At 38.0% G+C, this 99,485-nt stretch carries 105 protein-coding genes and 1 pseudogene; 101 read left to right on the top strand and 5 right to left on the bottom strand.

The genetic code is table 11. The features are described from left to right. The 37 genes and pseudogenes from Q326_RS18750 to Q326_RS0104730 all read left to right on the top strand — a co-directional run. A pseudogene (locus tag Q326_RS18750) lies at positions 1-249 on the top strand (RNA-guided endonuclease TnpB family protein); the annotation flags it as partial. Beyond that, a complete protein-coding gene (locus Q326_RS16730; RefSeq protein ID WP_084489538.1) occupies positions 213-1,358 on the top strand; it encodes an alanine dehydrogenase in 1,146 nt (381 codons plus the stop codon). The pseudogene Q326_RS18750 and the gene Q326_RS16730, both read left to right, overlap by 37 nt. 294 nt (positions 1,359-1,652) lie before the next feature. Beyond that, positions 1,653-2,957, top strand: coding sequence for a GumC family protein (locus tag Q326_RS0104905; RefSeq protein ID WP_026894352.1), 1,305 nt, complete (start codon positions 1,653-1,655; stop codon positions 2,955-2,957). A 210-nt stretch (positions 2,958-3,167) separates the two neighbouring features. Further along, entirely contained in the window at positions 3,168-3,518 is a 351-nt protein-coding gene (locus tag Q326_RS0104900; RefSeq protein ID WP_026894351.1) for a four helix bundle protein, read from the top strand. 137 nt (positions 3,519-3,655) lie between these two features. Further along, positions 3,656-6,547, top strand: a complete 2,892-nt coding sequence (locus Q326_RS0104895) for an O-antigen ligase family protein (RefSeq protein WP_084489536.1) — start codon at positions 3,656-3,658, stop codon at positions 6,545-6,547. A 90-nt stretch (positions 6,548-6,637) separates the two neighbouring features. Then, complete coding sequence (loaP, locus tag Q326_RS0104890) at positions 6,638-7,159, top strand: antiterminator LoaP (RefSeq protein WP_026894349.1); 522 nt, start codon at positions 6,638-6,640, stop codon at positions 7,157-7,159. Positions 7,160-7,422: 263 nt separating this feature from the next. Continuing rightward, entirely contained in the window at positions 7,423-7,824 is a 402-nt protein-coding gene (locus Q326_RS0104885) for a nucleotidyltransferase substrate binding protein (RefSeq protein WP_026894348.1), read from the top strand. Positions 7,825-7,826: 2 nt separating this feature from the next. Then, entirely contained in the window at positions 7,827-8,135 is a 309-nt protein-coding gene (locus Q326_RS0104880; RefSeq protein WP_026894347.1) for a nucleotidyltransferase domain-containing protein, read from the top strand. A 98-nt stretch (positions 8,136-8,233) separates the two neighbouring features. After that, positions 8,234-8,443, top strand: coding sequence for a hypothetical protein (locus Q326_RS19180; RefSeq protein WP_250160308.1), 210 nt, complete (start codon positions 8,234-8,236; stop codon positions 8,441-8,443). A gap of 22 nt (positions 8,444-8,465) precedes the next feature. Further along, positions 8,466-8,825, top strand: a complete 360-nt coding sequence (locus tag Q326_RS19045; protein WP_051531158.1) for a type II secretion system protein — start codon at positions 8,466-8,468, stop codon at positions 8,823-8,825. A 345-nt stretch (positions 8,826-9,170) separates the two neighbouring features. Continuing rightward, positions 9,171-9,794, top strand: coding sequence for a sugar transferase (locus Q326_RS0104865; protein WP_026894346.1), 624 nt, complete (start codon positions 9,171-9,173; stop codon positions 9,792-9,794). A gap of 10 nt (positions 9,795-9,804) precedes the next feature. Then, entirely contained in the window at positions 9,805-10,707 is a 903-nt protein-coding gene (locus Q326_RS18165; RefSeq protein ID WP_084489535.1) for an SDR family oxidoreductase, read from the top strand. Beyond that, positions 10,704-11,813, top strand: a complete 1,110-nt coding sequence (locus tag Q326_RS0104855) for a glycosyltransferase family 4 protein (protein WP_026894344.1) — start codon at positions 10,704-10,706, stop codon at positions 11,811-11,813. The genes Q326_RS18165 and Q326_RS0104855 overlap by 4 nt, the downstream gene beginning before the upstream one ends. A gap of 5 nt (positions 11,814-11,818) precedes the next feature. Then, positions 11,819-13,138 carry a nucleotide sugar dehydrogenase gene (locus Q326_RS0104850; RefSeq protein ID WP_026894343.1) on the top strand — a complete coding sequence of 440 codons (1,320 nt, stop codon included), beginning with the start codon at positions 11,819-11,821 and terminating at the stop codon, positions 13,136-13,138. Positions 13,139-13,161: 23 nt separating this feature from the next. Beyond that, positions 13,162-14,274, top strand: a complete 1,113-nt coding sequence (locus Q326_RS0104845; protein WP_026894342.1) for a glycosyltransferase family 4 protein — start codon at positions 13,162-13,164, stop codon at positions 14,272-14,274. 16 nt (positions 14,275-14,290) lie between these two features. Continuing rightward, entirely contained in the window at positions 14,291-15,535 is a 1,245-nt protein-coding gene (locus Q326_RS0104840; RefSeq protein WP_026894341.1) for a hypothetical protein, read from the top strand. Next, entirely contained in the window at positions 15,532-16,992 is a 1,461-nt protein-coding gene (locus tag Q326_RS0104835) for a glycosyltransferase family protein (RefSeq protein WP_026894340.1), read from the top strand. Before Q326_RS0104840 ends, Q326_RS0104835 begins: the two co-directional genes overlap by 4 nt. Then, a complete protein-coding gene (locus tag Q326_RS0104830) occupies positions 16,989-18,284 on the top strand; it encodes a flippase (protein WP_026894339.1) in 1,296 nt (431 codons plus the stop codon). Before Q326_RS0104835 ends, Q326_RS0104830 begins: the two co-directional genes overlap by 4 nt. Positions 18,285-18,323: 39 nt before the next feature. Continuing rightward, positions 18,324-19,304 carry an NAD-dependent 4,6-dehydratase LegB gene (locus Q326_RS0104825; RefSeq protein WP_026894338.1) on the top strand — a complete coding sequence of 327 codons (981 nt, stop codon included), beginning with the start codon at positions 18,324-18,326 and terminating at the stop codon, positions 19,302-19,304. 15 nt (positions 19,305-19,319) lie between these two features. Then, a complete protein-coding gene (locus Q326_RS0104820; RefSeq protein ID WP_026894337.1) occupies positions 19,320-20,492 on the top strand; it encodes a LegC family aminotransferase in 1,173 nt (390 codons plus the stop codon). Positions 20,493-20,517: 25 nt separating this feature from the next. Further along, the gene (locus Q326_RS0104815) at positions 20,518-21,564 is read left to right on the top strand and encodes a sugar phosphate nucleotidyltransferase (protein WP_026894336.1); all 1,047 of its coding nucleotides are present in this window, start codon (positions 20,518-20,520) and stop codon (positions 21,562-21,564) included. After that, complete coding sequence (locus tag Q326_RS0104810; RefSeq protein WP_026894335.1) at positions 21,557-22,201, top strand: acetyltransferase; 645 nt, start codon at positions 21,557-21,559, stop codon at positions 22,199-22,201. The genes Q326_RS0104815 and Q326_RS0104810 overlap by 8 nt, the downstream gene beginning before the upstream one ends. Beyond that, complete coding sequence (gene neuB / locus Q326_RS0104805) at positions 22,198-23,193, top strand: N-acetylneuraminate synthase (protein ID WP_026894334.1); 996 nt, start codon at positions 22,198-22,200, stop codon at positions 23,191-23,193. Before Q326_RS0104810 ends, neuB begins: the two co-directional genes overlap by 4 nt. Next, complete coding sequence (neuC, locus tag Q326_RS0104800) at positions 23,190-24,359, top strand: UDP-N-acetylglucosamine 2-epimerase (RefSeq protein WP_026894333.1); 1,170 nt, start codon at positions 23,190-23,192, stop codon at positions 24,357-24,359. The genes neuB and neuC overlap by 4 nt, the downstream gene beginning before the upstream one ends. Further along, complete coding sequence (locus Q326_RS0104795) at positions 24,359-25,054, top strand: acylneuraminate cytidylyltransferase family protein (RefSeq protein ID WP_026894332.1); 696 nt, start codon at positions 24,359-24,361, stop codon at positions 25,052-25,054. Before neuC ends, Q326_RS0104795 begins: the two co-directional genes overlap by 1 nt. A 368-nt stretch (positions 25,055-25,422) precedes the next feature. Continuing rightward, positions 25,423-26,544, top strand: a complete 1,122-nt coding sequence (locus Q326_RS0104790) for a DUF3800 domain-containing protein (protein WP_026894331.1) — start codon at positions 25,423-25,425, stop codon at positions 26,542-26,544. A 37-nt stretch (positions 26,545-26,581) separates the two neighbouring features. Continuing rightward, on the top strand, positions 26,582-28,417 hold the full coding sequence (locus tag Q326_RS0104785) for a hypothetical protein (RefSeq protein WP_026894330.1): 1,836 nt from the start codon (positions 26,582-26,584) through the stop codon (positions 28,415-28,417). Between the two features lie 20 nt (positions 28,418-28,437). After that, positions 28,438-29,064: a hypothetical protein gene (locus Q326_RS0104780; protein WP_034601144.1), complete on the top strand. Its 627-nt coding sequence runs from the start codon at positions 28,438-28,440 to the stop codon at positions 29,062-29,064. A gap of 25 nt (positions 29,065-29,089) precedes the next feature. Next, positions 29,090-30,091: a hypothetical protein gene (locus Q326_RS0104775; protein ID WP_026894328.1), complete on the top strand. Its 1,002-nt coding sequence runs from the start codon at positions 29,090-29,092 to the stop codon at positions 30,089-30,091. A gap of 302 nt (positions 30,092-30,393) precedes the next feature. Continuing rightward, the gene (locus tag Q326_RS0104770; RefSeq protein WP_026894327.1) at positions 30,394-31,272 is read left to right on the top strand and encodes a GIN domain-containing protein; all 879 of its coding nucleotides are present in this window, start codon (positions 30,394-30,396) and stop codon (positions 31,270-31,272) included. A 342-nt stretch (positions 31,273-31,614) separates the two neighbouring features. Beyond that, positions 31,615-32,493: a hypothetical protein gene (locus Q326_RS16715; protein ID WP_051531154.1), complete on the top strand. Its 879-nt coding sequence runs from the start codon at positions 31,615-31,617 to the stop codon at positions 32,491-32,493. 39 nt (positions 32,494-32,532) lie between these two features. Further along, positions 32,533-33,162: a PDZ domain-containing protein gene (locus Q326_RS16710; RefSeq protein ID WP_034601142.1), complete on the top strand. Its 630-nt coding sequence runs from the start codon at positions 32,533-32,535 to the stop codon at positions 33,160-33,162. Positions 33,163-33,197: 35 nt separating this feature from the next. Next, positions 33,198-34,049 carry a hypothetical protein gene (locus Q326_RS0104750; RefSeq protein WP_026894326.1) on the top strand — a complete coding sequence of 284 codons (852 nt, stop codon included), beginning with the start codon at positions 33,198-33,200 and terminating at the stop codon, positions 34,047-34,049. Continuing rightward, positions 34,049-35,014 (top strand): hypothetical protein, encoded by a 966-nt coding sequence (locus Q326_RS0104745; protein WP_026894325.1) that lies wholly within the window; start codon positions 34,049-34,051, stop codon positions 35,012-35,014. Before Q326_RS0104750 ends, Q326_RS0104745 begins: the two co-directional genes overlap by 1 nt. 53 nt (positions 35,015-35,067) lie before the next feature. After that, positions 35,068-35,706, top strand: coding sequence for a hypothetical protein (locus Q326_RS0104740; RefSeq protein WP_026894324.1), 639 nt, complete (start codon positions 35,068-35,070; stop codon positions 35,704-35,706). Next, positions 35,703-36,461, top strand: a complete 759-nt coding sequence (locus tag Q326_RS0104735) for a DUF6933 domain-containing protein (RefSeq protein WP_026894323.1) — start codon at positions 35,703-35,705, stop codon at positions 36,459-36,461. The genes Q326_RS0104740 and Q326_RS0104735 overlap by 4 nt, the downstream gene beginning before the upstream one ends. Before the next feature lie 60 nt (positions 36,462-36,521). Further along, positions 36,522-36,821 carry a hypothetical protein gene (locus tag Q326_RS0104730; protein ID WP_034601139.1) on the top strand — a complete coding sequence of 100 codons (300 nt, stop codon included), beginning with the start codon at positions 36,522-36,524 and terminating at the stop codon, positions 36,819-36,821. Positions 36,822-36,859: 38 nt separating this feature from the next. Here Q326_RS0104730 and Q326_RS17865 read toward each other — a convergent pair whose 3' ends face one another. After that, complete coding sequence (locus Q326_RS17865; protein WP_051531152.1) at positions 36,860-37,549, bottom strand: helix-turn-helix domain-containing protein; 690 nt, start codon at positions 37,547-37,549, stop codon at positions 36,860-36,862. Positions 37,550-37,929: 380 nt separating this feature from the next. Here Q326_RS17865 and Q326_RS16700 point away from each other — a divergent pair, with 380 nt between their 5' ends. From Q326_RS16700 to Q326_RS0104615, 22 genes are all read left to right on the top strand, one after another. Continuing rightward, complete coding sequence (locus tag Q326_RS16700) at positions 37,930-38,496, top strand: DUF1492 domain-containing protein (RefSeq protein WP_051531150.1); 567 nt, start codon at positions 37,930-37,932, stop codon at positions 38,494-38,496. A gap of 381 nt (positions 38,497-38,877) precedes the next feature. After that, positions 38,878-39,423: a sigma-70 family RNA polymerase sigma factor gene (locus tag Q326_RS0104715; protein ID WP_026894321.1), complete on the top strand. Its 546-nt coding sequence runs from the start codon at positions 38,878-38,880 to the stop codon at positions 39,421-39,423. A 93-nt stretch (positions 39,424-39,516) separates the two neighbouring features. Next, complete coding sequence (locus tag Q326_RS0104710; protein ID WP_034601137.1) at positions 39,517-39,756, top strand: hypothetical protein; 240 nt, start codon at positions 39,517-39,519, stop codon at positions 39,754-39,756. 23 nt (positions 39,757-39,779) lie between these two features. Continuing rightward, positions 39,780-41,000 (top strand): methionine adenosyltransferase, encoded by a 1,221-nt coding sequence (gene metK, locus Q326_RS0104705; RefSeq protein WP_026894319.1) that lies wholly within the window; start codon positions 39,780-39,782, stop codon positions 40,998-41,000. After that, complete coding sequence (locus Q326_RS0104700) at positions 40,993-41,382, top strand: hypothetical protein (RefSeq protein ID WP_026894318.1); 390 nt, start codon at positions 40,993-40,995, stop codon at positions 41,380-41,382. The genes metK and Q326_RS0104700 overlap by 8 nt, the downstream gene beginning before the upstream one ends. Further along, complete coding sequence (locus Q326_RS0104695) at positions 41,379-42,515, top strand: DUF2800 domain-containing protein (protein ID WP_026894317.1); 1,137 nt, start codon at positions 41,379-41,381, stop codon at positions 42,513-42,515. Before Q326_RS0104700 ends, Q326_RS0104695 begins: the two co-directional genes overlap by 4 nt. A 109-nt stretch (positions 42,516-42,624) precedes the next feature. Then, positions 42,625-43,158, top strand: a complete 534-nt coding sequence (locus tag Q326_RS0104690) for a DUF2815 family protein (protein WP_023383349.1) — start codon at positions 42,625-42,627, stop codon at positions 43,156-43,158. 33 nt (positions 43,159-43,191) lie between these two features. Further along, the gene (locus Q326_RS0104685) at positions 43,192-45,147 is read left to right on the top strand and encodes a DNA polymerase (protein WP_026894316.1); all 1,956 of its coding nucleotides are present in this window, start codon (positions 43,192-43,194) and stop codon (positions 45,145-45,147) included. Next, positions 45,104-45,556: a hypothetical protein gene (locus Q326_RS0104680; protein ID WP_156936246.1), complete on the top strand. Its 453-nt coding sequence runs from the start codon at positions 45,104-45,106 to the stop codon at positions 45,554-45,556. The genes Q326_RS0104685 and Q326_RS0104680 overlap by 44 nt, the downstream gene beginning before the upstream one ends. Continuing rightward, positions 45,557-45,730, top strand: coding sequence for a hypothetical protein (locus tag Q326_RS18455; protein ID WP_156936245.1), 174 nt, complete (start codon positions 45,557-45,559; stop codon positions 45,728-45,730). 47 nt (positions 45,731-45,777) lie between these two features. Beyond that, on the top strand, positions 45,778-48,219 hold the full coding sequence (locus Q326_RS0104670) for a virulence-associated E family protein (protein WP_026894314.1): 2,442 nt from the start codon (positions 45,778-45,780) through the stop codon (positions 48,217-48,219). Positions 48,220-48,540: 321 nt separating this feature from the next. Further along, positions 48,541-48,924, top strand: a complete 384-nt coding sequence (locus tag Q326_RS0104665) for a VRR-NUC domain-containing protein (protein ID WP_250160307.1) — start codon at positions 48,541-48,543, stop codon at positions 48,922-48,924. After that, positions 48,896-50,296 (top strand): DEAD/DEAH box helicase, encoded by a 1,401-nt coding sequence (locus tag Q326_RS0104660; RefSeq protein ID WP_051531147.1) that lies wholly within the window; start codon positions 48,896-48,898, stop codon positions 50,294-50,296. Before Q326_RS0104665 ends, Q326_RS0104660 begins: the two co-directional genes overlap by 29 nt. Positions 50,297-50,300: 4 nt before the next feature. Continuing rightward, positions 50,301-50,732 (top strand): DUF7768 domain-containing protein, encoded by a 432-nt coding sequence (locus tag Q326_RS0104655; RefSeq protein WP_026894311.1) that lies wholly within the window; start codon positions 50,301-50,303, stop codon positions 50,730-50,732. Next, complete coding sequence (locus tag Q326_RS0104650) at positions 50,729-50,959, top strand: hypothetical protein (RefSeq protein WP_051531146.1); 231 nt, start codon at positions 50,729-50,731, stop codon at positions 50,957-50,959. The genes Q326_RS0104655 and Q326_RS0104650 overlap by 4 nt, the downstream gene beginning before the upstream one ends. Continuing rightward, positions 50,959-51,378, top strand: a complete 420-nt coding sequence (locus Q326_RS0104645; RefSeq protein ID WP_026894309.1) for a DUF722 domain-containing protein — start codon at positions 50,959-50,961, stop codon at positions 51,376-51,378. Before Q326_RS0104650 ends, Q326_RS0104645 begins: the two co-directional genes overlap by 1 nt. A 207-nt stretch (positions 51,379-51,585) precedes the next feature. Next, entirely contained in the window at positions 51,586-51,954 is a 369-nt protein-coding gene (locus tag Q326_RS0104640) for an HNH endonuclease (RefSeq protein WP_026894308.1), read from the top strand. A 298-nt stretch (positions 51,955-52,252) separates the two neighbouring features. After that, positions 52,253-53,515, top strand: a complete 1,263-nt coding sequence (locus Q326_RS0104635) for a site-specific DNA-methyltransferase (protein ID WP_250160306.1) — start codon at positions 52,253-52,255, stop codon at positions 53,513-53,515. 105 nt (positions 53,516-53,620) lie between these two features. Continuing rightward, a complete protein-coding gene (locus Q326_RS0104630; RefSeq protein WP_026894306.1) occupies positions 53,621-54,544 on the top strand; it encodes an amidoligase family protein in 924 nt (307 codons plus the stop codon). Between the two features lie 136 nt (positions 54,545-54,680). Next, positions 54,681-55,172, top strand: coding sequence for a gamma-glutamylcyclotransferase family protein (locus Q326_RS0104625; protein WP_245592060.1), 492 nt, complete (start codon positions 54,681-54,683; stop codon positions 55,170-55,172). A gap of 105 nt (positions 55,173-55,277) precedes the next feature. Further along, positions 55,278-55,469 carry a hypothetical protein gene (locus Q326_RS0104620; protein WP_026894304.1) on the top strand — a complete coding sequence of 64 codons (192 nt, stop codon included), beginning with the start codon at positions 55,278-55,280 and terminating at the stop codon, positions 55,467-55,469. Next, positions 55,469-55,780, top strand: coding sequence for a hypothetical protein (locus Q326_RS0104615; RefSeq protein WP_026894303.1), 312 nt, complete (start codon positions 55,469-55,471; stop codon positions 55,778-55,780). The genes Q326_RS0104620 and Q326_RS0104615 overlap by 1 nt, the downstream gene beginning before the upstream one ends. Before the next feature lie 24 nt (positions 55,781-55,804). Here the strand turns inward: Q326_RS0104615 and Q326_RS19040 are convergent, their stop codons facing one another. Then, complete coding sequence (locus tag Q326_RS19040) at positions 55,805-56,053, bottom strand: AbrB/MazE/SpoVT family DNA-binding domain-containing protein (RefSeq protein WP_026894302.1); 249 nt, start codon at positions 56,051-56,053, stop codon at positions 55,805-55,807. Positions 56,054-56,204: 151 nt separating this feature from the next. Here Q326_RS19040 and Q326_RS16695 point away from each other — a divergent pair, with 151 nt between their 5' ends. The 30 genes from Q326_RS16695 (at position 56,205) to Q326_RS16665 (ending at position 85,343) form a co-directional block, all read left to right on the top strand. Continuing rightward, positions 56,205-57,026, top strand: coding sequence for a hypothetical protein (locus Q326_RS16695; protein ID WP_051531140.1), 822 nt, complete (start codon positions 56,205-56,207; stop codon positions 57,024-57,026). Beyond that, positions 57,013-57,204, top strand: a complete 192-nt coding sequence (locus tag Q326_RS0104600; RefSeq protein ID WP_026894301.1) for a hypothetical protein — start codon at positions 57,013-57,015, stop codon at positions 57,202-57,204. Before Q326_RS16695 ends, Q326_RS0104600 begins: the two co-directional genes overlap by 14 nt. Positions 57,205-57,217: 13 nt before the next feature. Then, positions 57,218-57,427, top strand: coding sequence for a hypothetical protein (locus Q326_RS0104595; RefSeq protein ID WP_026894300.1), 210 nt, complete (start codon positions 57,218-57,220; stop codon positions 57,425-57,427). Positions 57,428-57,490: 63 nt separating this feature from the next. Beyond that, positions 57,491-57,706: a hypothetical protein gene (locus Q326_RS0104590; RefSeq protein ID WP_026894299.1), complete on the top strand. Its 216-nt coding sequence runs from the start codon at positions 57,491-57,493 to the stop codon at positions 57,704-57,706. Positions 57,707-57,766: 60 nt separating this feature from the next. Next, a complete protein-coding gene (locus Q326_RS0104585; protein ID WP_026894298.1) occupies positions 57,767-58,279 on the top strand; it encodes a phage terminase small subunit P27 family in 513 nt (170 codons plus the stop codon). 20 nt (positions 58,280-58,299) lie between these two features. After that, the gene (locus tag Q326_RS0104580; RefSeq protein WP_026894297.1) at positions 58,300-59,856 is read left to right on the top strand and encodes a terminase large subunit; all 1,557 of its coding nucleotides are present in this window, start codon (positions 58,300-58,302) and stop codon (positions 59,854-59,856) included. A 19-nt stretch (positions 59,857-59,875) separates the two neighbouring features. Then, the gene (locus tag Q326_RS16690) at positions 59,876-61,111 is read left to right on the top strand and encodes a phage portal protein (RefSeq protein WP_034601129.1); all 1,236 of its coding nucleotides are present in this window, start codon (positions 59,876-59,878) and stop codon (positions 61,109-61,111) included. A gap of 117 nt (positions 61,112-61,228) precedes the next feature. Continuing rightward, entirely contained in the window at positions 61,229-62,050 is an 822-nt protein-coding gene (locus Q326_RS16685) for a head maturation protease, ClpP-related (protein WP_026894296.1), read from the top strand. Positions 62,051-62,055: 5 nt separating this feature from the next. Beyond that, on the top strand, positions 62,056-63,249 hold the full coding sequence (locus Q326_RS0104565) for a phage major capsid protein (RefSeq protein ID WP_026894295.1): 1,194 nt from the start codon (positions 62,056-62,058) through the stop codon (positions 63,247-63,249). A gap of 64 nt (positions 63,250-63,313) precedes the next feature. After that, positions 63,314-63,538, top strand: coding sequence for a head fiber protein (locus Q326_RS0104560; protein WP_026894294.1), 225 nt, complete (start codon positions 63,314-63,316; stop codon positions 63,536-63,538). Between the two features lie 6 nt (positions 63,539-63,544). After that, on the top strand, positions 63,545-63,853 hold the full coding sequence (locus tag Q326_RS0104555) for a head-tail connector protein (RefSeq protein WP_026894293.1): 309 nt from the start codon (positions 63,545-63,547) through the stop codon (positions 63,851-63,853). Continuing rightward, positions 63,853-64,035 (top strand): hypothetical protein, encoded by a 183-nt coding sequence (locus Q326_RS18655; protein WP_169733574.1) that lies wholly within the window; start codon positions 63,853-63,855, stop codon positions 64,033-64,035. The genes Q326_RS0104555 and Q326_RS18655 overlap by 1 nt, the downstream gene beginning before the upstream one ends. Further along, positions 64,022-64,300 (top strand): head-tail adaptor protein, encoded by a 279-nt coding sequence (locus Q326_RS0104550; RefSeq protein WP_250160305.1) that lies wholly within the window; start codon positions 64,022-64,024, stop codon positions 64,298-64,300. The genes Q326_RS18655 and Q326_RS0104550 overlap by 14 nt, the downstream gene beginning before the upstream one ends. 11 nt (positions 64,301-64,311) lie before the next feature. Continuing rightward, a complete protein-coding gene (locus Q326_RS0104545) occupies positions 64,312-64,743 on the top strand; it encodes an HK97-gp10 family putative phage morphogenesis protein (RefSeq protein ID WP_026894291.1) in 432 nt (143 codons plus the stop codon). 20 nt (positions 64,744-64,763) lie between these two features. Then, entirely contained in the window at positions 64,764-65,111 is a 348-nt protein-coding gene (locus Q326_RS0104540; RefSeq protein ID WP_034601127.1) for a hypothetical protein, read from the top strand. A gap of 37 nt (positions 65,112-65,148) precedes the next feature. Beyond that, positions 65,149-66,030: a major tail protein gene (locus Q326_RS16680; RefSeq protein WP_084489533.1), complete on the top strand. Its 882-nt coding sequence runs from the start codon at positions 65,149-65,151 to the stop codon at positions 66,028-66,030. A 16-nt stretch (positions 66,031-66,046) separates the two neighbouring features. Then, positions 66,047-66,457 carry a hypothetical protein gene (locus Q326_RS0104530; RefSeq protein WP_051531138.1) on the top strand — a complete coding sequence of 137 codons (411 nt, stop codon included), beginning with the start codon at positions 66,047-66,049 and terminating at the stop codon, positions 66,455-66,457. Between the two features lie 502 nt (positions 66,458-66,959). Next, the gene (locus Q326_RS0104525; protein ID WP_026894288.1) at positions 66,960-67,325 is read left to right on the top strand and encodes a type II toxin-antitoxin system RelE/ParE family toxin; all 366 of its coding nucleotides are present in this window, start codon (positions 66,960-66,962) and stop codon (positions 67,323-67,325) included. Then, a complete protein-coding gene (locus Q326_RS0104520) occupies positions 67,318-67,623 on the top strand; it encodes a helix-turn-helix transcriptional regulator (RefSeq protein WP_034601125.1) in 306 nt (101 codons plus the stop codon). Before Q326_RS0104525 ends, Q326_RS0104520 begins: the two co-directional genes overlap by 8 nt. A 113-nt stretch (positions 67,624-67,736) precedes the next feature. Beyond that, on the top strand, positions 67,737-70,337 hold the full coding sequence (locus Q326_RS0104515; RefSeq protein ID WP_026894286.1) for a phage tail tape measure protein: 2,601 nt from the start codon (positions 67,737-67,739) through the stop codon (positions 70,335-70,337). A gap of 21 nt (positions 70,338-70,358) precedes the next feature. Then, the gene (locus tag Q326_RS0104510) at positions 70,359-71,486 is read left to right on the top strand and encodes a phage tail protein (protein WP_026894285.1); all 1,128 of its coding nucleotides are present in this window, start codon (positions 70,359-70,361) and stop codon (positions 71,484-71,486) included. Between the two features lie 15 nt (positions 71,487-71,501). Then, the gene (locus tag Q326_RS0104505; RefSeq protein ID WP_026894284.1) at positions 71,502-72,575 is read left to right on the top strand and encodes a hypothetical protein; all 1,074 of its coding nucleotides are present in this window, start codon (positions 71,502-71,504) and stop codon (positions 72,573-72,575) included. Between the two features lie 69 nt (positions 72,576-72,644). Then, positions 72,645-73,061 carry a phage holin family protein gene (locus Q326_RS0104500; RefSeq protein ID WP_026894283.1) on the top strand — a complete coding sequence of 139 codons (417 nt, stop codon included), beginning with the start codon at positions 72,645-72,647 and terminating at the stop codon, positions 73,059-73,061. Further along, positions 73,048-74,028 (top strand): N-acetylmuramoyl-L-alanine amidase, encoded by a 981-nt coding sequence (locus Q326_RS0104495; protein ID WP_026894282.1) that lies wholly within the window; start codon positions 73,048-73,050, stop codon positions 74,026-74,028. The genes Q326_RS0104500 and Q326_RS0104495 overlap by 14 nt, the downstream gene beginning before the upstream one ends. Positions 74,029-74,266: 238 nt before the next feature. Beyond that, positions 74,267-75,886: a recombinase family protein gene (locus tag Q326_RS16675; RefSeq protein ID WP_051531137.1), complete on the top strand. Its 1,620-nt coding sequence runs from the start codon at positions 74,267-74,269 to the stop codon at positions 75,884-75,886. Then, positions 75,873-77,570: a recombinase family protein gene (locus tag Q326_RS16670; protein ID WP_051531132.1), complete on the top strand. Its 1,698-nt coding sequence runs from the start codon at positions 75,873-75,875 to the stop codon at positions 77,568-77,570. The genes Q326_RS16675 and Q326_RS16670 overlap by 14 nt, the downstream gene beginning before the upstream one ends. A gap of 148 nt (positions 77,571-77,718) precedes the next feature. Beyond that, positions 77,719-80,484, top strand: coding sequence for a recombinase family protein (locus Q326_RS0104480; RefSeq protein WP_026894281.1), 2,766 nt, complete (start codon positions 77,719-77,721; stop codon positions 80,482-80,484). A gap of 90 nt (positions 80,485-80,574) precedes the next feature. Further along, positions 80,575-81,567 (top strand): hypothetical protein, encoded by a 993-nt coding sequence (locus Q326_RS0104475; protein ID WP_026894280.1) that lies wholly within the window; start codon positions 80,575-80,577, stop codon positions 81,565-81,567. Positions 81,568-81,835: 268 nt separating this feature from the next. After that, entirely contained in the window at positions 81,836-82,798 is a 963-nt protein-coding gene (locus tag Q326_RS0104470; RefSeq protein ID WP_026894279.1) for an AAA family ATPase, read from the top strand. 7 nt (positions 82,799-82,805) lie between these two features. Then, positions 82,806-85,343, top strand: coding sequence for a S8 family peptidase (locus Q326_RS16665; RefSeq protein ID WP_051531130.1), 2,538 nt, complete (start codon positions 82,806-82,808; stop codon positions 85,341-85,343). Positions 85,344-85,493: 150 nt separating this feature from the next. On the opposite strand, the gene Q326_RS0104460 is transcribed toward Q326_RS16665, so the two are convergent. From Q326_RS0104460 to Q326_RS0104450, 3 genes are read right to left on the bottom strand one after another with little or no spacing between them, the layout of a single operon-like run. Then, positions 85,494-86,195 (bottom strand): hypothetical protein, encoded by a 702-nt coding sequence (locus Q326_RS0104460; protein WP_026894278.1) that lies wholly within the window; start codon positions 86,193-86,195, stop codon positions 85,494-85,496. Beyond that, positions 86,185-87,066: an ImmA/IrrE family metallo-endopeptidase gene (locus tag Q326_RS0104455; RefSeq protein ID WP_026894277.1), complete on the bottom strand. Its 882-nt coding sequence runs from the start codon at positions 87,064-87,066 to the stop codon at positions 86,185-86,187. Before Q326_RS0104455 ends, Q326_RS0104460 begins: the two co-directional genes overlap by 11 nt. After that, complete coding sequence (locus tag Q326_RS0104450; RefSeq protein ID WP_026894276.1) at positions 87,047-87,409, bottom strand: helix-turn-helix transcriptional regulator; 363 nt, start codon at positions 87,407-87,409, stop codon at positions 87,047-87,049. Before Q326_RS0104450 ends, Q326_RS0104455 begins: the two co-directional genes overlap by 20 nt. Positions 87,410-88,704: 1,295 nt before the next feature. On the opposite strand from Q326_RS0104450, the gene Q326_RS17860 reads away from it, so the two are divergent. The 12 genes from Q326_RS17860 to Q326_RS0104390 form a co-directional block, all read left to right on the top strand. Next, positions 88,705-89,154: a DUF4231 domain-containing protein gene (locus Q326_RS17860; RefSeq protein ID WP_051531128.1), complete on the top strand. Its 450-nt coding sequence runs from the start codon at positions 88,705-88,707 to the stop codon at positions 89,152-89,154. Beyond that, positions 89,155-89,748 (top strand): TIR domain-containing protein, encoded by a 594-nt coding sequence (locus tag Q326_RS0104440; RefSeq protein ID WP_026894275.1) that lies wholly within the window; start codon positions 89,155-89,157, stop codon positions 89,746-89,748. 26 nt (positions 89,749-89,774) lie between these two features. Continuing rightward, on the top strand, positions 89,775-90,890 hold the full coding sequence (locus tag Q326_RS0104435) for a DegT/DnrJ/EryC1/StrS family aminotransferase (protein ID WP_026894274.1): 1,116 nt from the start codon (positions 89,775-89,777) through the stop codon (positions 90,888-90,890). 17 nt (positions 90,891-90,907) lie between these two features. Beyond that, entirely contained in the window at positions 90,908-91,564 is a 657-nt protein-coding gene (locus tag Q326_RS0104430; protein WP_026894273.1) for a sugar transferase, read from the top strand. Between the two features lie 65 nt (positions 91,565-91,629). Next, positions 91,630-92,250 (top strand): acetyltransferase, encoded by a 621-nt coding sequence (locus tag Q326_RS0104425; RefSeq protein WP_026894272.1) that lies wholly within the window; start codon positions 91,630-91,632, stop codon positions 92,248-92,250. A 43-nt stretch (positions 92,251-92,293) separates the two neighbouring features. Beyond that, positions 92,294-93,343, top strand: a complete 1,050-nt coding sequence (locus Q326_RS0104420; protein ID WP_026894271.1) for a hypothetical protein — start codon at positions 92,294-92,296, stop codon at positions 93,341-93,343. After that, complete coding sequence (locus Q326_RS0104415; RefSeq protein ID WP_026894270.1) at positions 93,340-94,488, top strand: glycosyltransferase family 4 protein; 1,149 nt, start codon at positions 93,340-93,342, stop codon at positions 94,486-94,488. Before Q326_RS0104420 ends, Q326_RS0104415 begins: the two co-directional genes overlap by 4 nt. Then, on the top strand, positions 94,485-95,666 hold the full coding sequence (locus Q326_RS0104410) for a glycosyltransferase family 4 protein (protein ID WP_026894269.1): 1,182 nt from the start codon (positions 94,485-94,487) through the stop codon (positions 95,664-95,666). The genes Q326_RS0104415 and Q326_RS0104410 overlap by 4 nt, the downstream gene beginning before the upstream one ends. Continuing rightward, positions 95,666-96,748: a glycosyltransferase gene (locus Q326_RS0104405; protein WP_026894268.1), complete on the top strand. Its 1,083-nt coding sequence runs from the start codon at positions 95,666-95,668 to the stop codon at positions 96,746-96,748. Before Q326_RS0104410 ends, Q326_RS0104405 begins: the two co-directional genes overlap by 1 nt. Before the next feature lie 33 nt (positions 96,749-96,781). After that, complete coding sequence (locus Q326_RS0104400; protein ID WP_026894267.1) at positions 96,782-98,029, top strand: O-antigen ligase family protein; 1,248 nt, start codon at positions 96,782-96,784, stop codon at positions 98,027-98,029. A gap of 6 nt (positions 98,030-98,035) precedes the next feature. Continuing rightward, positions 98,036-99,199 carry a lipopolysaccharide biosynthesis protein gene (locus Q326_RS16655; protein WP_034601151.1) on the top strand — a complete coding sequence of 388 codons (1,164 nt, stop codon included), beginning with the start codon at positions 98,036-98,038 and terminating at the stop codon, positions 99,197-99,199. A 52-nt stretch (positions 99,200-99,251) separates the two neighbouring features. Further along, positions 99,252-99,485: transposase (locus Q326_RS0104390; RefSeq protein WP_026894266.1), on the top strand; the 234-nt coding region annotated here is incomplete at its 3' end.

Here is a 99,485-nt window from a genome sequence, read left to right as displayed (position 1 = left end):
TTCAAGGAAGAAAGCTATACAAGTGGTTGCAGTGCCTTTGACTTAGAGCCGATAACTAAAAAGACATATGATAAATCTCGTAGAGTAGTAAGAGGACTATTTAAGTCAAGTTTTGGATTGGTAAATTCGGACGTGAATGGTAGTCTAAACATATTAAGAAAAGAAGAAAAATGTATTCCCAAGTTAGTTGAAACTATGAGGGATAAGGGCAAGTGTTCTCGCCCGTTAAGAATAAGGGTTGCCTGCTAAGGTCGAAAGTTAAATACCAAACTTCTTACAAAGAAGCCACCGTTGCTTGTCTCGGTGGTAAGTTCACAAAGAAGGGGCATACTGTCCTAGTTGAGAAAAGTGCAGGTATGGGCAGTGGATTTTCAGATGAAGAGTATAAATCCCAAGGAGCCAAAATAGTAGATACAGCAGAAGAAATATACAATAATGCAGAGATGATATATAAGGTAAAAGAGATATTACCACAAGAATATAAATATTTAAGAGAAGGACTGATAATATTTACTTACATACATTCAAATGCCCATAGAGAGCAGACCGATGTATTACTAGAGAGTAAATCAGTAGGTATAGCATATGAAGATGTCTATGATAAAGAGGGAGGATTTCCACTGCTGAAACCTATGAGTGAAATTGCAGGAAAAGGAGGATTTATAGCAGCCCTTCATTTCTGTCAGAGTATAAACAAAGGAAATGGATTGATGTTGTCTAGGGTTCATGGTGTAAAAACACCAGAGATTACAATAATAGGGGCAGGAAATGCAGGACTTGGAGCTGCAGAACTTGCAGTGGCCTTTGGGAATAAGGTTACTATTTTAGACTTAAATGTGGATAGCTTAGAACATGCAAAACATATATTGCCTCCAAATGTAGAGTTATTGTATTCTGATGAACAAAACTTGATGGAATGTCTCAAAAGAACAGATGTATTGATTAATTGTATATTATGGCCCAAATGGAGAACAGATCATCTAGTAACGAGGGAAATGTTGAAATTAATGAAACCCAAATCATTGATAGTAGATGTGTCCTGTGATGACAATGGGGCCATAGAGACATCAAGATCAACAAGCCACGATAATCCAGTATATGAAGAAGAAGGTATAACCCACTATGTAGTAGACAATATTCCAGCAGCATTCCCTAAGACATCAACCTATTCCTTGTGCAATATCACATTACCCTTTGCATTAGAGATAGCAGATAAAGGCGTAAAAAAAGCATTAATAGAAAACAAATACCTAAGAAGGGGACTAACCTCATGGTATGGAGAATTAACCCTAGAAGAAACAGGCAAAAAACAAACCCGACCATATACAACACCAGAAAAGGTTTTAGGAATTAATTAGTAGGTAAAAGCTAGTAGTTAGTAGTTGATGGTGGAAATCCTATAGATTTCATCATTGAACTACTAACTTTTTTATATCCTAAGAGCTAAGAACCAAGAACTAAGAACCAAGACAAATCCAATCGTAACAATTTTGTAACCACAAATTCCTTGTCCCGTAGTATATTTTAAGATAAAATATAGTTTGGACAACATAGAAAATTCCAATAATATATAATTTAATAAAAGCAATATATATGATAATATATAGTAAAACATATTATGAAAGTGAGGACTATAAATGGAGCAACAACAAATGAATTATCAGCCCGATTACGAAGAAATATCCCTTAGGGAAATAATAGAGGCATTATTGAATGGTTGGAAGATTATAGCCATAATAACAGCCATATGTGTAGCATTAGCTGGGGTGGTGAGTTTCTATATATTGGAGCCAACGTATGAAGCGAAGGCTACATTGATGGCATCCATGGCAACCGATAGATTGACTAATGCTCAAAATGATAGCGAAGATGTAGAGGGTATATTGGACTCTATATCCACATATCCAGTCATGACTATACAGACATATAAAGAACAGATAAAAAATGCCAAGATACTTCAAAAGACCATAGACCAATTGGGACTAGATAAAGAAGTATTTACCATAAGAAGTTTGAGAAATAGCATAGAACTAGAAAATATAAAGGATACAAATCTAATTGCAGTAAAGGTGACTAATAATAATCCTAAATTGGCAGCAGATATAGCTAATACAGTAGCAAAGAACTTTACAATATTCATATCAGATATGGCAAAGGATAAGGCATCTAAATCTTCCCGATTTATAGAGAACCAGTTGGAAGTAGAAAAACAAAAACTAGATGATGCACTATTGGAATTAAAACAGTTCCTAGCCCAACCTAGAGGAGTGGACGAGCTTGAAGCAGAAACTACGTCTAAGCTAGAGATGCTTACAAAATACAAGACACAGTTGGTAGAAAAGCAAATAGAGTTAAACAAGCAAAAATCTGCATTGGCAACGGCTACAGAGGAATTACAGGAGACACCAGAAAAATTGGTAACCAATAAGTCCTTGGCATCAGATCCATTACTTAGCCAATCGGCATCCCAAAGTGGATTAAAATTAGAAGAGACATCCAATATATTGATGGAAGAAGAGGAAATAAATCCATTATATCTTAAATTAAAAAATGATATAGCAGAGACTAAGGTTATCATATCAGGGTTGACCAATGAAATAAATAATATAAAAGATAGTATAAATAAGGCACAAAAAGAAATGGAGACATTACAGGTAGAATTAGCAGAAAAAACACATCAAGATAAATTGGTTCAAAGAAAGGTAAGTTTAGCCCAGGGCACATACGAGGCATTTCTAAATAAATATGAAGAAACTAGAATAGCAGAATCCTCAGAAATAGGAGAATCAAGCATACTAATAGTAGGAGGAGCCGTAGCACCACAATACCCAACAGGTCCCAAAAAAATGCTAAACCTAGCAATAGCAACAGTCCTAGGCCTAATGCTAGGAACCTTCATAGCCTTCTTCAAAGAATACTGGGAAAGAACAGGAGAGTCCGTAGCTGGTAGTAAGTAGTTCGTAGCTAGTAGTTAGTAGTAAGTAGCTGTTAGCTCTTAGTTCGTAGCTAGTAGTTAGTAGTTCGTAGCTAGTAGTTAGTAGTAAGTAGCTGTTAGCTCTTAGTTCGTAGCTAGTAGTTAGTAGTTCGTAGCATATAGTAGAAATCTTTTGGATTTCTACTATGGATTACGATTTAAAGCATAGGTTATAATGGGAAAGGTTGATTTTGTGAAAAATGGATTTGAAGATCTTAAAGTATGGCAAAAGGCCCATGAATTGACTTTAAAGATATATAAAATCACAAAAGTATTTCCAGAAGAAGAAAAATTTAGATTAACTAATCAGATATGTAGATCAGCAAGCTCTGTTCCTACTAATATTGTAGAAGGTAGAGGAAGATATCATAATAAAGAGTTCAAACATTTTTTATATATTGCTCGTGGATCATTAGAAGAAACAAAATATCATTTGATATTATCTAAAGACTTAAATTACATAAGTAAACAAAATTATGAAGAATTAATGGACTTATCTATAGAAATAGGCAAAATGTTAAGTGGATTAATAAAAAGTCTGTAGTAAAATAAGAAATCCTAAGGATTTCAACAATGGACTACGAACTACGGACTATCAACCAAGACCTAAGAACCAAGACCTAAGAGCTAAGACCTAAGAACCAAGAACCAAGAACTACGACGATTGGAGTGATAAACTAAATGCAAAGAAATGATTCATTACTCAAAAAAACAACATACATCATTTTACTAACAATCCTATCAATCGCCCCATTTTTTCGTGGACTTTTTTTTCAGGAGGAATTATTTCCTACTCATATAATATCCTTTGTATTGGCACTTATATGGGTGGGTTCACGATTTAATGATAGAGAATATAAACTTATCAAAACACCTACAGATATATTTGCAATAGGTGTTGTTGTGATTTATGCACTCTCTATACTTTATGGGGTAAATACAGGATTAGCCATAGAAGAGGCGCTAAAATACTTAAATTATTTCGTGATATTTATATTGGCTAGAGATTTGGCAGATACCGATAATAAACGAAAATGGCTTATAAATATCATATTATTAAGTGGCATAGGGGTATCCATAGTAGGCATAGGGGCAGCCATAGGTAGCATAAGCTATAATGGAGCCTATGTAGGGAACAGGATAAATTCTACATTTCAATACCCAAACACATTGGCATCATACTTAGCAGCACTATTTATATTGGCCATGGGATACCTATTGGCAGAAAAGGATAAGAGAATAAAGCCATTATACGCAATAGCAGCCAATATATATCTATTTACATTTATACTTACATACTCTAGAGGTATGTGGCTATTATTTCCCATAATAGTTGTACTATTTATAGCTATAGTACCCAATAACAGAAAACTGGAGACATTCATATATATGCTTATAAACACAGCATTGGCAGTACCATTATCCTTCATATTTGCTCAAAAATTAGAAGGTAGTGCATCTACCACATGGATGATATTTATAGCATCATTCATACTAGCAGGTATAATAACATATGGATTAGCACATATAGAAGATAAATTTAGAGACATATCCATAAAGAATATAATAACAGTATTAGTAGCTATATTAGTAGTATCTACTGGTATATTAGTATATGCCATAAAGGCAGTAGAACCACTGCATATGGCAAACAATACAGGAGAAGACAAATGGACATCGTTGTCTAGAAATATAGGAAAAGTAGAACAAAATCAAGAATATATCCTAAAAGTAAATTACAATGCAGATGCAGAAGAAGAGAAACCCTATGCAGGTAGAGTGAGGATATATAGCGTAGATGAACAAGGAGATATAGAAAGACTTCAATCTACAAATATAACAGAGTTTGACAATACAAATATAGATATACCCTTTGCAACCAATGATAGTACCGAAGGGGTGAGAGTATATTTTGATAACTACTATACAGGTACATCCATAACATATAATAGTGCCAATATATTTGACAAAGAAGATAAATTAATAGCAAATATACCACTTAGTTATAAATATATACCAGAAAGCATAGTATCTAGAATAGATAGCATAACTTTAAAAGAGAACAGTGCCCAAGGAAGGTTGGCATTCTATGATGATGCATTTAAGATAATAAAGGACAATTTCATATTTGGCACTGGTGGAGGAGGCTGGCATACACTGTATCAGATATATCAATCCTATGGATACTATACTAGCCAAGCCCATAACTATTATCTACAGATGTGGATAGAGGTGGGTATAATAGGACTAATCCTATTTGTAGCATTTATACTCACCATAGCATATTTTACATTGAAGAAATATAGAGATAATGATACAGATAGTGATAAAATAGTTCAAGGCAGTATATTGATAGCGATAGTATCTATACTAATCCATGCATTCATGGACTTTGACCTATCCCTATCTGCCCTTACATTTATATTATGGGCATTGATGGGAATATTGGCACAAAATAGTGTTCAGATTAACTTCAAAAGAACAAAGATACCTAGAGTATTCTTTGCAAAATTATTGGTATTAGGTATATTTGGAACCACATTATTTACAATAGGAAATAACTATGGAAACAAGGCAGTATTGGCCAGTGGACAAAACAATATAGATGCTGCCATAGCCAATTTTGAAAAGGCATCTAAATTCCATCCATTCAAACCAGAGTTCAAGATAGACTTGGCAAACCATTATATGGTCAAATACAAAAATGAAAAGGATAACCAATATTTAGATAAGTCAAAAGAAATGATGAAAAAAGGATTGGAATTAGGCAAATACAATCCCCAATACCATGCAATGGCAGCATCTTATAGTCTAGGTACAGGGGATATAGAAGAGGGGCTAAGACTAATAGATGAATCGATAAGACTACAACCTATGGAAATAAGGAATTATGTACAGAAATCTGATGCGTATTTGGCAGTATTTAATTACTATATAAATAAAGACGTAGAAAAGGCAAAAGAGATAATATCCAAGGCATATGAAGTAAAGGAACAGATAAACAAGGCAAATAAAACAGCTATGAGACCATTGGATTACAATGAGGATCTATTATACAAGATAGGATATATACAGTTTAATTATGAAAACTTAACAGATCAAGAATATAAACTACCAGAGGGATATAGTTTAGACTTTGCATATTACTTTGATATAGATATGAACGATGATGGTAGGATAGATATGTTAAGAAATTGGAGTCCTAAAGGTGGAAATGCACAGTATGAAGTAAAAGCTGGGTATATTAGAATAACAAATGATGGTGAAAAATATGGCAGAGTCTATCCTTATGGACTAAAATTAGAACCCAATACAGAGTATAAATTAATATTTAAGGCTAGAGGAAATACAAAGAAAAACACATTTAATTTCTATGTATACGACAACGAAGCAGAAAATAAAGCTCAAGCAGCACTAAAAAATATAGATTTAACAGATGAATGGCAACAGTACGAAGTAGATTTCCAAACAGACCCAGACATAACCCCAGGCACCCAATACCTAAGATTCCAGCACAATGGCGATGATGATGGATATATAGACTTAGAAGAGGTAGTTGTGTTTAGGAAGTAAATAAATGTCAGCGTGGCATATTGAAAAAAAGGGAGATTTTTTATATAATAATAGCCGTAATTACTGATATGCAAAGGGTGGGTTTAACATATGTGGGTTACTGAAAATTGTTGGCATGCCATATTTGTATTTACTGGTCAAGAAGAGAAAGTAAAAAAAGCTCTTGAAAACACCTTTGGAAATCAGATTAAGTGTATAGTTCCAAAAAGAGAGCTTAGAGAAAGAAAATCAGGAAAATGGCACAAAGTTAAGAGAAAGCTATTCCCTGGATATGTATTGATAAAAGGGGATATTGATGTAGAAAAATATTATAAAATAAAAGAGATTCCCATACTAACAAAACTTTTAAAAGATAGAGATGGACCATTAAGAATAGAAGAAAAAGAACTAAAAGTTTTGAATATCCTTATAACCAATGATGATGGAAATATAGGCATATCTAAATTATATAAAGAAAATGAAGAAGTTAGAGTTATTAATGGACCATTAGTTGGGCTAGAAGGTTATATACAAAGTATAGATGCTAGAAAAGGACGAGCTAAGGTTAAAATAGATTTTTTAGGTGATTCAAGAATTGTACAACTAGGAATTGATTTTGTAGACAAAATCTGATGTGTATATTGGGTGTTTCGGCCCCAATAAAAGCAGGAGAGGTCATAGCAAAAGCTTTGTAGCATGATGAAGGTTATGTGAATGGGCGAAGCTATACCTCAAGTGGTGAAGATGAGTTAAAATATGTAGCATATAGAGTTGTCAATAATTTAGTTTGTTATGCAAGATGTTGATTTGGTTCTTAGTTCATGTTAATTGCAAAGATGGTACGAGAGGATAAATAAAAGTGATAACAAATCATACAGATTGAAAGGAGTCTTTAAATGGATCGGTTGAAGGATATCAGATGGAAACAAAGGTTTATCAATTTTGAAAAATCTTATAAGCTATTGAATCAATATATTAACCAACCTATTGAAACAGAACTCGAGAGAGCAGGTATTATTCAGTTCTTTGAAATTTCTTTTGAACTTTCTTGGAAGTTGATGAAGGATTATCTTGAAGCTCAAGAGATTAGTGTGAAGAGTCCAAGAGAAACAATCAAACAGGCATATCAAATTGATTTAATTGACGATGGGCACATTTGGATTGACGCTCTTTCAGATAGAAACTTAACAGTTCATACCTATGATGAAGATATGGCGAAGAAAATGGTAAATGATATTATAAAAGTGTATTTTCCAGAGCTTAAAAAACTGTATGATAAGTTAGTTAAGGAGATATAGGAATGTATGGATTGCTTGATAGAGATTTAAAGTTTATTTTAGAAGCTATTGATAAGTATTCAGAGATTGAAGAAGTCGTTCTATTTGGTAGTAGAGCCATGGGAAATTATAAAAAAGGCTCTGATGTTGATCTAGCCATAGTAGGAGAAAATATAGATAGAAAGATACTAAGAAGAATAAGTGACGACTTAAATGAAGAATATCCATTGCCATATTTTTTTGATGTAGTAGTTTATAAAGATATTTCAAATGAAGAGTTAAAAAAACACATTGACAGTGTAGGGAAGTCGATTTATAAAAGAAATTGGTAGAAACGTTTAACCAATTTTTGTTAAAAATTTTCATGATATATGTCCGAATAGTGGTGCAATCACATATGAAGATGGGAAAGTAAAGTGTAGTGTGTATCGTGCATCGTGGTGGGAGTGAAGAAGAGGAAACAACTATTAGGAAATTCCAAATAGTTCAAACTGAATGTCCACGTCAGGTAAACAGAGAAGTTACCGCTGAAATTACTAAAGCACATGCAGAAAGTGAATTCGAGAAATATCGAATTGTTCAAGATCGATTATTGAAAAGTGATTTTGATAAGCTTGTGGAAATTACAGAAAAAGATTAATTCAATTGTCTAGGTGAAAACAATGGATAAAAAATCTGAAGGTTTTACTTTAGTAGAACTGGTTGTTGTGATTGCAATTATGGGAATTCTTGCTGTAGTAGCTATTCCTAGATTAGCGGGATTCAGAAACAAGGCTGAAGAAAGTGTATGTGCTGCTAATCGGAAAACTGTAGAAAGAATGTACTCTGCATATCTAATTGAGAATGATATGGATCATTCGGATAGTATCTTTAATCAATTTCTTATAGATAATTTTGATGAGATATGCCCGTCTGGTGGTGTTATTACCTATAAAGATGGGAAAGTCAAATGCAATGTCCATGTAGATGAAGAAGAGTCACCTGAAGAAGGTTCTCCTAAGGAGGAAGTTCCTTGGATTTGAGAACAATATGCTGTAAGGATGACTTTAAAAGAAAAAGTGCATATATTGCGGAGAATGAGTGTTCGAATACAATATACTGCATCTATTTACCTTTTAGCATAAGCATGTGCGACGTGAGTATGCTGAAAGGATAAATAGGCTGTAAGGCAGTAATATCAAGGGTTTTAGCATAACTGGGAAATGTACTAATATTACAGAAGCATTACACGTCTAGGCATCCAATCAAAGCACAGAATTATGCAAGATATAGTGCTGAATCAAGCACCACATACAATATATAGATTGAAAAAATCAGGTGTTCTACACACCACTAATATACATTTACATAGAGCAGGAGGAACTAACATGGTTTACTTAAAAATCAAGAGATTAATAGATATCATACTTTCTGGCATAGGACTTATCATATTATCTCCTGTTTTTTTATTACTCATTATAGCAATCAAGCTTGACTCCCCTGGACCTGTTCTCTTTAAACAGAAGAGAGTTGGGATCCATAAGAGTCATTTTCATATACTGAAGTTTAGAACAATGAGGATTGATACGCCGAAGGACATGCCAACACATTTGTTGGAGAATCCAGATCAGTGGATTACAAAGGTAGGAAAGTTTCTACGTAAGACTTCTCTAGACGAGTTGCCACAAATCATCAATATCTTTAAGGGTGAGATGAGCATTATCGGTCCTAGACCAGCTCTTTGGAATCAGTATGATTTGATTAAGGAAAGAGATAAGTACGGTGCAAATGACGTGCCTGTTGGGCTTACAGGGTGGGCGCAGATAAATGGTAGGGATGAACTTGAAATTGATGTGAAGGCTAGACTTGATGGAGAGTATGTAGAGAAAATTGGCCTTCTGATGGATGTCAGGTGCTTCTTTGGGACGATATTTAGTGTTCTTAGAAGTGATGGGGTTGTTGAAGGTGGGACTGGTACGAAAAAAGCTGATAAAGAGTCAGCGAAACATTAGGGGTGAGCAGATGTTATTAGTGACAGGGATTACAGGACATACAGGAAGATATTTCTTACAGGAACTTATTGACCATAAATATGAAGGACCAATCCGCTGCATCGTTAGGGAAACATCTGACACTTCAATGTTAGATAACAGCGGATTAAATATTGAGAAGGTTTATGGAGATCTCAATGATAAACAGTTCATAAGAAAAGTTATGAAGGGTGTGGATAATATCATGCACATCTATAACATACATCATTCTCCGATGATTGTAGAAGCAGCGATCGAGAACAATGTGAAGAGAGCAATCTTAGTACATACAACAGGAATATATTCTAATTTCAAATATGCTTCTCAAGGATATAAGAATGTGGAGAAGAAAGTCACAGAAATGACTGCAGATCCAAACTGTCCTACAAAAGTCACGATTCTTAGACCAACGATGATTTATGGCGATCTTTGTGACAGCAATATGAGTAAGTTCATTAAGATGATAGATAAATTTAGAGTCATGCCGGTTATTAACGGTGGGAGAAGTTTAATACAGCCAGTAAATGCAAGGGATTTAGGAAAGGCATTCTACACTGTGTTGACATCTCCTGAAAAGACAGCTGGAAAAGCATATGACTTATCAGGTGAAAAGCCTCTACAGATGATAGAAGTTTTTAAGATGATAAGCGATAACCTCAATAAGAAAACAACCTTTGTTAATGTTCCTTTAGGATTTGGAGTGTTTTTAGCAAGAGTAGCTAAGATTTTTTCTTTAGGAAAAGTTAATTATGTAGAGAAAGTTCAAAGAATGGCTGAGGACAGAAGTTATCCTCATGAAGAAGCAAAGAATGATTTTGATTATAAGCCGATGAGCTTTAAGAAAGGTATCCAGTTAGAGTCAGAACAGTATTTGGAGAAGAGTGGGAGAAAATGAAGAAAGTACTTATATTAGCAAATCATTTTATAACAATATACGCATTTAGGCGTGAACTTGTAAAAAGACTGTTAGAGTTGGGTTATCATGTTACCCTAGCGTTGCCTTATAGCAGTGAAGTTGATTATTTTTCTAATATGGGCTGTGAGATTATTGACACTCCTTTGGAGAGAAGAAAAACTAACCCATTAAATGATTTTAAACTGTTATTTCAATATTATAAAATTATAAAGGCAGTTAAGCCTGACGTTGTACTAACTTATACTATTAAACCAAATACGTATGGAGGGCTGGCAGCAAGGTTATCAAAAACAAAGGCTATTCATACTGTAACGGGGTTAGGTTCCGTCTATATCCAAGATATGTGGCAAAAAAGAATAGCTGTACGGTTGAACAAAATTGCTTTTAAGAATGCAAAGGTGGTTTTCTTTTTAAATAATGACAATAAGACATTCTATGAAGATATGAACATAATCAATTCAGAACAAAACACGAAAATCGTTCCAGGCTCTGGCGTAAATTTGGAAAAGTTCAAGTATCATCAACTTGATATCAAAGACAATATTACGTTTACTTTTGTTGGGCGAATTTTAAGAGATAAAGGAATCGAAGAATATTTGACTGCTGCAAAACAAATAAAGAATAAATATAAAAATGTAAAGTTTGAAGTCGTAGGATTTGTAGATGAAGAAAAGTATGTTGAGTTGTTAGAACAATATGAAAAGGACGACATAATTCATTATTTAGGAAAGAGAGATGATGTTCCAGAGATAATGTCAAACTCAACATGTATAGTACTGCCTTCATATGGTGAGGGAAGAGGTACTGTATTGCAAGAAGGTGCAGCTATTGGCAGGCCTCTTATTACTTGTAATACATACGGATGTAAAGAAAATGTTGAGGACGGTAAAAATGGATATTTGTGTAAGGTTGCAGATAGCATATCTTTAGAAAAGAGCCTTGATAAGTTTATTAATCTTTCTAATGAGGAAAAGTTGCGTATGGGTAAATACAGTAGAGAAAAAGCAGAAAATGAGTTCGATAGAAATATTGTCATAAATTCTTATATAAATGAAATCAATAATATTATAGAGATGAAGGAGTAATCAAAATGAACTTATATGAAAAGATTGTGAAAAAGGAAGAAAAAATTGCAGTTGTGGGTCTTGGTTATGTAGGGATGCCTATAGCTGTTGCTTTTGCTAAAAAAGTTGATGTTATAGGTTTTGATCTTAACAAACAGAAAATAGAACTATATAAATCAGGAATTGATCCTACCAACGAAGTTGGAGATGCTGATATCAAAAAAACTACTGTAGACTTCACATATGATGAAACTAAATTGAGAGAAGCTAAGTTTCATATTGTTGCGGTTCCAACACCAATAAATTCAGATAAGACTCCAGATCTTTCACCAGTGGAAGGCGCAAGTAGAATTGTCGGTCGTAATTTGACTAGGGACTCTATTGTTGTTTATGAATCAACAGTATACCCAGGAGTAACTGAAGACATTTGCATTCCGATATTAGAGAAAGAATCAGGTTTAAAATGCGGAGTAGATTTTAAAATAGGCTATTCACCGGAGCGTATTAACCCAGGGGATAAAGTACATAGACTCGAGAATATTATAAAGATAGTCTCTGGAATGGATGAAGAAAGTTTAGATGAAATTGCTAAAGTTTATGAGTTGGTTATTGAAGTTGGTGTTCATAGAGCAGGATCTATTAAAGTAGCTGAGGCAGCCAAAGTGGTTGAAAATAGTCAACGTGACATAAATATTGCGTTTATGAATGAACTCGCCATGGTATTTGATCGTATGGGTATTGACACAAAGGAAGTCGTAGAAGCTATGAACACAAAATGGAATGCTCTTGGATTTACTCCTGGACTTGTTGGAGGTCATTGTATCGGGGTAGACCCTTACTACTTTGTTTATGAAGCAGAGAAGTTGGGATACCACAGCCAAATTATTTTATCAGGTAGAAAAATCAATGATGGTATGGGGAAATTTGTTGCAGATGCGATAATTAAGAAGCTCATATTGGCAAATAAAGTTGTAAGGCAAGCCAAAGTTGTGATTCTAGGAGTAACATTTAAAGAAAACACTCCAGATACTAGAAACTCAAAAGTAGTAGATATCATTGATAGTCTTAGAGATTATGGTATTGAGCCGATTGTTGTGGATCCAGAGGCTGATGCTGCTGAAGCTAAACATGAATATGGCATTGAATTAGTAAATATTAATGAGGTGAAAGATGCCGATTGTCTTGTGTTAGCAGTGGCACACGATACTTTTAAACAGATTAGTTGGAATGATATAGATAGTTTATATGGAAAATTTGATAATAATGAAAAAATTCTAATCGATGTAAAGAGCATTTTAGATAAGACTGAAATTGTAAAAAGGGGCTATAGTTATTGGAGACTGTAGATGTCCTAAACGGGAGTGTTAGTATGAAAATTTTGCATATTGCATGCGGATTTAGCTATAGTAAAGTTTATGATAAGCTCTTTAAAGCACTTTATGAAAAGGGATCGGATTTTGAAGTATACGCTCCCCAACATACTTATACAGATGCTTTTGAGATAAACTCAGAGAAATATGTCTATGATGTTATTTCGGAGAAAGTGATTAATAAAATTGATAAAATACTTTATTTCACTAAAATTAGAAAAATGACTAAAAGTGTCATTTCAAAATTTGATTTGAGTGGCTTTTCTTTATTACATGCTCACAGTTTGTTTAGTGATGGCGCTATCGCTTATGAGATATTTAAGAGGTTTAACATTCCGTATATCGTTGCTGTTAGGAATACAGATATAAATCAATACTATAAGAAGGGAATTCACCTAAGGCCGTACGCTTATAATATACTATTAAATGCATATAGGGTGGTTTTTATTTCTGAATCCTATCGTGAAAAAGTTCTTACAAATACATTGCCGAAAAAAATAGCGCAGCTAATACAAAAAAAGTCGCTAGTAATACCAAATGGTATTGATGAGTTTTGGTTTAATCAAAAATCTAGGTCAAAGGAAATAAATGACAATGTCATTAAGTTGCTTTTTGTAGGAAGAATTGATGTAAATAAAAATTTGGAAAATACTGTTAAAACTTCAAAATTACTCAATGCCAAAGGAGTGAAGTGTAATCTAATTATTGTTGGGGACGGGCCACTAAAAGAAAAATTAGAAAGCAAGTATGATTTTGAATTTGTTCACTTCAAAGGAAGTGTTAATAATAAAGAAATACTGAAAAATATATATCTTGAAAATGATATTTTAGTTGTTCCCTCATATAATGAAACATTTGGATTGGTTTATATTGAGGCGATGAGTTGTGGAACGCCTGTAGTTTTTTCAAAGGGGCAGGCTATTGAGGGCTTGTTTCCGATAGATAATATAGGCAAAAGTGTAAATCCAAATGATCCTAAAAGTATTGCAACGGCAATCATAGATATTATTAACAATTATAATAAGATGTCAATCAATTGTATTAACTCAATTGATCAGTTCAACTGGGATAAAATTGCTACGAAATATATGACTATTTATAAGGAATATTGAGAAAGGAGGGGGTAAATTGAATATCAAAGATAGAATTCTCAAGTTGAACTTAATTGAAATAAAGTTTATTGAGATTACATTGATCTTGTATGTAGCCATAAGTATATTAAGAGAATATTTATTGATTGAACCATTAGGTACTTTTGGAAGGCTTTCAAGATACTTTCTTCTTGCTATTTTTATGTATGTTTTCTTATTTGTTTTTATAAAAAACTCAAAAGTGATTATTCGGTTTTTTAGTAAATATCGGATTTTGCTTACTCATATTACTTTTTTAGTTATTTCAACAATTATTAATCTTAATTATATTAAAGAATATATTTCATATATTTTACTGATTTTATTCGTGGTAGTAGCTGTTCTATCATTAAGAGAGAGATTCCAAAAGATTGTATTTATTCTTTATGTTTGTGCTGGAATATATACATTTTATTCGGTATTTATAACTAAAAATATTTATGTAGCTCCTGGAACAAGAGATTTTTTATTTTTGGAACTTAATAGAATAAGACTAAATACTGAAGGTATTCAGTTTTCTATAATTGCTTCTTATATGGGTGTATTGAGTATCATGTGGTTATCAATCATCCAGAATAAAATATTGAAATATTTAGGGTTTTTGCTCCTAGGCTACTTAAGCTTAACTATTGGTAAAGTAACAATAATTATAACAATGTTCTTGGTGGTAAGTATCTATCTGATATTACGAGTACTAAAGTCAAAAGGAAAGAATGTCGTTTATATATCGCTTTTTTTAACTGCATTTTCATCAGTATTAGTTTCCAAAATAGCTATAAAATTATTTAATATTCCTATGTATAAAGCTGATATTTTATTTAACAATAGAGTATCGATCTGGGATAATTATTTGTCTAACATTTTTAGCGGTGGAATTATTGACTTTTTCTTTGGATATGGCTTCTTCGATGCTTCATTAAGTACAAATTTCTTGTTATTTCATCCACATAATCAGTTTCTTGGTGCTATGTACATTACTGGAATTTTTGGGTTTGTTAGTTATTTACTTTTGTGGTTTGATGCGCTTAAAGTAACTTACAAAAAAAATGTTGCTAAGAAAAATTATTTTGAAACTATATTATTGTTGTTTATTTTATTCATTCAAATCGGTGATGATTATATCTTTTTTACTGTTGAACCTCTGTATTTAATGTTATTTATGTATATTTACATAAAAAACTCAATAAATGACAGATTCAATTTAAGTGAGATGAAAAAAGGTAATGTTGAGGGATCAAAATGAAATTATTAGAAGAATTCCTAGAGTTTGAAAATGACTATAAAATGCATGAAAGTGAAATATCGGGTTTTAAATATTGGCAGTTTATAAGATTCGCAGTTTATAATGAAGTACTTAATAAGCGCGAAGATACTGGAACCAGCCAAGTTGATACTGATAAGATTAAGATTCAACATAGATTATTAAAAAGAATTAAAAATATAAAGTTTATGATTAAAAACAATCCTTTATATGGTATTAGAAAAAAAGATATAATTGTATTAAATCACCAGAGACGTGTAAAAAGTGGGGATTACTTCGAATGTATCTATACTGATAACCTACTTAAAACATTAGACTACTCCTATTATGTCTATGAGCAGCCTTATATTGATGAACACTTTAATCCAATTTATACAAAGGATGTTAGATATTTTGATTATGTAAATTTTATAAGCGGAATAAAAACAACATTGTGGAACTTATTAATAAGCAAGAGTATGTTTAACTTTTTTTCGCTTCAGGACCATGAACTTATAAATTGCCTGAATGAAAAGTTTAATGCGGTGTTTAATACGAGCATTGATCTTAGAAAGCATATAATTAGTGCGTATACAAGGTATAAAGTTTATTCTAAATATTATCGTAAAATACTAAAAAAGGTCAGTCCTAAAATTGTTTTAGAGGTCGTTCATTATAGTCCGTCTAATTTGATATTTAATAATGTTGCAAGGGAAATGAAAATTCCTATTGTTGAATTACAACACGGAACGATGGGGAAGCACCATGTAGCATATAATTACTTGCAAAAAATTAAGATGTCTGGTTTTCCTGATTACATATTTACTTATGGTCAGTTTTGGAGCCAAACTACAAGACTACCAATTGATTCAGAAAAGGTTAAAGTTGTTGGATGGCCGTATTTTGAGAAAAAAGTAAATGACAATAAACAAAAAAAAGACATTAAAGACAATCTTAAAACAGTAATTTTGTTTATATCTCAAGGTACAATTGGCAAGGAGTTGAGTAAGATAGCCGTAGACATTTCTGATAAGTTGGATAAAAACAAATATGAAATTATTTATAAACTTCACCCTGGAGAATATGCAAGGTGGAAAAGAGAATACCCATGGCTTGTAAATAATAATATAGAAGTTGTTAGTCATAACAATAAAGACATGCACTACTATTTTTCCAAATCAGATATTCAAATAGGTGTATACTCGACGGCTTTATTTGAGGGACTGGGTTATGGATTAGAAACTATAATTATGAAATTATATGGTTATGAGATAATGGAAGACCTATGTGATAAAGGATTAGTTTATCTTGCTCAAAACTCTGATGAAATTGTCAATTACTTTAAAGATAATAACTTTAAAGAGCGTAATTATAATTTGTCATATTTTTGGCAGCAGAACAGTATGAATAATATGCTCAGTGAGATCAATAAAATTATGAAAATGAGAGATGACAAATGAATTTTAGAAAACTTAAAGTAGTATTAGAGTCTACATTATTTAAATCAGCTGGAATTTATACAATGACAAGCGTACTAAATAGTGCTATTCCGTTTTTTCTTTTGCCTATTTTAACTCGATATCTCTCTCCTGCAGATTACGGAATCGTTTCGATGTTTGGAGTTTTAGTAAGTTTCGTGGCACCATTTACAGGTTTGAGCGTTCATGGAGCTATAGCAAGGATGTACTATGAGAAAGATAAGGTTGATATAAAAGAATATATAACTAATTCTATATTAATCTTAGTTATTAGCACATTACTCGTTTCAACTTTATTTTATTTCTTTTCAAGTGTAATTTCAGACATTTCATCAGTACCTTCTCAAATACTTTGGGTGGTAGTAGTAATTTCATTTTCTCAATTTATCACCAGAATAGTTTTGACATTATGGCAAGTACAAGTTAAGCCTTTGCAGTATGGTATTTATCAAATTTCTCAAACAGCATTGAATATGTTACTGAGTATTGTCTTAGTAGTATTTGTTGGATTGACGTGGAAAGGTCGAGTATATGCTCAACTTATTTCACTTATAATATTTGTATTGATTGGATTTTTTATATTATTTAAAAATAATTGGCTCAAATTTAATATTAATAGAACATATATCAAGCATGCATTAGGATTTGGAGTACCATTAATTCCACATGCGCTTGGTGGTGTCATTATGACTCTGATGGATCGAGTTTTCATAACAAATATGGTGGGAATAGAAACAACAGGTATTTACACTGTCGGTTATCAGATAGGAATGATTATTAATTTGTTGGCAACTTCATTCAATCAAGCTTATGTTCCGTGGTTATATTCCAAACTTAAGGAAAATATTTTAGCAACAAAAAGAAAGATTGTAAAGTTCACATATGCTTATTTCCTTATCATTTTAGTTATGGCAATCACTCTATCTCTTTTAGCACCACCATTCTTAAGTTTTTTTGTTGGAAAGGAATTTAGTCAATCAAGTATTTATGTAACTTGGATTGCTTTGGGATATGCGTTTAATGGAATGTATATGATGATCAGTAGCTATATATTCTATGCTCAAAAAACATCTTATCTTGCTTGGGTAACTTTTTCTACTGCACTGTTCAATTTGGTTTTGAATTACGTATTGATAAGAAAAAATGGAGCAATTGGAGCAGCTCAAGCTACTACAATTATTTATTTAATAAAATTCATCTTAACATGGATATTATCTTCCAATCTGTACACGATGCCTTGGAATATAATGAAGCATAAAAATATTGGAAGCTAATTAAAAACTATACTAGGAAACTATATTAGGAGGAAAACAATGAGTAAAATACTTGTAACCGGAGCAGACGGGTTTATTGGAAGTCATTTAACAGAAGAGTTAGTCAAGCAGGGACATAAGGTTAAAGCTTTTGCATATTATAATTCATTTAATTCGTGGGGGTGGTTAGATACACTTCCTAAAGAAATAATGAAAGAAGTAGAAGTATTTACAGGAGATGTGAGAGATCCTAATGGAGTCAGAGAATCTATGAAAGGCATGGACGAGGTGTTTCATCTTGCTGCACTGATTGCTATTCCTTTCAGCTATCATTCACCAGATACGTATGTGGATACGAATATTAAGGGTACACTTAATGTACTGCAAGCGGCTAGAGATTTAGATACTTCAAGGCTTTTAATCACATCAACATCAGAAGTATATGGTACAGCTCAATATGTGCCTATTGATGAAAAACACCCATATCAAGGACAATCCCCTTATTCTGCAACAAAAATTGGTGCGGATCGTTTAGCAGAATCATTCTATCGTAGCTTTAATATGCCAATTACAATCGTTCGTCCATTTAACACCTATGGACCAAGACAATCAGCAAGAGCGGTTATTCCGACTATAATTACACAGCTTCTTGCCGGAAAAGAAGATATTGAACTTGGCTCATTAACACCAACTAGAGATTTTAACTATGTAAAAGATACGGCGAATGGTTTTATAGAAATTGCAAAATCAAACAACACAATCGGTGAAGAAATAAATATTGCAACACAGCAAGAGATTTCAATCGGTCAGTTAGCTGAGGAATTGATTAGGCAAATCAACCCGAATGCAAAGATAATTTGTGATGAACAAAGGCTAAGACCAGAAAAGAGTGAAGTAAATAGACTTTTAGGATCCAACGAGAAAATCATGAGACTGACCAATTGGAAGCCTAATTATACCTTTGAACAAGGCTTAGCAGAAACAATTGAGTTCTTCAAGCATAACTTAGATCAGTATAAGACAGATATTTACAATATTTAATTTGGAGGTGCTAAAATGAGTCGAAAATTCATACCTCTATCCGTTCCTAACTTAAAAGGAAAAGAGCTTGAGTATGTTACACATGCGGTTGAAACAGAATGGGTATCAACAGGTGGTCCATATGTAAATGATTTTGAATTGAAAGTAGCAGAGTATGCTAAGTGCAAAGGTGCTATTTCCTGTCAAAATGGCACATCAGGACTTCATATTGCACTTGAAGTCTGTGGGGTTACAAAAGAAGACGAAGTCATTGTCCCAACATTAACGTTTATCGCAGCAGTAAATCCAGTTAAGTATATCGGTGCAGAGCCTATTTTTATGGACTGTGATGATTCACTTACTATGGATGTTGATAAGCTAAAAGACTTCTGTGAAACGGAATGTAGTTTTTTAGATGGTAAACTCATCAATAATTTAACTAAAAAGCATATTAAAGCAATGATTGTCGTTCACGTTTTTGGAAACATGGCTGACATGGAGGGTATCATTGAAGTTGCTAATAAGTACAATCTTAAAGTAATCGAAGATGCAACAGAAGCTATTGGTACTTATTATATTGAAGGAAAATATAATGGCAAACACGCTGGAACCATCGGAGATGTTGGTGTTTATTCTTTTAATGGAAATAAAATCATGACTACTGGCGGTGGTGGCATTATCGTGTCAGATAATGAAGAACTTTTAGGGAGGGCAAAGCATCTTACAACCCAAGCGAAAAGTGATGAGCTTTACTATACCCACGATGAAATTGGCTATAATTACCGTATGACAAACCTTCAGGCAGCCTTAGGACTTGCACAGCTGGAACAACTTGAAGAGTTTATTGAGACTAAGAAGCGTAATTATGATTTCTATAAGAATGAAATCCAAGAGATACCTGGCCTTAGAGTTTTAGATTTTAAGGATAGTATTCGTCCTAATTATTGGTTTTATGCACTATATGTAGAACAAGGATACGCATTAAATAGAGATCAAATCATCAAATATTTAGCATCTAAGAAGATCCAGGCAAGACCGATATGGGGATTGATCAGTGACCAAAGGCCATATGAGGGAAGTCAAACTTATAAAATTGATAAGGCTAAACAGTATTTGGACAAGGTAGTAAATATCCCATGCAGCTCTAATCTTTCAAGAGAAGACGCTGCCTATGTTATTGAATGTTTAAAACAACCAGAGGTGGTGTAAATCGCCTTTGAAAAGAGGTGCGGAAATGGAAGTTATAGAATTTTTAATAGACGAAGAATCAACAATGCTTGAAGCGATGCAACAATTAGATAAAGTTGCCAAGAAAGTACTTTTTGTTACTAGGGATGGTCATTTTGTTGCAGCCATTACAGACGGTGACATCAGAAGATGGATCCTAAAGAAAGGAAACCTGGATGCTAAAGTCAGGGAGATTGCAAACTACAATCCCAAATATCTGTTAGAGGAAGAGAAAACCAAAGCAAAAGAATTTATGAAAAAGCATTCCATTGAAGCTCTTCCAATACTAGATAAAGAGAGTAATATCCTTTCTGTGGTGTTATGGAATGATGAAGAAGTCGAACCACATAGAACTTTGGAAGTACCAGTTGTTATTATGGCAGGTGGCCTTGGTACGCGTCTTTATCCTTATACAAAAATACTTCCTAAACCACTCATTCCCATTGGAGAAATTCCAATTGTTGAGCATATCATCAACCGTTTCAATCGACATGGAAGCGATCAGTTTTATCTTGTTGTTAATCACAAGAAGAATATGATTAAAGCTTATTTCAATGAAATTGAAAAAGCATACAAGGTTGATTATGTAGATGAAGATAAGCCATTAGGTACAGGTGGAGGTCTGAGCCTTCTTAAGGGAAAGATTAACTCAACATTTATTTTATCTAATTGTGATATTCTGATCGAAGAAGATTATGAAAAGATATATAATTACCATAAGAAGGAAAATAATTTAATCACTATGGTTTGTTCACTAAAGAACATTAAAATACCATATGGTGTTATTGAAATCAGTGAAACAGGCAAAATAGAAAGTATGAAGGAAAAACCCGAACTATCTTTTTTCACAAATACAGGGATGTACATTGTAGAGCCTAAGATTATTGAAGAGCTTGAGGAAGATAAGCCTATTGGCTTTCCGGATATCATTGAACAGTATAAAGCTAAAGGTGAGAAAATCGGTATTTATCCAATAAGTGAGAATAGTTGGATGGACATGGGTCAGATTGATGAAATGGAAGAAATGCGAAGAAGGTTAGAGAGAGATGAATAAAAGAATACTTTTAATTGGTGGCGGAGGCCATTGTAAATCAGTATTAGATAGTCTTCTTGAACTAAATGAATATGCAGAAATCGGGATTGTCGATAAGAAAGAGAATCTTGGTAAGTCAGTTATGGGTGTTCCTGTAGTGGGATGTGATGATGATCTACCAGCTTTATTTAGAGATGGTTACAGGTATGCCTTTGTCACAATTGGAAGTATCGGAAATCCAACTCTTAGGATAAAACTTTTTAATCTTCTTAGTGAAATTGATTATGAGATCCCGTTCATCGTTGATGATTCTGCAAAAGTCAGTAAGCATGCGATAATTGAACAAGGTGTGTTTGTTGGGAAACAGAGTATAATAAATGCTGGAGCTCTAATTCAAAAGGGAGCCATCATAAATTCTGGATCTATTGTGGAACACGACTGTCAGATAGGTACCTTTTCCCACATTGCTCCAGGAGCTGTTTTAGGTGGAGAAGTAGTTGTTGGAGAAAAATCACACGTTGGTTCAAATGCAACGGTTAAACAGCAAATTCATATAGGATCAAATTCAATTATTGGTATGGGAAGTGTCGTCTTACATGACATTGACTCAAATACCATAGCTTACGGAAATCCATGCAAGGAGGTGAAGAAACTATGAGTGTATTCGTTATTGCAGAAGCTGGCGTAAATCATAATGGAAGTTTGGAATTAGCAAAAAAACTAGTCGATGCAGCTAAAGATGCAGGGGCTGATTGCGTAAAGTTTCAGACTTTTGTTTCTAAGAATATCGTTTCAAAAAATGCAGTAAAAGCTGAATATCAAAAGCAGCAGACTGAGCCAGAAGAATCCCAACAGGATATGCTTAAGAAACTCGAACTCTCCTTTGATGAGTTTGTCGAGTTGAATGAATACTGTAAAAGTAAAAGCATTGAATTTATGTCCACTGCTTTTGATTTTGATAGCATAGATTTTTTAGATGGTTTAGAAATGGGCACTTGGAAGATTCCTTCAGGAGACATTACCAACCTTCCTTATCTAATCAAGATTGCTAACCTAAATAAACCTGTGATACTTTCCACCGGCATGAGCACAATGGAAGACATAAGAAGTGCTATTAAAGCTTTAAAAGAAAATGGAGCAACAGAACTTACAGTTCTTCATTGTACTACAGAATACCCGACACCATTTGAAGATGTAAACTTAAGAGCTATGAACACAATAAAGGAAGAATTTGGTGTCAAGGTGGGTTATTCGGATCACACTAAAGGCATAGAGGTTCCTATTGCCGCGGTTGCTTTAGGTGCTACAGTTATAGAGAAGCATTTTACCTTAGACAGAAATATGGAGGGACCCGATCATAAAGCGAGCTTAGAACCAAATGAGCTTAAAGCCATGGTTGATTCCATAAGACATATTGAATTGGCTTTAGGTAATGGAATGAAACAGCCAGTCGAATCAGAGAAGAAGAATATGGCAGTAGCGCGTAAGAGTATTATTGCAAGTAAAGACATAAAAGCAGGTGAAATTTTTACGGAAGAGAACCTAACAGTAAAAAGACCAGGTGATGGTATAAGTCCTATGAGATGGTTTGATATCATAGGAAAGCCAGCACCAAGAGATTTTGAAGAAGATGAGTTGATAGAGCTATGAAGAGAATAATCAGTATTTTAACAGCTACAAGAGCTGAATATGGTTTGTTGAAACCAATAATCGCAAAACTTAATACAGTTGAGGAATTTGATGTAAGAATCGTAGCCACGGGAGCACATCTTTCACCTGAATTCGGTTTGACGTATAAAGAAATTGAAAAGGATGGTTTTGTCATTGATGAGAAAATCGAGATCCTTTTAAGCTCAGATACGCCATCGTCTATTTCCAAATCGATGGGGCTTGCGATGATTAGCTTTGCTGATTATTTTGAGAAGCTAAATCCCGATTTGTTGATTGTTCTTGGAGATCGATATGAAACACTGGCTGTAGCAAGTACAGCAATGAATCAGAGAATTCCCATAGCTCATCTATATGGGGGAGAAACCACAGAAGGTGCCATTGATGAGTCTATTCGTCATGCGATAACAAAGTTAAGCTATCTTCATTTTACAAGTACAAATGAGTACCGAAATAGAGTTATTCAATTAGGTGAGCATCCAGAGCGTGTATACAACGTTGGAGGCATCGGTATTGAAAACATCTTAAATGAAAAATTGCTACAAAAAGAAGAATTAGAGAATGAACTTAATATCAGTTTATCAAAGCCATATGCGGTGGTTACATTCCATCCAGTAACACTTGAAAATAACAGCTCTGAGAAGCAAATTGAATCGCTTCTCGAAGTCTGCAAAGAATATAAGAACTTAGATTTTATCTTCACTAAAGCAAATGCAGATGCTGAAGGACGGATTATAAATCAATTTATTGATAATTATGCCAAAGAAAATGATAATATTTTCGCATTTACATCACTTGGTATGAGACGATACTTAAGTGCACTCAAGTATTGTAGCGTGGTTATTGGTAATTCCTCTAGTGGATTATTAGAAGCTCCTAGCTTTGGCATCCCTACAGTCAATATTGGAGACCGACAAAAGGGGAGGCTACAAGCAAGCAGTGTCATTAACTGTGACCCAACACAGGCAAGCATCAGAAGAGCGTTCGATTTAGCATTAAGTGAAGAAATAGTACGGAAAGCTAAGAAAACGGTTAATCCATATGGTAATGCAGATACATCTAATAAGGTAGTTGAGGTAATAAAAGAATATGTGATTAAAAATAAAATAGACCTTAAGAAAAAGTTTTATGATTGCGAGGTGGAGTAATGAGAAATCTGGCAATCATACCTGCACGATCAGGATCTAAAGGGCTTAAGGACAAAAACATTAAGCTCTTGAGTGGCAAACCTTTGTTAGCTTATACCATTGAAGCTGCAAGAGAATCGGGTTTGTTTGGTGAAATCATGGTTTCCACCGATTCACAAGAATATGCTGATATTGCAAAGCAATGGGGTGCTAATGTACCTTTCTTGAGGAGCAATGAATTATCAAATGACACAGCTTCATCATGGGATGTAGTCAAAGAAGTTATTGAAGGATATAAGAATTTAGGAACTGAATTTGATACGGTTGTGCTTTTACAGCCAACGTCACCACTTAGAACTTCGAATGATATCATTGAAGGATATAAGATTATGAAGGAGAAGGATGCAAATTTTGTTGTGGGAGTTTGCGAAATGGATCATTCTCCATTATGGGCAAATACTTTACCTGAAGATCTTTCGATGGAAAACTTCATAAGACCAGAAGTGGTAAAAATGCCTAGACAGAGTATCCCGACTTACTATCGGATTAATGGAGCTTTGTATATTGTGAAAGTTGACTATCTTATGAGAACATCAGATATCTATGGTGAGAGAAGCATTGCTTCAGTTATGAGAAAAGAGAATTCTATTGATATAGATAATCAAATGGATTTTACAATTGCAGAGGTATTAATTTCTGAACGTAGCAAGAAGTGATATTAAGAGCATGTCAGCAAGTTTGATCCAGCGTTAAGTTTAAGCACCAACTCCCCAAGAAACTATTCCTCCACATAGGTAGATTTGGGAATCTTATATGAGGCTCTAATAAGGGTTATTTACGGGGGGAAGATGATCTAGGTTGATAGACGTGATCAGTTTGAATTCCAGATAGGCCATGATTAGTTTGACACCCAGATAGGCAGTGATGGTAACTTTTCAGATCGGTAGTGATTCTGGTTGATATCCATAATCAGTTTGACACCATGATTAGCAGTGAAAGAGAACGGGCATTTTTAGACGCAGAGATGTCCGTTTTTTTAGAAGATGAGTTTACAGAATATTTTGTTGATGGGTAGGTGAGTAACATGGACGTAGATGAATATAGAAATATGATTAGCGAGTTTTCAGACTTACTACTTTTTGATGAGAAGTGCAGCTTCTATTATGATGAGACCGGGAACGTTCGTAAGTTTAGATTGACAGAGAATGGTGTAAATGCAGAAGAAGGCATTGCTAATGATTTTATTCTTGGCGGCGTATTATTTAAGGGTGATACATCTCCATGCGATGTAGATAAGTTGTTTGAGGGGCTGAAAATCAATGCATCAGAAATTAAGTTTAGGACATTAGCTGGAAGAGGAGCTGATTTCTGGTCAGCAATAAGCAAGAAACCAATTCAGCAATTTCTTTCATGGCTTGATAGTAGCGGACTCTATGTACATTATGCTACTTTAAATAATATGTACTTTTCTGTCGTAGATATAGTTGATTCCCTATTTGCTACTCAGCCTCAGTTCAACTTCGGACTAGAGTGGGTACAAGCTTTGAAGGCCAGTTTACATAGATTTGTTATAAATCATATGGATGAAATCCTTCCAATACTCCATAGCTATAATTATCCAAGCTTAGATAAAGAGGATATTAAGAATTTTTGCTTTGAGCTGAGTGATCTTATACAATCCTACGGTGACGAAGATTTCTATTTAGAGAATTTCCGGCAATTACTGAAAGCAAATGGACGTAAGGGAGAGTTGGTCTTTATTGAAGATAACACACCTGGCTTATTAGTGGAGGAATATTTTGGCCTAAGAGATGGTAGATGTGCATTCTATAAAGATTCCGTGCATTATTTTGATGAAGAAGCTGAGGCAGAATTAGCCTTAAAAAATACGATCTACACTCTAAAAGGTGAGAAGCTGTCCAATTTTAAATTCATTGATTCTAAGAACGAGCGACTGATACAGATATCTGATGTTTGGGTGGGATTGCTCGGAAAGTTATTTGCGGAGTTAGATCAATCTACACCTAAAATGATCATAAGCAAAATGGAATCACTTACTCAGGAACAGAAAGAATGCATCCGTATAATCAACTCACTAATAGACAGAGCTGAAAGACTTCACAGAGGACTAATTGAGAATGTGAATAGTATTGAGATGATTCAGCACAGAGGATCGTTGTTGGCGTTGATGGATAAGCTATCATGACCTTCTCTTGGTATCTGTATGAATAGCGAGGTGGAATATGAGCAAAATTGAGATTATCGGTCGTCTGAAAAGTAGGGTGAAAATTAAGGGTAAAGACTATCAATGTAATGACGTCAATTTGGATAAAGACTTTCTAATCGACTTTACAAAAAATCTGTTAGGTAATTTAGGGCAAAGTGATAACACAATACAGTACGAGAAATTCTTTGACGAAGAGATTATTTCTAAAGTTAAAGTTAACATACTTATTAATGATCAAAAATTTGATTTTATACTTTCTAGGGATATATTTGGCAACAAAGTGCTTATAGGTTGTGAAATGAATGTTGAAAGCACCGATGATAATTTATTCGGCACAGTGTATAATACTAAAATTAAGTTGATTGAAACATTCAATAGATTTTGTGAAAACTCAAATATTTTTTTGCTCCAAGACTTCAATAATGAACAAATATGTCAGACTGCCTATGTTGAAATACATAAAGTAGAAAATAGGTTAAGAAGTATTTTAACTAGATATTTGATGAAAAAGTATGGAAAATTGCTGCTATCAAAATCCTTGAAAAAAGAAGTGGATGATTACTCTAAGTGGTTTAGAAAGGAAGTAAATGGCAAGTACAATACCTTTAAAAGGATAAATACTGACTATGCCAATATAGACTTTTTAAAACTGCCAAAAATTTTGGAATTGAAAGACTCCAGCAGTATTGATGAAAATGGAGATTCAATTGTATCAAAGCTCACTGACATTAAAGAACTTTTGGATAATGATGCGGACGTAAATGATATCTTTGCACAATTTAGGTTAATCGAAGAAGCAGTAAATAACCGAGAATATATTTTTGATGGAAAACCAAGTAGAGAAGATGAAGCAGAAGCAATTAATCTATTTGGTACAACTGATGTTTTAAATCATCGAGACATACTTGTCATTCTAGATGATGATTTCAAAAGTTGTTGGGAAAATAAATTGTCTAAAATGCGTAATATGATAGCTCATAACAAGCCGATCTGCAAAGAATTATATGAGGATATTATTGCTATTTGTAATTGGATGCACGAGAAATTTAATGAATGCGATGCCTACATTGAAAGCAGTTTTTATTCCGATGAAGAAGGCGTTAGAAGTGCACTTGAAGATATGGAAATCGAAAAAGAAAGGTATGAATCTGATTATGTAGAACAACAGAGAGAGTCGTTTGGCATTGAATTTCCTCTTTCTGAAGATTATGTTGAAACTGCACTAGCTGAAAGTTGTCCTGAAATTCAGAATTTAATTAGTGTCATTAATGGATTAGAAAACATAGGAATATTGTTAGATGAAATAGGAAGCTGTTTATATGAAGTCGAAGATATGAGCATTAATGAAGAAGCCCCAGACCTAGACAGTGAAATTAGAAAAATTGTAATTGAGGAATTAGAATTAGAAATTGAGCCTGATGATAATAAACTGGATTTGGATTTGTTTATTGAGAAATATCTTTTTCAAGATCTAAATATTCAAGATGCCTTACATTACTATTCTGAGAATAAGAACTATTTGGATGCTAATTTCGATTATTTTGATCTAAATTTTAAAGTGGGTTGGTATGATATAGACAATACAACTTATTCAATTGCTGTAAATGGAGAAATATTTCCCGAGAATGGCGGCATTGATGAAATACGCTTCATTCTAAGCATTGATGAGAAAGAGCATAAGACATATTATGTTCAAGTTAACTATGGAGATTATCGTGACCCATCTGATGGGGATATTAATGATTCCCAAATCGCCATACTTATTGATGAAATTGAGGGTAGTATAAAGGACACAATTAAGTTTTTTACAACAGTTCACAAAGTTACGGAAAAAATAATGGAGCTATTTTGATTAAAAGGAGGCCTCCAGTAATGGACAAACATATCTTCACCGGAAGAATCATTTCAATCCAACCACGCATACGTCTAACCAGATCCTTCGATGAAGCCTCCCATACATATCTTGGTTATGCAATCACCTTAGACGGAGAGATCAATGAACAAAACACTATCTTCTCCATCGGCATCGGTAAAGCAGCACATGCCAAACATCAATTCAAAGTAAACGATGTGATCTCCGGAGAATGCGTTCCAGTGCCGGATCCTGACACTGAGCCTACCGAGTATTACAAAGTCTCAAAACTCAAGATCATCTCAACTGGTACCATCACTAACACTTCATCTCCCTGGGAACTGGTGCCGCCGGAGCTGGAAGTTTACAGAGAAAGAGGACACCGTAGACTCGCAGCCAGGACATATGACACGAAGTGTAGCAGCTGCATGTGGGGAGCTAGGATGCCAGTTGAGATTATTGTAGATAATTGGAATCCAAGAGGGCGAAAGAAATACAGGTTTGAGACGTTCTGCTATGGTCCACTTAATTGCAAGCTGTACAAGGCTGGTCCTAATCGGAAGGTAGAAGGCCGGAACGGAATGGTGTACGTTGAGGAAGATTGGGTTGATGCTATGAATGTCGAGCATCGAGGAGAAGATGAGTAGGTTGAGTTGAAGGTGGGTGATTCATTTGAAGAATCGATATAAGGTTAATAAAGCTTTACTTGCAGATACCTATGAAGTGAAAATGAATTTAATCGAGGATTGGAACAATCATCTGAATGATAGAATGAGGAATATGGGATACAGACCCAAACCGGGTGGCTACAACTCACTTGATTATCATAAGGCTATGAAAAAAATAATTCCAGCTTACCCTAGGAGAGTGCATTATTCTAAGGAATTCTCATGCCCGGATGAATGTAAAAGTGCCCTAAGTAAGATTGTTTCAGCTATCGAAAGTGGTAAGAACTTATTACCATATATGAGTAAGCAGACGATAAGGCCATCAAAGAATGATGGACTGCTTAATGACTGGAACATCCATCACTTTCATTTGAATGAACAATTAGAGAAAAATACAATATTTATCAAAAGAAGCGATTGGTTGTTGTTGGCCTTTGTTAATGATGAAGCAGTTTATTGCCTTAATGTGTATTCTCATAGAAAACCTTATTTGTGGTCTCACATTAAGTTAATAGAGATTATTTACAATAATTGGCCAGAGCTTATAGAGAAAAATAAATTAGAAGGTATAGTTGGTTTAACAGAGAAACTTGATGATAAAGGCTATTCAATGTTGAGAAAAGCTAATGCAACTACTCTTGTAGAAATAGGTGAAAATAATGTTTATGGGTTAATTGGAGGAGGCTATGCAAGCGATGGAAGTTCAACAGAAGCTGTTAGGACATCAGATTATTGGTATAATTATATTAGAAAAATAGAGCTTTACATTCGAGATGACTATCAAAGTTTTAAAAGGCAGATGTTGCCATTTGATCCTTTCAGTATGGAGAAAATACTACAAATAAAATTATTGACATTAACTGAGGAAGAACTTATTTTTTTAGAAAAACAACGCAATTTTATAATTAAAGCAGACTACAATAGTGGAAATATTAGAATGTGTAAGCTAAGCAGTTTATTAGATGAGTTTTTATATACATCTCAGAGACGAAGGTTGACAGACTAGGTGTATTTGGAGGTGTTCAATAAATGAAATCGTATATTATAAAAATTGTGAACACGTAAGTTATTTAGGTAAAAACAATACCACTAAAAAATCAATATTTGAAAACAAAATTACGAGCGAGCAAACAGTCTCAGGGAAATACTAAGCATATAAAGAACATCCAAGATATTAGTATGAAATCCGATAGTATTCTTAAGAAGTTGAATATAAATTTATTAACTATTTTTAATCTTGTTGATGGTGGTATTTTTGAGTAGCCTTGAAGTGAAGAATTAAAGTATATATAAAGAAAGGGGAAGCTTATGAAAAAGGTTTTTGAAAACGGAGAAATAGCTGTTTATAGTGATAAAAACTATCTTTCTAACGAAGGTAGATATTTAAAATTTGAGGATGGAAGTGAAATAGATCTTTATGATTACACAATTACTAATTATGGAAAAGGAGAAATTGACTTAGTTTATCTTCCACAGCAGCCGATTCAGGATGATTTGGTATCTAAAAAAATACTAGTGGGTTCTTATAAAAGCATTTATTGTTCAGGGGGTAATGTTAATATCAAGATTATAAAGAGTGATGTTGACGATGAATACATTACAGTTCAAGGTACGGAAGCTTTTTTTAATAGTTTGGAAATTGTAGAGAATCTAGGAGCTTTAAATATCTATACAAAGCCAAATCGTGATAAGGTTGTTATTGGAGAGGTGTGGATTAACGGAAAACGAAGAAACCCTGATCCCGATCCACTTTATGGAGAGATAATAATTAATAAATCTAAGATAGAAACATTTACAACAGATACGAATGGCAAAGGCAGTGTATATTCTGAAGTGCCCATAGAAGTTTTAGATACAAAAATATCTGGGTCATTTTCAATGGATTTAATTGAAGTGGAAGAAGCAGAAGTTCAAATATCCGGAAGTGGTGATGTAAAAATTGGAACATTGCTGAATGACTCTGAGTTTAAAATTAGCGGTTCAGGAAAAGTGATTATTCAGAATGGAAATATAAATAAAATCTTTGCTAATGTTAGCGGGTCCGGAGATGTTGGTGCTATGATATCAGTTAATGAAGCCTATCTAGATTTAACTGGGTCTGGAAGTATTGTTATTGATCAAGTTATGAAATTTAGTCGGGAAAAAAGGGGCGGATCGGGTAGCATTAAAGTATTACGAAGAGGTTAGACCAGGTCGTTTGCATATACAAGGAGGTGATTCATTTGTGAAAAACGTTCCCTCGCAAAGGTACCGAAGCAAGCTCGGGAGAAAAACGCTCCCTCGCAAAGGTACCCGGTACCACCCGAATTTTGTCGTTAACTTAGGATGGACTTCCCTCAAGATCCAATGGATGAACGCAACAAGCCAGAGAGACTTATGAAGGAGGGATGCCTTATGATATTTAGAGGTGTGAAAGGTTTAATAAAATCGAACAGACTTACAGGATATTCACTTAACTTCGGTTTAATGGGTTGAATTTTGCTGGAAGTTCATCCTAGGTGAATGATACAAGAACGAGGAGGTGTTAGCATGCCCAAAGAGAAATGCGCGTTGTGTCATGAATATAAAGATTTGGAGTTGAGTCACATAGTGCCCAAGTTCGTGATTAGACATTTGAAGAAAACTTCATTTGGGGCAATCAGAAATATGGAAAATCCAAATAGAGTTGTGCAGGATGGAGAAAAACATTACATGCTTTGCGGAGACTGTGAGGATCTGTTTAGTGCATATGAGACGAAGTTTGCAAATAAGTTCTTTTATCCATACATGAATGACAGTATAAAGGAATTTGATTATGATCAAGAAACATATTATTTTCTTACTTCTATCAGTTGGAGAAGTCTATATTTAGATATTCTGGATTTTGTGAAAAATCATGAGGTTTATGGTGTAGATTTAACTACACTTGAAATTTTGATTCAAAAAGAGAAAAGTATGAGAGAGTACTTACTAAAAATAAACTCCGAAATTGATGGAATAGAGCATCATATTTTCTTCTTTGATGACTTGGTTGACGTTGAAAAATCATATCCCGAGCTGAGACCACACGTTACTTTTCATAGAGGAATCACAAGTTACACATTTTTTAATAAGGAACTAAATTCACAAGCTACAATTACTAATATGATGGGTATTATATTATTTTCATTATATAGTAAAGGTCCCGATGAGTATTGGGAAAATACTGAGATATGTAATGGAGTAGGGCAGTTGAAAGCTAAAAACCAAATAATAAAAAGCTTCTGCGCAAATGAGCTTAACGAGATTTTAGACTTTTCAAAACAGAGATCAGATGAAATTAGTGAAAAACAAAAATCTAAAATTGTTGATAAGATTAAAGTGGACCCTGAAAAGTTTGCACAATCCAAAGTTTTTGAAGATTTGAAGAAAGATTTTGGATTGGAATAGTAATTTATGATTTAATCAAAATAAAGGAGGCCTCAAGTCATGGACAAACACACCTTCAAAGGTACTATAATTTCAATTCAGCCCAGGATCCGTTTGCTCCGTTCCTTCGATGAAGCTTCTCATACATACCTCGGGTATGCCATCATTTTAGAGGGAGAAATCAATAACCAACATGATACCTTCTCCATAGGCATCGGTAAAGCAGCCCATGCCAAACACCAACTCAAGGTGAACGATATCATCAGTGGGGAGTGCGTCTCTGTGCCGGATCCAGATATGGAGCCAGTTGATCACTATAAAGTCTCAAAGCTTAAACTCATCACCCAAAGCACCACCATCTCTAACTCATCATCACCCTGGGAACTGGTGCCGCCGGAGCTGGAAGTTTACAGAGAAAGAGGACACCGCAGGCTGGCAGCTAGGACATATGAGGTTTTCTGTAGTAGCTGCATGTGGGGAGCTAGGATGCCTGTTGAGATAATTATTGATAATTGGAATCCAAGAGGTCGAAGAAAATATAGGTTTGAAACTTTCTGTTATGGGCCATTAAACTGTAAATTGTATAAGGCTGGTCCGAACCGTAAGGTGGAAGGTCGGAACGGGATGGTCTATGTTGAGGAAGATTGGGTTGATGCTATGAATGTGGAGCATCGAGGAGAAGATGAGTAGATTGTGTTGAACGAATTTAAGGAAGGAGGTCACCGATGATTGAAGAAACAGTTTTTCTAGGTTTATCAGAAATTATATGGCAAGGCATCTTTGGCTTCCTTTCAACTATTATAGTTGCTGGAGCAGTGGGATTTATTTCAATCCATTGGTTATCTAAGCAAGAAGCCTTAAATGAACGTGAAGGTAAAATTCTTAATGATCGAATTACAGCTTATCTTGAAATACTAGATTCCATGGCAAGAATAAATGAAAGAACTATTGTTCTTGATGCTGAACTAGATATCCGTAGAGAATTAGAAAAGCATGGTATAGTGACACTTAAGGATCGAGCTGCGGTAGAATACCCTCCATTCTTTGAAAGCCGAGAAAAGTTTCATGCGATCCTTAAGTCCCTTGATGATTTTTATATCAATAAACTTCACTTGGTGGGACCAAAATCTTACAAGGAATTCATATACGTTTATTTATACATGTCAAAGCTTGACGGATACTACAAATATCTGATGACTACTCCAATGCCTGATGGAACATTGTTGGATGAAAGGGTAGCTGATGAGATCCTTGAAGATTTTCTTCCAAAGTTAGGTGTTGTAATTGATTTTGATATGGTGAAAATGCAGGCAGATTTTGAACGAGCTTTAGTCGGTGAGTTGTATAAGTTAAAATCCTGTACCAAACCACCCTTGAGAAATGAAGTGAAACAAGCGGAATTCTTTTATGGTAGATTTAGCGAAACTTTATATGCCATTAATGAAATTGGCATCTTTCAATTACTAATTGATGTGATGGCTGATAAGATTGGCACACCATATCAAGTTTTATCTGAGCATCTACAAGCGAATGATCTTGTAATGACACCTTTTCTCCACGATCAGGAGGTGTCATAATGAAGAGTTTATTTGAAGCTATTGTAGGATGGTTTTCTAATTTGTTTATTGATATCTCAGTAAGTATAAATGAATTGCCAGACTTCATGATAGGAAACTTTATAGAAATATTAGGCATATTGTTTGCTTCGCTTCTTGTTGCAGTAGTCTCAACTTTATATGTTGATAAGAAAAGAGAGATTCAAAAGGTCAAAGCTCGAGTGCTTGATATGCGTCTTGAACAATATAATGCTATTAGAGAATTTGTTGAAGTTCAAAATAAGACAAGAATATATCCAGATAATGTGGAGGCTGTAAAAAGCAATTTAGAGAAAAGCGGGTTATCATTGGAGGATAATGAAAGTTGCTATTCCAGTCATGCGATAGATAGTGAAAAGGGTATTAGCGAAACGCTAGAAAAACTTGAAAATCTGACCATGAAGGGCTTATACATATTAGATGATGATGTTCTAGGCATGCTTTTGCAAATCAAAATATATATCATGAATCTCAATATGTTTTCTGTAATTCTACATGGATACTTTAAGAAAAAAGAAATTGATAGTAAGAACACCATTAACGTTAATAAACAAATAGAAAGTGATGACAATATTGGAATTTCAGAAACAATAAATCAAATTAGCGATTTTTACTTTCATCATCTTTCTATACTTCTCAATAATGAATATCAAAAGATGATTGAAAAATTACAAAAGATGGTTATAGTCAAAGCTTCAAAACCAAAGTTTGAGCGCAAAGAAAAAAATTATAGGAAAATAAGAACAAGAAGGCGTTTGCAGGAAAAGGCATTAGACAAGACAATCCTTAAGAATAAATTTCCTCAATTGATTCATGCGTTAGCTTCAGTTAGCGCTGTCCATGATCAAGAAACAGAAGATCAACAAGATATTATGATAAAGGAATTTTTTGAATATGCTATTGAGATTCTTGAGTGGCATGATAAGGGAAATGCTCATAGAGGTTAATTAAATACATGTACGCCAGTTAACCCTGTTATTAAAATGGGGGTGATGTTACAATGGTAAATAAAAAGGCAACTGCTCTGGGAATGGATTCAGAAGTTTACAATGAAATCTACACCTACATCCAAGCAATGATCAATCTTTATGGTGTTATCCATAGAGAAAAGGTTATAGAGATCATCAACAAGCAAAACGACTATCAAATCAATCTTAATGACTTGAGATTAATTGAAGAAGATGAAAGAACCAGAAACATCGAAACATATATCGGAATCAAAGATGAATATTTTGTTAGTGCCCTCATAATGGCTTTTGAGAATTTTGATGCGGTTATGAGACAGAAAGCAGGGAAACCATACTATATTCCTGAAAAAGAAGAGCTATTGAAGTATGCGCACCTTGAGCATTTTGAGGTAAATGAGCAGTTTGAAGCGGTGAGACGATTCTTCAGGAAAAGATTCTGGCGAAAATCTAGGGCAGATGAACTAGCATTAGAAATTCAGCGTTATTGCAAGCCTGCTGATAGCCTGGCGAATATAGGATATCTATTCGAAAACAGGGAACTTAAAATAAAAAATGAAAAGGATGTAAATGAGCTCATGGGACTCATCAGAGAACTTGCAAATAATACTAGAGTCCCTGAGAACAATGGATTTACGCCAAATGAAATGGAAGAAATAAGGAGAAATAAATGATACAAATTCAAAGCACTCAGAAGCTACTTACTTTCTATAAAATCAAATCTGAAGATTCTTGTTCAGAAGATGGATTTTTTAAATGGCATCTTAGTGTGTTTGAAATTGATGACAGTAAATGTTTGTTTATAATGAACGACAAATATTTTTTTCCATTTATGATTTATGACGTCAGTGGCAAGGAAGATCTAGAAGCATTAATCAAAGGAGAAATGAAGAAAGCTTTGATACATCAATATGCATCCAGAGAACAGATAGAACGGTATTTAGAGGAACCTATAATGTTCACAAAGACCATGGATAAGAAAATACAAGGGAAATCAAGCTCAATTATTAAAGAGATTCCATACCGTTTTTATGAAGTCGATGAAGATTATAACAAGTTGAATTTACACCTTCCAAGTTCGGAGATTGAATACAACCCCAAAACTGAACTATTTGATGATTCAGGGGATATGTTTGTCAGAGAGCTTAACGATAGGATGCCTGATATAAAAAAAGACATGGCACAAATCACTGAAGCTGCTCTTCAAACCTGGGAAAAGTTATCTATTCGAACTAAAGACGTATTTTTAAATGAATTACTACACTGCTATGACCATAAAGATGGCTTTGAATTTCATGAGATTATTGACAGGAAGCATTCGTTTTTCATTGTAGGTACGTTTAATCATTGTGGGAAGAAGGAGTTTAAAGTAATTCCCAAAGATGAAATGGTTGAGATTATGAAAATGTCTGCCCAAGAAAGTGAATAGATCAGCTCTTACATACTAGGCTAGATTAAGAAAATTAAAAATCTGAAAGGGGATAGCCCAATGAAGTATTCAGAAATTGAAGTAAAGAAAATGCTGAAAGCTGGAGATTTGAGTCTCGAAGAACAGATCAAGTTTAATATCTTGAACTTCATCAGGACAATCCATCTTAATGAACTGGACTTTATTGAATCATCCTTCGGGTCCGAGTTCTTTGGTGAGCTACCCATGACCTTTCAGAAAAATCCTGGTCAGGTGATGGGACTGATCACCGCCACAATCAATGGTGAAGTGCGGAAGTACGTCTTTAACGACAAAGGGTATGAGCCTTTAGAGGATCTTCTCAATTTAACTGGAAAATAGATAAAACCCGTCAAGCGTAGATGCCTGGCGGGACTTTGTTATTTTTGGAAGTAGAGTTCTTCGTAACCGTCACGAGTAAGGTAAAGTACACTTAGTTCAATATCTATGTGCCGCGGATTGTACCTTTCAATCATTTGTTGGCCTATCACTCGCATATTGGTTAAGATAGAGTATTTAGTGACTTTGCCTTGATATACAGCCAATCTACCTAGCCGAAAAAGAAACTCTTGGTATGTTCGACCTGTACCTATAGGGTGCTTCTCTAAGTCGCTTGTAAACTTAAAATCAATATGCCAAGCTTCTTTTCCTTTAATTGCTACGATATCACCCAGTGATCCATGAGGTTGCTTTTCAACTGTATAGCCATTTTGGATTAATGCTGGGGTAATACGAGCGATTGCTTCATCTTCAAATTTTCTAGCTCTTTCGATTAACTCAGTTCTGTCTGCAACATTGAAGCTGTTTGTCTTAAGGATATTTGGTGATGTATAATCTTGGTCCAAATCCGTAAAGTAGCCTGTAGAAACCCCTAAGGCTTCAGCAAGTATCGGTATTTTGCTATATGGTAGGTTTTTAATACCCCCCGTTTCATAACGTTGAAGAGTAGATTTGCTCATGCCAGTTTTTTCTGCTAATTCTTGATATGTTAAATCAAGAAATAGCCTTCTGGCACGAAGCCGCTTCCGTAATTCTTGAATTTCCTGGTCAGTTAGTGATTTGTTGGGCATGATAATCCACCTCTCTTTATACAAATTATTTTGCCTATAGTCAATAGTATAAACCAACGCAACGAAAAATGCAATAAAATAATGAAAGTTGCGGAAATGGGATTGACAGGGCGTTATCAAATCTGTATAATTATCTTAATCTAAGTTATTAGAATATTTTTTTAATAATAAATCCCAAATACGCAACAAACGTATATTTGAAGCATGATGATGGGATGAAAGAACAAAAAAATATTCTTTAGCAAACCTGTATTTTTAAAGGGTTTGTCAGCATTGTTGGATAAAAGGTAGGAATATTATATTAGACAGAACGTATGTTCGGTTATATAATATAAATAAGCCTTTTCGCCACAGATAATTCTGAAAAAGGAGGCTCAAAAATGCAGAAAGATATAAAGTTACAAGACCAACAACCATCTTCCAAGGGGTTGAAAGGGGTGAGGCCTTTGGGGGGAACAAAGAAACTAGAAACACAGCAATTTCATAAGACGAAGCTTCTTCTATCCATCTATCGGACAGTGGTATGGAGGATAGAGACTGCCATATATGAGGTTCAAGAGACAGCACAGGAGTACGGAAGCGATAGAATCTCTGAACTGGTTGATTTTTTAAGCTTGGAGCTGGACGAGTATGATCTGACAAAAGACAAGAAAGCCATTGAAGACAGGCTTATGTGCATTGCGGAAACGAAGCAGATGATCGAAATCGTGGACAAGGCACTAAAGCATCTGAAAACCCATCCAAAGCATGGACAGGTATACCATGACATCATCACTTACTGTTACATTGATAAAGATGTGATTTGTGATGATGCCATCATGAGAAAGTTGAATTTGACCCAGTCAACCTATTACCGCTATAAGAAACAGGCAACTGAACTCATGGGGATTGCTCTTTGGGGGTACATAATCCCGCCTCTAAAAGAATACTGGGACAAGCTTCAATAGAGGTATGCGGACTAAAACTGACAGTTTATTGAGAGTCGATTGACAGGAAAATGAAAGTCAAATGATAGGAAATTGACAGTCAAATGAGAGAGAATTGATAGGCTTTTGAAATTGTTTTGACAGTCTGGACCTTCTATAATGAGTATAGTGGGAAGTGTGTCCAAAAAATGAATATAGTGGCAGAATAGCCGCTTGGGTTAGGATTTATATGAGTCTTAACCTAAGCGGCTATTTTTATGCCCTTGGGGCAATTTTTGCTCTATGGGTATTTCGCCCTCGGCCAATTTGGTCCTAGTACGTGTTATGCGTATTAGGGCCTTTTTTTATGCCCTTTTTTGGTCGTGCTTCCTCCTAACTACAAAATCAAAGGAGGAACAGACAATGTTAAAAACATTCAAAACCAATGGAGTTACTACAACTATCGAGATTTCAGAAGAAGGAAAGGTCACTTATGCAGTTGGTAAAAAGAAAACCACATTTGATCTAAGTGAGTGCGATTCATTCACTTATGAATTTGAAGCCACAGATGAAAAATGTGAAATCACAGAGGAGATGATCTCGGAAACTGAAGGTGTAGAACCCTGGCTGTGGCTTGTGATCAGCAAAGGTGAAGAGCGCCTTGAGTACAACAACAATCAGACTGAGAGCAGACGCCACCACAGTTATTCAGACCAAAACGACAAATTCGATACCCTCATGACCGAAGAAGATGCACTTGATATGGTGCTAGCCAATCTTGAGAAAGAAGCTGTAAGAAAAGCTATTCAGGCTTTGGAGCCACAGCAGCAGGAACTGGTGATGGACATTTATTTTAGAGGGCTTTCCATGGCTGATGTAGCTAGGAGGGATGGTGTTCATAAGTCTTCTGTGACGAAAAGAATGAACCGTGTTTTGGAGCAGCTTAGCAAAAAAATAAAAAAGTTTTGATTTAGGGGGGCAACTATTGTTTCTCCCATGACCTATATATAGAGGCCGCTGATATGGAACTCAAATCTCAATATGAAAGGCAGGTGATATGAGATGAGTAAACAAGGCGTTTTAAATCTTCAAAAGGCAAAGACAATGCATCATGTGGAGATTGGAATCAAAAAACCAAGTCCTAACCAGGTGCTTGCCGCCAGAAAAGTGACACTACGGGACCGCTTACTAAATGCAATCTTCGGAGATGGACACAAGATGGTCGTTTTAGTACCTGGAGACAGTGTAGGAATCATTTCCATAACGGAGATGGAAGTGCAAGAAACGGATGAAGCTGAATAATCGAAATAGAGAGGAGCAAGTAAATGAAAGATAATCAGAAACCAGCTTATGTTTTTACATCTGAATCAGTAACGGAGGGGCATCCAGATAAACTATGTGATCAGATTGCTGACGCGATTATGGATTCCATTATATTGGAGGATCCAGAAGCAAGAACAGCAATTGAAGTCACTGCAGCAGATGGACTCATCCATGTGTTTGGAGAAACCAGCACTGAAAAGAGAATCGACTACAAAAAAATCGTTAAAGACATTATCTACGAAATTGGCTACCGAGCAGATGAACTGTCAACGGATGGTGAGTTTTATAGAATGCTTATCGCAATCAACAAACAATCTCCTGACATCGCAATGGGAGTAGTTAAAAGTGAGATCCGCGCTGGCGACCAGGGCTTAATGTATGGATACGCCACTGATGAAACACCTGAGTTTATGCCTTTAGCATTAGTGCTCTCACATAAGCTTTGCATGAGGTTAGCAGAGACAAGAAGGTCAGGGCTACTTCCTTACCTTAAACCAGATGGCAAAGCCCAAGTATCGCTAGGATATGGAAAGGACCATAAACCTTTATCCATTGAAGCGATTGTAGTATCCACCCAACATGCTGAAGGTGTGGACATTAAGAAGTTGAGAGAAGATGTGACGAAGCATATTATTCTCAAAGTCATCCCTAATGACCTATTGACGGTAAACACAAAAGTGATGATCAATCCCACCGGGCGATTTGTCCTTGGCGGTCCAGCTGCAGACTCAGGATTGACCGGCAGAAAGATCATAGTTGATACCTATGGAAGCAAGGGACGACATGGTGGTGGAGCTTTTTCTGGGAAGGATCCAACGAAGGTAGACCGCTCAGGAGCATATCTTGCCAGATACATCGCAAAGAACATTGTCGCAGCAAGCCTCGCTAAGGAATGCGAGGTGCAGGTTTCTTACGCCATTGGTGTGGCCAAGCCAGTGTCTTTCAAGGTAGACACCTTTGGTAGCGGAAAACTGTCGGATGAAGTATTAACGGAAATCATTAAAGCCTTGATTGATATGAGACCAGGCACCATCATCAAGTCATTTGGATTGAGACGGCCCATCTACAGACAGTTTGCAGCCTACGGTCACTTTGGCAGAGAGAAGATGAAGCTAAACGGTGAGGAAAGAAACACACCCTGGGAGATGAAGGACCTGGTACCAATTCTTAAAGAACTGGCTAAAGACTATTTCAAGACGAAAGGAGAATCGAAGGATGAGTAAAATCAAACTCGCACTGGATGTTGTCAGTGATCTTAAGTCACTGACTGAAAGTATAGAGACTTTGGTACATGCTATGGAATCAAATGAAGTAGCAAATGAAGAACCAACTAAAAAGAAATCAAAAACCAAAGCAAAGGTGGAGGAATCTGAGAACAAAGAACCTGAAGTTGGTGAAGCGACTATTGAAACACCGGTTGAAGAAGCACCAGAAGAAAAACAACCAACCCTTGAAGAAGTGAGAGCAGCCATGGCTGATAAAAGCAGAGACGGTCATAGAGAGGCGGTGAAAGCCATCATCACCAAATATGGAGCCAATAACCTCTCATCTCTAGATTCTAAGCATTATGCAGCCGCCCTGAAGGAAGTGGGTGAGCTGAAGTGAGTGGATCATATAACACACATTCCATCTACTCGGCATCAGGGGCGCATCGGTGGATGAACTGTCCACCATCCGCTCAATTAGAGCAGCAGTTCCCAAATGAAACAAGCTCCTATGCTGAAGAGGGAACAGCAGCCCATGACCTGGCCGAACACAAGCTAAAGAAAGCGCTGAAGATGCGGTCGAAAAAACCGACAAGTCCATATCACTCGGACGAAATGGACGAGATGACAGATCTGTACGTGGAATACTGCCTAGAACTGATTGAGAGATCAAAAGAGAACTGTTCTGACCTTCAAATTTTAATAGAGCAGAAGTTGGACTTTTCTGATTATGTACCTGAAGGCTTCGGGACCGGTGACCTGGTTGTCGTTGGAAATGGAACCCTTCATGTGGTGGATTTGAAATACGGACGTGGTGTCATCGTTTCAGCAGAAAAGAACCCACAGATGATGCTCTATGCGCTTGGCGCCTTATCCCTTTTCGACATGCTTTATGACATCGAGAAAGTGTCCATGGCCATCGTCCAGCCAAGGGTAGATAACTTCTCTACTTGGGAGATCACAGTGAAAGAACTACTGAAATGGGCTGAAGAAGAATTAAAACCCAAAGCATTACTGGCTAGTACCGGTGGTGGAGAGTTCTGTGCCGGAGATCATTGCAGATTCTGTAGAGCAAAGAACCAGTGCAGGGCAAGGGCTGTGAAAAATCTTGAACTATTAAAGTATGAATTTCAAGATCCTGCTCTTCTCACAGACGAGGAGATTGCTGAAATCATCGGTCTTGCAGATGAACTGGCTAAATGGGCGGGGGATATCTACACCTACGCCACAGCGCTGGCTATCAATGAAGGTAGAGAGTGGGATGGATTCAAGCTCGTCGAAGGAAGAACCAGAAGGAAGTTCACGGATGAAACTGCAGTTGCTGAGACTGCGAAGGAAGCAGGTTATACAGACATCTTCAAACAGAGCTTAATCACCATCACAGAGATGGAGAAGCTCATGGGCAAGAAGAAGTTCAATGACATCCTTGGAAACTTAGTAGAAAAACCAAAGGGGAAACTCACCTTGGTACCTGAAACAGACAAGCGTCAAGCTGTTGATCCTATCCATGCAGAGTTTCAGGTGGAAGAGTAGATCAAGATTTATGAACGCTTATGAACATTTGAGCGTTATGAAGTACCAATCGATTATTATAACCAAGCTCAGAAGAGCAAACCAATACAAATTTTAGGAGGATTTTATCATGAGTAAAGAAACGAAAGTAGTCGTACCTGGAAGATTAAGCTATGTGAATGTTTTTGAACCGAAAAGTATCAATGGAAGTGACCCTAAGTACAGCGTCTCGGTCATCATTCCAAAGTCAGACAAGAAGACAGTAAACGCAATTTTGAAGGCGATTGAGGCAGCTAAGCAAGAAGGTGCGCCAAAGTTTGGAGGAAAGGTTCCAACTAATCTTAAGACTCCTCTTCGAGATGGAGACATTGATAGACCGGATGATCCGGCATATGAAGGGTGCTATTTCATCAACGCCAATTCAAAGAACGCACCTCAAGTGGTGGATGGAAAGATTCAAGCCATTCTCGATCGAAGTGAAGTCTACTCTGGATGTTATGGAAAAGTAAGCCTGAACCTATATGCCTTCAATGTGAACGGGAACCGTGGAATTGCAGCGGGCCTTGGAAACGTGCAGAAGCTTAAAGACGGAGAGCCACTGGGTGGTATGAGTCGCGCTGAGGATGACTTTGAGATTGAAGCTGACGATGATTTCTTGGCTTAGCAGTAAAGAAGACGGAGAGGAGGTGGTAAACCCATGAAGATTTTATCCATAGATATTGAGACATTTTCAGATATTGACCTTGGAAAGTGTGGTGTTTACCGCTACACCGATAGTCCAAACTTCGACATCTTGCTCTTTGCCTACAGCATTGATGAAGGTCCTGTTCAGCTGATTGATCTGGCCAGTGGTGAGGAAATACCTGAAGAAATCGTTGAGGCCATTCTAAGTGAAGACATCATCAAGACTGCCTTTAATGCCAACTTCGAACGAGTGGCTCTTATGAGATATCTGAGTCGAAAGCTTGATAAGGAAGTGTATCTTAATCCATCTTCATGGAGGTGCAGTGAGGTTCAGGCAGCAATGCTTGGACTTCCTCTCCACCTTGAGGGAGTAGCAAAAGTGCTAAGGCTAGGTGTTCAAAAGATGTCAGAGGGAAAACCACTGATTAGATATTTCTGTATTCCCTGTAAGCCAACAGCAGCCAATGGTGGCAGAACTAGAAACCTTCCAACAGATGCACCTGACAAATGGGAGCTGTTCAAGCAGTACAACATCAGAGACGTAGAAGTGGAACTCGAGATTAGAAAGAAAATCAAAGACTATCCAATACCAGAATCAGAACAAGCCCTCTATGAACTGGACCAACGAATTAATGATCGAGGCTTTAGGGCGGATATGGATTTCGTGATGCAAGCCATCTCCTGTGATAAGCAGTTTACCGTATCAGCAACAGAAAGAGCCTATAAACTGACTGGCCTTGAGAACCCAAATTCCGTATCGCAACTCAAGGATTGGCTGTCAGAGCGTGGCGTGGAAGTCGAGAGCCTATCAAAGAAAAACGTAAAAGAGCTGGTCAGTGAAACTGAGGGTGAGGTGGAAGAAGCATTAAAGCTTAGGCTCCTCATGGCTAAGACCAGTGTCAGAAAATATGAAGCCATTGAAAGGGCGGTTTGTTCAGATGGCAGAGTCCATGGACTCTTTCAGTTCTATGGCGCCAATCGAACAGGACGGTTTGCCGGAAGGCTGGTACAAGTCCAAAATCTCCCACAGAACCACCTTGTAGACCTAAAGCTTGCAAGAGATCTGGTGAAAGAAGGACGTTTTGATGATCTGCAGATGCTCTTTGGGAATACACCGGGGGTACTGTCAGAACTCATTAGAACCGCATTCATTCCAAGAGAGGGTCACAGGTTCATCGTGGCTGACTTTTCAGCCATAGAAGCGAGGGTACTATCCTGGCTCGCCGGCGAGAAGTGGAGACTTGAAGTATTCCAGTCTCACGGAAAGATCTATGAAGCTTCTGCTTCACAAATGTTTCATGTGCCTATTGATGAAATCACAAAGGGTAGCCCGCTGAGGCAAAAGGGAAAAATCTCTGAACTTGCCTGTGGATATGGCGGTGGGGTTGGAGCACTTAAGTCTATGGGTGCACTCGAAATGGGCGTGAAAGAAAACGAGCTACAAGGTCTTATTGACAACTGGCGTAGAGCCAACCCCCACATCGTGAATTTCTGGTGGGAAGTGGACAAGATGGCCATCAAAGCAGTGAAAGAAAGAACCCGGGCAAGAACTCACGGGATTATCTTCACTTATAAAAGCGGCATGCTTTTCGTGACTCTCCCGTCAGGTCGTGACCTGGTCTATGTGAAGCCAAAGCTGATGTTGAATAAATTTGGACGAGAGGGTCTGACCTATGAAGGTATCGGAACCACGAAAAAGTGGGAGAGGATAGAAACCTACGGACCAAAGATTGTGGAGAACATTGTTCAAGCTGCATCCAGAGATCTTCTGGCTGAAGCCATGCTAAGACTTGATAAAGCTGGATTTGCCATTGTTGCTCATGTGCATGACGAGGTGATCTGTGAAGTGCCTATGGGCGAGTCCAGCGTAGAAGAAGTGTGCAGCATCATGAGCGAAAGTCCCAAATGGTCGGAGGGGTTACCCCTTGATGCAGACGGCTATGAGTGTGACTTTTATCAGAAGGATTAATGAAAATATCAAAGAGATAAAGCTAGTAAAAACTGAAGAAACGGAGGAGAACAAGATGTATGAAATAGATAATTTAGAACAGTTTATCCAAGCAGAAGTAAAAAAGCAAATAGAGAAAGTTCAAATCAACATGGGGGATCGAAACAAGTTTACTACCGGCAGATATAGAGAAGTCAGAAAGAAGTTTAGAGATGAACTTAGATTTGGCAAATTTGATGGAGGATTCTTCGAGCACAAAATATTAAAAGCCATTACGGAGATTGCCAAAGCGGATGTGGGAGTCAGTTATATGAGTAAAGCCACAGAAGTTGATTTTGAGAAAATGGCTGATGTTTATGAAGTGATTGCCGAAGCCTATCTGAACTACAAGAAAAGTCAAACTAATGATTGTGAAAGCGAGGAAAGATAGATGATTTCAAAAGAGTACGGAAAATACACTTTAATTTGTGATATATGCGGAGCGGGAACGGACGAGGAGTTTGAGAGTTTTCAAAACGCAATAGACGCCAGAGAAGACATCGGATGGAAGAGTAAGAGAGTCGAAGGGGAATGGTTGGATATTTGCCCTGACTGCATCGAGTAAAGTCCGGATCATACAAACCTCATCAATCAAGAAAGAAGGAGGACGCCATGAAATTTATTATTTCAACAGGCAACAGCCGTAAAGATAAAGTTTGGAAAGAACAGACGGTGTCCTGGGAGGAGTTTGCAAAACGACTCTCCCAAACCACCGTCACAAGTGAAACCCAAGAAGAGTATCGCAAGATGAAGAAGTACCAGCAGGACAATGTGAAAGATGTGGGCGGCTTTGTAGCCGGTCAGCTGAAAGACGGAAGAAGAATGAAATCCAGTGTCATAAACCGTTCCATGTTAAGCCTTGATATGGACCATGCAGATGATGCGGTGGCCATAGCTGAGAATATGGAGATGCTCTATGGATACGCATCAGTGATCTACTCCACCCACAAACACACAACGGAAAAACCCAGGCTCAGGCTGATCATCCCACTATCAAGAACAGTGACAGCCGATGAGTACCAAGCGGTCAGTAGAAGAATCGCCAAAGAAATCGGCATCGAGCTTTTCGATGATACCACCTACGAACCTAACAGACTCATGTACTGGCCAAGCACATCCAGTGATGGAGAATATTTCTTTAGGGAAATCAAAGGAAGTTTCTTAAACCCTGACAGTATTCTAAAGCTGTACGACAACTGGCAGGACACATCATCCTGGCCGGTGTCATCAAGTCAAACAAAGCTGTTAGACAGGCTGATGAAAAAGCAAGCGGATCCCATCAGAAAGGAAGGGCTGATCGGAGCCTTTTGTAGGAGCTATACCATTGAAGATGCTATCGAAACGTTTCTTTCAGACGTCTACCAGCCAAGTGTCATGCCTGAGCGTTACGACTATATTCCGGCAGATTCCACAGCGGGTGTTGTGATCTATAGCGGCAAATACGCATATTCCCATCACGCTACGGATCCAGCATGTGGACATCTCTGTAATGCTTTTGACCTTGTAAGGATTCACCGCTTCGGTGAACTGGATGAAGGGGCAGATGAAAAGAAGCAACTGCCATCTGTAAAGGCTATGCTTGAGTTCTGCACGACAGATGAAAAGGTAAGAAAGCAGCTGGCAAAAGAGCGTGAAGAGGAAATGAAAGAGGAGTTTGAAAGGGAAGAAGAAGACTTTAATACCGAGAAAGATGAAACAGAAGAGATTGATGAAGACGAGGATCTCACCTGGCAGCTACAACTTGAACTGAATAAAAACGGAACGGTAAAAGATACACCAACCAACATCCTGACAATCATTAGAAACGATCCAAGACTTAAAGGTGTGGCCTATAACCAGATGACACATTTACTAGATGTCAACGGGAAGCTTCCTTGGAAGCAGGTCAAGCCAGGGTGGAATGACTCGGACCTTGCCAATCTCAAGATGTACTTTGATAAGCATTACGGCATATGGTCACCGGCAAAGATTAAGGATGCGCTATTAACAGCCGCATCAGAGCGAGTGTTTCACCCCATCAAAGATTATCTGGAAGGGCTGCCAGTTTGGGACGGAACCGAGAGAGTAGATAGCCTTCTTATCGACTATCTTGGTGCAGAGGATAACCCATACACAAGGGCGATCATGAGAAAAACCTTAGTGGCAGCGGTTGCTCGTATCTATGAACCAGGTATCAAGTTTGATTATATTCTGGTTCTCAATGGACCGCAGGGTATCGGAAAATCCACCTTCTTTGCAAAACTTGGTGGTAAGTGGTTCTCAGATAGTTTAACCGTATCTGACATGCGCGATAAAGCTGGTGCAGAAAAACTTCAAGGCTATTGGATCCTAGAACTAGGAGAGCTTGCAGGCCTTCGAAAGATTGATGTTGAGACGGTGAAGTCATTCATTACCAGAACAGATGATAAGTTCAGACAGAGCTACGGGATCAATGTGGAAAGTCACCCAAGACAAAGTGTTATCGTCGGAAGCACCAACAGCACCAGCGGCTTCTTAAGAGATGTGACCGGAAACAGAAGATTCTGGCCGGTAAGAGTCAATCACGGAAAGAAAAAGGTCTGGGAGATGACGGATATTGATCAGATTTGGGCTGAAGCCCTTGAAAAGTATAAAGATGGTGAACCGCTAATCCTTATTGGTGATGAAGAGAAGATGGCCTACGAAGAACAGCGTGATGCCATGGAAGCAGATGACCGTGAGGGTTTGGTGGAGCAGTATCTTGAAAAGCCGCTTCCTGATAAGTGGCCTAAGATGGACATCTATGAAAGACGCAGTTATTTGGCTGGTGAGAGCGAGTTTGGTGAAACCATACCTGAAGGAGCCAATCTGAGAACCCGAGTATGCTGCCTGGAAATTTGGTGTGAGTGCTTTGGTAAGGAGAGAAATGCCATTCGTCGAGCTGACTCTTATGAGATTGAAGGAATTCTGATGCGGCTCGGTGGTTGGAAACGATATGAAGGCAATAAGAGAGGGAATATGAGATTCCCGATATACAACGCTCAAAGAGCCTTTGTTAGAGAGGGATACGAGGATACTGACGATGATAGCGATTAAAACGAATTTGGTTAGTAAATCGATTCATAAAAGTATGTAGTCTGAGAACAAGAAATGTGTAGTCTAACTGATGATATGTCGACTGGTAAGAGGTGAAAATGTGTAGTCTGATGTAGTCTAAAAATTCTTAGTCTACATCTTAGACTACAAGGCAGATTCCACTCATATCAAGAGGTTCAGTACGTTAGTAGTCTATGTAGGAGATAACTTAATTGATTAATTATTTTTACTAGTAATAGTAGGAATATAGCCTACATACGCGCGTATAGGTTTTAAACCCTTCAGTCTACAACTATAGACTACAAGATTAGAAGTAAGAATTTGAGAAATGAAACAAAAATTGAAAAGCACTTAGTATTGAACTTATACAGAAATTGGCCAGTAACAATAGCAACAGAAATTGAGGTGAAAGACATGACTGAAAAAGAACTAGAGCTGATGCTCGTGAGAGAAGTGAAAAGAAGAGGTGGGAGAGCTTTTAAGTTTATCTCCCCTGGAATAAATGGAGTGCCTGACCGATTGGTACTTCTGCCCGGAGGCAGAGTAGGATTTGTTGAGGTGAAGGCACCGGGAAAAAAGATGAGACCCAATCAGATAAAGAGAAAAAGTGAGCTGGAAGGGCTAGGGTTTTTGGTTTATTGCCTTGACAATCCAGAAGATATTGGAGGTGTGGTGGATGGGATTGCCAGAAGTTGTACTACCTAAATCAAGACTACCGTATCACCCTCATGAATATCAGACCCACTGTACAGAGTTCATCTTGGAGAAGACTTCAGCAGGTCTGTTCTTAGACATGGGACTTGGCAAGAGTGTGATTACATTAACTGCTCTTGTGGACCTACTCCATGATCGGTTTGAAGTATCCAAGGTCTTAGTGATTGCACCACTCCGAGTGGCAAATACCACATGGCTAGACGAGGTCCTAAAGTGGAAGCATCTGAAGAACTTGAGGGTTTCAAGGGTTCTCGGTAGTGCAAAGGACCGGACCATGGCTCTTTACAAGAAGGCAGATATCTACACCATCAACAGAGAGAATGTCCCGTGGCTCGTGGACTTTTATAAAAACGAATGGCCCTTTGACATGGTGATCATCGATGAGCTATCAAGTTTCAAATCACCATCAGCCAAAAGGTTTAGAGCACTTAAGAAGGTCAGACACAAAATAAAAAGGATTGTGGGGCTGACTGGAACGCCAGCTCCCAATGGCCTCTTGGATATTTGGAGTCAGATTTACCTTCTTGATGGTGGCGAGCGGCTTGGAAGAACCTTTAGTGGATACCGCAGCAGATACTTCCACCCACAGAAATATGTGAACGGTGGTATACCAACAGACTATGCACTGAACGATGATGCAGAGGAAAAGATATACGACAAGATTTCTGATATCTGCATCAGTATGAAAGCTCTAGAGTATCTGAAGATGCCGGAAATCATTTTCAACAAAGTGGAAGTGGAGCTTTCAGAAAAGGAAATGAAGCTTTATAGGAAGCTCGAAAGAGATCTCCTGCTTCCTCTTGAGGATAGCGATGTGGATGCAGCCAATGCAGCGGTGCTTTCCAACAAGCTCCTACAGATGTCGGGTGGAACAGTCTATGACGAGTACGGAGATGTACACCAGATTCATGACAGGAAGCTGGATGCTTTAGAGGATCTTGTTGAAGCAGCCAATGGAAAACCAGTACTGATCTACTATGGATTCAGACATGAGCGTGACCGAATCAAAGAGAGATTTGATGCAGGAGATATTAACACCTCGGAGGACATTGCCAGATGGAATCGGGGAGAGATGAAAATTGCCCTTTGCCATCCGGCATCAGCTGGGCATGGCCTCAATCTTCAAGAGGGTGGTTCCACCATCATTTGGTTTAGTGTCACCTGGAGTCTGGAACTATACCAGCAAGCCAATGCCAGACTGTGGCGTCAAGGCCAAAAACAAACGGTAGTGATCCATCATTTACTAGCCAAAGACACAATAGATCATAGAGTAATGATGGCACTTGATAATAAAGACACTGGTCAGAACGCTTTGATTGAAGCGGTCAAGGCCAGAATAGAAAACTTGAGAAATGGAGGATAAAGAAATGAGTGTAAATAAATTTAATGCTGAAGGCTATCATGACCCAACGGTTTATGAGGCGTTAACCAATATTGAAAAAGAAGAGAAGCAAAGAAAGAAAAAGAAGATCGTGTTTATCTGCAGTCCCTTTGCCGGTGATATCCAAGGAAACACCAGACGTGCAAGAAGGTATGGAAGATTTGCTGTGACTGAGAAAGCAGTACCCATCATCCCGCATTTGATGTACCCACAGTTTCTTGAGGAGGATGATCCAGAAGAACGACAGCTGGGGATTGATATGGGACTCATACTCTTAAGTAAGTGCCATGAGCTTTGGGTCTTTGGGAACAGAATCTCATCAGGGATGAGTGTGGAGATTGCCAGAGCAAAGAGATGGAACATACCCATCAGATATTTTACTAATGAGTGTGCAGAAACTGGAGGTGTGGGCAAATGATGGAGAAGCATTGTTTTGCATATAGAAACAGAAAGTGTAAGGTTTTAAAGGTCAAGAAGTGTGAAGGTGATAGCTGTCCATTCTTTAAGACCAAGGCTCGAGCAGACGAAGACCAGAAGAAGGTTTTTAGAAGAATTAACTCATTGGATCCTGCGACAAGAAGAAATATCATGGATCTTTATTATGGAGGGAAGATGAGTTTATTAGATGATGTGGAGGTGGGCTAATGAATGCAAAGGAATATTTATCTCAAGCAATCTGGCTGGACCAGATGATTGATAGTAAGTTAGAGCAATTGGCAACGCTCAAAAGCCTAGCCATGAAAGTTACATCGAGCTTTACCAAGGAAAAAATCTGTGGTGGGAATATTGAGAAGAGCAAGATGGAAAGCACCATGGTGAAAGTCATTGACCTTGAAAATGAAATCAATGCTGACATTGATCGCTTGGTTGATCTCAAGAAAGACATTCAAGATACCATTAACATGATGGATGATATCAACCAACAGCTCTTACTTGAACTTCGATACCTAAGCGGAAAAGGCTGGGATGAGATTGCAGCTTCCATGGGGTATGATCCAAGAACGGTGTATCGAATTCATGGAAAAGCCCTAAAAGAATTCGAAAGGATGAAATTGTGTCAGTAAATGTCAGTGAATGTCAGTAGGTACCCATGCTATAGTATATGGTGTAAAGGTATAGAAAAAAATTCAAGAACACCATATGCTGTAGCATACGCCTAAGCTATATCGATTCGAATCTTAGGAAACGCAGCATTCTTGGATCCCAAGCTCTGGTTAATGAACTGGAGCTTTTTCTATACCTTTCTTAAGGGAAAACGGGAGGTGAAGCTGATGCCCTGGAAACCAAAGAGCATTTGTAACTATCCTGGGTGTCAGTCGCTGACCCATGATAGATATTGTGAGAAGCACAAGAAAGAAATGATTAGGATTCAGAACGACAGGAGTTCAAAGATGTACACCTACCAGTGGCGAAAGGCCAGCAAGGAGTTTCTTAAGAAGCATCCCCTGTGTGTTCACTGCGAGAGAGAAGGAAGACTCACCCCGGCAACTGAGGTGGACCACATCAAACCACACGGTGGTAACCGGAAACTCTTCTGGAACAAAAACAACTGGCAGCCGCTGTGTAAAAGTTGTCACTCCAAGAAGACCGCTGAAGAAGATGGAGGCTTCGGAAATAATCCGAAACCCACGAGGGGGTAGGGGGTCTCAATCTCTACAGAAGTGGCTAAACGACAACGCGCCAGGGTCTTTTGTGAGAAATCGCAAAAATCCAAAGGGGGGTATATCCCCAAAATTCTTCGCAATATTCACAGGGAGATAATCTCCTGAAAACCGCATGAATAGTGGGATGTAGCCACCCATGAATAAACAAGAAACTAAGTCAAAGTGAATTCATTACAACCTTGAAAAACAGGTGTTTTTCTATAATATTTTATGAGTTTTAGCCTATAGAATTGAGTCTAGGGCTTTTTTAATGCCAAGAAATGGAGGGAATCTGATGAAACAGGACATGATTATAAGGAAAGTTCCGGTAACGGATATCAACCCGGCAGAGTATAACCCAAGAAAAGATTTAAAGCCTGGAGATCCTGCTTATGAAAAGCTGAAAAGGTCCATGACGGAGTTCGGGTATGTGGAGCCAATCATCTGGAATGAAGAGACGGGCAATATTGTCGGCGGCCATCAAAGATATAAGGTGTTGGTGGCAGAAGGTCACATGGAAGTCGAATGTGTCATTGTTAAGATGAGCCCTGAAAGAGAAAAGGCTCTCAATGTTGCGTTAAACAAAGTCACAGGCGATTGGGAGTTTGAAGCTCTGGCTGATCTGATTAAAGATCTCGAAGCACAGGACTTCGATGTGACCCTTACTGGATTTGATGCTGCAGAAATTGAAGACCTCTTTAGTCAGGTTCACGATAAGGATGCAAAAGACGATGATTACGATGTGAATAAAGCATTAGAGGAAGCTGCTTTTGTTAAGCCGGGAGACGTATGGCTCCTCGGAAGACACCGTCTTCTTTGTGGTGATGCAACGAAACCTGAAGATGTAGAAAAGCTCATGGATGGCAAGAAGGCTAATTTGGTCCTGACGGATCCGCCTTATAATGTGGACTTCGAAAGTGCCAGCGGACTTAAGATCCAAAATGATAAACAAGACAACGACACCTTCTATAGTTTCCTGCTTGCTGCCTTTAAGAACATGGCAGACCATACTGCTCCCGGCGGATCCATCTATGTTTTTCATGCAGATACGGAAGGACTCAATTTCAGGAAGGCCTTCATTGAAGCAGGCTTCCACTTAAGTGGTGTGTGTATCTGGAAGAAGAATTCCCTGGTCCTTGGAAGGAGTCCATACAACTGGATCCATGAACCGATTCTCTTCGGATGGCTTAGAGGTGGGAAACACAAGTGGTTCACTGGTAGATCTGAAACGACAGTCTGGAACTACGATAAACCAAAAAAGAATGGTGAGCATCCAACCATGAAGCCGGTACCGCTTCTTTGCTACCCGATAAAGAATTCATCCCAGGTTAACGGGATTGTTATGGACCTATTTGGTGGCAGTGGTTCTACACTTATTGCCTGTGAGCAGATCGACCGAATCGCCTATACACTAGAACTCGACCCCAAGTATGCCACCGTTATTGTTAAAAGATACATTGAGCAGGTTGGGACAGATGATGATGTATATGTACTTCGTGAGGGCGAAAAGGTTCATATCAGTAGTGTTGAGAAACCATCAGAAATTCAAGATGTATAAATAAATACAGTATTTTCCTCATTATTAACTTGCTATATATCTCGTTTAGAGTGATATATGTACATGACCAAAGAAACACACCTAAATGAGAAAGGGGAAAATACCATGGCAAACAAGGATTTTTTAAAGAGCAACTTCGGCATCGAGATTGAATTTACAGGAATCACGAGAAGAAAAGCGGCAAAGATTGTAGCAGAGCATTTAGGCGGTAGCCTCGAAGAACTTCACGATTACTACGGAACCTTCAGAATCACAGCATCCGATGGACGAAAGTGGAAAGTGATGTATGACGGAAGCATAACCACTCAAAAGAAAGTAGGCGGCCATAAGGTTTCAGCCTCAAAAGAATACAGCGTCGAACTGGTCAGCCCAATCCTAACCTACGAAAAGGATATGGCAAGCCTTCAGGAGATTGTAAGAAAACTCAGGAAAGCCGGAGCTTTTTCAGAACAGCAAAACTGCACCGGCATTCACATCCACCTGGACGGCAGGGACCACACACCAAGGTCCATCAGAAACTTCATGAACATTATCTACTCAAGAAACGACCTTTTATACGATGCCCTTCAAATAGAGAGAAGAAGAATGCACTACTGCAAAAAGATGGACCAACGCCTTGTTGAGAGAATGAACAAGAAAAAGCCAACCACCATGAAGCAGATTGAAGACATCTGGTACCAAGACTACAGCGAGAGAAGAGAAAGACACTACCATGAAAGCCGATACCATTTTCTAAACCTTCACAGCCTTTTTAACGGATGCGGAACGGTTGAGCTTAGGGGATTCAACGGAACCCTTCACGCAGGAAAGATTCGAAGCTACGTTGCCTTAAGCCTTGCGATGAACCATCAGGCCTTGACTCAAAAGAGTGCCAGCAGCAAGAAGCCACAGATTGAAAACCCAAAGTTCTCCATGAGAACCTGGCTTAACCGAATCGGTTTTATCGGAGACGATTTCAAGAACTGCAGAGAGCACCTTTGCAAGCACCTGGATGGCAGTGCAGCCTGGAGATTTCGTACAGCCGCATAGATAAAAAAGGCGGCGCCTTTAAACCCACTGAGCGGGAGACCGCTCTTAAGGTGGTAGAAGGGTTCCCATCTACGAACAAAAGCCCACACAGGCGAAGATGAAGGGGATAAACCGCTCTTTAAGAAAGGATGAAGTGATGATGAAAGTGGAAAAAAGACTAAACGTGGCCTACGGGTCCAATCTCAATATCGGTCAAATGGCCATGAGGTGTCCAACGGCTAAGCTTTACGGCAAAGGGATGCTAAAAGGATACCGTCTGTTATTCAAGGGTCAGATGGAAAACGCCTACTGTACCATTGAGAAAAAACGTGGTGGTAAAGTTCCAGTGGTTGTTTGGGAGCTTGAGCCGGAAGATGAAAAGGCACTGGACTTTTACGAAGGCTATCCGAGGTTTTATGAAAAGGAAGATGTGAAAGTCACCTTGGAAGATGGAGCTACCATTACAGCCATGGTGTACATCATGACCGATAAGATTCTAGATAGAATCCATCTCAACCTTCCAAGCAGAAGTTATCTTGAGACTGTGAAAGAAGGTTATAGGGCTGCCGGATTTGATGAAGCATTTATAGAAGATGCTCTGGCCATCAGTGAGAAAGCCATCAAGAAGCATCCACCGAGTTTTCTGTAAGCTTGAGAATATACATCATTTCTCAAGAAAAGACTTGCATATATGTAGCTTTTGAGTGATATATGTTAGTACCGAAAGCAAACAAAATGCAAGGAGGTCAAGGAAATGATGATTCAAAAGAAAGACAGGTTTGAAAGCAGAAGTGGTAAGGTTTATGAAATCGCTGGGAAATGGGATCGAGATTTTATCCTTGCCCCCATTGAAGAAAGTGATGATGAATGCCTGATCTACACCCCAGGCGAGATTGAGGAATTTCTGGAAACAGGGTACTTCAAAAGAGTGGGAGGGAGAAAGTGATGAAAGCATTATTTGGTAGAAAAGTGTGTGACCTAGTAGAGCTGAAAGAACTCACCCACCAAGCCATCAAAGAGGGAAAGAAAGGTCAGCCATACACCATCACGAGAGAAGTGATTCTAAAGGATGAAGAGTTCAGAGATTTTGCCCAGGACTTTTTCAAAGATCAGCCTTGGATCTCCCATGAAGATGGTGGGATGGACCAAGAAGGTAAAATCAGATGCATCAGAGTCGTAAACATCGACACGGGAGAGAAGGTCCTGGTCAATACAGAAGGATATGATTATCCTCGTTACACTGGTCTTGAACTATAAAAACTGAAAAAGCAAAAAGCAGGCTTAGCGGCCTGCTTCTTTGATAAAGGCAATACAATTATTGCAGATGAGCTTTCCTTTGAATTTGCGAGTGCCTTTTGCATTACCGCAGATTGCGCACTGTGGCTCGTACTTGCCGAGGATGATGGTATCTTCACTGGTGAAAATCTCAAGTGGTGATTTCTGATCGATGCCGAGTGTGTCTCTTAGTTCTTTTGGGATGACGATTCTTCCAAGCTGATCAACTTTCCGAACAATGCCTGTTGATTTCATTTGCACCTCCTAGGTTGTTACTACTATGGTATATGAAAGAAATTACCAATTCAATGGTAGAATTTCCAATTCCAAAAATGAAAATATATCGCTTGCTATATCCTGTGTTTAGAGTGATATATGTAAGTACCAAAACGAAGGAGGTATGAATATGGACCGGAAAGAAATGATCAAACAACTGGGCGAGCACTTTGGCGTGAAACCCAAGTACCTAAGTGTTCCAAGCTTTGCTTATGAAATCAGAACAGAAAATGAAGTCTACACCATAGACAGACATGGTGGTATTACGAGAGGCGATGGAGAGCCCATCACCATGGAAGAAATCCTGAATCAACAATTAGAACCAGAGCCACTGACTGATCAAGAGGAAAGTGATGAAGTGCAGATGAATCAAACTGAAACTCATGAGGCAGCTCAAAATGCTGAATCGACTAATCTGCTAGAAGAACTTAGTGGGGTCGAAGTTAAATTAAACTTTGAAGATCACACAGCTGATAGCCTGAAGAATATCATCAACATGCTTTGCAGCAAGCAGCGGCTTATCATGATGGCTTTTGAAACAGAGGAAGCCTTCATGGATGATGGGTTTGCAGAAGACCTGAATAAGCCAGAGATTAAAGATTTGGAGGCGCTTAAAGAAGCCCTTGAAGAACTGGGGACAAACAGGTGTCCAGGATTTCAGATTGATTTTAATGAGAAGACGTTCACCTTCAAACTTCACAGCTCAAACTTGAATCCAGAAAGGATCAAGGCACTTCAGGATTTATGTGTTCTCATAGCGAACTACGGAAGAACCTTAAACCGCGCATCCTACAAACAGGCCCAAGATGATAATCCCAAGTATGCCCTTAGAACCTGGCTGATCCGTATCGGGATGAATGGACCGGAGTATAAGGAAACCAGGAAGACACTTCTTAAGCACCTGGAAGGAAGTGGTGCTTTCAGAAAGGTGGATGAAAATGATGAAACCTAAATGCAGACTCATTGGCGAGGATGGTAACATCTTTAATCTGATGGGGATTGTGTCACGAACCCTGAAGGAAGCTGGGGAGCCTGAAAAGGCAGATGAAATGATTAAGCGAATCACGAGTGGTGCCAAGAGCTATGATGAGGCCCTAGCCATGTTAATGGAATATGTGGATATAGAGTAGGAGGTTCAGATAGATGGATCGATTTTTTAGTCAGAAACATTGTGACCGCTGCGGTGGAAGCTTAGAAGGTGGGCGAATCATGTCGATGTTTAATGAGCAGTGCATCTGCATAAGCTGCAAAGAGCAGGAAACAAAAGACCCTGAATATAACAAAGCTGTGGAAGCAGATCATGAAGAGATTCGAAAAGGGAACTTTAATTATAAAGGAATTCGTGGGAAGTAATCCTTGACTAATTTAGCCTTCAGAGTGATATATGTATATACCAAAACGAAGGAGGCGAAAAAAATGGAGATTTTCTACACAGTAACGATGCAAACGAAAGCGGGTAAGAAGCTATACCTCAGCATGTGGGATGGCCACCCCAAATGGACCTTTGATTTTGACAAAGCCTGCTACTGGGACACCGAAGAGATGGCAGAGAAGTTTTCAAAGAAATGGTTCAAAGACTTCACAGGATGGGCAGTTGAAGAAGTTAAAATCGACATAAACAAAGTGAATTAATAACATTTGGAGCCTTGAAATGGCTCTTTTTCTTTGCAGTAAAAGAAGGAGGTGAAAGTTATGGCAGGTAGAGGAAGACCACCAAAACCTACAGCGGTCAAAGAGCTGGAAGGCAATCCAGGAAAAAGACCACTGAATAAGAATGAACCAAAACCAAAACAGATAGCACCCAAGTGCCCGTCATGGCTGGAACCGGATGCCAAGAAAGAATGGAGAAGGCTATCAAAAGAACTGGAAGCCATGGGACTACTGACTCAAGTGGATATGGCAGCCTTTGCCGGGTACTGTCAAGCCTACGCTAGATGGAAGGAAGCAGAAGAATTCATCTCAAAGCATGGATCCATTTTAAAGACCGCTTCAGGATACATTCAGCAGATTCCTCAGGTGTCCATTGCCCAGCAAAACCTTAAACAAATGAGAAACTTCTGTTCAGAGCTTGGGCTAAGCCCATCTGCCAGAAGTAGACTCAACATCAATAACAGCGGTAACACCATCGAGGGCGATGCCATGGAAGAGCTGCTATCCAATGTACCGAAGGCGGAGGACATTCTAAAAAAGAGTAAGGACGACTAATTTGAAAGGAGGAGACGCCTATGCCATTTAGTGAAGCTCATGCCAATCACGCTATAAACTTTATCGAACAACTGAAGCTGACCAAAGGCAGATGGGCCGGTCAGCCTTTTAAGTTACTTCCCTGGGAGAAGGATTTGGTGAGGCGCCTCTTTGGAACCTTGAGAGAAGATGGTACCCGCCAGTACCGAACCGCTTATGTGGAGATTGGCAAGAAAAACGGTAAGTCGGAGCTGGGCGCAGCCATTGCCCTTTACATGCTTTTAGCTGATGGAGAACCCAACGCAGAAGTGTATGTAGCCGCTTGTGATAGACAACAGGCCAGCATTATTTTTAACACCAGTATGAACTTCGTGGAAGGAAATCCAACTCTATCAAAAGTGACCAATCTGGTGAGATCCACCAAGCGAATCGTCTATCCAAAGACAGGAAGCTTCTATCAGGTATTAAGTTCCGATGTAAAATCAAAATCCGGTATCAATGCTTCCTGCGTTATCCTTGATGAGATTTGGACCTATCCGAATCCAGACCTTGCCAAGATGCTGACCACCGGTTCAGGGGATGCGAGAACCCAGCCGCTGTTTTTATACCTTACCACTGCAGGTAATCAACTCTCTGGCTATGGCTGGGAGATGCATCAAAAGGCGAAAGACATACTTGAAGGCAAGAGAGTAGATCCGACATTCCTGGCCATTATCTATGGGTTAGAAGATGATGCGGACATTGAAGATGAAAACAACTGGTATAAGGCCAACCCTAGTCTTGGCCATACCATTTCTATAGAGAGGGTCAGGGAGCACTACAATCAAGTCAAAGACGATCCGGCAGATCTCGCCTTGTTTAAACAGCTGAGACTGAACATGTGGTTAAAGCAGGAAATCAAATGGATGCCCATGGATAAGTGGGACCTTTGTAACTATCCTGTAGACCCGGAAGAGCTGAAAGGGCGAGTCTGCTATGGAGGTCTTGACCTATCATCAACCAGTGACATCACCGCTTTTGTTTTAGTGTTCCCTCCATTAGAAGAGGGAGACAAGTTTCAGGTGCTCCCATACTTTTGGCTGCCAGAAGAAACCCTTCATCAGCGCGTAAAAAGAGACAGTGTTCCCTATGACATCTGGCACAGGCAGGGACTTCTAAATCTTACAGAAGGAAACGTGGTCCACTATGGATTCATCGAAAAATTCATCGAACGTCTTGGTGAGAAATACAATATCAGAGAAATTGTCTATGACCGCTGGGGTGCAACGCAAATGAGTCAGAACCTAGAGGGTATGGGATTTACCGTTGTACCTTTTGGTCAGGGCTTTAAAGACATGTCTCCACCAACAAAGGATCTCATGCGACTCACCTTAAGTAAGCAGATAGCCCATGGCGGTCACCCGGTTCTTCGGTGGATGGCAGATAACATTGTGGTCAGAACGGACCCTGCTGGAAACATCAAGGTGGATAAGGAAAAGTCCTCAGAAAAGATAGATGGTATTGTGGCCATGATCATGGGCCTTGCCAGAGCTACAGTGAATCCGCCAGATGATGATGGGTCTATTTATGATGAACGCGACATGATCATTTTAGGATAGAAGGGGGTGAACATAGATTATGGCGAACTTTTTTAAATGGCTCTTTAAGGCGAGAGCAGAGCCTACAGATAGTGTCAGTAGTGCACCAAACTTTTATATGGGTCAAAGTATATCGGGAAAAATCGTCAACGAGCGAAGCTCCATGCAGACCACAGCAGTCTTTGCCTGTGTGCGAATCATTGCAGAGACAGTGGCATCATTACCCCTTCACACTTACAGGTATCAAGGTGATGGCAAAGAAAAGCTGTACACCCATCCGCTGTATAGGATACTGCACGATGAACCAAACCCGGAGATGACGTCCTTTACCTTAAGGGAAACCATGATGACCCACCTTCTTCTATGGGGAAATGCCTACTGCCAGATCATTCGAAATGGTAAAGGGGAAGTGGTGCATCTTTATCCCCTGCTTCCCGATAAGATGACGGTGGATCGAGATAAGAATGGCAATCTCTACTACGCTTATAGGAAGGACACCACCACCCATTATCTAGGGCCGGAGGATGTTCTTCATGTACCGGGTCTAGGCTTTGATGGTGTCATGGGTTACTCACCGGTGGCCCTTGCGAAAAATGCCATCGGACTTAACATAGCCGCTGAAGAATATGGTGGGAGGTTCTTTGCCAACAACGCTACACCAAGCGGTATTCTTTCAACATCAGGAACCATCAAGGATCCATCAAAAGTGAGAGATGCCTGGCAGGCGGCTTATGGGGGAAGTGGAAACAGCAACAAGGTGGCAGTCCTTGAAGATGGCCTTCAGTACCAAGCCATCAGCATGCCCAACTCCGATGCGCAGTTTCTTGAAACGAGAAAGTTTCAGATCGAAGAGATTTGTAGAATCTTTCAAGTGCCACCTCATATGGTGGCGGACCTTAGCAAGAGTTCATTCAGTAACATTGAAAACCAATCCATCAGCTTTGTTGTCCATACCATCAGACCTTGGCTGGTCCGAATAGAACAGGCAATGAACAAGAAGCTCTTTCTTGAGAAAGAGAAAGGTCAGTGTTTCGTGTCCTTCAATGCTTCGGCACTTATGCGTGGGGATTATAAATCCAGGATGGATGGATACGCCATCGGTATTCAAAACGGTTTCTTCTCCGTTAATGATGTGAGGAGGATGGAGAACATGGATCCTATTTCTGAAGAAGATGGCGGAGATTTGTATCTGGTCAACGGCAACATGCTACCTCTTAAGATGGCTGGGGCCTATGCAAAGAAATCCATGGATGAGTCTGGTGGTGATGAGCCTTGATGATAAGTGTATAACTTGGCCCATTTCTGTGGACAACTAGAAAACAAATTGGAAGTATCAACAGCATTTCTCAAAATCGAGGAGTGCTTTTTTCATGCCCGAAAGGAGGTTGATTAGATGGACAAATTTTGGCGATGGGTGGTGAATGAAGCCGAGGAGCCTACAGTGAGAACCCTGCACCTTGAAGGGTACATTGCAGAGTCTTCTTGGTTTGATGATGATATCACCCCTAAACAGTTTAAGACGGAGCTTTATGGCAGTGGCCCGGAGACGGATGACATTGTTGTAAAGATACACTCACCAGGTGGAGATACCTTCGCTGCTGCACAGATTTACAACATGCTTAAAGAGTATCCCGGCAAGGTCAGTGTCCATATAGATGGACTCGCAGCCAGTGCCGCTTCAGTCATTGCCATGGCGGGAGATGAAGTGTGTGTTTCCCCACTGTCAGTAATCATGATCCATAACCCAGCCATGCTTATTGCTGGCGAAGTAGCGGATCTGCAGGTGGGGATTAACCTACTCAGTGAAGTAAAAGAGAGCATTATCAATGCTTATCAGACAAAGACGGGCCTTTCCAGAGCGAAAATCTCACACATGATGGACGCTGAAACCTGGATGAGTGCCCACAAAGCCATCGAGCTGAAGTTTGCCGACAAGATTCTTTATGAATCAGAGCCGGTGGATGAAGGTTCCGGTGGCTTTATCTTTGACCAGATGACAGTGACAAATGCTCTAAGGAACAAACTCCCTGGTATTAAGGCGAGGATGAAATACCTAAAAGCACATGATGATGACGCTAGAACTAAGGAGCCAGAAAAGAGCGTAGAACCTGCACCACAAGGTGAAGACGATTTGAAGGCTCCTGCCCATTCAGTAAACCAGATCCCTATTGCCCAGCTGGAAAGACGGCTGGAGCTGATTAAAAATTGGAGGTAATGAATATGAGTAAAATTCAAGAACTAAGAGAGAAACGCGCCAAGGTTTGGGAGCAGGCTAAGTCATTCCTTGATGAACATCGTCAGGAGAATGGTCTGATCAAACCTGAGGACAATGCCGTCTATGAAAAGATGGAAGATGAAGTGGTCAGCCTTGGAAAAGAAATCGAACGACTTGAGCGTCAAGAGATGATGGACAGAGAGCTTTCAGCTGCCCTTAGCAAACCTCTTGCATCAAGACCTGATAAGATGACCGAAGAAAAAACCGGCAGAGCATCTGATGCCTATAAGAGTGCCTTTTGGGGTGCCATGAGAAACAAGATGAACCCTGCAGTTCACAACGCACTTCAGATCGGGACCGATTCAGAGGGTGGCTTCCTTGTACCGGATGAGTATGAGAACCAATTGATTCAGGCACTTCAGGAGGCCAACCTTCTTAGAAATCTGTGTAACGTGATTACGACCAGCTATGGTGATCGAAAGATTCCTGTAGTTGCGAGCCATGGATCCGCTGCATGGATGGACGAAGAGGGTGCATTCCAAGAGAGCGACGATGCCTTCACCCAGGTGACCTTGTCAGCTTACAAACTTGGTACCATGCTGAAGGTTTCTGATGAGCTTCTTAATGATAGCTACTTCGACCTTGAAGCCTACATTGCAGCTGAGTTTGCAAGACGAATCGGTGCTGCAGAAGAGGAAAGCTTCCTCACTGGAAATGGAAGCAGCAAACCTACAGGTCTTCTTCATACAACTGGTGGAGCAAGCCTTGGTGTGACTGCTGCAAGCGCAACAGCCATCACCATTGATGAGGTACTGGACCTGTACCACAGCTTGAAGTCGGCCTATAGAAAGAATGCGACCTTCCTTGTGAACGATGCGACCATCAAAGCCATTAGAAAGCTCAAAGATGGTCAGGGTCAGTACTTGTGGCAGCCATCTGTTCAGGCAGGAACACCGGATACGATTCTGAATCGTCCAGTGGTGACTTCTCAGTACATGCCAGTAGCTGCAGCGGGTGAGAAGACTATTCTCTTTGGAGACTTCAAGTACTACTGGATTGCTGATCGTCAGGGTAGAACCTTCAAACGTCTGAATGAACTCTATGCAGCAAATGGTCAGGTCGGATTCCTTGCATCTCAGAGACTGGATGCGAAGTTGATCCTTCCTGAAGCCATCAAGGTCCTTCAGCAAAAGGCCTAAGTAATTTAACGGGAAGGTAGTTCTAGTTACTGCCTTCCTTTCACTTTGATAAGGAGGGAAAACCATGGGATATAACACAAAAAACTATACCGAGCAGGGTGGCGATAAAACCGTTATCGGTGGAGAGCTTGCCGTAACTGCAGAAGGAAAAATCACATTTGGTGGAGCAGAGTTGAAACCTGCAGCTTTTCAAGCAGACAGCACCGCTGTAGATGTGGCGGATTTGGTAGCAGATTTCAATGCCTTACTTTTAAAGCTTAAAACCGCTGGCCTGATGGAAAGCGAGTGATGGTAGATGACGCTTCTTGAGAAGGTAAAACAAAATCTCATTGTAACCCATAATGAGGATGATGCCTTGCTAGAAGGGTTCATTACCGCTGCCATCAGCTACGCCGAAGGTTATCAGCATCTAGGGACGGACTTCTACAAAGAAAACACCATGTCACCGACCACCGAGCAAGGGGTCATTATGCTGGCTTCTCATTTTTATGAGAGTCGTGATGGCTCCACCGGTGGTTTCTTTAATGACAATGTCAGTGCTTCAGAACAGGTGTGGAAGACAGTACATCTACTTCTACGCATGGGAAAGGAGTGGCAGGTCTGATGAAACGGCTATGGGTGAAGAAAAGAAGGAAACGTCAGAAAAGATGCTACCGAAAAGGCAGACGAAAGGATCGCAGTCATGGTTATGAGGAGAAGGCAGTAAAGGCAGGTGAAGGGTATGAGCTTTGGGAAGATGAACACCCGAATCGACATAATCGATTCGATTCCCATGAAAGACGATGAAGGATTCTCTTCTAAGGGAGAAGAGATCATCGCCAGTGTTCGTGCGTATAGGGATGAAAGACACGGATCAAGAAAGTGGGCCAATATGGCCGCCTACACCAAGGCTAATGCTACCTTTCAGTTTAGAAGGATTCCTGATGCGGTGATTGAACCTGGCATGCTGATTCGCTGTGATACCGGTGAGTACCGAATCTTAAGCGTTGAGGTTATTATGGGATTTTATTTAGAAGTAGCAGCAGAAAAAATTGAAGCCACGAAGGACTAGGGGGTGATTTCATGGCGCGAGCAACCTACAAGCTACCTGAAGACTTTTTGTTGAAGGTATCTACCCTGGCCGAGAAGACCGATGAAATCATACCGAAAGTCCTAAAAGAAGGTGGCGAAGTGGTGAAAGCCAAAGTGAAGTCAAACCTTCAGGCGGTTATTGGAAATGATACAAAGTTGCCTTCAAGATCAACTGGAGAGCTGATTGATGCCCTTGGGGTTTCTCCGGCTGGGATTAATCGTAATGGGGACTACGATGTGAAGGTGGGATTTGATGAACCTAGAAGTGACGGTGAGTCAAACGCCAAGCTTGCAAACATTCTAGAGTATGGAAAATCCGGTCAGCCGGCCAAGCCATTCTTGAAGCCGGCAAAAACAGCCAGCCGGAATGCCTGTATTGAGACAATGAAAAGAAAGCTGGATGAAGAGATCAGTAAAATCTAAAGATAAGGAGGGCGAGCGAAATGTATAACAGTATTTTGAAGGATATAGGCGAGGTCCTTGAGCCTTTGGGGATTCCCATTGAAACAGGTGTATTCAGTAAAAAAGCGCCGGATGAATATCTGGTCCTTATCCCTATGAGTGATATGTTCGATCATTATGCTGACGATCTGCCAGGAGCAGAACTACAGGAAGTTCGCCTCTCCTTGTTTTCTAAGGGCAACTACCAGGCGAGAAAGAATGAAGTGGTAAAAGTACTACTGGGAGCAGGCTTTATCATAACGGACAGAAGGTATCTCGGATACGAAGAAGATACCGGTTTTCACCACTTCGCCATCGATGTGGCGAGAGAATATGAAGTGAAATTTTAGCTGAAACAGATTCAGCGATTTTGAAGGAGGAATAGACATGGCAACAATCGGATTGGACAGTCTTTATTATGCCAAGATTACAGAAGATCAAAATGGCATCGAAACCTATGGCACACCAAAGGTCCTGGCAAAAGCCATGACAGCTGAGCTAAGCGTGGAACTGATTGAAGCGATTCTTTATGCAGATGATGGTGCATCAGAAGTTGTGAAGGAATTTAAAAGTGGCGCACTGACACTTGGAATCGATGATATCGGGTCATTGGTAGCTCAGGATTTGACTGGATGTAAAATCGACAGCAACAATGTCGTTGTTTCGAGAAGCGAAGACGGGGGAAGTCCGGTGGCAGTCGGGTTTCGTGCTAAGAAAGCCAATGGAAAGTATCGCTACTTTTGGCTCTACAGAGTTATTTTCAGTGTGCCAGCCACAACCCTTGCAACTAAGGGAGACTCCATTACTTTTAGTAGTCCCACCATAGAAGGGACTGTGTTTAGACGAAACAAGCTGGATGGAGAAAACAAGCATCCTTGGAAAGCAGAAGTGACAGAAGGGGATACAGGAGTATCAGCTTCAACAATTTCAAGCTGGTTCACATCAGTTTATGAACCGGACTTTACAGCAGTAACGCCGACCATTACCATCACAACTCAACCTGCAGGGCTGACGGAAGTAACAGCCGGTAGTATTACAGGAAGCCTTTCTGTCGTAGCTGAGTCCAACACCAGCGATCCAGTAACATACCAGTGGTATGAGAACACTATCGATAGTACAACCGGAGGCACTGCTATTAACGGAGAGACATCGGCAAGCTTTGATATTCCAACGGATCTTCTGGCGGATACCTATTACTATTACTGTGTTCTTAGCCTTGTTGGTGCCAGTGATGTAACGACAACCGTAGCTACAGTGACGGTATCTTAATGGGAGGTAAATAGTAATGGCAGATGAGAAAATAAAATTAGATGAAGTATCAGAAGAGAGAAGCACGACAATAAACATCGGTGGTACTGACTTCAAACTGATCCTAACAACAAAAGCGACAAAGGCGATTGCCGGACGCTATGGTGGGCTTGAGAACTTAGGGGCCAAGCTGATGAAGACCGAGAACTTCGAGATGGCACTGGATGAGATTGTATGGCTGATAACCCTTCTGGCAAACCAGTCCATTCTGATCCATAACATCAGGAATAAGGATGAGAAGAAAGAACTCCTCACCGAAGAGGAAGTTGAGCTTCTCACTACTCCCTTTGATTTGGCTGAGTACAAGAATGCCATCATGGCCAGTATGATGAGGGGAACCAAGAGAAACGTGGAGAGTGAACCCTCAAAAAACGAGGTGGTCGGGTAAGTGACGAAGAACTCTTTACCCGACTGATCTACTATGGCACAGCCCATCTTAACCGAAAAGAAGACGAGGTGTGGCTGATGCCTATCGGATACCTCATGGACCTTTGGGAATGTCACAAACAGTTCATTGGTATTGCAAAGCCAAAACTGGAGTTATTCATCGACGATGTTATTCCCTCATGGCTGTAGATGTCCTTTTGGTGCGTAAATAAACAAGTATATACGAACAAGAATGACAAAGATGAGGGTTGGCATGTGTGCTAATAATAAGCTTTAGATTTGCATGTATGTCATTTTCAGACTATAGGTAATGTAACATCAAAGACTTAAAATGTAACTGTAAGATTGTTACATTAAAAATCAAAAAGTTAAATTACACTGACACCGAAATATGGTGTCTCTTTTCATACCCTCTTATTGCTCACACAAAGTTTTTATTGCATAAAGTTATCGTATATGATAACATGTAATCGAAGGAAGTATTAGCAGAGGGGGGAACTAGGTTGGCACACGACGTTGAATTTTATCAAAAAGAAAATGGCGAAGTTCCAGTGAAAGACTTCCTAGAATCCTTACCTGTTAAACTAAGAGCTAAGACTTTTCGAGAAATTGAACTTTTAAAAGATCATGGACTTGACCTGAGAGAACCGCATACAAAATCAATTAAAGGGAAAGATAATAAAGGAATTTATGAATTGCGAGTTAAGTTCTCTACGGATATAGCTAGAGTATTCTATTTTGCATATACTGGTAGTAGATTTATCTTGCTCCATGGTTTTGTGAAAAAAACTAATAAGACTCCTTCGAGGGAACTTGATAGAGCAAGAAAATATAAAGAGGATTATGAAAGAAGGTGTAATGATGAGTAAAGTGAATGTGAAAACGAAATCTGCCGGAGTAAAGTTCGAAGATATTAAGGCTCAACTTATGGAAGATGCTGAATTTGAAGAAGAGTATAACAAATTACAACCAAGATACGAATTGATTTCACAGATTATCGAAGCAAGAAAAAGCATGAAAATGACTCAAGAAGAATTGGCAAAAAGAGCTGGAACCAGAAAATCTAATATCTCCAGGCTTGAAAGTGGGTCCTATAATCCATCGTTAGACTTCCTTATTAAAATTGCTAAAAGCTTAGGTAAAGAAGTTCATATAGATATTCGGTGACGATTGATTTTTATTAGGTAACTTACTTTCAACCAAAAACAAAATACTAATTTTTTAGGACACTTCAAATGAGGTGTCTTTTTTCATGCCCAAAGAGGAGGAGGTGAGTCACAATGGCTGATAATTTTGGATTGAAGATTGGTGTGGAAGGCGAGAAGGAGTTCAAGAATGCCCTTAGAGATATCAATCGAAGCTTCAAGGTACTGGGTTCTGAAATGAATCTTGTTACCTCACAATTTGATAAGCAGGATAAGTCCATTCAGGCGATGACAGCAAGAAACAACGTGCTGAATAAAGAGATTGATGCTCAGAAAAATAAGATAGGTACCCTTGAAGCCGCTCTTAAAAATGCCTCCGACTCCTTTGGTGAGACCGATAGAAGAACGCAGAACTGGGCTATTCAACTTAATAATGCCAAGGCCGACCTCAACAAGATGGAAAATGAACTGGATAAGAATGTTCAGGCCATCGATGAGATGAATCAAGGCTTTAATGAAGCAGAGGATGGTGCAGGTGGATTAGCTGATGCTGTAAATCAAGCAGCCAATGAAACAGATGATGCCTCGGGGAAGTTTGAAAAACTGGGTGGCGTCTTAAAAGGAATCGGTGCAGCAATCGGAGCTACCGTCGTTGCCATTGGCTCTGCCGCAGTTGCTACAGGAGCAAGTCTCATTAAACTGGGCGATGAATATAATATGGCTGTCAATCAGATTTCAGCATCCACCGGGGCTACCGGTCAGGAACTGGAGGAGTTGGGCGAAGTCGCTCAAAATGTGTATAAGCATAACTTTGGCGATAGTTTAGAGGATGTGGCTAATGGCATATCTGAAGTGAAAAAGACGACCGGACTCATGGGCCAGGAGCTAGAAAAGGCAACAGAGTCTGGTTTTGCTTTAAGGGATACCTTTGGATTTGAACTTCAGGAATCTGCAAGAGCGGCAGGAGCCTTGATGAAGAACTTCGGAATCTCTTCTAAAGAAGCCTATAACATCATCGCAACGGGTGCTCAAAATGGTGCTGATAAAAACGGAGATTTACTTGATACATTAAATGAATACTCAAATCAGTACTCAGCCTTAGGATTAAGTGCAGATGAATTTATCGCAGGACTTATAGGTGGTGCCGAAGCAGGAGCCTTTAGTATCGATAAGATTGGTGATGCGGTCAAGGAGTTTAACATCCGGGCTAAAGACGGAAGCAAAGGAACCATTGAAGCTTTCACATCCCTTGGGTTTAATGCCGATGAAATGACTCAGAAGTTTGCCCAGGGTGGGGAAACGGCCAGTGATGCTTTTTATTCAGTAGTGGAAAAGTTGAATGAAATTGAGGATCCCATTCTTCGAAATACCGTCGGCGTTCAGCTCTTTGGTACTCAGTTTGAAGACCTTGAAGCGGGAGTCCTACCGGTCCTTGCTGGTATGAAAGACAGTACCATTGCAACAAAGGATGCGTTAAGTCAGATCACTGAAGTTAGATATGATAATCTTTCAGATGGATTTGAAGGTGTAAAACGATCCCTTCAAGGTGTGTTTTTACCAGCTGTTAGTGAAGTATCGGCAGGTATTACCGACTTATTCTCCGGTTTATCCAACGGAATCAATGAAGCAGATGGTGACTTTGAGAAGATTTCAGAGGTTATCGGAGAAACGGTGAGCGGTATTACCACGCTGATAACAGAGCAGCTTCCTCAGTTTGTTACCTTGGGATTGGACATCATTTTGGCTTTGGTTGGTTCTATCGTAGAAAATCTTCCTATGATCATCGACTCTGCTATGCAAATCGTGTTGACGCTCTTAACCGCACTTATTGAAGCTTTACCGCAGATTACAGAAGGGGCCTTATATCTTGTGATGGCTTTGGTGGATGGGATTATCGCCAATTTACCGGCTCTGGTTGAAGCAGCTCTTGTGATGATTGTGACCTTGGCCACAGGAATAGCAGAGGCACTTCCCGAGCTGATTCCATCCATTGTACAGGCGATTATTCTGATTGTGGAGACACTTATTGCTAACATGGACCAGATTTTGAACGCAGCTTTTCAGCTGATTCAGGGTTTGGCAACGGGTATTTTAAATGCCCTACCAGTATTAATTGAGGCTTTACCTCAGATCATCAGTAGCATTGTGAGCTTCTTAGCTGGAAACTATCCAAAGATTATCGAGAATGGGATTCAGCTGACCATTCAATTGGCAGCTGGACTGATCAGAGCGATTCCCCAGCTAGTGGCTCAACTTCCACAGATTATCACGGCTATTGTCACCGGTCTTGGTAGAGCAGTTCCTTCCATGAATGACGTGGGAAGAAATATTGCCAGAGGGTTATGGGATGGTATCTCATCCATGATTGGCTGGCTAAAGAGCAAAGTGGACAGTATGGTTGGCGGTATTGTGCGAGGCGTTAAGAGCGTTCTTGGAATCCGCTCACCTTCTAAAGTGTTCGCCGGTATTGGTGCCAACATGAGTGAGGGTATAGGCGAGGGCTTTACTGAAGCCATGAGTGGTGTGGAAAAGGATATGCAAGACACCATACCAACGGACTTTGATTTGGATCTGAATTCTCAAGTATCAGGGAGTCTTGGAGGTTCTGAAGGTGCAGTCTTTGATGTGACTATCCCACTTACCATCGATGGCAATATATTAACCCGTGTCATTGCCCAGCTTCAGTGGAACCAAAATACTGTCACCGTTAGAAATCTTGGAGTGGCTGGATCATAAAACAGAGAGGAGGGATGAGCCTTGATTGAAATCTATGCTGGAAGTACGCTTCTTCAAAGCATCAAAAAAGTCATGAGTGCTAATGTCAGAGAAACACTGGAAGGGGAATACACCCTTTCCTTCACGGTACTTGCAAAATCAGCACTGGCACTAAAAGTAAAACAGATCGCCAAGCTGGATGATCAGTATTTTGAAATTGTTCAGATATCAAAGAGTCTTCAGGGTAGCCTTCCTATCTGTTCAGTGATCTGCGAGCATGTCTCTTATGTCCTGAACCATGAGATGTATAACATCACGGAGTTTGATTTCACTGGAGATCCAGCTGCAGGACTTGCGCAGGTTCTTTCAGGAACCCCTTTTAGCGCGGGGATTGTAGATTTCACAGAAAGCGTCACCATGAAGATCAATCAGGAAGTCTCAAGAAGGGCTGCTCTGATGCAGTATATCGCCATCCTTGGTGGAGAAATCGAGTACGATGGTTACAATATCAACATTCGAAATCATAGGGGAAGTACCGACTATATCCCGGTGATGGATTCAAGGAACGTCACCAATGTGGCAGTATCCCATGATTCCAGGGAGAATGCTTCATCCTATAACATCTCATTCTTTAAGCTTTTGAACCTTGCTGTAGGAGATAATGTACAGATTGTTTTTACTCCCCTAGGAATCAACGTGAAGACTAGGATCATCTCCTTGGAATACAATCCCTTTTACCGGTACAACATTCGTGTAGAGGTCGGAAGATACAGACCCAGTATTTCAGATACCTTCTATCGGATAGAAAGTTCATTAAATAATGTGGGAAGCTCAGTGGATGACATTCAAACACAGGTGAATGACCTGGGAGTTTCCTATACCATCGTCTCTGATCTAGTGGTGACAGAAACAACCATTGATGTGACCTACACCGTTGAGAAGGGAGATACCCATCAATATCATGCCCAGTATCAATACACCACCGATAGTGGCGGAAGGATCACAAGCATTACCCTTGATAACATTTTCTCGGAGCTTCTCTTAAAGGAAGTCGCCACTTTAACAGTGGATATGATGAGTTTTTATATTGAATATGCAGACGGAACAACGGCAACATATAACTACGCCGTGGATAGCGGTGGACGAATCACCAGCGTCACGAAAGTATAAAGGAGGGCTAAATCCATGAGCTATGATCATATTTTCAATAATACCTTGGCCATCTGGACAGCCTTTGGTGGCAGGGGGGAAGTTCTCTTCACCATCCCAACACTCAGCTGGACCAAGAAATATTATAACAACTTTGGTTACACCCAATATGGCAGTGAGAAGCAGATTAACGTCTATGATAATGGCAATGCACAAATCGCAGTTTATTATGCAAAGACCCCTTATATGTCCTATTGGAATAAGACCACAAAGCAATGGACCGTTGTCAGCGTTCCTTGGTGGAGTCATGGACAGCCAGAAATTCTCTATGCGGCAGATGGTGTGTTTATCGCAAAGATTGTGGGCCTTGCCAATATCATCGCTTCCTTTGATGGCATCACATGGCATAATGCTGGATACTGTCCTGGTGCCTATAATGCCATGACCTGTGGGGCTTATGATATGGTCAGAGGCTCTGGTATCGTCAGTTGGTGGTACTACAAATCACCGGTCTATTACAGCTTTGACTCATTAGAGGAAAGAACCGCATGGACCTTGGTTGGATCTGATGGAACTTCAGTCCCCATCTTTAAATACTTGACCACCCATAAGGGAAACTTTGTTGGCGTGGTTGGAGGCGACAAATCAATCGCAATAGCTAGTTCAGCAAGTCCTGGTCTTTGGACCACGACCATACCAGAGGATGTGAACGACACCCGATATATGTTTATCCGGTCCGTGAATGATGTCCTCTTTGTGATGAAGTTCAACTACACCAATGTGGGCGGCGATTACACCTACTACGTGAAACTATGCGTGATGAGTGATGATGCTACGCAGATTACAGAGACGAATCTTTCCTGGGTAGGGGATCTGGCCAACAACAATATCCCGAATCCAAGGAACATCATCTGGATGGAGGACTGGGGGAAGTTTGCCCTTCTGAAAGAGAGTATGCTCTGCGTCTCCAATGATGGACTGTACTGGGAGGGGGTTGAACAGCCAGGTTTCACAACAACTCAGTATGACACCTTTGATGGTGCTATGTATATTCCTGGCGATGGGTTCTATGCAAAAGCAAGTGGTTATGTGTATTACGCACCGTATTAATGAAAACTATGACGTCCTTCACCGGGCGTCTTTTTATATACACAAATTTACGAAAGTGAGGGAAAAACAATGAGAGATATTTGGAACATTGTTCAGATGATATTTGCAGCTGTGGGTGGATGGTTGGGCTACTTTTTGGGAGGTTACGATGGGTTTTTGTATGCTTTGATTGCCTTTGTGGTAATCGACTATTTACTTGGAGTCATGTGTGCTGTGTTAGAAAAACACTTATCCAGTGATGTAGGCGCTAGGGGTATTTTCAAGAAAGTAGTGATCTTTTCTCTGGTGGGTGTGGCACACATCATTGACCAGAACATCATAGGAGATGGCAGTGCCATTAGAACAGCAGTGATTTTCTTTTATCTATCTAACGAAGGGATCAGCATCATTGAAAATGCCACAAGACTGGGATTACCAATTCCAGAGAAGCTCAAAGACATCCTAGAGCAGCTAAAAGATGGAGGCGATAAGGATGGCACTAAGTAATTTGAAGACAAAGTACATGACCAGAAATGATTGCTATACAGCTGGGAGAAAGATTACGCCTGAAGGCATCATGGTTCATTCCACTGCCACACCGGGCGTGATGGCTTCTGATTGGTTCAGCAGATGGAATAAATCCTACAAGTCTGGTGAAATCAATAGACAGGTCTGTGTCCATGCCTTCCTGGATGATAAGGAAATCTGCCAGTACCTGCCTTGGAACCACAGAGGCTGGCATGCAGGCGGCAAAGCAAATGATACCCACATCGGTTTTGAGATATGTGAGCCGGGTGGGTTTTCTTATTCTAAAAATCAGATGGTAGGCTATGATGTGAAGAAAAATGAAGCCTACTTTAGAAAAGCATGGCAGAATGCAGTAGCCCTATGTGTTCATCTCTGCAAAAAGTACGGTCTGACTGAAAAGGACATCCTTAGCCATGCAGAAGGAAACAAGAAAGGGATCGCATCTAATCATTCAGATGTGGGTCACTGGTTCCCAAAGCATGGAGAGAATATGGATACCTTTAGAGCTGCAGTAAAGAAGGCACTGGAGAATGTAGGTGAGGCCAAAGAAGGCTTTGAAGCAGGTGATATTGTTGAAATCAAAGCGACTGCCAGAACCTATTATCCCGGCGGTCCTATCATTCCAAACTGGGTGAAATGGAACTATCACTTAATCACCCAGGATGTGTTTAATGGAAAACCTGTGATCAAAGGCGGCAAGGAATGTGTTCTTCTTGGAAAAACTATTCTGAAAAGCACCATGGGTGAGAAGGCCGGTATTATGACGTGGGTTGATAAAGACAATCTTGAAATGGTCAGTGCTGGTGTGGAGGTCGAACCGGAGAATGAATCTGGTAATAAATACTACCGGGTGCAGGTGGGAGCCTTCAATGACAAGAAGAATGCAGAGGCCCTCATGGCCCGTCTAAAGAAGGCAGGATTTGATGCCTACATGAAATATGATTAGGAAAAAATCGCAAAATTGTAGCCGGTGTTATCTCTATAGCATCGGCTTATTTTTATCCCTATATATAGTAGAAATGACTTGATAAATACCTGTTTATGAGTGATATATGTAATACGCTACAAAGCTTGAAACCTTTGATTTTAAGGGAATTCAGGCATTATTATTTTTTACCCTTTGCATGAAAAAATTTATGCCGCGTGATGCGAAATAAGGGATAAAAAGAAAGGAGGAAAAGACGATGAATCGAGCAAGAGTTCAGGTAGTACCGGTTCAGCAACCTAGCGTTTCCGTGATAAATAATGTTGATTTACACACAAGCATGGGACATGTAAAACCACATAAACCTAGAGTGGCATCATACTGCAGAGTAAGTTCTGAAGAAGAACTTCAGCTAGGATCCCTTGAAAACCAAATCATTCATTACACCAATTACATTAGATCAAAACCTGAGTGGCTTTATGCAGGAGTCTATTCAGATAAAGGTAAGTCAGGAACGGATATGTCCAAGCGAACAGGCTTTAATCGGATGATTAGAAAGGCGATGAATGGAGAAATTGATATCATCATTTGTAAGTCTATTTCTAGATTTGCCCGTAATGTTGTGGATACGCTGGATATTGTGAGACAGCTTACTGAAAAGGGCGTCCAGGTCATCTTCGAAAAAGAGAGACTGAACACCAAAGACATAACCAGTTCACTACTAATAAAGATTTTGGCCACATTTGCAGAAGAAGAGAGCCGGAGTACTTCAGAAAATATTGAATGGGCTTTGAGAAAACGGTTTGAAAGAGGTGAGGTGGTTGCGGCTCAACTCTTTGGTTATAAGACGAAGAAAAACAAGGAGTGGGAGATTGTTGAAAAAGAAGCGGCCATAGTAAGAGAAGCCTATGCAATGTTTCTTTCTGGCTATAATCTGACAGATATTGCTCAGCATTTCATTCGTAGAGGATACAAGAAGCGCTCCGGAGAGATTGATTGGACTGCCTCTAATATCAGTAGCTTCCTAACAAACGAAAGATATTGTGGAGATGCTCTTAGTAGAAAAACATGTACTTTAGATTTTAGATCTCATAAGACAGTAGTTAATAGGGGACATAAGCCTCAGTATTATGTTGAGGACCATCATGAAGGGATTGTGTCAAAAGAAGATTTTCAAAAGGTCCAGGAGATTATGAATGAGAACAAAACCACCCAATCAAATAAAGGAAGATACAAACGCTCCGCTATTACCAGCAGAATTGTCTGTGCCAGCTGTGGAAAGAACTATCATCGCTTCGGTCAGAAGGGGAAAATAACCAGATGGCGATGTTCGTCAAATGCAAAGAGCGGACTTTTATGCAAGGCTCAACCTATTGAGGAGACTAAGATAGAAGAGCTTCTTATAGAAGGTTTTGAAAAACGTTATGGCATGGATCAGAGAACAAATGATGGCTTGCTGATTAAACAGCTTATAAAAGAGTTATCAAGTGCAGAAACAGTAAGAGAAAGAGAGCAGAATTTGTTGAGGGTGGAGCTTGAAAAGTGCCTGATTGCTGAAAACAATGCTATCTTAAAAAATCTAGATGTAGAAGACATCAAGGCTAAAAGAAAAGAAGTAGAAGAAACAATCGCTGAAAAAACAAAGTTATGGGAGGCTTTTGACAAAGACCATGTCTTTAGAGAAGCATCCTTAAATAAGCTTAAAACCCTCAAGGGTTCAGATAAAGCCATTTATAAAATACTAGATATCTCTTTTATAAGAGCGTGGGTGATTCACATTACAGTGGAGTCACCTTTTTTATTTACCATTAAGTGGATTGATGGAGAAGAAACCGTTGTCGGTCAATTTAGAGGGGGGATGTACTATGACGCAAAATAGAAACTCTTCAGCGATGAATCCTCGAGTTCGGGTAATCCCTGCGAATATGAACATGCAAAGAAGAGGGGAAGGAGAAGAAGAACCAAAGGTTAAAGTTGCAGCCTATGCAAGGGTGTCAACTCTTGAAGAAGAGCAACAGTCAAGTTATCAGCTTCAGGTTTCCTATTTTGAAGAATACATTGAAAGAAAACCGGACTGGGAACTTTATAAAGTGTACAGTGACGAGGGTGTAACAGGAACAAATACAAAGTACCGAACCGGCTTTAACCAGATGATTAAGGATGCTAAAGAAGGGAAATTTGACTACATCATCACCAAATCCATAAGCCGATTTGCACGAAATACTTTAGACTGTCTGACTTATGTGAGGATGCTTAAAAACCTAGACAAACCTGTGGGAATTATATTCGATAAAGAGGGAATTAACACATTGGATTCCCAATCAGAAACGATTCTGGTTGTCATCGCAAGCGTTATGGAGGAAGAAAGTAGAACCATAAGCGCCAATGTAAGCTGGGGTGTTCAGAAGAGATTTTCAAGAGGAATACCACACATACCGACAACCTATTTTCTCGGCTACGATGAGGATGAGGAAGGCAATCTAATCATTAATGAAGAAGAAGCCAAGATTGTAAGAAGAATATATCGAGAGTTTCTAAGCGGGAAAGGAACACCACTTATTGCCAAGGGGCTAACCAAGGATAAAGTAAAAACCGCTAGGGGAAACACCAAATGGACCAGCGATTCGGTTCTCAAGCTGATAAAAAATGAAAAATTCTGTGGTCATGCACTGTGCCAGAAGTCAGTTACTCTAGACCCTTTAACCCATAAGCGGGTGAGAAATAAAAACCACAAACCACAGTATTTCATACGAAACAATCACCCACCGATTATTTCAGAGGAAGATTGGAATGCGGCTCAGAAGGAGCTGGAACGCAGAAGTAGAATGCGCCATGATCCAGATGGGAAGTACCGAAGATGCTACAGCAACACAGCTCCTTTTTCTAACATGCTATTTTGTGGGGAGTGCGGGGTTCCGGTGCACAGAAGACGCCTTACCTCAAAGAAAAATGGCCAATCCTATAAATTCACGGTATGGCAGTGCAGGGTATCAGCGATGAAAATGGAAGCGGATTATGAATGCCATACAAAGTATATATGGGAAGAAGTCATTGAAAGAGCTTACAATGAGATGCTTCTGAAAATGACAAAAGAAATCGACCAGATTCGAATGGAAGGTGAAGCGGCCATAAGAGAGGTCAGCCTATCTGAAGAAGAAAATGCACGATTAGAAGAAGTCGAAGAAATCATTGACCGAATCAGCGATCAAATTACTGAAATGTCTATGAGAGAGAGTATCACCAATGACCCAATTTATGACGCCACCCTTAGAAATCTCATTTACGAGTCTCAAATTTACCAACAAGAACATGAAAACCTCCTGAAGAATAAAGAAGAAAGTATCTTCATGAAGAAGAACCTGGATATTCTTATTGAGTATCTACAGGGGCTGCAAGACTTCGAAACCTTCGATGCAAAAATGTTTAGAGAGACTGTTGAACGGGGTCTTATCTATGATGATTACCAAATGGAGTTTATCTTTAAATGTGGGGTCAAGCGAAAGGCCCTCGGCTGGAGGAGAGGAAAGGACCCGGTGGAACCGCTGGGTTTAGATACTCTTTAGAAAATAGATTCCTAAGCATTAGTAAGAAACTGAATACCTAGTGTACTTAAAATACTCCTTTGACCATTAGAGATTGTACTTGCAATATGTTTCATACAGAGGGAACATACCAACAAGCGTAATCTTTATGAGGAAAGGAGTTTTTTAAATGGACCAAAGAGATAAGGCCATGTGGGTACACACACTGTGGGATCCGCTGGACGAGATGCATCAAAGTCCACTAAACAGCAAGAAAGAAGGTATCAGAGTTGCAGCTTACTGCAGAATCAGTAAGGGGAACACCAATTACAGATCCCTTGAAAATCAAGTGAGCTATTACAGCAACTACATCTACAATAAACCAAATTGGAAATTTGTCGGAGTGTATATCGATAATCAAATATCCGGTGGAACCATCGAACACCGAAATGGATTCAAGCGAATGCTTCGTCATGCCAGGGAAGGAAAGATCGATCTAATTCTTACAAAAAGCATATCCAGATTTTCAAGAAACACAAAGGAAATCTTAGAAGTGCTTCAACAGTTAAAAGAAAGTGGCACAACTGTATATTTTGAACGTGAAGGCGTGGAGGTTTCTAAGGGTCTGAGTTCACTGGTCTTAGAGACTCATGCAGCCATGGCCCAAGATTTCATCGAAGGGGTTTCAAACCTTGTGAAGTTTTCTTATCAGAAACGCCTGAATGAAGGACGACCTTACTTTCATGAGATGTACGGCTATGATTTAGTTGAGCCAGGTGGCAAAGACATGGTGAAGATTAATGAAGAGGAAGCAGAAGTAGTTAGGTGGATTTTTAATCAGTTTATTGGTGGCGCCACTTATGCTGATATCACTAGAGAACTTATACATCGAGGAATTAAAACAAAAAAGGGAAATGATCGGTGGGCCCATACACAAATTAGAAAAATCATTAATGCGATAGCCTATACAGGAAACAAAAGGGCAAAGGCACAAACCAAGGACCTTTTTACAGGAAAGATTACTGGCAGCGGTCCATATAAGGAGCAATATTTAATTGAAAATAGTCATCCGGCGATAATATCCATGGATGTATTTAATAGAGCTCAGGCGAGGGTTGAGAAAAACAAGAGAACTAAAAAGCAAATCAGAACGCCAATAAGTAACCCGCTGAAATATAGAGTATTTTGTGGTCGATGCGGAAAATTGGTGCGAAGAAAAAATGACTATAGATATGGATGTGCCTATACCAATGCCAGCGTGAAGCTTTGTGATTTAGAACTTATAAAAACTTATGACCTTGTTGCTATGGGGTTAAGAGGCTTGTTCAAACGCATGATGGGGTTAACCATTATTGCAACTAAGAACAGAAAAAACATCACATATGAAATGGTAGATCCCCTTGGCAGAAGTGAGAAGACTTTAAAAGAAGATTTTCGTCTGATGCTTAGGGATCTTGAGAGAATCCTCATCAGGGTCAACCAGAATGACCATTTTGAATTTCAGCGCCTAAAGTATTTTACTGACATCGAAATTGCCAAAAGGCAGAATCAGATAGAGCTGATTAAACGGCTAGAAGATGAATATTCCTCTTTTGAAGACAAGGTTGGACGTATTGAAGATGATAGAGAGTATCGAAATGATGCTCTTGTTTGGTTAAAGACCATAAGGGGCATAGACCATTTTATTAATGCTGCAACCATTGAAATGGTTAGAGCGTGGATGACAAAACTGACAATCTATTCAGGGTCAGCTTATGTTATCGAGTGGATTGATGAAAAAACAACGACGATTGGGCAAGAAGAAATTCCTGGTGTAGTAGAAGCTGCAGAAAACAAACGATTAGAAAGGGAAAGCCGACTAAAGAAACAAGAGAAACCTTTATTAAATGATCTTATTAACTTTGAAGCTGCAGAAGATTCTTTAAAAGATAATGAAAATTCTAAAGCCTGGAGAAAGGAGGAACTCTTAGTGGAAGCAACAGCGATAACAGCAGACTCAAAGAGTCTGGCTAAAATAAACAACAAGAATATACCTATGCGCGACGTGGTTGTCCTTGAGCGTGGATTAAGTATTAAAGACATAGGTGATTTAAAGAAGAATATTCTTAAGAACAGGATGAGCCAGCTCAAGCAGGAAGAAAAGAAGAAACTGAGGGTTGCAGCGTACTGCAGAGTATCAACAGAGATGGATGAGCAAAAGCTCTCTCTGCAAACCCAGCTTGCATACTATAACTACAAAATACTTTCGAATCCTTTATGGGAGCTTGCTGGAATCTATGCAGATGAAGGGGTATCAGGAACTATAACCGAGCGCAGGGATGATTTTAATCGGATGATTGAAGACGCGAAAAAAGGTAAGATCGATATGATCATTACAAAATCCATCTCTCGATTCAGTAGGAATGTGGTTGATGTTTTGGGAACATTAAAGACGCTCCATGAGTTAGAACCTGCTTGTGTATGCTACTTTGAAAAAGAAAACTTGAAGAGCAATGATCCAAACTCTTCATTAATATTATCGCTAATGGCGACCGTCGCAGAAGAAGAGATTGTTTCCTTATCCAATAGCATCACCTGGGGTGTGCAAAGTCTTGCTCAAAGAGGAACCATCAGTAGAAGGACAGATATGTATGGATACACCATTGATAAGAACAGGGAGTGGCACATTGTTGAGGAAGAGGCAGAAGCGGTTCGATTGATGTATCAATTATTCATAGAAGGTAAAAATATTTTTGAGATTGTTGAACATCTAAATGAGCTGGGGATAAAGAGTCCAAAGGGCAGTGACTATTGGAGTTACAATACGATCCGAGAAATATTGAGAAATGAAAAGTATCTCGGTGATTATGAATTTCAAAAATACTACACGAAGGTTGCCGGGAGCGTACGAAAAGCCAATAATGGCCAGGTTCCAAAGTATTATATTGAGGAACATCATCAGGCCATCATTGATTGAGAGACATTTGAAAATGCACAAAAGGTTTTCGAAGATAGGAAAAGGAACCCTGTTAAGAATGAGAGGAAAGACGGGACAGCAGGTAGAGAAATGTATTATAAGAAGTTCACTTGTGCTGAATGTGGCCATGTAGTAGCAAGATACAGAAGCACCACCTATTATTCCAGAGAAGGAAGTGCATGGCGATGTTTTAACTCTTTTCAAAAACTAGGATCGACATGTAATGTGTCCATATCATTTGACGAAAGGTATATGGATTACTGCTTTGTAGATACACTAAGGAAAATCAAAACCAGCGAAGGCTTCAGGCATCAGATAAAAGCGCATTTGAGAAAATTGGATTTAACGGAAAATGAACTGCAGCATAAAGAGCACCTTGAAAAGCAAATGGAAGCATTAAATCAAGAGCTTTATAAGGCGGTTGATACAGAGATTCAAAAGAACGGTAAAAACACACAACTGATCAACCAGATAACGGACGATATCATTCAATTGAGGGAGCAGCACTACAAGTACATTGAGCGATTAGAACAGTTAGAGGAGGATAAAGAACGGTTGGAGAAACTTCTGAAATACTGCGAAAAGATGAAACCTGTCTCTTTAAAAACCTTTCACAATATGAGGCCACGAATCAAACCGGGAGATAGTGTATATTCCAAGACCAACAGCGCAAGAGATGTTTCATACATGGACTTAGAAGGAGAAGACCACTTCCCTGAAGAAGTTTTTATTGAGCATGTGTTGAGCGCAACCATTGATAAAGCAGGGGAGATCAAGTTTAAATTTGCAGAGGGTGTAGAGTTTGGTTCGGGGTTAGACTATGAGAAGTACAAAGAGCGGTTTGAAAAACAAAAGAAGAAAATCCAAATGGAGGAGCTTTTAATTTCTGATGAAGTTCAAAAGGTGAAAGAGTTCTGTAAAGAGGCTAAAATGCCGAAGCATATCCGATGTCATTTGGGCATTAAGAGTGATAATTCTTATAGAAAGAGAATCCATGAACCCCTTCAAAAATCAGGGAAGTTGATATTAGATCCATCAAGAGAAACTACAAAAGGTTGGTATGTGTGGAATGATAATGATTGAATACTTAATGTTAAGGAGGATTGTGCTATTGCAAGAAAAGTGAAGGCCTATTGAATGGCAAACGTCATTTCTGTTCCCCTTGTGATTATTGACATTGAATGGTAAAATATAAAAGAGAACCTATGTACATCATAGATATGTGAAAGTTGAAATAATCAATATATCAAAGCACGGTTAGAGTAGATGAATACTACTTATGAAGGCACAATTGATGTATGTGCCTTCTAGTTTTATATATTAAACACATCAAGAAAGTGGGTGAATCCGCATGGCAACAATTGAACAAGTAAAAGCTTTGATAAGAGCGCATTTTGATAGTAATGATGAGAAATTTAAGACAGTTGTTTTGCAAATTGCGGCTCACGAGGCAAAGGTTGGGCATACAGCCAGTGCCAGAGAAATCAAAGATATTATTCAAAATCCTAAATATCTTAGTAAAAGCAAAGTTGTTAAGCTAAATAATCGCTTGGATATTTTAGAGCAACGAATGATTAACGTAACGCTCTCGGATTTAATTGTGTCGTCTGAAATCGAGGATAAAATAAAGCGTGTGATCAACGAATATCATAAGAAAGACATTCTGAGAAAGAACGGTCTTATGAATCGATCAAAAGTTTTACTTGCTGGAGATCCTGGAACCGGTAAAACAATGACGGCTTCAGTAATAGCTAATGAACTATATTTACCTCTTTATATTATTCAGTTTGATAGATTGATTACTAAATATATGGGGGAAACAAGTGCAAAGCTAAGGCAAGTATTTGACCATATTAAAGAGATTCGTGGAGTGTACTTATTTGACGAATTTGATGCAATTGGATCGGATAGAAGCTTAGATAATGACGTTGGGGAAATGAGAAGAATACTGAATTCGTTTCTACAGAATCTGGAAGATGATGAATCATATAGTATTATTATTGCTGCAACGAATAACCCAAATATTTTAGATAAAGCTTTATTCAGAAGATTTGATGATGTTATGGAATACAAAAATCCTGATGCAGAACAAATTACAAGATTATTTAAAATGAAGCTTCATGGGAAAGCATCCAATGATATTTTCTCGGAAGATGTATATAAAAAGGCTTTAGGGTTGAATCACGCAGATATTGTGAAAGCCTGCGAAGATGCTGTCAAATACTCAATTTTGGAAGACACCATTATTACTAAAGAGATCCTAATGAACTTCATAAAAGATAGGAAGAATTACTATAAATATAAGGAGGCTTAAGAGATAAATGGAATCAGGATTAAGCAACTTATATGTAAATAAAACCGGAGAAAGCTTCGATTATATACCTGCTAATGGTGGAGGTGGAACAGAAAACAGTCCGCCTCGCATTAGCAGACTAAGCCATGCAGAGCGACTTGAGAATGATTTGAGAAGGGCTTGGGATCTAGCAGAAGAAAGTCAAGAAGATGTTGGTGTTGTTTCAGTTTCTTCAAGGCATGGAGTTTATTTAGAAATTAAGGGTCAAGCAGGATATGACCTAATAACAAAAAGTTTAGAGCACGTAGGGCAACACGTTAGAATATGCAATATTAAGACGGAAGAAGATAGTGAAAATAAGAAAATTGTAAGTTCAACTGTCTACGTCCCTGAAAATAAAAGGGATTTTTTTATTAAGAAAATCAATAAATACAAAGAAACAGAAAATGCTGAAAAAGTCATCGGGACAATAGAGAGTATTAATCTTGCTTATGTAGATGCACTTTGGATGAGTGACAAAAGCAAGATGCCAACGACTGTTCCGCAGTGGTGTGAAGTCTGGCTAATGTATGAAACAAAAGAAGACATTGAAGAAATCCAGGCGGAGTTCTTTAAGATTTGCGAAGAAAAAAGTATTGAATACAAAAATCAGAGAATCATTTTTCCTGAGCGTTTAGTTTTAGCGGTAAAAGCGAATAAACAGCAGTTGTCTGAGTTGCAGTGGCTAAGCTCACGGATAGCAGAGTTTAGAATAATAGTAACCCCGGCAGGTTTTTTTGAAGACTTATCAGAATGGGAGCAAAGAGATTTTGTAAAAGATTTAGCAGAGCGTCTAGATATTTCAGCCCGTTCTAATACATCAGTATGTATTCTTGATACAGGGGTAAATAATGGTCATGGTTTATTGGCTCCATTATTATCGGATGAAGATATGCATTCTGTTGATTTGGATAAAGGTGTTTATGACAGAAATAAACATGGAACAATGATGGCTGGAATTGCTGCATACTATACCCTTGAGGATAAACTTGAAAGTTCCGATCCCGTTATAATTAATCACTTCTTAGAATCTGTCAAGTTATTTGATAAAGAAGACGACAACGAAAAAGACTTATACGGTTATGTGACTGAGAATGCTATTAATCTAGCTCAAATCCAAAATCCGGAAACAAATAGATCGATTTGTATGGCTGTCACTGCAAAGTCAAATGCAATTGAAAATGATGGTAGACCATCTTCTTGGTCAGGTGCAATTGATTCAGTTATCTCTGGTGCGAATGATATCGGTTCATCTGATGTAGGGAGGAAGCTTATGTTTGTTTCTGCTGGAAATACTCACATGTCTGAAATTAAAGAATCGGGAGATGTTCTAACGGCTGTTAGAAATCATACAATTGAGGATCCCGGACAATCCTGGAACGCTATAACGGTAGGAGCTTATACAGAAAAGTATCAGATACCTGAAGAATATTCCGATAATTATCAACCAGTTGTTGAACCTGGTAACTTTTCCCCGTTTACATCAAGTTCGATCATGTGGCGCGAAAAGTGGCCAATTAAACCTGATATTGTTTTAGAAGGTGGGAATTTAGTTTATGATGAAGCTACTGATTTTTATTCTGATCTACCAGATTTACAACTTTTAACTACCAGTAAAGATTTTCAAACGGGGAAGTCATTTGATGTAATTAGCATGACAAGTTCCGCAACAGCACAGGCGGCATGGATAGGTGCAAATATTCAACACCAGTATCCAGAGCTGTGGCCAGAAACTGTAAGAGCACTAATCATTCATTCGGCAGAATGGACTGACGCTATGAAAAAAGCTACATTTGAAAACTCGGTTCCTAAAAGATCTGATTATAGAAACTTAATGAGAATTTGTGGCTATGGCGTACCGAACCTCTCAAAAGCAATCTGGAGTGCATCAAATAGAGTTAATCTGATAATTGAAGATGAAATCCAACCTTTTCAAAAAAAGGGGAGCGGTAACCCCACATCAAAAGAAATGCACATTCATAAAATTCCTTGGCCGGATGATGTATTATTAGGCTTGGAGGATGAAACCGTAAGAATGCGAGTAACATTGTCATATTTTGTTGAGCCTGGACCTGGAGAAATTGGATGGAAAGATAAATATAGATATCCTTCTTGTGGACTTCAATTTGATGTGAATAATTCCACAGAAGATAACGAGAATTTCTTGAAAAGAATAAACAAAGCTATCAGAGATGATGAAGAAGATAGAGGCGATGTAAAAAATGATAGCAATCGCTGGGTGATTGGTACATCAAATAGAAACGTTGGTTCCATTCATTCTGACATATGGGAGGGAACAGCGAGTGACTTAAGCCAGAGCAACAAAATAGCTGTGTATCCGATAACAGGGTGGTGGAAATCTAGAACGAATTTAAAAAAGTTCAATTCAAAAATCAGGTATTCATTAGTTGTGAGTATTGAAGCTCCAGAAGTTGAAATTGATTTGTATAATGTAATTAAGAATAAGATTGAAACAGAAATCAATGTTGAAAACAGAACCACAGTCACTACTGAAATTACTTATTGAGAATCCGGATAATAAACATCCGTTTTGTACTTCACAAAACTGAACAAAGATGATAATTCCCCAGTTACCTATAGGCCTGGGGTTTTATCAGCAATAGAAAAACCCACTGAGTTGGCAGATAACAGTTATCTACCACTTGGTGGGTTATTTTTATTTGAAATAGGATTCATATAAACTGTCCATGCTAGAGGAAAAATCTCCCCATCCAGGGTTTGTACTTTTCTCCCGATCAGTCAGATAGTACTGATATTTGTAAAGCATTTTCATGGCTGTTTTATCAGCCAGATCATTTCTGTATAGATAGTATATGAGCTCATACATTTTGATGGCTTGTACATTATCTAAGCCAGTAGACCACTCTTCTGATTTTTCAATGAGTTGAATAGCGTTATTATCATTTGCTGCGAAGTAGAGCAGACCTTTGACAGCAATATAAGATAATGATTTCACTTTTCCACGATCATCCTTGTTATCAAGCATCGGATCGTATTTAGTGAGAGAAGCAATCTTTGATTCAATGGTATCTCTTAAGATTTTTTCAACTTCAGTTAGAGAAGAATCTTTGTGAATAATGATCTCAGGTGGAATGCTATCCCTTTTCGCATCTACATAATTTTGCGGAGAGATTCCAACCAGTTCATCATACACAGATTCGTGAATAGCTAGATTTGGAAAGACACTGAAAATGGGGTCTAACCAGATCTCTCTAAACTGTTCAAAACCGATGCCTCTTTTAGTGATTGGCCTTCTATCCGGAGCAATAAGAAAATTTGCATCTAAAGTGATGATCTGTTCTGGATCCTCAATAATACTTATTAATGCTGGATTAGGATGGGTAAGATTAATCTTCATCATCATCCTCCCCACTGAAGAAAGCATCAAGCTCATCTATGTCTTCTTGAGAGACTTTTATCTCATAACCAAATTCATCAGGTGTTCTATTGAAAAGGCTTAGGGTTTCTGCAAATTTATCTTCATCTATGAGATTGTCTTCAAAGTTTCTAATGATGATCTCGATTTCATTAGGGGAAGTACCAATATTTTTAGTTGGTTGATTTAGTTTAAGAAATACTTCCTTATTAGTAGCCTGACCTATTTTACCGTACTCACCCTGTAGATCTCTTTCATCAACAGAGTATAATTCTGTATACTGCTCTGATGAAATTGCACCTATCTCGTGCAGTCTTCTGACAAGTGAACGATATGGGAGCCACCATGTACAGTGGAGTCTAGCGATAAATCTCAACAGTGCTTTATGTTGAATTTTCTCAAGAGAAGATGTCTTAAACTCCTCAAGAACAATACTTTCTAGTACTGTTTCAGGCAACAAAAACTCTGCTGCAAAACGGTTAGCTTTTACTTCAATAAGGCTATTGTCTTCATCTTCCGGTCTGCTTAGATGTGAGCCGGATTTTGTGTAATAGTGATATAGCTCATGAGCAATAGCAAAGATTTGCTTATCATAAAAATCTGCAGTATTTAGCCCGATGAAAGTAAGTTTTTTATCGTCTTCTTCAGAATACATAATAGCAGCAGAAAAAGCTGGTCTATCACCTTCAGGTTCGATGGGATATTCCAGCAACATGATGTCTAGTCTATCAAGAATTGTAAAGATGTCGTTGGCAATAGGTGTTTCGCCTACAAAGCCTAGAAATCGGCGCTCATCTCCAGCTAATTTGCGAATTTCATCTACTTGGACTTCATTAAGCGTGAGTGGATTCATTTTCAAATGAGCTCCTTAATTTAATTTGCTGTCTAAGTGACAACATCATAGTGAATAGTTTTTCTACGCCTTTTTTTTCACTATCGCTTAATGCTTCACTTCGAAGAGCAACAAAAGAGTTAGTTCTTTCTTTCTCAACAAACATTTCTGTAAGATCAAAACCTAAAACATTTGATAAAGCTTCAAACTGTACAATAGATGGAGTAAAGTCTTCTCTTTCAATTCGGCCTATCATAATTCTGTTTATACCGGTTAAATTACCGAGTTCTTCTTTTGTAAATCCTTTTGATTCTCTAAGGTTTCTAACTGTTTCAGCTAATTTTTTAGTTGATAAAGTTTTCATAGTTTGGGCCTCCTTTCAATGCTATAGTATGCCCGTATCTAATTATATGATACTATAAATAACAAAATGCGTCAATCTTTATTAATATTGTACCCGATATGAAATAAATAATAACATACGATGTAAAAAACTCAATCATGAAATATACAGTTTCATAAAACAATTATGCTTGATGGAGCAGCATAGGCAAAGATTGCAAAGCTTCTAACCTCTAAAATGTACCAAACTTAGATAAAGTATTGGCTAGATTGCTGCTTTTTCAGAGTGAAATGGCTAAATCGCGTTTATGGCCAATTTGAGCCTGATTAGTCGATTGTGGAACAATCGGTCAAAAATTAAATGAAAAGCCGACACAGGCCAAACTGAAGCGTCGTTTTTTCAGAAGTTGCTCTAAAATTTTCAGTTTTGGGCAGTTTAAGCTTTTGTTTTCAAATCAACGGCTTATTTATTCTACATATATATAGGAAGAAACTCGTTCAGGAGAGAGATGTATTGTCATGATGGAATGAGATAGCTTTTTACATTATATGAAGAAAGTGCTCTCTCGATGTATTAAACGGGGAAGGCTGCAAATAAAAAAGCTCCATCCACTTTTGGATAGAGCTACGAACTTCTTTATATATTTAGAATCAATTGCTTACGTATGCCGTAATTCGAACTAGTTCGAATTATATAGTAGTTATCGTTCAATGTCAAGTATCAGAATATTCTGAAAACAAAATAGTTGGTGCAAGGTTTTCTCAAAAAAATTGATTTTTTCAATCCTGTATTTTGTAATTGGTCCTGATCATCTCAGTGATTTTAGATTACATAATGAGACTTTGTATATTGACCTCAGTTTATTTTAGATAAAGAAAGGTCTGCTCTACTAATTTTAAAACGCTCTGAGAGCGTATGTATGGATCAAAATTCTTGCTCATCATGTCGTGATGGGCTTTTTTGCTGTTAAAAACTTGAATATTACCGAGAAATGAGGCTAAAATCAACTTTTTTCTTGACATTTTTCTATGTATTGGGTTTCCTTTTTATCCTTCGAGAATCAAGGCGAGGTGAGTATGGGGAAAGGATGAATACCTTGCTAGTCCAGTAAAATCAAGGGTTTCAGAGGTTGGCATAAAAGGGCTAATGTTACAGAATGGTTACATGTAGTACCATTCAATCAAGAGAGGGGTTTATGTAAGATATAGTGTTAGATATAACTAGACATACAATATATAGATTTTGATTAATTAAGCAATCAAAGTGCTTCGATGCATTTTATACATACATTTAAACAAAAAGGAGGTGGCGACAGAATGAATAAAGATGACTTCGATAAATACTTAGCTGTACGTTATCAAGACCAAATTAAATGGTATAGCGATAAAGCTACCCATTATAAGAGACTATATCAATTATTTCAATGGTTAGTTGTCATTCTGTCAGCTATTGTTCCAGTGCTGATTCTGATTGTTCCAGAAGAAAAAGAACTTATTACAGTTGGTATTTCAGTCTTATTAACAATTGGGACTTCGGGATTAAAAACATTTAAATTTCAAGAGAATTGGATTAATTATAGAACAATATCTGAAACTCTAAAGAAAGAGAAATACTTCTACGATGCTGGACTTGATGATTATTCTAGATGTGAGGATAGAATGTCAACATTTGTTGAGAGGGTTGAATCCCTAATTTCTAGAGAGAATAGCATGTGGATTATGACTCATATGAAGAAAGATAAAGATGGAGAGAAGGAGGGGTGTTAGATGGGACACAAATGCTTCATATCGTTTAAAACTGAAGATATTGATTATAAGGAATACATTCAAAATGATTTAGATGTAGATATGATTGATAAATCTTTAAACACTCCAATTAATTCAGATGATGAAGATTATATTATGCAAAAAATTAGAAGTGATTATTTATCAGATTCTACAGTAACATTATTCTTAATTGGACAGTACTCATCGGAAAATTTAGGTTGGTATGAACAACGTTATATTATGAGAGAGCTTCAAGCTTCTCTATATAATGGTAAAGGTAATTCCAGAAGTGGAATATTAGGAATAGTGTTACCAGCGATGTACGATTCGATATATAAGGGCAGTCAAGAATGTAGTTCCTGTGGAAAAGAGCATAATATTGTGGCAATTAATGATAGCACAGTAATAAAGGAATTTAGTTATAACTATTACATACCAAATAATAAATGTTTCCATAGTGAAGAAGATAGATATTGTGTATTGGTTAAATGGGATGATTTCTGTAAACAGCCCAATGTGTATATTGATAAAGCTTATGATAAAAGATTTGAGCCAATTGCAAATAAAGTTAAAGTATATGGGAATAGAGATTAGATTTTAGAAGAAGGGGAGTACGAAAAATGGCTGAAAAGATATGGCTTGCCTCACCACATATGAGTGATGAAGGTTATGAACAAGAATATGTAAAAGAAGCTTTTGATGCAAATTGGATAGCACCACTAGGGCCTAATGTAAATGGTTTTGAGCAAGAACTTGCCGCTAAAGTATGTATTGGACATGCTGCTGCATTAGCGTCAGGTAGTGCTGCTATACACTTGGCACTTAAAGCAGCAGGGGTTGGAGAAGGAGATATAGTGTTCTGCCAAGATTTGACTTTCTCAGCTACGGCTAATCCCATTATATATCAACATGCTAAGCCAGTTTTTATAGATAGTGATTATGAAACTTGGAATATGAGTCCTAAGGTGTTAGAAGAAGCATTTCAAAAATATCCTGAGGTAAAAGCTGTTCTAGTTGTACATCTTTATGGACTTTCAGCTGATATGGATAAGATAGTGGATTTATGTAAGAAACATAACGTGACTCTTATAGAAGATGCTGCTGAGTCTTTAGGTACATATTATAAAGGGAAACATACAGGTACCTTTGGAGATTATGGTATATTTTCATTTAATGGTAATAAGATAATCACTACTTCTGGAGGTGGAATGTTAGTTTCTAATAATGAAGAGAAAATTGCAAAAGTTCGTTTTTGGGCTACTCAAGCTAGGGATCAAGCAAGGCATTATCAGCATTCAGAGTTAGGGTTCAACTACCGAATGAGTAATATAGTTGCTGGTATTGGAAGAGGACAATTAAAAGTATTAGATCAAAGAGTTGAGAAGAAGAAATATATCTTTGAGTTTTATAAGAGAGAACTTGGTGGGTTTGAAGGTGTAGAGTTCATGCCAGTTAATGAATGGAATGAACCGAACTACTGGTTAAGTGTTATGACATTGAAAGGTAAAGTTAGACCTCTTGATGTTATGGAAGCATTAGAGAAAGAAAACATTGAATCAAGACCTGTGTGGAAGCCGATGCATATGCAGCCATTCTTTGCTGAGTATGATTATGTAGGTGGAGATGTGAGTGAGAGGCTCTTTGAGAATGGTGTGTGTTTGCCATCTGATACGAAGATGACGGATGAGGATCTTGAGAGGATATGTGGGATTATAAAGGGACTGTGGTCTAAATAATAAGTAGGTGCTTATAAATGCAGAGTGAAGTTAAAGAAGAAGTTAAAGTGAATAAGGGCATATACGGAAGATTTCTCAAACGACCAATGGACTTAATTTTGTCTTTGATGGCAATTATGATTTTAAGTCCTGTGATTATAATCGTTGCGATTCTTGTTAGGTTAAAGCTGGGTAGTCCAGTACTGTTTAAACAGAAAAGACCTGGGCTTAATGAGAAGATTTTTACGATGTATAAGTTCAGAACAATGACTGACGAGAGGGATGAGAGTGGAGAGTTGCTACCAGACTCAGTGAGGCTTACTAAGTTTGGTAGGATGCTAAGATCTACTTCATTAGATGAACTTCCGGAGCTGCTCAATATTCTTAAAGGTGATATGAGTATTGTTGGACCGAGGCCTTTACTAATTCAGTACTTAGAGCTCTATAATGACCATCAAAAAAGAAGACATGAAGTGAGACCAGGTCTTTCAGGATATGCTCAAGTCAATGGGCGTAATGCTATCAGCTGGGAAGATAAGTTCAATCTTGATGTTGAGTACGTAGATAACGTCAGTTTGTTAGGTGATTGGAAGATTATTTTTCTTACTATAAAGAAGGTTTTTGTAAAAGAAGGTATTAGCTCAGATACATCAGTTACGATGGAATACTTTGAAGGAAGCAAGGTTGAGAATTAAGACATTTAGACTTAAGAGATTACTGTAATCATATATTTATTATTTCAGAGAGGAATGTACTTATCATGAAAGACAAATTGATTATTATTGGTGCCAGTGGACACGGAAAGGTTGTCGCTGATATCGCAATTAAAATGAATAAGTGGCAAAGTATCGCATTCCTCGATGATGACGGGTCTATTAAGACATCTATGGGGTTAGAAGTTATTAGTAAGACTACTGATACTTTTATATATAAAGATGAAGCTGACTTCTTTGTTGCTATTGGAAATAATACTACGAGGGAGAAGATACAAAAGAAATTGATAGATGAAGGAATATCAGTAGTTAGTCTGATTCATCCTAGTGCAGTTATTGGTACTGATGTTGAGATAGGCATCGGTACAGTAGTAATGGCTGGAGCAGTGATCAACAGTTCTACTAAAATTGGCAAAGGATGCATTATCAATACAAGTTGTAGTTTAGATCATGACAATTTGATAGAAGATTATGTGCACATTTCCCCTGGTGTTGGGATTGCGGGGAGTGTGAGTATTGGTAAAAGTACATGGCTAGGAATTGGAAGTGTTGTAAGCAATAACGTGAATATCTGCAGTGGTTGCAAAGTTGGTGCGGGGGCTGTGGTGGTTAATGATATTACTGAACCTGGAACATATGTTGGGGTTCCGGTGAGTAAGATAAATTAAATCAAACCAGAACACACTATTATATGAAAAGAGGAAGTTGATTATGAATTATTTTGTTTATGTTGATGGTATTTTAGGGGTTAAAACAAATGAGAAAGAGTTTCCTTGGTCTTATGGAACGGTAGCTCCAGAATCTACAAAAGAAAAGTTCGATGAGTGTAAGATAAAAATTAATGTAGATGTAAGACATTCAAATGATGTTTTTGGTGCAGATATTAGTCTTGATAAAATGGGTAAATACCATTATTTTAGCGCCAACAGAAATGAGGATAAAGTTTACTACGAAAGAAATTTCTTTGGCAAAAGTAAATTAAGATATTCTATCGAGATTAATGGAAACGAAATAAATGTTATTGTAGGCAAAAACTATATGAAGTATGTGAAGCATAGAATAATGGGTCTACATTCAATGTCATACACATTAACTGATATTACAGCAGGGTTACTATTAAAAAATGGGATAGCCACTATACATTGTTCAGCAGTTAATGAAGATAATCAATCGATTATTATATTTGCTCCGCCGAATACAGGCAAAACACTCACAAGTATTCAGCTGTGTAAGGACCATAACTTCAAGTTTATTGCAGAGGATTTTGCATTAACAGATGGAGAAAATGTATGGGCTGTTCCGTGGACAAGCACCTTTAGATATTATGATGATATAAACGAATCTAAAGTTGATACTATTGTCAACAAAATCACCTCGGTATTGCCAATCATGGAATTGATTTCCTTTAAGAAAAACAAGTCGATTGATACATATCTTGGAGAAGATAGTATTAAGCATTTTTCTAGAGCAACGGATATTGTCGTTCTTGAAAGAGGAAAAAGCGATATCGAAAGAGATAAGGCTGAAGGCCTAAGGAAATTAATTAACCTTAATAAATATGAATTTAATTATCATAAGGCACCATCTATTGTAGTTATGGATTACTTTAACGAAGGGTTTTCACCGGAAGCAATGTATGAGACAGAGAAGAAAATATTAAGCAAACTCATAGATAACTGCAACTATGCATCAATTTCTGAAGAAAATGCTCTAAACTATGCAAATGTAGTTCTAAGTGAAGTAGTAGAGAAAAAGAGATGAAGAAAATAGTACATGTATTTACTGTTTCAATGTCGGTAATCTTCTTAGAAGGATTATTCGAAAAATTGAAAAGTAAAGGATATGAATTAATAGTAATCTGCTCAGATGGTGAAGAAGTTCGATATCAAGAAAGAGTTGGTAATATAAAATACTATCCGGTTAGTATGAGTAGAGGTATAAATCCCATAAAAGATTTATCTGCACTGATTAAAATAATATCTATTCTTAAAAAAGAAAAGCCACAAATTGTTCATGGACATACACCTAAAGGTGGTCTTTTGGCGATGTCAGCTGCAAGGATGCTTAGAATAAAGAATAGACCATATCATCTACATGGGTTAAAGTATCCTAGTGAAGTAGGAGCAAGACGTTCAATCATTAAATGGATGGAAAAAGCGACAATCAGTCTTTCAACCAAGGTTTTTGCTGTTAGTAATAGTCTTAAAGAGTTTACAATTTCTTCGGGATTAGGATCAAATATAAAAGTTAATGTTTTATTAAACGGTAGCGTTAAAGGAATTGATATCGGAAGGTCAGAGGAAATACGAGTCAATAGAGAACAAATAGCTATTAAGTTAGGTATAAAGCAGCATGAAATAATAGTAGGTTTCGTAGGAAGGATAACAGAAGAAAAAGGTGTTTTTGAACTATTAAGAGCATATAAGAATTTAGTTGAGTCAAAATATGATGTTGGATTAATTCTATGTGGTCCAACAGAAATTAAAAATGTGCAAAATAGTGTTTTGTTTGATGAGATTAGAGAATTGCCTAATGTACAATATTTTGGACAGGTTGATAATCCATTAGAATATATGGCTTGTTGTGATATTTTTGTTCTGCCTTCTTGGAGAGAAGGATTTGGATTAGTTAACATTGAAGCAAACTCAGTTGGATCCCCTGTGATAACAACAAATATCGTAGGATGTAAAGATTCAATTGAAGATCAAAAAACTGGAATTCTTGTTGAAAGTAAAAATGTGAGTGCTTTATTCGAGGCTCTATTGCTTCTAATTGAAGATCCAGAATTAAGGAAAGAAATGGGGCAGAATGGAGTTCAGAGAGTGAAAGATTTATATGATAGAAATAAAATTTGGGATACTCTATTAGAAGAATATGAAAGAATGATTAAGGTGGTGAGAGCTTGAAGGTATTATTTGCACACGGACTGAAATTTTTTGAAGACTCAAATGGAAACTTGTATCTTCGAGGATATGACACAAATTATTGGAACAGATATCTAAAACATTTTGATGAATTATATGTAATTGGTCGTAAACAACGCATTAGTGATGAATATATATCAGGATTTAATAAATTTGAAGGCAATGGTTTGTTTTTTGTGGAAGTTCCAGATATTCACAACTATAAAACTTATTTTAGAAGTAACAGATTATTTGAAAGTATAGCTAAGAAAATAGTGAATGATGTAGATGTAATTATAGCAAGGATACCAGGAACTTATTCTTCAAAAATTATTAGATATGCAAAGCAGAAGAACAAACCTTACTTAGTAGAAATGGTAGGTTGTCCATGGGATTCCTTATGGAATCATAGCTTCAAAGGAAAACTAGTTGCACCTTTTATGATGCGATCTACAAAAAAAATACTGCAACAAGCGCCTTATGTTATATACGTTACTAATCAGTTTTTACAAAAAAGATATCCTACGAAAGGGAAGCAAACTAATTGTTCCAATGTAACGTTGCCAAAGATGGATGATGCAGTCCTAACTAAGAGAATTGAAAAAATTAAAAGCAGTAAATCCTTAGAGATTGTGATAGGAACGACAGCAGCGGTGGACGTTCGTTATAAAGGACAACAATATGTTATTGGGGCTCTAGGTAAATTAAAAGAAAGTGGAGTTACCAATTACAGATATCAATTAGTGGGTGGAGGCGATACTTCATATCTAAAGAGTATGGCCCAAAAATATAATGTTGAAGAACAAGTTGAATTTCTAGGTGCCAAATCCCACGATAAGGTTTTTGAATGGCTCGATACAATTGATATATATATTCAGCCAAGTAGACAAGAGGGATTACCAAGAGCATTAATTGAAGCAATGAGTAGGGGGCTGCCTAGTATCGGAGCTGCGACTGGTGGTATACCTGAACTTTTAGAAAATGAATATATATTCTCAAATACAAAATCAAATATTAATGAGATTATCAATATATTAAGAACTTTTACTTTAGATTCATTAGAAAGACAAGCTATACGAAATTTCAAAGTATCTTCAAAATATGATAAAAAAAATATTTCAACTAGAAGATTTAATTTCATAGATGACTTCATTAAAAATTTGGAAAGGGAAACTTCTTAATGAATATTGTATTGTTAATACCTAAGATAAGCTATGGTGGCGCATCAAAGATAATAATTTGGTTAGCTAATCAATTGAGTGATACAGGATATAAGGTTTCAATAATTGAGTTTTATACAGGAGAATCTCATCAAAAAATTAATGAGGAAATAGAAGTAATTAGACTAGATATTAACCAAAGTAAAAATAGAGTATTGAGATTATTATTCGGAACAATTATAGCTGAATATCGATTACATCGGGTAATAAGAAAGGTAAGGCCAGATTTAGTTATTACTTTTGGCGATCCTATCGGCAGTTTATATATACTAATCAATAAAATAAACAGCAAAAGAAAAATTATAGTTTCTGAGAGATCAGATCCATACTCAGTTAATGGACTTAATCATAAGATAAGAAGAGCGTTCTTTAATTTGGCAGATGGAATAGTTTTTCAAACTGAAGAGGCCATGAAATATTTTTCTAATAATATACAATCTAAAGGGGTTATTATTGCAAATCCAATAAACATAAATAAGGTTAAAAGAGCTCCATATAGTAGGAGGAAAAATAAAATTGTTTTTGTAGGTAGGTTTGATGTTGTACAAAAAAGACAAGATATAATGGTAGAAGCTTTTTTTGAGATAAAAAAATACCATAAAGATTTGAGTTTGGTATTTTATGGGGATGGTAAAGATGAAAGCTTAATTAGAGAACTTGTCAACACCAAGGGCTTAGAGGAAAGCGTAATTTTTGCGGGCCGTGTAGAGAATGTTTTAGAGAAAATATGGGATGCAAAAGTGTTTGTATTAACTTCAGATTATGAAGGAATACCTAACGCATTGATAGAAGCTATGGCATTAGGCATTCCAGTAGTTTCTACGGATTGTAGTCCGGGTGGTGCTAGATTACTTATTGACAATAATAAAAATGGGATACTAGTACCTACAGGAGATCCAAAAGGTATTAGTAGAGCTATTAGGTATATACTAGAGAATCCCAATGAAGCAGAAAGATATGGGACTTTAGCACAAGAAATAGTCACAGAATATTCAAGTGAAGAGATAATGGGACGATGGATTTCTTTTATAGAAAAGTTATAAATAAAGTTCATCTTAGATGAAGGAGCAGGATAAATGACTAATGAAAGAGATATGAGTGGATTATCAAAATTCCATAAATTGATACTCCTAATTTATATTAGTGTTCAATTAAATCCTTATGCTACATCTGCTATGGGAGGGATTTTTCAATGGGCGTTAATAGCAACAATTGGAATTCTTTTTTTTATTAGGAGTGTTCAAGGGAAATTAGTTATTAATCGTTATATCATTTGGTTGACAATGTTTATTTTTCTATTAGTATCTTCACTACTTTGGACTAAAAACATAGAATACACTTTTGGTTACATCAAAAATGGAGTATTGATTATTATTACATTAGGTTATATCTCAAATTTAGTAAAGACAAAAAAAGAGTTGTTTGAGATTATCTCTATCTTTGTTTATGCAGCTGCGATAAATGCTTTATTTATTATTCTTTTGATAGATTTTTCATCATTGGGGTTATCTAGACTAAGAATCATTTTTGATGGATATGAGTGGAATGCAAATAGAATAGGAACATTGATGGCCTTGGCTACTTATGCAAATATTGTAATTCGTAATCAAAATACTATAAAAATAAACAAAAATTTTAACTCGTTTTTAGCTCTGGTTTTTTCAGTAATTGCATTAATTAGTGGATCAAGACAGGCTTTTTTCGTACTTGTATTTTCTCCATTAATGTACTTATATTTACTGAATAAAAGAAAGAGGATTAAATATATTCTAATTGGATCAATATCTATGTATTTTTTATTTTTTATTGTGATGAATAATCAAGCTCTATTTAATATGATTGGAATGAGAATACAAAGTTTACTGAGCATATTTTTATCAGTTGAATCTAAAAGTCAAGCAGTTCAATATAGTGATGAAGTCAGATTATTAATGATGAGATTTGGTTTAAAGGAATTTATGAACAATCCAATCATTGGACATGGGATGGGAAGCTATAAAGTCTTATACGGACTTAATTTTGGGCGAGAAATGTATGCACACAATAACTATATTGAGTTATTAGTAGGGTTGGGTATGACTGGTTTTATTGTTTACTATTATATACTTGTAAATATTGTTAAACAAAGTCTAAGGTACATAAAAAAAGGCTCATGTTTAGTTCTATTTTCGTTAATAACAACTTTCACTTTATTAGTTCTAGATATTGGTAGTATAGGAGTTTCGAGTTATTATTCACAACTATTTATTTGTTTAGCATATCTATCTATACACGTTTATAAAAAAGAAAAAACAACACATCAAAGTAAATCAGTTGAAAGGTAGATTTTTATGAATAAAAAAAAACGAGTGCTGACTAATTCTATACTATATATTATTAGTACTTTGCTCATTAAAGGTTTTGGATTTTTGTTATTACCTATATATACACACTATTTATCTCCGGCAGACTATGGAGTAATAAATCTCATCAATGGTTTTAATGGGGTTGCAACATACATCATTGCGTTCTCACTATATTCCGCGGTGATAAGATTTTATACAGATTATAAAAGTGATCAAGAAAAATTAAAGAGGCTATACAGTACAGTCATATTTTTTATATTAGTATCAGGAGTTTCTTTCTTCAGTTTAAGTATTTTACTTAAGGATATGGTGATTTCCGTATTTTTTGAGGGAGTAAAGTTTTATCCAATAATACTAATTGTAATGTTTACATTAACTTTTGTCACGATGCATACATTACATCAAAGTATTCTTCAAGGAATGCAACAAGGAAGAAAACTAACCTTAGCAAATTTAAGTTTCTTTTTCGTTCAAGTATCCCTTAATATAGTCTTCTTGATAGTCTTAGATTACGGTTTAAGTGGTATAGTGATCGCTACTTTTCTTGTTAATATTGGATACTTCTTTTATATGATACTTGATTTGATGCAAAACAATTTAATAACGTTTTGTATTGATTTAAATATTTTGAAAGAAGCATTAAGGTATTCTATCCCATTGATGCCACATAATTTATCTACTCACATTGCAACATTTGCATCTAGAATTTTTATTAATTTCAATGGAACTTTAGCATCGGTAGGTTTATATGGTATTGCAGTCCAATTTTCAATAATAATTGATACAGTTCAAGTTGCTGTTAACAAAGCGTTTTCTCCTTGGTTTTATGAACAAATGCAATCTAATAGACAAAATAGCAAAAAAGAAATTGTCGATTTTTCAAAATTTTTACTATTACCGTATTCGATAATCTATTTATTAATTGGATTATTTTCCCAAGAGTTAATTATTTTAATGACAGAAGATAAATATATATTGTCGTGGACTGTAGTGCCAATATTAACTTTAGCTTATTCGATCAAATCTATATATTATTTTTATGTAAACATATTATTTTATCACAAAAATGCAACAAACAAACTTTTTGTGTCAACAATAACAGGCAGTTTAGTTGATATTGCTTTAGCTTATCCCCCTGTGTTAGAATAGTTGTCATATAGATGTTATAATAATTGTGAGTAAAGAAAGGATGACAATCTATATGAAAAATAAGAGCTATAATAAAGAATACATTGAAGATATATTAAGGCAAATATCTCCGCCAATAAATAAAAAAGTATCACAGGTATCTAAGGAAACAGGAGTATCTACAAACACTATCTATGGGTGGAAGAGAAAAGCTAGAATAGAAGGCAAATTAATACCCAATAGTAATCCTAATCGACTTAAGAGATGGAGAAAAGAAGATAAACTTAAAATTGTAATGGAAACATTT

It is taken from the genome of Clostridiisalibacter paucivorans DSM 22131, from assembly GCF_000620125.1.
Classification (GTDB): domain Bacteria; phylum Bacillota; class Clostridia; order Tissierellales; family Clostridiisalibacteraceae; genus Clostridiisalibacter; species Clostridiisalibacter paucivorans.
The sequence above is the reverse complement of the archived record's forward strand: the minus strand, read 5'-3'. Positions and strand labels throughout refer to the sequence as shown.

Bases quoted from the DNA above. Each gene is read 5' to 3' on its own strand.
- Q326_RS16695 (WP_051531140.1), top strand. From the start codon at position 56,205: ATGGACCGGAAAGAAATGATCAAACAACTGGGCGAGCACTTTGGCGTG.
- Q326_RS0104640 (WP_026894308.1), top strand. From the start codon at position 51,586: ATGCCCTGGAAACCAAAGAGCATTTGTAACTATCCTGGGTGTCAGTCG.
- Q326_RS0104770 (WP_026894327.1), top strand. From the start codon at position 30,394: ATGAAAAAGGTTTTTGAAAACGGAGAAATAGCTGTTTATAGTGATAAA.
- neuC (WP_026894333.1), top strand. From the start codon at position 23,190: ATGAAGAGAATAATCAGTATTTTAACAGCTACAAGAGCTGAATATGGT.
- Q326_RS0104515 (WP_026894286.1), top strand. From the start codon at position 67,737: ATGGCTGATAATTTTGGATTGAAGATTGGTGTGGAAGGCGAGAAGGAG.
- Q326_RS0104740 (WP_026894324.1), top strand. From the start codon at position 35,068: ATGGTAAATAAAAAGGCAACTGCTCTGGGAATGGATTCAGAAGTTTAC.
- Q326_RS0104635 (WP_250160306.1), top strand. From the start codon at position 52,253: ATGAAACAGGACATGATTATAAGGAAAGTTCCGGTAACGGATATCAAC.
- Q326_RS0104560 (WP_026894294.1), top strand. From the start codon at position 63,314: ATGGGATATAACACAAAAAACTATACCGAGCAGGGTGGCGATAAAACC.
- Q326_RS0104830 (WP_026894339.1), top strand. From the start codon at position 16,989: ATGAATTTTAGAAAACTTAAAGTAGTATTAGAGTCTACATTATTTAAA.
- Q326_RS0104415 (WP_026894270.1), top strand. From the start codon at position 93,340: ATGAAGAAAATAGTACATGTATTTACTGTTTCAATGTCGGTAATCTTC.
- loaP (WP_026894349.1), top strand. From the start codon at position 6,638: ATGTGGGTTACTGAAAATTGTTGGCATGCCATATTTGTATTTACTGGT.
- Q326_RS0104495 (WP_026894282.1), top strand. From the start codon at position 73,048: ATGGCACTAAGTAATTTGAAGACAAAGTACATGACCAGAAATGATTGC.
- Q326_RS16710 (WP_034601142.1), top strand. From the start codon at position 32,533: ATGGACAAACACACCTTCAAAGGTACTATAATTTCAATTCAGCCCAGG.
- Q326_RS0104820 (WP_026894337.1), top strand. From the start codon at position 19,320: ATGAGTCGAAAATTCATACCTCTATCCGTTCCTAACTTAAAAGGAAAA.
- Q326_RS0104475 (WP_026894280.1), top strand. From the start codon at position 80,575: ATGTATTATAAGAAGTTCACTTGTGCTGAATGTGGCCATGTAGTAGCA.
- Q326_RS0104480 (WP_026894281.1), top strand. From the start codon at position 77,719: ATGGACCAAAGAGATAAGGCCATGTGGGTACACACACTGTGGGATCCG.
- Q326_RS0104645 (WP_026894309.1), top strand. From the start codon at position 50,959: ATGAATGCAAAGGAATATTTATCTCAAGCAATCTGGCTGGACCAGATG.
- Q326_RS0104850 (WP_026894343.1), top strand. From the start codon at position 11,819: ATGAACTTATATGAAAAGATTGTGAAAAAGGAAGAAAAAATTGCAGTT.
- Q326_RS0104580 (WP_026894297.1), top strand. From the start codon at position 58,300: ATGCCATTTAGTGAAGCTCATGCCAATCACGCTATAAACTTTATCGAA.
- Q326_RS0104785 (WP_026894330.1), top strand. From the start codon at position 26,582: ATGAGCAAAATTGAGATTATCGGTCGTCTGAAAAGTAGGGTGAAAATT.
- Q326_RS0104810 (WP_026894335.1), top strand. From the start codon at position 21,557: ATGAATAAAAGAATACTTTTAATTGGTGGCGGAGGCCATTGTAAATCA.
- Q326_RS0104880 (WP_026894347.1), top strand. From the start codon at position 7,827: ATGTATGGATTGCTTGATAGAGATTTAAAGTTTATTTTAGAAGCTATT.
- Q326_RS0104670 (WP_026894314.1), top strand. From the start codon at position 45,778: ATGAAATTTATTATTTCAACAGGCAACAGCCGTAAAGATAAAGTTTGG.
- Q326_RS0104530 (WP_051531138.1), top strand. From the start codon at position 66,047: ATGGCAGATGAGAAAATAAAATTAGATGAAGTATCAGAAGAGAGAAGC.
- Q326_RS0104745 (WP_026894325.1), top strand. From the start codon at position 34,049: ATGAAGAGTTTATTTGAAGCTATTGTAGGATGGTTTTCTAATTTGTTT.
- Q326_RS0104625 (WP_245592060.1), top strand. From the start codon at position 54,681: ATGATGAAAGTGGAAAAAAGACTAAACGTGGCCTACGGGTCCAATCTC.
- Q326_RS0104655 (WP_026894311.1), top strand. From the start codon at position 50,301: ATGAGTGTAAATAAATTTAATGCTGAAGGCTATCATGACCCAACGGTT.
- Q326_RS0104595 (WP_026894300.1), top strand. From the start codon at position 57,218: ATGGATCGATTTTTTAGTCAGAAACATTGTGACCGCTGCGGTGGAAGC.
- Q326_RS0104425 (WP_026894272.1), top strand. From the start codon at position 91,630: ATGAAAGACAAATTGATTATTATTGGTGCCAGTGGACACGGAAAGGTT.
- Q326_RS0104630 (WP_026894306.1), top strand. From the start codon at position 53,621: ATGGCAAACAAGGATTTTTTAAAGAGCAACTTCGGCATCGAGATTGAA.
- Q326_RS0104600 (WP_026894301.1), top strand. From the start codon at position 57,013: ATGATGAAACCTAAATGCAGACTCATTGGCGAGGATGGTAACATCTTT.
- Q326_RS0104905 (WP_026894352.1), top strand. From the start codon at position 1,653: ATGAATTATCAGCCCGATTACGAAGAAATATCCCTTAGGGAAATAATA.
- Q326_RS0104700 (WP_026894318.1), top strand. From the start codon at position 40,993: ATGAGTAAAATCAAACTCGCACTGGATGTTGTCAGTGATCTTAAGTCA.
- Q326_RS16665 (WP_051531130.1), top strand. From the start codon at position 82,806: ATGGAATCAGGATTAAGCAACTTATATGTAAATAAAACCGGAGAAAGC.
- Q326_RS0104505 (WP_026894284.1), top strand. From the start codon at position 71,502: ATGAGCTATGATCATATTTTCAATAATACCTTGGCCATCTGGACAGCC.
- Q326_RS16715 (WP_051531154.1), top strand. From the start codon at position 31,615: ATGCCCAAAGAGAAATGCGCGTTGTGTCATGAATATAAAGATTTGGAG.
- Q326_RS0104815 (WP_026894336.1), top strand. From the start codon at position 20,518: ATGGAAGTTATAGAATTTTTAATAGACGAAGAATCAACAATGCTTGAA.
- Q326_RS0104825 (WP_026894338.1), top strand. From the start codon at position 18,324: ATGAGTAAAATACTTGTAACCGGAGCAGACGGGTTTATTGGAAGTCAT.
- Q326_RS0104690 (WP_023383349.1), top strand. From the start codon at position 42,625: ATGAGTAAAGAAACGAAAGTAGTCGTACCTGGAAGATTAAGCTATGTG.
- Q326_RS16700 (WP_051531150.1), top strand. From the start codon at position 37,930: ATGCAGAAAGATATAAAGTTACAAGACCAACAACCATCTTCCAAGGGG.
- Q326_RS0104845 (WP_026894342.1), top strand. From the start codon at position 13,162: ATGAAAATTTTGCATATTGCATGCGGATTTAGCTATAGTAAAGTTTAT.
- Q326_RS0104590 (WP_026894299.1), top strand. From the start codon at position 57,491: ATGGAGATTTTCTACACAGTAACGATGCAAACGAAAGCGGGTAAGAAG.
- Q326_RS0104780 (WP_034601144.1), top strand. From the start codon at position 28,438: ATGGACAAACATATCTTCACCGGAAGAATCATTTCAATCCAACCACGC.
- Q326_RS0104885 (WP_026894348.1), top strand. From the start codon at position 7,423: ATGGATCGGTTGAAGGATATCAGATGGAAACAAAGGTTTATCAATTTT.
- Q326_RS17865 (WP_051531152.1), bottom strand. From the start codon at position 37,549: ATGCCCAACAAATCACTAACTGACCAGGAAATTCAAGAATTACGGAAG.
- Q326_RS16690 (WP_034601129.1), top strand. From the start codon at position 59,876: ATGGCGAACTTTTTTAAATGGCTCTTTAAGGCGAGAGCAGAGCCTACA.
- Q326_RS0104565 (WP_026894295.1), top strand. From the start codon at position 62,056: ATGAGTAAAATTCAAGAACTAAGAGAGAAACGCGCCAAGGTTTGGGAG.
- Q326_RS0104455 (WP_026894277.1), bottom strand. From the start codon at position 87,066: ATGAATCCACTCACGCTTAATGAAGTCCAAGTAGATGAAATTCGCAAA.
- Q326_RS0104430 (WP_026894273.1), top strand. From the start codon at position 90,908: ATGCAGAGTGAAGTTAAAGAAGAAGTTAAAGTGAATAAGGGCATATAC.
- Q326_RS18655 (WP_169733574.1), top strand. From the start codon at position 63,853: ATGAAACGGCTATGGGTGAAGAAAAGAAGGAAACGTCAGAAAAGATGC.
- Q326_RS16675 (WP_051531137.1), top strand. From the start codon at position 74,267: ATGAATCGAGCAAGAGTTCAGGTAGTACCGGTTCAGCAACCTAGCGTT.
- Q326_RS0104550 (WP_250160305.1), top strand. From the start codon at position 64,022: ATGAAAGACGATGAAGGATTCTCTTCTAAGGGAGAAGAGATCATCGCC.
- Q326_RS16670 (WP_051531132.1), top strand. From the start codon at position 75,873: ATGACGCAAAATAGAAACTCTTCAGCGATGAATCCTCGAGTTCGGGTA.
- Q326_RS16680 (WP_084489533.1), top strand. From the start codon at position 65,149: ATGGCAACAATCGGATTGGACAGTCTTTATTATGCCAAGATTACAGAA.
- Q326_RS0104400 (WP_026894267.1), top strand. From the start codon at position 96,782: ATGACTAATGAAAGAGATATGAGTGGATTATCAAAATTCCATAAATTG.
- Q326_RS0104660 (WP_051531147.1), top strand. From the start codon at position 48,896: ATGGGATTGCCAGAAGTTGTACTACCTAAATCAAGACTACCGTATCAC.
- Q326_RS0104865 (WP_026894346.1), top strand. From the start codon at position 9,171: ATGGTTTACTTAAAAATCAAGAGATTAATAGATATCATACTTTCTGGC.
- Q326_RS0104715 (WP_026894321.1), top strand. From the start codon at position 38,878: ATGTTAAAAACATTCAAAACCAATGGAGTTACTACAACTATCGAGATT.
- Q326_RS0104540 (WP_034601127.1), top strand. From the start codon at position 64,764: ATGTATAACAGTATTTTGAAGGATATAGGCGAGGTCCTTGAGCCTTTG.
- Q326_RS0104555 (WP_026894293.1), top strand. From the start codon at position 63,545: ATGACGCTTCTTGAGAAGGTAAAACAAAATCTCATTGTAACCCATAAT.
- Q326_RS16685 (WP_026894296.1), top strand. From the start codon at position 61,229: ATGGACAAATTTTGGCGATGGGTGGTGAATGAAGCCGAGGAGCCTACA.
- Q326_RS17860 (WP_051531128.1), top strand. From the start codon at position 88,705: ATGAATAAAGATGACTTCGATAAATACTTAGCTGTACGTTATCAAGAC.
- Q326_RS0104855 (WP_026894344.1), top strand. From the start codon at position 10,704: ATGAAGAAAGTACTTATATTAGCAAATCATTTTATAACAATATACGCA.
- Q326_RS18165 (WP_084489535.1), top strand. From the start codon at position 9,805: ATGTTATTAGTGACAGGGATTACAGGACATACAGGAAGATATTTCTTA.
- Q326_RS0104460 (WP_026894278.1), bottom strand. From the start codon at position 86,195: ATGAAGATTAATCTTACCCATCCTAATCCAGCATTAATAAGTATTATT.
- Q326_RS0104435 (WP_026894274.1), top strand. From the start codon at position 89,775: ATGGCTGAAAAGATATGGCTTGCCTCACCACATATGAGTGATGAAGGT.
- Q326_RS16655 (WP_034601151.1), top strand. From the start codon at position 98,036: ATGAATAAAAAAAAACGAGTGCTGACTAATTCTATACTATATATTATT.
- neuB (WP_026894334.1), top strand. From the start codon at position 22,198: ATGAGTGTATTCGTTATTGCAGAAGCTGGCGTAAATCATAATGGAAGT.
- Q326_RS0104405 (WP_026894268.1), top strand. From the start codon at position 95,666: ATGAATATTGTATTGTTAATACCTAAGATAAGCTATGGTGGCGCATCA.
- Q326_RS0104470 (WP_026894279.1), top strand. From the start codon at position 81,836: ATGGCAACAATTGAACAAGTAAAAGCTTTGATAAGAGCGCATTTTGAT.
- Q326_RS19040 (WP_026894302.1), bottom strand. From the start codon at position 56,053: ATGAAATCAACAGGCATTGTTCGGAAAGTTGATCAGCTTGGAAGAATC.
- Q326_RS0104620 (WP_026894304.1), top strand. From the start codon at position 55,278: ATGATGATTCAAAAGAAAGACAGGTTTGAAAGCAGAAGTGGTAAGGTT.
- Q326_RS0104835 (WP_026894340.1), top strand. From the start codon at position 15,532: ATGAAATTATTAGAAGAATTCCTAGAGTTTGAAAATGACTATAAAATG.
- Q326_RS0104450 (WP_026894276.1), bottom strand. From the start codon at position 87,409: ATGAAAACTTTATCAACTAAAAAATTAGCTGAAACAGTTAGAAACCTT.
- Q326_RS0104735 (WP_026894323.1), top strand. From the start codon at position 35,703: ATGATACAAATTCAAAGCACTCAGAAGCTACTTACTTTCTATAAAATC.
- Q326_RS0104545 (WP_026894291.1), top strand. From the start codon at position 64,312: ATGGCGCGAGCAACCTACAAGCTACCTGAAGACTTTTTGTTGAAGGTA.
- Q326_RS0104685 (WP_026894316.1), top strand. From the start codon at position 43,192: ATGAAGATTTTATCCATAGATATTGAGACATTTTCAGATATTGACCTT.
- Q326_RS0104420 (WP_026894271.1), top strand. From the start codon at position 92,294: ATGAATTATTTTGTTTATGTTGATGGTATTTTAGGGGTTAAAACAAAT.
- Q326_RS0104440 (WP_026894275.1), top strand. From the start codon at position 89,155: ATGGGACACAAATGCTTCATATCGTTTAAAACTGAAGATATTGATTAT.
- Q326_RS0104500 (WP_026894283.1), top strand. From the start codon at position 72,645: ATGAGAGATATTTGGAACATTGTTCAGATGATATTTGCAGCTGTGGGT.
- Q326_RS0104895 (WP_084489536.1), top strand. From the start codon at position 3,656: ATGCAAAGAAATGATTCATTACTCAAAAAAACAACATACATCATTTTA.
- Q326_RS18455 (WP_156936245.1), top strand. From the start codon at position 45,557: ATGATTTCAAAAGAGTACGGAAAATACACTTTAATTTGTGATATATGC.
- Q326_RS0104520 (WP_034601125.1), top strand. From the start codon at position 67,318: ATGAGTAAAGTGAATGTGAAAACGAAATCTGCCGGAGTAAAGTTCGAA.
- Q326_RS0104585 (WP_026894298.1), top strand. From the start codon at position 57,767: ATGGCAGGTAGAGGAAGACCACCAAAACCTACAGCGGTCAAAGAGCTG.
- Q326_RS19045 (WP_051531158.1), top strand. From the start codon at position 8,466: ATGGATAAAAAATCTGAAGGTTTTACTTTAGTAGAACTGGTTGTTGTG.
- metK (WP_026894319.1), top strand. From the start codon at position 39,780: ATGAAAGATAATCAGAAACCAGCTTATGTTTTTACATCTGAATCAGTA.
- Q326_RS0104710 (WP_034601137.1), top strand. From the start codon at position 39,517: ATGAGTAAACAAGGCGTTTTAAATCTTCAAAAGGCAAAGACAATGCAT.
- Q326_RS0104730 (WP_034601139.1), top strand. From the start codon at position 36,522: ATGAAGTATTCAGAAATTGAAGTAAAGAAAATGCTGAAAGCTGGAGAT.
- Q326_RS0104750 (WP_026894326.1), top strand. From the start codon at position 33,198: ATGATTGAAGAAACAGTTTTTCTAGGTTTATCAGAAATTATATGGCAA.
- Q326_RS0104790 (WP_026894331.1), top strand. From the start codon at position 25,423: ATGGACGTAGATGAATATAGAAATATGATTAGCGAGTTTTCAGACTTA.
- Q326_RS0104795 (WP_026894332.1), top strand. From the start codon at position 24,359: ATGAGAAATCTGGCAATCATACCTGCACGATCAGGATCTAAAGGGCTT.
- Q326_RS0104615 (WP_026894303.1), top strand. From the start codon at position 55,469: ATGAAAGCATTATTTGGTAGAAAAGTGTGTGACCTAGTAGAGCTGAAA.
- Q326_RS0104650 (WP_051531146.1), top strand. From the start codon at position 50,729: ATGATGGAGAAGCATTGTTTTGCATATAGAAACAGAAAGTGTAAGGTT.